We start from the raw sequence: 115,343 nt of genomic DNA, 5'->3' as shown, positions 1-115,343 counted from the left end.
CCTTTACCTGCGCCTGATCTTAGGTCACGGCGAGGATGATACCCGCCATCAACAGCCGTTGACGGTCGATCAGATTTTGGTGGTAACCTTTACCGAGGCCGCCACCGCTGAGCTGCGCGATCGGATCCGCGCCCGGATCCATGATGCGCGTATCGCCTTTAGTCGCGGAGTCAGTGACGATCCCGTGATCCAGCCCCTGCTTGAGCAAGTTGCAGACCACCCGTCAGCGGTAGCGCTATTGCTGCAAGCCGAGCGCCAGATGGATGAGGCGGCGGTGTACACTATTCATGGCTTTTGCCAGCGCATGCTGACGCAAAATGCATTTGAGTCAGGCAGTCGGTTTAACAATGAGTTCGTCACCGATGAGGGGCAGCTCAAGGCGCAAGTGGTGGCAGACTACTGGCGCACCCAGTTCTATGGCTTACCAATTGTGCTTGCGCAGCAGGTGCGCGCTTTATGGTCACAGCCTAGTGCCTTGCTGGCTGACATTGGCCGCTACCTTAGTGGCGCGCCGCTGACGCTGACTGTTGAGCCGATGAGTGGTAGCCTGAGCGAGTGCCATGAACGCAATCTCGCCCAGATTGATGAGCTCAAAGCGCAGTGGCGTACCCATCAATCAGACTATCAAGGGCTGATCGAGGGCTCTGGGGTAAATAAGCGTAGCTACAGTAAGAAATCTCTGCCAACCTGGCTCGCCGCCGTCGATGCGTGGGCTGCGCAACCGTCGCAGGACTACAGCTACCCCGATCAGCTGGAGAAGTTTTCCCAAGCGATACTCAATGACAAAACTCCGAAAGGAGAGCCACCCTGCCATGCGACTTTTGCCGCGATTGAGGCGTTTATTGCGCAGCCAGTCAGCCTCAAAGCGCCACTGTTAGCCCATGCGATAGCTCACTGTCGTGAAAAACTTCAGCAGGCCAAGCAGCGCAAGCAGTGGTTGTCTTTTGATGATCTACTGACGCAGCTCTCCGCCTCATTGGATATCGATGAGCAGGGGCTACTTAGTGAGCGTATTCGCCAGCTTTATCCGATTGCGATGATCGATGAATTCCAAGATACCGATCCCTTGCAGTACAGCATTTTTAGTCGTATCTACCTCGGTCACCCTGAGTGTGGTCTATTTATGATTGGCGATCCCAAGCAGGCGATTTATGCCTTTCGTGGTGCCGACATCTTTACCTATATCAAGGCGCGTAATCAGGTCAGTGCTCACTACACGCTTGGCACCAATTGGCGCTCAAGCGCGGATATGGTCGCGGCAGTCAATCAAGTCTTTGACCTGCCAAGCAGTCCATTTATCTACGATGACGACATTCCATTTCTGCCCGTCTCAGCCAGCCCTAAGGCGCACTTGCGCCAGTGGCAAATCGCTGGTGAGCAACAGCCATCGCTGATCTACTGGTGTCAAGAGGCACAAGATAAGCCCGTCAGCAAAGGCGAGTACCTTGATGTCATGGCCAGTGCGACGGCGAGTGAGATCCAACGTATTTTGACCGCGGCCGATCAAGGACAGGCTGTGCTGATCAATGGCGAAAAGAGTCAAGCCATCCAAGCGGGGGATATTGCAGTGCTGGTGCGCACTGGCGCTGAGGGGCGCCGCATCCAGCAAAGCTTAGCTCAGCAGGGCATCGCCAGTGTCTATCTATCAAATCGCGATAGCGTGTTTGGCCGCGCTGTTGCCGTTGATATTCTGCGTTTGCTAACCGCGGTGCTGACTCCTGGCGATGAACGCAGCGTCAAAGCGGCCCTGTCTGCGCGGCTATTCAACCTGCCTCTCGAGGAGCTGGATCTTCTCAACGAGGATGAGAATAAGTGGGAGCAGGCGCTGCTGGAGTTTAAAGATTATCAACGCTTGTGGTTTAGTCGCGGCATTCTACCTATGCTGCGCGAGGTGTTGAATCGGCGTGGTCTAGCTCAAGCCTGGCTGGCGGCGGGCGAGGAGCGACTGCTGACCGACTACTTGCATCTTAGTGAGCTTTTGCAGGCGGCGTCCGCCGATCTTGAGAGCCATCAAGCACTAGTACGCTGGCTCAGTCAGGCGATCAGTGATGTTCAGCAGGGCGTCAGTGGCAGTGATGATGAGATCCAGCGCCTCGAATCTGAGCGTAACCTGGTGCAGATCGTCACCATCCATAAATCGAAAGGTCTGGAGTATGACCTGGTCTTCCTGCCGTTTGTCTTTGCCGCGCGTGAGGCGAGTGAGGCTAAGTACTACGACGCTGAGCTCGATGGCACGGTACTGGATATCTTGGCCCAGCCTAATTCGCTGGCGGCCGCCGATAAAGAGCGCTTGGCAGAAGACTTGCGCCTGATTTATGTTGCCCTGACTCGGGCCGTTTATGGGTGTTATCTGGGCGCGGCGCCCCTGCGCAATGGTCGCTCAACCAAAGAGCCTACCGGGGTGCACCAAAGTGCGATTGGCTATCTGCTTCAAGATGGTCAGCCGGGCGGTATTCAAGCGCTCACTGATGCCATTCAAGTGCAGGTAAAGGCGCTTGGTAGCGTCCAAGAGAGCACGCCGCCTGAGCTGACGGATGAAATATACACGCCAGTTGCGCCTGCAGAGCAGCCGATGAATGCCTTGGCGCTGACTAAGGCGATTGATCGCAGCTGGCGTATGACCAGTTACTCGGGACTGATTAAGCAAGGTGGTCACGGTCACAACGAGCTGATCATCGATGATGCGACCTTTGATGTCGACTCGGCTGATGAGTTGGATGAGGCCGAGCAAGAAGCGGCGCTGTCGATCTTCAACTTCCCGCGTGGCGCACAGCCAGGTACCTTCCTGCACTCTTTGTTCGAGGAGGTCGATTACGCCCAAGCGGCTAGCAGCGAGCACAATCGCCAAGTGATCAGCGAACTGATGCAGCAGTCCTCAATCGATGAGCAGTGGCTTGAGGTGTTGCAGTCGCTGGTGGATACCGTACTCAGCACGCCGCTGGATGGTGAGCAGATGCGCTTAGCTGAGACCAAGCCTGCGCAGCGCTTGGTCGAGATGGAGTTTATGTTACCGATCAGGCTTCTCTCTGCACCGGCGCTCAATCGCGTGATCCAGCAGCACGACAGCTTGTCGGAGCGAGCTGGAGAGCTCGGTTTTGCTAGCGTACAAGGCATGCTCAAGGGCTTTATCGACTTGGTGTTTGAGTATCAGGGTAAATACTATGTGCTGGACTGGAAATCGAACCACTTAGGCGATCGCGTCGAGGACTATCACCAGTCGGCACTCGAATACTCTATGGCGGACCATCGCTACGACCTGCAATATCAAATCTATTCGCTCGCCCTACATCGCCTGCTGAAAAGTCGTCTGGCAGATTACGATTATCAAACCCATTTTGGTGGCGTGTTCTATGTCTTTTTGCGCGGTGTGGATGGCCAGAGCGACAACGGTATTTTCCGTGCACGCCCGTCACAAGCGATGCTCGAAGAGCTGAGTGACCTGATTGACGATAAGCAAAATCATAACCCTGAAATCAGTACTAAACAGGAGAGCATCTAGGTGGAGCAACGTACTTTAACTCAACGTACTTTTACTCAATGGGGAGAGTGGCTATTAGCCAGTGGCTATCTTCGTCAGCTTGATACTCAACTCGCACGGATGTTAGCGCGTCATGGCGCCGATGAGAGCTTGGTGCTATTGGTCGCTATCGTCAGCAGTCAGGTAGGTAAGGGGCATATCTGCCTGTCACTATCACCCAATGGCAATGGTCCCGCTTGGGCACAAAGGTTGGGACTGTTTGGCGAGAATGCCATCTTATTTAGTCAGGCGATCGATGAGCATGATTGGCACAGTGTGCTGACTCACTCGCCTTTGGTGTCAAGTGGAGATAGTCGTGATTGTCCACTGGTATATGAGACAGGACGAGTCTACCTGCAGCGATATTGGTGGTATGAGCTTCAGCTGGCCAGTCATCTTGACCATCTCGCTTCCACCGTGGCCCTGGATCGCACCCAGCAACAGCGTTTGCGTCAATCGCTCGATCACCTGTTTCGTCGCCAGTATCAGTTCCTGTATACGGCACTGAACAAGGCTCGCGAGGAGGGGAGTGACAGTGCGGTGGTGCGCCAGATGCTCACTTGTGATCACTTAGACATCGTTGAGGAGCAAGGTTTGGACTGGGCCGCCATCGACCGATTGCTCACCGGGGCAAGAAGTATCGCTGATCTTAGTGGGCTCGATGCGCTTATTCCTGAGCGCCATTGTCTGAATTGGCAAAAGGTCGCGGCGGCGGCGGCATTGACTCGTCGTTTTACAGTAATATCGGGTGGGCCGGGTACCGGCAAGACCACCACGGTGGCCAAGCTGTTGGCGGCGCTGGTAGAGCAAGCTACCGCTGACGGAGAGAGCCCGAGTATTAAGCTTGTAGCCCCCACGGGTAAGGCAGCGGCCCGTCTTACCGAATCGATTGGCGGAGCGATCCAAAAGTTGCCGATTGCGCCTGAGATGAAGGCTCTAATCCCAACCGAGGCGAGTACCTTACATCGCTTGCTCGGCGCCATCCCCAATAGCGTCGAGTTTCGTCATCACAAACATAACCCGCTCCATCTGGATATTTTGGTGGTGGATGAGGCCTCGATGGTTGACTTACCGATGATGTATCGGCTTTGCTTGGCGTTGCCAAGCCATGCGCGCTTGATCCTGCTTGGTGACCGAGACCAATTATCATCGGTCGAAGCAGGGGCGGTGCTCGGCGATGTGTTTTCTTTTTATGAGCAGGGCTACAGTGATAGCCAATCTGAGACCTTGGCATCACTGACCGGCTATAGCGCACTGAAACAGAGCCGGCAAAAAGGCACCAGCTTGGCTGATTGCCTGTGCATGCTGCAAAAGAGCTATCGATTTGATGCACGCTCAGGGATAGGCCAATTGGCTAAGGCGATCAACTCAGGCGAGGTGAGTCGGGTCAACCAAGTGTGGCAAAAAGGGTTTGCCGATATTGAGCATTATCCACTCAGTGCCAGCCATTATACTCAGATGCTCGGGCAACTGACCGATGAGTATGCCCAATACCTCAAAGCGATTGATAGCGATGGCCTCGGTGATGATGCCCAGGTCCAAGCACAATCGATCCTAAATCTATTTGCTCAGTGCCGCTTGTTGTGCGCAGTGCGTGAGGGGGATTTTGGTGTGGTGGGACTCAATGAGCGTATTGAGCGCACGCTTAATCAACGCGGACTGATCAGCAAAGGCGAGGAGCTGTGGTACAGCGGCCGCCCAGTGATGGTGTCACGCAACGACCCAAGCTCTGGCTTATTCAATGGTGACATCGGCCTCTGCCTGCCCGTTATCGAGGATGGCCAGCGCAAGCTCAAGGTCTTCTTCGAGATGCCAGACGGCAGCGTCAAGGCGATCTTACCCAGCCGTGTCCCCGAGCACGAGACAGCATTCGCGATGACCATCCATAAATCCCAAGGCAGTGAGTTCGACTTCACCGCTATGATCCTGCCACCAGATTTCAGCCCAATCTTGACCCGCGAGCTTATCTACACAGGCATCACCCGAGCCAAATCCCGCCTAGCACTCTACGCTGACGCAGCGGTAGTCAACCGCGCCGTGCAAACTCGCACCGAACGCACCAGCGGCCTGATTGACAGACTCGCATAAGGTTCGAGGTGCGAGTACGGGCTTTGCCCTACGGGGAGCGAGGAGTTCACAGTGCGCTGTGAACCCCTCGCTTGTTAATAAGCTCCTCAACAAAACTACGCAGAGGCATGAAGCATGCTCGTTGTCCAAACATCCACCACACATACAGCGTGTGCCCCTCGAAGCGCAGCGTACTCGTTTCTCGTAGCGTAGCGTTCTCGAAACTGTTTTTGCAGCGTACCCGAACCTCGTAGCGAAGCGTCCCCGCCCCCTTCAACGTTTTAAACGTTGAGCGCGAGTATTTTCGAGCGCCGCTGGTAGTTGTAGAGGCTTTGTTTTTCGACCGGGAGTTCGCTGACGCTCATTTCGACAAAGCCTTGCTCACGGAACCAGTGCAGGCTGTGGGTGGTGAGGACAAAAATTTGCTCGATACTGGCCTGGCGTGCTTGTTGGCGCATGTGGTTGAGCAATACCAGCCCCCGATTGCCATCGCGGTACTCTGGGTGAATCGCCATGCAGGCCATCTCGGCCATTTGGTCGTTGAGATAGGGGTAAAGCGCAGCGCAACCTATGACTAGGCCATCTTTTTCGATAATCGTGAACTGGTGGATTTCACGCTCCAGCTGTTCGCGTGAGCGGCGCACCAACACCCCTTGCTCTTCGAGCGGCCTAATCAGGTCCAGTATCCCGCCGATATCATCAATCTGAGCATGACGCACTTGTTCGGCGCTCTCCATCACGATCTGAGTGCCTATGCCATCGAATGAAAACAGCTCTTGCAGCAGTGCACCGTCTTTCTTATAGCTGACTAGGTGAGAGCGAGGCACTCCGGCGCGGCAAGCTGTGATTGCGGCTTTAAGAAAGCGGGTAGAGCCGGTTGAGAGGAAAGGTTCACTACCAAGGTAGTGCTCAAGATACTGTTCAGCTTGGGTGGGGAATAGCTCGGCAATGGCGTTGCCCTTAGCATCAATGATGCCTTGCTCGGAGCAAAATCCGATCAGTTTGTCCGCCTTTAAGCGGGTGGCCACCTGTGTTGCGACGTCCTCAGAGAGCAGGTTAAAGCTCTCTCCGGTCACAGAGCTGGCTACAGGACCAAGTAGGACAATCGAGCCTTGATCAAGCATATTGTTGATGCCCTCGATATCGATTCTACGTACCTTGCCGCTGTGGCAGTAGTCGATACCATCTTCTACCCCAAGCGGCTGGGCGGTGACAAAGTTACCACTGACGACGTTGAGTCGGGTGCCGGCCATCGGGGTGTTATTCAGGCACAGCGACAGCTGAGCGGTTACCGAGAGTTGTAGCTGACCGGAGGCTTGCATCACCAGTCCAAGGGCGTGCTCATCCGTGACGCGAATGCCTTTGTGGTAAGGCGTAGCATAATTGTGATGCGCTAGAATGGTGTTGATCTGTGGGCGGCAGCCATGCACAAGAACGATCCGAACACCCAAACTATGCAGGAGCGCAAGATCACTGACGATATTGGTAAAATTTTTGTCGGCGATCGCCTCTCCACCGATCATAAACACCATGGTTTTGTCTCGGTGGGCATTGACGTAAGGGGTGGACTGACGAAACCCTTTAACAAGCGCCGTGTTGCGAATCTTCACTGTTGCTTTCCGTGTGAATAAATATGTTTTTATTTTGTATTTATATTCTTCGGTATGCAAGGTTTTATTGTCAAGCTGCGGGCAGAAAATGCGCTGGTTTCAAAAACAAGCAGCTTAAAACTTATACCCACAGGTAATGCTGACATTCTGAGCATCATTAGAGCCGAGATCAGTCATTGTCAGTTCAGAAGCCAAATAGAAATGCTCACCCATATAAGAGCGAAGCCCAACTCCATAATAGGGTGAGGTATTAGAGCTTGATTTACCGAGTATCTCTTCCTCATACAAGTTCAAACCGATTGCAAAATAGGGTTTTAGGGTGTTACTGCTACTATCAGAGTGAAAAGCGTAGCCAATATCAGTCCCAAAGCGAACCGAGCTCACATCGATGAGGCCAAAGAAAAAGTAGGTGTGCTTTTCATAGGATGCGGTTATCCCAACGATATCTCTTACGTCATAACCGTAATCTAGTTTGAGGCCTGAACTTGCTTTGTCGCCCTTAGTGGATAATTGGGAGTAACCGAGCCCAACTCTGTGACCCATTAGTTGCTCTGCCTGCTGGGCATAACTAGCACCAGAGACAGCTCCGGCAATTGCAAAAGCAAAGAATTTATTTTTCATCGATATACTTCTATGGTTACGGCATAAATCGACTGAGTGAGTTAAGATACTTACTCGCTCTTTGCATCCGGTAGATTAGTCGTTATAGCGTAGGTTTTAAAACGGTTGATGTGCGTGATTTAAGTGTATAGTTTACAGAGTGAATAATTATAAAAAACAAGGCTTAAGACAAAAAGATCATAGTATTGAGTAACAAAATATGAATAAGGAAGATACTGGAAATGAACGTTGGCGCTCACCAGTCATTTAGCTCAGTACCGTCTCGATATCACATTGACTTTGCGCTTAGTTGACTTCAATCGGTAAGAGTAATGATACAAACATGATAGATAACCATAAGGCATTTCGACGTAAATATATCGAACGTTCGCTGATTTTGTTAGCGACCCTCAGCACCTTGGTCGCTGTTGCTCTTTATACCGATCTCTACGGGCAAGTGCAGCAGAGTAAATACCCCAAAGAAAAGCTCTACGGGCGTTGGGTTGAGCTTGAGGTAGCTCGGCATGTGCGAGATAGCTTTACCTTGAGCGAGCTGGGTGTTTCGCGCAGTGGGCGAGTCGTTGCTACCGACTATCGCTTTAACGGTCGCTATGTTGAGTTTCAAGTGGCGGGGGAAACCGTACGCTTTCGCATCCTCAACCAAGAAGACACCGAGATGATAATGGAGTCGGATGCCTTATATAACCCGACCTATCGCAATATCGAGCAATACAACCAAGAGCTCAGATAAGGAAATAACATTGAACAAACCTATGGCTTTGGCCACCCTGGCATCGCTTTCCCTACTCAGCGGCTGTGCGCAGCAACCTGACACAGAACTTGCCCAGCAATACCGAGATGGTGAGTTTGGCACCATCCTCAATCGTGTAGACCTCGTCGAGTCTGAGAGCCCGCGTGATTTCACTAAGTTCTCTGCCCAGGCTGAGCAGGTAGTTGAGAATTCCCCCTCGATGGCGAAAACCTATCAGCAGCTTTATCAGCAGCTCAATGACTGGGTGCTACAGTCAGGTGAGCCAAGTGATCTGGCGGCCTACGGCGTACAAGTAGCGCAGCTCGGTGGTGCGGACTCTCAGGGTAATGTTTTGTTTACGGGCTATTTTTCTCCTGTGATGGAGCTTCGTCATGAGGCGAATGAGGAGTTTCGCTACCCGGTTTACGCCATGCCTGATTGCGACAGTGACTGTCCGACTCGCGCAGAGATTTATGCTGGCGCGCTAGATGGGCTAGAGTTGGAGCTGGGTTATGCCAATAATAGAATCGACCCGTTTATTATGGAGGTGCAAGGCAGCGGCTTTGTTCACTTTCAAGATGATGACTCGCTCGAGTATTTTGCTTATGGCGGCAAAAATAACCGTCCTTACGTCAGTATCGGTCGGATCCTGATTGAGCGCGGCGAGGTGGCCCGCGAAGACATGTCGCTTAAAGCAATCAAAGATTGGGTCATGGCTAATGAGCCAGGTGTAGTGCAAGAGCTGCTTGAGCAAAATCCTTCGTTTGTCTTCTTCTCTCCGAGCGCCTCTGCACCTGTGACAGGCACGGCGGGCATCCCTTTGTTACCGATGGCATCAGTCGCAGGCGATCGCGATATTCTGCCCATGGGTACGCCGATTTTGGCGGAAGTGCCGCTGCTCAATCCGGATGGTAGCTGGAGTGGGGTGCATCAATTGCGCCTACTAATCGTGCTCGATACCGGTGGTGCAGTGAAGCAAAACCACCTAGACCTCTACCATGGTATGGGCGCGCGCGCGGGCACTGAGGCGGGGCACTACAAGCACTTTGGTCGGGTATGGAAGTTGGGCTTGGAAAACTCACCCAGTCAGGCACCTTGGAGCCTGCCAACCGCAAAGCCGTAACGACGCTTAGCTCTAGACATTTGCAGTAAGAGTGCGTATAAATCGCACTCTTTCTTTTTCTGCTTGTGATAGGAACCTGTATGCGCACTCTTGATGCACCAGCCTCGGACAACTACAACCAACGTTTTGGCGGCACGCGCCGACTTTACGGCAACAGTGAAGTTGAAATCCTCAGGGCGGCGCACGTGTGTGTGATCGGTATCGGCGGCGTTGGCTCATGGGCAGCAGAGGCGCTTGCACGCACTGGGATTGGCGAGATCACCCTGATTGATATGGATGATGTTTGCGTGACCAACATCAACCGTCAGATCCATGCCATGTCCGGCACAGTTGGCCAGAGCAAGATTGAGGTGATGGAGCAGCGCATTAAGCTGATCAATCCTGAGTGTAAAGTGAACCTGATTGATGACTTTATTACGCCAGACAATCAGCATGAGTATCTGAGTAAAGAGTATGACTATGTGCTGGATGCGATCGATAGTGTTAAGGCGAAAGCCTCGCTGCTGGCGTATTGTCGCAGCAACAAGATCAAGGTGATCACCACAGGTGGTGCCGGTGGTCAGGTTGACCCAACCCAGATTAAGGTCGCGGATCTGACCAAAACGATTCAAGACCCTCTAGCGAAGAAGATCAAAGATACCCTGCGTCGTCACCATAACTTTCCAACTAATCCACAGCGTAAGTTTGGTATTGAGTGCGTGTTCTCAACCGAGCAGCTCAAATACCCGCAGCCTGATGGCAGCGTTTGTGGGGTGAAGTCGACTGCAGAAGGGCCAAAGCGCATGGATTGTGCCAGTGGTTTTGGCGCTGCAACGGTGGTGACCGCGACCTTCGGCTTTGTTGCTGTGGCAAGAATTGTCGAAAAACTGATCCAGAAGTATTCTTAATTCAATCGTAAGGCAGGTCTATTACTATGAGCACCTTTCCCGACACTCCATTTGGCACCGAGATCAACGCGGATGATATTGTTGCGACGATGCAGCAGTTTCATGGCTGGGAAGACCGTTATCGTCAGGTGATCCAATGGGGAAAAAAACTGCCCAAGATGCCGGATGAGCTCAAGTCAGAGCAGGTGACGGTTGCAGGCTGTGAGAGTCAGGTGTGGCTGCTTAGCCGCTTGGATGGTCAGCAGTGGCGCTTTTTTATCGACTCAGACGCGCGTATTGTGCGCGGTTTAATCGCGCTGGTGGTGGCGGCTTACGATGGCAAAACCAGTCAAGAGATCCAGGCGTTTGATATCGATACGTATTTTGCTGCTCTGGGCTTGATTGACCACCTTAGTCCTTCACGTGGTAATGGGCTTAAGGCGATTGTTGAGCAAATCCAGGGGCTTGCTCGCTCTTAAGCGAGAGAGGCGAGATCGCGTTGCTGCGAGGGGTGTTCGTTGGGCAACCGAGGATAACCCTTCAGTTGCCCGGGACTTGATTAGAATAGATCTTTAAGCGACGTATATAAGTTTTTATACGTTGCACGTTTTTCTGCTAGGGCTTGAGTGCGCTGTGGGTTTGGCTCGTGGATTGCGACTAGCTCTGGCTCTGGGCATACGTCTGCTAGTGTGGCGCCTTTGGCGACCGCTAACCTTGCCAGTCTGGCTGCGCCGAGTGCGGGGCCAACCTCTCCGCCTGAACGATAGACCAATCTATGGCCAAAAATATCCGCCAGCATCTGGCGCCAGTATGAGCTTCTTGCGCCGCCGCCAATCAAGGATATCTCCTCTGGTACCATGCCGGTTTGATGCACGGCATCAAGACCATCAGCAAGGGCAAAACCAACACCTTCCAATACTGCTTGGGCCATGTCTGCGCGTGAGGTTTCGTGGGTTAGGCCGAAAAAGACCCCCTTGGCTTTCGGGTCGTTATGCGGGGTGCGCTCACCGGAAAGATAGGGCAAAAATACCAGCTTCGAGCTTGGACTGGCATCGCTTTCGACCTCATCCAGCATAGTGCCAACATCAGGCTGGTTGGTGAGCTTAGCGACCCAGTCGAGACAGGAGGCCGCGCTTAAGATCACTGACATGGTGTGCCAGGTTTTGGGTAACGCATGACAAAAGCTATGCAGCGCCGATTCTGGGTTGGCAAGAAAGCCATCACTGACGGCAAAATAGACCCCAGAGGTGCCTAGTGAAAGCATGGCTTGGCCCGGCTGAGTGATCCCGACGCCAACCGCTCCCGCAGCATTATCGCCGCCACCGGCGATAAGAGGTACGCAATCCATGCCCCAACGCTCGGCAAGCTCAGGCAATAGAGTTCCTGTGATCTCGCTGCCCTCGTAAAGCTTAGGCATCTGTTCACGAGTTAAATCTGTGGCTTTGAGTAGCTCATCATTCCAGTCGCGTTTGGCGACATCCAGCCACATAGTGCCTGCGGCATCGGACATCTCAGAGGCAAAGTCCCCTGACAATTGGTATCTAAGGTAGTCTTTTGGCAGCAATACCTTCGCCACTTGGGCAAAGATCTCAGGCTCGTGTTTTTGTACCCACTTGAGCTTGGGCGCGGTAAAGCCGGGCATCATCAGGTTGCCAGTGATTTGTCGTGAGTTGGGCACGAGCTCCTCAAGCTCTAAACACTCCTCGAAGCAGCGCCCATCGTTCCAAAGGATGGCCGGTCTCAGCACGCGATTTTGCTCATCGAGCAGGGTCGCGCCGTGCATCTGCCCGGAGAGGCCAATGGCGGCCACATTGGATAAATCCATCTGTTGACTGAGTTTATCCATTGCTGCGCAAGTGGCGTGCCACCACTGCTCAGGCTCTTGCTCTGACCACAGCTCATAAGGGCGCTGCACCGTCAAAGACTCTGTCTCGCTCGCGAGGATATTATCGCCATCATCGAGAACAATCACCTTGACCCCCGATGTACCTAAATCAATACCGATATACATAACTTGCCTCACTTACTTAGCGTTTCTGTTTGGTTGCACTGTCCATCCATACTGCGAGCAGCAAGATGGAGCCCTTGACGATGTATTGCCAGAAGGTCGGTACGTCCATCATGCTCATGCCGTTATCCAGCGAGGCCATGATAAAGGCGCCGATCACAGCCCCAACAACGGTACCGACCCCACCGGCGAGACTCGCACCACCAATCACACAGGCCGCAATCGCATCAAGCTCAGCAATATTCCCCGCCGATGGCGAGCCTGCGCCAAGGCGCGAGCTTAGGATCAGCGCGGCCACAGCGACCAAAAAGCCATTCATCGCAAAGACAGACAGCTTGTTCTTTTCAACGTCTATGCCCGACAAACGTGAGGCCTCAATGTTGCCGCCAATGGCGTAGATTCGACGGCCAAAACGGGTCTTAAGACCAATAAACGCGCCGGCAACCAGGAAGATGGTGAGCAGCAGCACTGGGGTAGGTACGCCGCGATAATCGTTAAGCAGCAGGATGATGCTTAAGATCGCGATACCTAATACTGTATTTTTCAGCAAGGAGGCCTGAGTGCTAGGCACCGGAAGGTCATACTTTTTACGTTGAATGTTGCGTTTTTTCTGCCAACCAAAGTACATTGCCAAGCAGCCCACACCAAGCACAAGACTTATCATGTTAGGCAGATAGCTCTGGCCAATGATTGACATCGCCTCTGAGGTGGGTGCCACCGTGGTGCCATCAGTAATACCGATCAGGATGCCGCGAAACGCCAGCATGCCCGCGAGCGTGACGATAAACGATGGTACTTTACGATAGGCCACCCACCAGCCGTTCCAGGTACCAAGCAGCAGACCGGCTGTCAGGGTGAACATAATCGTGACGATTAAGGGCATTCCAAGCCACACGTCGAGGATAGCAGCGACACCGCCGAGCAGCCCCATCATCGAGCCCACTGAGAGGTCAATCTCGCCACTGATAATGACAAACACCATACCTATCGCCAAAATCCCCGTGATGGCGGTTTGGCGGAAAAGGTTAGAGATGTTACGTGGAGTGAGGTAGGCCCAGTCGGTCATCACACTGAAAAACAGCATGATAACCAAGATAGCGGCTGCCATGACCAGCAGCTGTACGTTCATCTGCTTCAGCTGAGAAACCAGCCCGCCCTCAGACTTTTTATTGAGTAATGTTGATTGTTCCATCATGCGGTCTCTCCTTCAGATAACGCACAGTCTAAAATGATTTCTTGCGTCAGGTTTTGGTTGATCAAATCGCCCTTGATCTCGCCCTCGTGCATCACCAGCACGCGGTCGCTGATGCCGAGCACTTCAGGTAGCTCGGAGGAGACCATAATGATGCTGATCCCTTGTTTAACCAGGCTAAACATTAACTTGTAGATCTCGTATTTCGCGCCGACATCAATGCCTCGAGTCGGCTCATCCAAGATCAGCACACTCGGCTTAACCATCAGAAAGCGGGCAAGGATGGCTTTTTGCTGGTTACCCCCAGAGAGGTTTCTGATCGCCAGCTCAGTATTGGGGGTTTTGACCGTTAGGCGCGTAATTGAATCGGCAATCGCATTGGCCTCGCGAGTGTCATCCACCACGCCGTGATGGGTAAACTGATCGATAGCAGACAGGGAAATATTGGCTCCGACTCCCATGATCGGCACGATGCCATTGCGCTTGCGATCTTCTGGCACCATGGCAATGCCGTAACTCAGCGCTTCTTTACTGCTGTTGATGACAAGTTGCTGTCCCTCAAGGAAGTACTCGCCCTGATGCTTGCCTTGGTAGCAGCCGTAGAGGCACTCCATGAGCTCAGTTCGTCCTGCACCGACCAGACCGGAGACGCCTAAAATCTCCCCTCGGCGCAGCTGAAAACTGGCATTGCGCACTTTAGGGATTGAGGCGTTGGCTTTATCCCACGCGTTAACCTGTTTGACCTCGAGAACCACCTCGCCAATATCGTGCTCTTCTCTTGGAAACAGCTGTTTCATCTCACGACCGACCATCATGGTAATGATGTCGTCCGTGCTCATCTCATCGGCGGGGCGCGTGCCAATATGCTGACCATCGCGGATCACGCAGATATGATCGGAAATCTCTTTGACCTCGCCGAGCTTGTGCGAGATATAGATACACGCCACGCCGCTAGAGCGCAGCTCTTTGACCAGTGACAGCAGGATATCAGTCTCTGACTCGGTCAGTGGTGCGGTCGGCTCGTCAAGCACCAGCAGCTTGGCGTCTTTTGATAGCGCCTTGGCGATTTCGACTAATTGCTGCTGGCCGACCCCTAAGTCTCCAACGATGGTCTGCGGAGAGACATCCAAGCGAACTTTTTGCAATAGCTTGGCCGCTTCAAGGTGCATGCGCTCGTAATCCATGATGCCATGGCTACACAGCTCTGCACCCAAGAATAGGTTTTCTAAAATACTTAACTCTTTGACTAGGGTCAGCTCTTGGTGAATGATGGCGATGCCAAGGGCCTCGGTGTCAGAGATTTTTTTGGGCTGAATAGGCGTATTTTTATAGATGATCTCGCCCTCATAATCGCCATATGGGTAGATGCCGCACAACACCTTCATCAGGGTGGATTTTCCCGAGCCATTTTCGCCACATAAAGACAGCACTTCCCCTTCTTGCAGGTGGATGCTGACGCCATCCAAGGCTTTGACGGCACCAAACTTTTTCACGATGCCGCGCATTTCCAATAGTAAGGCCATAGACACTCCTCAATAAGTACTAGCAAAGCCGCGCTAAGCGCCTTTGCTAGCGTCAGGTCGAATTATCGGTAAACGTCTTTTTCTGAATGGAAGTTGTCCGCAATCACGGTGGTTTTTAGGTTGGTGCGATTGACAGCAATAGGCTCAAGTAGCCAAGAAGGGACATCTTTGGTGCCATTGTTGAGGGTTGCATTACTCGCGGGCGCTTTGTTGTTGCCAAGCTCAACGGCGATTTCAGCGGCGCGGGTTGCCAAGGCCGGGATTGGCTTGTAGACGGTCATGGTTTGAGTGCCATCGACGATACGACGAATTGCCGCCAAATCAGCATCTTGTCCCGAAATCAGAACTTTACCTGCCAGGCCTTGAGCCTCTAGGGCTTGCACTGCACCACCAGCGGTCGCGTCGTTTGAGGCAACCACCACATCGATGTCGTTATGATTCGCGGTCAGCGCGTTTTCCATGATTTTGAGTGCGTTTTCCGCGAGCCAGTAGTCAACCCATTGGTTACCCACGATCTCAACCTCGCCGGCATCGATCTTAGGTTGCAACACGTTCATTTGACCTTGACGGAATAGCTTAGCGTTGTTGTCGGTTGGTGCGCCGCCCATCAGGAAGTACTTACCGCTCGGCTTGCCTTCAATCAAGGATTTGGCCTGCAGCTCGCCGACTTTTTCGTTATCGAAGGATAGGTAGAAGTCAATATCGGCATTGCTGATCATACGGTCATAAGCGAGAACGTTAATACCATCACGCTTGGCTTCTCGAATAACATTAGAGAGAACTTCACCATTAGTTGGAATAATAACTAAGACATCAACACCGCGTGAGATCATATTTTCGACCTGCGATATTTGGGTCTGTTCATTACCATTGGCGGACTGAACATATACTTTTGCGCCGAGAGATTCTGCAGTATCGACAAATATATCTCGGTCTTTTTGCCATCGCTCAAGTCGCAAGTCATCGATCACCATACCAATCTTAAGACTCTTAGCTAAAACTGGGGTGCTAATGATCATCAGTGTAGTACATAGAAGTGCTATTAATCTTTTCATTTCACTATCCTTTGTATCACGTTCATGTAGGGTACGCGTTGCTTTTATTGCAAGCTGACTAAAACTCTACAACATGGATTTAGCACTTTCTTTTAATAGATTTAATTAGTGTTTTATGTTTTTTTGCTAACTTTCTATTTTGTGATTTGGTTAAAGAGTTGTAAATAATCGACATGAACAACACTAATTTTTATTTATTTAAATACAGTGACTTACGGATATATATTGGCGAGTGGTAAATGACTATTGCGATCTAAAGCACAGAAGTAAAATAGATAAAATCCAAAATAAAATATCGTAATTGCAGACGCACAGATAAAGGTCAAAGATGAACTGGACAGCTAAATAAATCCAAATGGGAGTTATCTTTATGACACAGTACTTCAGCGGTATAGATAAGATTAAATATGAGGGAAGCACTTCTGATAACCCTCTTGCTTTTCAATATTACGATGCCGACAAAGTGGTGTTGGGTAAATCGATGAAAGAGCATCTGCGTTTTGCCGCTTGTTATTGGCATAACTTCTGTTGGCCAGGCTCGGATGTATTTGGCGCGGGTACTTATGATCGTCAGTGGATGAAGGGTGGCGACGCCATGGAGATGGCGAAGATGAAGGCCGATGCCGCGTTTGAGTTTTTCACCAAGCTTGGCGTGCCGTACTACTGTTTCCATGATATCGATGTCGCACCTGAAGGCCGCAATATCAAAGAGTACGTGAATAACTTCGCGCAGATGGTCGACTACCTTGAGCAGAAGCAGCAAGAGTCGGGCGTCAAACTGCTTTGGAGTACGGCCAATGCCTTCTCAAACCCAAGATACATGTGTGGCGCAGCCACCAACCCCGATCCGAAAGTGTTTGCTTATGCTGCCACGCAAATCTTTAATGCCATGGGCGCGGCGAAGCGCCTAGGTGCGGAAAACTATGTACTGTGGGGCGGTCGTGAGGGTTATGAGACCCTGCTCAATACGGACCTTCGTCAAGAGCGCGAGCAGCTTGGCCGCATGATGCAGATGGTAGTGGAGCATAAGCACAAGCTCGGCTTTAAAGGCACCATCTTGATTGAGCCTAAGCCACAAGAGCCGACCAAGCACCAGTACGACTACGACACAGCAACCGTGTATGGCTTCCTCAAGCAGTTTGGCCTTGAGAAAGAGGTCAAGGTGAATATCGAGGCTAACCACGCCACTCTGGCCGGTCACAGCTTCCAACACGAGGTGGCGACGGCCACATCGCTCGGTCTGTTTGGCTCTATCGATGCCAACCGAGGCGACCCGCAGCTTGGCTGGGATACCGACCAGTTCCCAACCAGTGTTGAGGAAAACACCCTGATCATGTACGAAATCCTCAAGGCTGGTGGCTTTACCACCGGTGGCTTTAACTTTGACGCCAAACTGCGCCGTCCTTCGGTTGACCCTGCGGACCTGTTCCATGGCCATATTGGTGGTATGGACACCATGGCACTGTCTTTAGAGCGTGCGGCGAAGATGATTGAGAACGATCAGTTATCGCAGAACATTGCTCAGCGCTATGCAGGCTGGAATGATGGTTTGGGCAGAAAGATCTTGGCAGGCGACATGAGTCTCGAATCGGTGATGCAGTATGCGCTCGATAATGACATCGCACCAGGGATTGAGTCTGGTCGTCAGGAGTACCTAGAGAATATCGTTAATCGGATTATTTTTGAGTAACTCGATTCCACCCCTCACAGAGCTCGCCCTAGCGAGCTCTTTTTTTGTGCGCTCCATCGCGAGTGGATGTGCTTAATTGAGTTTTGAGTCAAACATCGTTCGCAGCCAGGTTGATACAATCGCTTAAATTTCATTCAGCTTTGTTTTTGTATGGATAAACGTTTTCGTATCACACTGCTGTTTAATGCCAATAAAGTCTATGACCGTCAGGTAATAGAGGGCATCGGTGAGTATCTGCAAGCCTCCCAGTGTGAGTGGGATATCTTCCTTGAGGAGGATTTTGTCACTCATCTCGAACATCTCGATGAGTGGGAGGGGGATGGCATCATTGCCGATTTTGATAACCCGGAGGTGGCCGCCAAACTCTCGGCCCTTGAGGTGCCTGTGATTGCGGTTGGCGGCTCCTATCATGATCCGGCTCAGTACCCGAACGTGCCCTATATCGCTACTGACAATTATGCGGTGGTCCAGCTTGCCTTTGAGCACCTTAAGGATAAGGGTATTGAGAACTTTGCCTTTTACGGTGTCCCGTCGGACTCTTCACGCTGCTGGGCAAAAGAGCGCGAGCTGGCGTTTAATCAGATAGTCGAGAAAGCGGGTTACCACGGTGCGGTGTTTCTTGGCGCTGAGACCTGCTCAAAGACCTGGCAGTACGATATGAATCGACTCGCCGACTGGATTGAGATGCTTCCGACCCCTGTAGGGATCATCGCGGTCACCGATTCAAGGGCAAGGCATTTGCTGCAAGTGTGTGAGCGCTTGGGCGTGATGGTGCCGGATAAGGTCTCGGTGATTGGGATTGATAACGAAGAGTTGGCGCAATATCTGACTCGCGTTTCGCTTAGCTCGGTGGGCCAAGGGTGCAAAGAGATGGGCTATCGCGCGGCGAAAATGCTGCATAACATGCTTGAGGGCAAGGGAGGGCGGACATCGATGCCACGGGTATTGGTGCCACCGACTGAGGTCTTTGCTCGGCAAAGCTCCGATTTTAAGGCCCTTAAAGACCCCTATGTGATCCAGGCGATGCACTATATCCGCCACAATGCCTGTAAGGGGATCAAGGTGGAGCAAGTGTTGAGTTATGTTGGGATCTCGCGCTCGAATATGGAAGGGCGGTTTAAGCATGAGCGGGGGCATTCGATTCATCAGGAAATCCACAACGCCAAGCTCAATCGTGCCTGCAATCTGCTCAGCACCACATCGCTGCCGATTGCCGAGATTTCCGATCTGTGTGGTTACCCTTCTCTGCAGTACATGTATTCGGTATTTAAGAAAAACCTCGATCAAACCCCTAAGGACTATCGGGCCGAGTAACCGGCATTAACTCCCTACAAGAAGAAATCGATGAGCACTCAGCACGTGAGTGCTCATTTTTCCATGGCAGAGGTTGGTTAGAGCATATCCATGGCTTTCTCAATCGCTGCGATTAGACGCTCGACATCCTCTAAGCTGTTGTAGATTGCAAAGGAGATCCTGACCGTGCCTTTGACCTTGAGCGCGTCCATCAGTGGGTGAGCACAGTGGTGCCCAGCACGCACCGCAATACCTTGCTGATCGAGTAGGGTGGCAATATCTTGATGATGCACACCGTCGACAACAAAAGTCAGTACAGAAGCCTCAGGTTGATAGCCGAGCACCTCAATATCTTCTATCGCTTGCAGCGCTTGATAAGTGCGCAGGTGAAGCTGATGAATATGCGCTTCAACCTGGGCTAGATCAAAGCCTTGATACCACTTTATTGCCGTCGCAAGCGCCAGTGCCCCTGCAACATTGGGGGTTCCAGCCTCAAATTTGCCCGGCAGTTGTGAGAAGGTAGTGCGCTCAAACGAAACGCGCTCGACCATCTTACCGCCGCCATGCCAGGGCGGCATGGCCTCAAGCAACTCAAGCTTGCCATAAAGCACGCCAATGCCCGCTGGGGCAAACAGCTTATGGCCAGAGAAGACATAAAAGTCGGCATCGAGCTCAGACATAGAGAGCGGCTCATGGACAATGCCTTGCGCGCCATCTACCACCACCTTTGCTCCAACTGCATGAGCCTGTGCGATCACTTGTTCAACGGGCTGGCGGGTGCCGGTCACATTAGTAATGTGTGCCACTGCGACGATCTTGGTTTTAGCCGACAGCAGGGCTTGGTAAGCCTGCATATTCAGTTGGCACTCGGTGGTCATCGGTATCTTGACCAGCGTGGCGCCTGTCTGCTCGGCGACAATCTGCCATGGGACAATATTGGCGTGATGCTCCATCTCGCCGACTAAGATCTCGTCACCTGGCTCAAGGACACTGCGGGCATAGGTCTGGGCAATTAGATTGAGCGCCTCGGTCGCGCCGCGTGTCCAGATGATCTCTTTACTCTCAGCACCAAGAAACTCGGCGACGGTCGCTCTGGCTGCCTCAAACTGGCTGGTGGCATGCGCGGTAAGGCTGTGACTGCCACGATGCACATTGGCATTCTGGCGCGAGTAATAGTGACTGATAGTATCAATCACGCACTGCGGCTTTTGCGTGGTCGCCGCGCTGTCGAGATACACCAGCGGCGTATCATTGACGCTCTGACTCAGCGCGGGAAACTGCTGGCGAACGGCATGAATATCAAGCATCGGCTTGCTCACCCAGTTTGTTGTAATGCAGGTTGGGTACCGTGATCATCGGCTCGGCAACGCTCCATGCGTGGGCTTTGCCAGATAGGTGGATAATGATCTCCATGGCAAACTCCAGCGCCGTGCCCGGCCCTTGGCTGGTGAGCAGGTTATGATTCACATCATAGGTGACGCGCTTCACGCGCCAATTTGACTCTGGGATGTGCGCTTGAAAGCTTGGGTGGCAGGTCATCAGCGCCTCTGAGTAGAGCTTGTGGTGCTGCAGAACCAGCGCAGGCGCAGCGCAGATTGCCGCGACCAATTTGCCCTCGTACATCTGCTGGCGCACAATCTCAACCAGCACGGTGCTGTCACGAAACACCTCTGAGCCGCCCACACCACCAGGCAAGATAACGGCATCAAACTCGTCATCGGCGATATCAACCAAGGTGCAGTCAGCCGTGAGGGTGATGTTACGCGAGCCTTTCATCACCAAGGCGCCGTCAAACTCGGCGCTGGCGGTGATCACGTCATAACCCGCACGCACCATCATATCGATGATGGTGATTGCCTCCATCTCTTCAGTGCCTGGGGCGATTGGGACAAGGACTTTTTTACTCATGGGATAGATTCTCTTTTTCCATTTGCTGGATGTGCTCATATAGAGCCTGATTATACGGTAACTCTAGTTGATGTGCGCTCGCTCGGCGCAGCAGATAGCCGGTAATGTAGTCGATCTCACTGCGCCGGCCATGCTCAATATCTTGCTGCATAGAGGAGTAGTTTTTGCAGGTCAAGCGCACCACATCATCAACCTTAGCCTGAAGCTCGGTAAGCTCGATAGGAATACCCTCAGCGATCATTACCCGGTGCACCTCGCGCACCACCTCGACCAACTCTCGATAGTACTCTGGCTTGGCCAGTTCGCCATTGGTGATGGCGTATTTTGCAGTGATCGGATTGATAGCACAGTTTATTGCGAGCTTATTCCACAGTGCGGCCTGGATATCGTCACACCAAGCAACGCGGGGTAAGCTATGCGCTAGGACCTCTTTGAGAAAATGACACTGCTTGCCAGCGTGGTTAATACCGCCGAGATGGGTGATGCCTTGCCCGGTATGGCGAATCTCGCGCTCGGAGACGCGCAAGGCTCCGTGAGTGGTCGTTGCGAGTAGAAGTGGGTTGTTACTCAGCTTATTCGCAAGCCAGCTAGCCGTGCCCATGCCGTTATGCATCAGAACAATCATAGTGTCTGGGTGTAGGTGATCGACAAGTGGCTCAAGCGCCGTTTCGACCTGCCAGGCCTTGACCGTAATCAAGACTAAGTCGGCCTGTGCCAGTGCCTCTAATTGGTTGCAGGCTAGGGTGATCTCAGGCTGGTGATCAAGATGATAAGTACAGCTGCCAGAGTCGCCGCGTCCCCACAGGGTGACTTGATGACCATTTTGGCTTAGATGATATGCCCATAGGCTGCCAATCGCGCCTGGGCCGAGAAGGGTAATGTTCACAGCAACCTAGAATAGAAAATAGTGCTGCTAAGGATAATCAAGCGCTGGGCTGATGCCAATAAAAATGGCGCTCTAAGAGCGCCATTTTTGCAATTTCGGATTCAACTTGGATTAGAAGTTGTATTTAGCCGTGAAGATTGCACCGTGGTTACCGTCTTGTGCGTACGTACCAAGCTTGTGGATACCGTAGCGGTACTGTAGACCTAGGTCGAAGTTTTCAACTGGTGTGTGGTACCAAGCTGCGATTGCACCGTTGTGTGAGTATGACTCACCGTCGAACTTCTCGTCTTTCGCGAACTGAGTCTCGTGCCAGTTAGTGATAGTGAAGTGCTCGTTGATTGGTGCAACAAGTAGGTGACCGTACATACCACCGTTGAAGTCGCCGTCAGTACCGTTGTTGTTTGAGTAAACCGCACCTAGGAATGGCTTGAACATAACTTTGCCAAAGTCAAAGCCGTTGTACTGCATACCAAGAACCCAATCAGTTGAGTAGAAATCACGACGGTCTTCAAGAGACTCTGCGTGGAATACTTGACCGAATGCAGCGAAGTCACTCTCACCTAGGTTGTAAGCGAAGTTTTGCTTAACAGATAGAGAGTTGTCACCGTCGTGGTTGCGCTCTAGGTCGATAAAGCCGTAGTGTGAACCCCAAGTGTAACCTGCGCCGTACTCTACTTCTACGAAAGTTAGTTGCTCGTGGTGTGGGTTCGCATCAAACCACTCGATGTGGTTTAGAGATACAGAACCGAAGTCGTACAGTTTTTCTGCGTGAGCTGGAGCTGCAGCTGCTGCTGCGATCATAGCTAGAGATAGAAGTGATTTGCGCATACTGGAAATTCTCTAAAAGGTGTTAAGGACTTTAAAAGTGAACAATCTTCGCTCACCAATTTACGGGGCAGAATGATAACGATATAAATCTCAAATAAAAGGGGTATCTGACATATTTTGCAAAATAAAGTGTGATCCATATCACAAAAGCAAGCGATTGCGCGGAACTTTATGCGATGTTGAGCAAGCGTTTGCGCAAATGTTTGCATTCCACATACAGCTTAATGTGATCTTGATCACGCTATTTGCCAGCCCATTGTCTTGGCATCGATGATCTGTTGTGAAAAGTGTCACGTAGCAGATCGGTGACCAATGAGAGAGGTTCTAGTTCATGGCAAACATTATGCTTTTCCCTTTGCGATCAGTGGTTTTTCCGCAAGGTCGTCTGAAGCTCAGAATATTCGAGCCGCGCTACATGCGTCTGGTTACCGAGTGCCTGCGCAATAACGAAGGGTTTGGCATGTGCTTGATCAATGATGAGGGCGCGCCGCCTCCTCGCAATGTGTCGAATCACGGAACATACGTCAACATTGTTGACTTCGAAGAGCTTGACGATGGCATGCTCGGAATAACGGTGATGGGCAGCAAAACATTCGCGACACAGACAGTAACCACCGACCCCGATGGTTTACGAAGAGCGGATGTGAGCTGGCTACCACCCTGGCCTAAAGCACGGATAAATGAAGAATTTGCTTACGTGAGCGCTCATTTGCGCTCGGTGTTTGAGCAGTTTCCACAGATTGCTGAGCTTTATGACGAGTGTTATTTCGAAGACGCCGTATGGGTCTCGCAGCGCTGGTTGGAATTGTTACCGCTTAAGGTTAGTCACTTTGACTTTCTCTCGGTGCAGGCCGACAGCGATGAGGCCCTGGTGTTTCTTGCCCAAGCCATCGAACCTCCGAAGTCTCACTAGAGGAAAGGCAACATGAACAAACTAGCTATCGTCGCTCTCGTGGCAGCTTCAGCGACGCTAATTGGTTGTCATCATGATGATGACGACGATCGTCCACGCTCTTCACTTCAGGCTGTGCATGCATCCGCAGACGCACCGAGAGCAAACGTTTTGCTCAACAACAGGGAAATTCTCACTGGTGTCGAATACGCCACATCGTCAGGTTTCTTGGGCGTCAATGCAGGCACCAACACTGTGCAAGTTGATGTGCAGCTTCCCGGTGACGCTGTTACAACGGTCATACCTGCGACCGAGCTTCGTCTGGCACGCGACATGCGATACACAGTCATGGTGATCGGTGACGCTGGTGGTGAAAATAACGAGGTAGCTCCTCTAGTTGTCGAGCGGCCTAGAGCTGGACAAGCTGATTCAGAGTCGTTAGATGTACAGATTGTCCACGCGGCTTCGGGTGTACCCGATGTCAACGTTTTCGTGACTGCGCCAGACGCAAGCCTCAATGCGTCTTCTCCTTTAGACACATTACAGTACTCTGGCTTTACTGGGGTAGAGAATGTACCGGCAGGGCAGTATAGAGTGCGCCTCCAGCCTGTAGGCTCAGACGCTGTGGCATTTGATTCGGGCGCAATTGATCTTCCTGCTGGGGTCGAGTTAACCATTGCTGCTGTCCTCAATCCAGACTCTGACGGAGCATCACCCGTCAAGCTCATGGTGATGGACGGCACTGATACCAGCATCATTTATGATGCGGGCGAGACGGCAGATGTACGTGTTGGCCACTTGGTTGATGGTGCGCCAGCGGTTGACGTTCTTGCCAACGGCGCGCCAGTTGCAGGCTTGCAAGGAGTGGAATTTAAAACGGTATCCGATTATCTAGACCTGCCGGCAGGGGCGTACGACCTTGATGTGGTCGTCGCTGGGACAGAAGACGGGCTGATTTCTGTAGAGGGCTTTGAAGTCGCTGCAGGGGATGATACGAGTATCTATGCAGTGTTAACTACAGCAGAACCGTTGGCGATTGAACCACTTGTTGTCGGCGATATCCGACGCCCAGTCGCAACAAGCGCTATCCTTAATGTAGTGCATGCCGCTGCGAACCCAATTGCGGAGTTTGTCGATGTGTACTTGACGGCTAACGCGTCAATAGAAGGAAGTGATCCAGCTCTAAGCAACTTCGCGTATAAGGAAAGTGTGGGTGGTGTTTATGTCGAGGCCGGTACTTACTTCTTGACTATCACCGTGGCGGGTGACGCAGAGACCGTTGCAATCGGTCCTCTAGAGGTCACAGTGGCAGACGGTGTGGTTTATCAAGCGATTGCTATCGACGATAGTGCGGGTACGGGATTTGATGTTCTTCTTCAAGACATCACTGACTAAAGTTGTTGGGGTAGGGTCAAACCTACCCCATAAGGATAAAGGATTGGGCATGACAGGTATCAACAGCCAGAATTTGACGCGACAGGAGTGGACTGAGCTCATGCACCGCGTCCAGGCGAGAGACAAAGAGGCGTTTGCAGTTGTATTTAATCATTTTGCACCGCGTTTGAAGCAGTTTACCTACAAGCATATGGGACAAGAGCAAGTCGCCCTAGAAATGGTTCAGGAGACCTTGACCATAGTGTGGCAAAAAGCCAATTTGTTTGACGGTACCAAGAGCTCCCTCTCCACTTGGATTTACACGGTTGCTCGCAACCTGTGTTTTGATGCGTTAAGGAAATATAAAGGCCGTGCCTCACACATCAGTACCGAGGACATTTGGCCATCAGACTACTGCCCACCCGATCTCGTCGAGCACTATGCTCCCGAGCATGAAATGCTCAAGGAGCAAGTGGTCAAGTATTTGGATCGGCTTCCGGAGGCTCAGCGTACTGTGGTTAAAGCAGTGTATTTAGAAGAACTTCCTCAGCAGCAGGTTGCAGACATGCTAGATATTCCACTTGGAACAGTGAAGTCGCGCTTGCGCTTGGCAGTGGAGAAATTACGAACTTCAATTGAGGCAGATCAGTTATGAGCATTCATCCCACTCAACAGCAGCTAAAGCTGTACAGCGAAGGGGCTTTAAGTGATGTCGACGGTTTTGCAATTGCGCTGCATTTAGAACAGTGCAGTGAATGCAAAGCGCAGGTCGCTGAGCTAGAAGCAGCCAGTGCCACCGCAATCTTCGACCAGGAAGCAACTGTCCAGGAAGACACGGAAGTCGGGCAGGGAATCGAAGACTCTCAATCAGAGACATTGCAAGCAATGCTGGCGGATATCACTTCTCTGGAAATAGAGGTTGTGGCTGAGCCAGCCGAACAGCGCCGAGACCCTATTAAAACCGTGACGACACCCAATGGTAAGGAGTTCACCCTGCCAAAAGGACTAGGCCGACACGTTGACCGTATTGGAGCCTGGCGTAACTATGGTGGCAAGATCTACAGTGCCACTGTCGAGCTTGATACTTATGCGAGAATTAACTTGCTCTACATCAACGAGGACGCCCAGGTGCCTCAGCACACACACAAGGGGCAAGAGACGACAGTGATCCTGCACGGAGGATTTAGTGATGAGGACGGCCACTATCATGCGGGTGACTATCTAGCCAGAGACGCATCACACAAGCATTCACCTTACACCAAGGTTGGCGAAGACTGTTTATGCCTCACGGTATTGACTGAGCCTATGGTGTTTACTCAGGGTGTGGCGCGCGTATTTAATCTGTTTGGCAAGGGAATGTTCCCTTAGAGCAGGGCGCGGGCTTTATCATAAAAAAAGGGAGCAATTCGCTCCCTTTTCAATTCGATTTTCCCACTATTTCTTTTTAACCCACTATGTAGGATCGTTATGCGCTTTTTCAAGCAGTTGTTTGAAATAGCCGCGCAATGAGTACAGCATGATCAAGCTCGGTATCACCATCACCGCGGTGATAATGAAGAACAGTGACCAATCATTGAGGTAATCAGCCAGTTGACCACTAAACGAGGCAAGGGTCGTGCGCCCCAAGTTGCCGAGTGAGGCCAACAAGGCGTACTGAGTGGCAGAGAAAGCCTGACCAGTCAATATGGTCAGGAACGACACAAAGGCGACTGTCGAGAAGGCGGTAGTAAAGTTATCGACAAAAATAGTGGCCAAGAACAAGGTTTCGCTCGGCCCCACTTTGGCTATCCAGGCAAACATCAAGTTACTGGCTGACATCGCAATACCACCGATCATCAAACCACGCACGATACCAAAGCGAACGTTGAACATGCTGCCGACCAGAGTAAAAATCATGGTGGCACCCCAGCCGATCAATTTCGAATAGTAACCAATCTGTTCATTACTAAAGCCGACTTCTTTATAGAAGGTGATCGACATTCTCCCCAAGAAGGCCTCACCTATCTTGAACAAGAACACGAACAGCAGTAGCGTCAAGGCAACACGCACCCCATTACGCTTGAAGAAATCAATAAACGGCTCAATCAAGGTCACGCTAAGCCAAGTAATGAGCTTAGATTGCACCACTTGATTATGGCGCTGCTCAGCCGCGGCTTGCAGTGCTTCGCGCTCGGTGCGAGGCTCGCCAACCAGCAGGGTGAACAGCATCAGCACTAAGACTACGACGGCCATACCATAGTACACCCCGTTCCAACCGATAGAGTCAGCGTTGATAAACGCCAAATAACCGGGCAGTGAGTAGCCAGTCCACCAACCAATCACCGCCATTGCAGAGGCTTGGGGCAGCTTTGAGTTCTCGGTTTTAGGGAAGGTATCAATCCGAAACGCATCGATGGCGATATCTTGGGTGGCTGAGGCGATAGCAATCGCCAGTGCCAGCATCGAGGTGAACATCAAGTTCTCGGCGGGGTTCACCCCAGCGATAAACAGGGTTGCAATCAGCACCAATGATTGGCAGAGAAATATCCAACTGCGGCGTTGCCCAAGCCTAGTGTAAAGCACAGGGATTTTGACCCTATCGACCAGTGGCGCCCAGAGGAAGTTGATTGCATAGACAACGAACACGCTGCCAAAGTAGCCAATCGCCGAGCGTGTAAGACCGGCATCGGTTAGCCAGCCTGACATGTTTGAGCCAATCAAAACCCAGGGAAAGCCGCTGGAGCAGCCCAGCATAAAGACCCACAGCAGGCGTTTATCAAGATAGCTCTGAATGGTTTCAGACCAAGAAGGAGTGGGGGTGGTACTCGACATGGTGTTCCTTGCGCCAAGCTTTTCCAGACATGCAGCGTACGAAAAGCTTGGCAATTCTAGCTAAAAATTAGTCAAGAAGAGTGACTTTGGTGATCACGACGGTCTCGGTCGGCACATCTTGCATGCGACCAGAGCGCGAGGTTGGGATCTGGCCAATCTTGATGATGGTGTCAAAGCCCTCAACGACCTCACCGAATACCGCATAGCCATCTGAGCGAGTGCTGGCATTGAGGAAGTCATTATCCGCGTAGTTGATAAAGAACTGACGAGTCGCTGAGTGTGGCGCATTGGTGCGTGCCATAGCAATCGTTGCCGTATCGTTCTTTAGGCCGTTGCTGGCTTCATTTTTGATTGCGCTATAAGTTGGCACCTGTTGCATCTCTTGGTTAAAGCCGCCACCTTGCGCCATAAACCCCGGGATTACGCGGTGAAAGATCGTGCCCTCGTAGCTGCCATCCTCGACGTAGCGCAAAAAGTTTTCAACCGTGATCGGCGCTTTCTCTTGGTTGAGCTCGAGGACAAAGCTGCCTTGGTTGGTTTCAAACTCAACCTTAGGGCCCGCGAAAACCGCGCCACTGATTAGTGCGGTGCAAAGAAGTAGTAGTTGTTTCATTAGAAGCGTTCCTTCATATAGTTTTGTAGCTCTTGGTCTTTAGAGATCTCAATCAGTACGTTATCCGTGACGTCATTGAGGACGTCTTGGATATCTTGTCTTGATGCACCGAATGAGTTTTTCTTTTGCGCAGAGCCGGTGTAGGTTTTGACCATTTTCCCCGTTGGCGTTTCCAGCGTGAGTGCCAGGCTGACGTGCGCAACCATCTCGTGGCTCATGGTCGATTGAGTTACGTTGACTAGCGCTTCTTGGATATCGATATCGATGACATTATCGCTCTGTACGGCATTGCGAAAGCCTTGTGAGGCGAACTGCTCGGCCATCACTTTCTCGATGGTCACGCGCAGGTTTTGTCTCGCATGGATCGGCTCGATATTCGAGCGACCACTATCGAGTAGGGCAACGTATTGTGCTGAGCGCGAGTCACGGCTGGTCAGGTTGTAGCTCTTACCAGAGACAATATCACTGTTGCTCAGTACTGAGTTTGGCATGAAATCAATCTGCTCTTGCTGCGGCGTGGCACAGGCCGTAAGTAGGGCCACGGAGGCGGCGAGAATCAGTTTTTTCATGGTAAGTTCCTTTTTGTGATTATTTCGTTGCTTCAAGAATGACAAACTTGCTGTCACTGGCGATGGTTTTTACTTGGGCTTTAGTAAACAGTCGAGACAGCTTGCTATGGTAGCCGAGATGACGGTTACCGATGACTAACAATTTACCGCCTTTGCTTAGAACATGCTTTGCGTCACAAAACATCTGCCAGGCGATATGATCGGTAACGGCTTGCTGTTGATGAAAAGGAGGGTTGCAGACAACAAAGTCGGCACAACTTGCCTCAAAGCCATCCAAGCAGTTGTTAGCGACGCCTGTAACCGTTTGGGTCATGCCATTCTCGGCGAGGTTAATCTGCGCAGATTTGACTGCCATAAAGCTTTCATCGACACAAGTTAATGAAATGTCGGGGTTTAGCTTAGCAAGTCGGACAGACAATACACCATTTCCACAGCCCAAATCTATCACTCTTGCCTGGCCTAAATTGTCAGGTAAATGTTTGAGGATCAGTCTGGCGCCAAGATCTAGGCTCTCACCCGAGTAGACGTTGGCAAGGTTGCGCAGCGTTATCCCGTACTCTTCTACTTGCCAGTCACAACTGTTTGCTACCTGCTGCTGGATGGATTTGTCGACCGATGAAAAGACTAGGCGATGCTTCTTCCATGCCAGTGAGGTTTTGGTTTCTCCAAGATAGCGCTCAAACAGCTTGAGGGTCGAGGTATGGATCTCTTTGGCTTTATTCACCGCAATCACAGGCGTTCCCTGTGGCAGATGACGCTGAAGCTGATGCAGTTGCCAGGTCAGCATTCGGTTACTTTTTGGCAGTTGCATCAGCACCAAATCCACGTCTTGTGGCAGGGAGTCCACACTGGTCAGCATCTGGATAGACGTGCATTGGTTTTGCGCTAGATTGGCCTCAATCGCCTTGGTAGCAATATGCGAGTCAGTCTGGGTTATGACCTGACATTTATCACTCAGATAGCATGACAGAGCACCAAAATTATCATTCAAGATCAATACTTTTTTATCAGTAACCGCTTCGGTTTCCTCAATGTGATTGATCAAGTACTCATCCCCAGCATCCCATGCTTGTAGGGTTTCATTTGAGCGGATAGGGTATCTGTTCAGGGTAAGGGTTTGTTCGTGGAGAGTAAGCTCGGTTTTCATTATCGATTAAGTGCCTTTTATAGTTGTTTCTATTGTCGCAAAAGTTGTTTGACCAAGAAACCAAAACCTTATGTACTAAACTTAAAGTTCGCCACTCAACCTTTGGTGATGTCGAACACCAACAATCAAACGCTAAGTAAAGTTATCAGTATAGCAACGGGGTCGTGTCGTTATGATTCAAGAAACAATAGAAACCAAGCTCCACAGTACTTTTGATCCAAGCCACCTGCAGGTCATTGATGAGAGCTACATGCACAGTGTGCCCGTTGGCTCAGAGAGTCACTTTAAGGTGATTATTGTCGCCAAGGAATTTGAGGGACAGAGACTCATTGCTCGTCACCGAATGGTCAATCAAGCGCTGGCGGATGAGTTAGCTAATGATATCCACGCACTCGCTATGCATACCTACACCGAAGAAGAGTGGCGATTAGAGCAAGGTTTTGCGCCCAACAGCCCCCAGTGCATGGGAGGCGGGAAATAGAGTTCGCACACAGTAGTACGACAAGCAGGGATGGTTAAAAAAACACCGATCAAAGTCAAAAAATAACCAGTCAGTGTTGATAAAATGTTAACTAAATCACGTTATCAAAATGAGTGAGTTATTGGTGTGGTCGTTCGGCTATTTTTAGGTGCTGTATAGATATTGCGCAAACGCGCAAAAAGTTGACCTGTGTTGCCATTTTCTGTGAAATCCTGCGATTTTTATCGCCCCCTGGGGGCGTTTGGTCATGGAATAAATTCACCAATGGATGCTACAATAGCCCACCTGAAAGGTCTCAGTGCAAATGTAATGAGAGTTTAAATGGAATGTTGCAGTTTCGGTTGCAGGAGACGACCGGGACGGGACACTGATGTCGTGTCTATTAGTGCGCAATAATAAGAATCTTTTTCCCGATAAAATAGTGCAAGTGCGTATGATTACAATAAAGAAGGGACTGGATCTTCCTATCGCGGGAGCTCCATCTCAGGTGATTAGTGATGGCAAAGCCATCAACAAAGTCGCCTTGCTTGGCGAAGAGTACGTGGGTATGCGTCCAACAATGCATGTTCGCGTCGATGATGAAGTAAAAAAAGGCCAAGTTCTTTTTGAAGACAAGAAGAACCCAGGCGTGAAATTTACCTCACCAGCAAGCGGCAAAGTGATTGAAGTTAACCGTGGCGCGAAGCGTGTCCTCCAATCGGTAGTGATTGAGGTGGCAGGCGACGAGCAGGTGGTTTTCGACAAGTTTGAAGCCGATCAATTAAGTGGCTTGGATCGTGAAACGATCACAAACCAACTGGTTGAATCAGGTCTTTGGACCGCTTTGCGTACTCGACCGTTTAGTAAGGTTCCAGCCGTAAGTTCAACAACTCAAGCCATCTTCGTCACAGCTATGGATACCAATCCACTCGCTGCCGAGCCTGAGCTGATCATCAACGAGCAACAGCAAGCGTTTGTTGCTGGACTTGATATCCTCTCAGCGCTGACAGAGGGCAAAGTATACGTGTGTAAAAAAGGCACCAGTTTACCGCGCTCTGCTCAGTCCAATGTCGAAGAACATGTGTTCTCTGGTCCTCACCCTGCGGGACTGGTTGGGACTCACATGCATTTCCTCTACCCCGTCAACGCGGAAAACGTTGCTTGGAGCATCGGCTACCAAGACGTGATTGCCTTTGGCAAGCTATTCCTCACCGGTGAACTCTACACCGACCGCGTTATCTCGATTGGCGGCCCGGTTGTGAACAATCCTCGTCTAATTCGTACAACTCTAGGAGCATGCCTAGATGATGTTACTGATAGCGAGTTGATGCCGGGTGAAGTCCGTGTCATTTCAGGTTCCGTTTTAACCGGTACCCACGCCGTTGGTCCACACGCCTACCTCGGTCGCTATCATAATCAAATCTCTGTCTTGCGCGAAGGTCGCGAGAAGGAGCTCTTTGGTTGGGCGATGCCAGGTAAGAACAGGTTCTCTGTAACCCGCTCTTTCCTAGGTCACTTATTCAAGGGTCAGTTGTTCAATATGACAACCACGACCAACGGAAGTGACCGTGCGATGGTTCCTATTGGCAACTACGAGCGCGTAGTGCCTCTCGACATGGAACCGACACTGCTGCTTCGCGATCTGTGTGCCGGTGATATCGATAGTGCGCAAGCACTCGGTGCGCTGGAACTGGATGAAGAAGACCTTGCATTGTGTACCTTTGTATGTCCGGGTAAATACGAATACGGTCAACTGCTTCGTGAATGCCTAGACACGATTGAAAAGGAAGGGTAATTCTCATGGCTCTTAAGAAGTTTCTTGAAGACATCGAGCATCATTTTGAACCAGGTGGTAAACACGAAAAGTGGTTTGCTTTATACGAAGCAGCGGCAACGCTGTTCTACACCCCTGGTACTGTCACTAAGAAGAGCTCACACGTCCGTGATAGCGTTGACTTGAAACGCATCATGATCATGGTTTGGTTTGCGGTTTTCCCAGCGATGTTCTGGGGGATGTACAACGCCGGTGGACAAGCGATTGCAGCGCTTAACCACTTGTATGTTGGCGAGCAGCTTGACCAAGTTATCGCTGGTAATTGGCATTACTGGCTCACGCAAATGCTCGGCGGGTCGCTCGCCGCAGATGCGGGGTGGATCAGCAAGATGTTGCTGGGTGCCACCTACTTCCTACCGATTTATGCCACGGTGTTTGTTGTCGGCGGTTTCTGGGAAGTCTTGTTCTGTATGGTGCGCAAGCACGAGGTTAATGAAGGCTTCTTCGTCACCTCGATCCTGTTTGCGCTTATCGTTCCGCCAACGCTGCCACTGTGGCAAGCGGCTCTAGGTATCACCTTTGGTGTGGTGGTTGCGAAAGAGATCTTTGGTGGTACAGGACGTAACTTCCTTAACCCTGCCTTGGCCGGTCGTGCCTTCTTGTTCTTTGCCTACCCTGCGCAAATTTCAGGTGACACGGTTTGGACTGCAGCCGATGGCTACTCGGGTGCAACCGCACTGAGCCAATGGGCACAAGGCGGCAACGGTCAGCTGATGAACAACGTCACGGGTGCGCCGATCACTTGGATGGATGCCTTTATTGGTAATATCCCAGGCTCGATTGGTGAGGTCTCAACGCTTGCGCTAATGATTGGCGCGGCGATGATCGTCTACATGCGCATTGCCTCATGGCGAATTATCGCTGGTGTGATGATCGGTATGATTGCGACAGCGACACTGTTCAACGTGATTGGTTCTGATACCAATGCAATGTTCAGCATGCCTTGGCACTGGCACCTTGTTCTTGGTGGGTTTGCCTTCGGTATGTTCTTTATGGCAACCGACCCAGTATCAGCCTCGTTTACCAACAAGGGTAAATGGTGGTACGGCATCTTGATTGGTGGCATGTGTGTCATGATTCGTGTGGCAAACCCTGCATACCCTGAGGGTATGATGCTGGCGATCCTATTTGCCAATTTGTTTGCCCCTCTATTCGACCATGTCGTTATTGAGAAGAACATCAAACGGAGACTAGCGCGCTATGGCAAGTAATAACGATAGCATTAAAAAGACGCTGGGCGTGGTCGTCGGACTGAGTTTAGTCTGTTCAATCGTCGTATCAGCGGCAGCAGTGGGCTTGCGTAGCCAACAACAGGCGAATGCTGTGCTGGATAAGCAGAGCAAGATCGTCGAAGTCGCTGGCATTACGGCTCAGGGCAGTGTCCCTGAGCTGTTTGCTGAGTACATCGAACCGCGCTTGCTGGATTTCGAGACCGGTCAATACATCGATGGTGATGCTGCAGATTATGATCAGCGCAGAGCAGCCAAAGACCCGGACACCTCGATTCGCCTCACGGCGGAGCAAGATGACGCTAAGATCCAGCGCCGTGCCAATACAGGCGTGGTTTACCTGGTCAGAGATGGCGAAGGCTTCTCTAAAGTGATTCTGCCGGTTCATGGTAACGGTCTGTGGTCGATGATGTACGCTTTTGTGGCTGTTGAAGGCGACGGCAACACAGTTGCAGGCATTACTTATTACGAGCAAGGTGAAACCCCAGGACTTGGCGGTGAGGTGGAAAACCCATCTTGGCGCGCACAGTTCGAGGGCAAAAAGCTGTTTGATGCCAACAACCAACCTGCGCTTGAGGTGGTGAAAGGCGGTGCGCCAGCTGGCTCTGAGCACGGTGTTGACGGTCTATCGGGTGCAACCCTGACCGGTAACGGCGTGCAGGGCACTTTTGACTTCTGGTTAGGTGACTTGGGCTTTGGTCCGTACCTTACTCAAGTTCGTGATGGAGGCTTGAACTGATGTCAGCAACTAAAGACATGAAAAAGAATCTCGTCGCGCCGGTATTGGATAACAACCCAATCGCGCTGCAGGTTCTCGGTGTGTGTTCTGCCCTGGCGGTGACCACCAAGCTTGAAACAGCATTTGTTATGACACTCGCGGTTATCTTTGTAACAGCACTGTCTAATTTTTTCGTTTCTCTGATCCGTAACCACATCCCTAATAGTGTACGTATCATCGTGCAGATGGCGATCATCGCCTCGTTAGTTATTGTGGTTGACCAAGTGCTAAAAGCCTACCTCTACGACATCTCTAAGCAGCTGTCGGTATTCGTTGGCTTGATCATCACTAACTGTATCGTTATGGGCCGTGCTGAGGCCTATGCGATGAAATCAGCCCCGCTGCCATCACTGATTGATGGTATCGGTAACGGTCTCGGTTACGGCTTTGTGTTGATCACGGTTGCGTTCTTCCGTGAGCTGTTTGGCTCGGGCAAGCTGTTTGGTCTAGAGGTACTGCCTCTAGTAAGTAACGGTGGTTGGTATCAGCCAAACGGTCTGATGCTACTGGCACCATCCGCGTTCTTCTTAATCGGTTTCATGATTTGGGCAATCCGTACTGTGAAACCTGAACAAGTCGAAGCGAAGGAGTAAGGTCGTCATGGAACATTATATTAGCTTATTAGTTAAATCGATCTTTATCGAAAACCTGGCGCTGTCTTTCTTCCTCGGGATGTGTACCTTCCTCGCGGTATCAAAGAAGGTTAAGACGTCATTTGGCCTGGGTGTTGCGGTTGTTGTGGTACTGACTATCGCGGTACCAGTGAATAACCTGCTGTACAACCTGGTTCTGCGTGAAAACGCGCTGGTGGCTGGGGTTGACTTGAGTTTCCTTAACTTCATCACCTTTATCGGCGTTATCGCGGCGCTGGTTCAGATCCTTGAGATGGTTCTCGACCGTTTCTTCCCGCCGCTGTACAACGCGCTGGGGATCTTCTTGCCGCTTATCACAGTAAACTGTGCGATCTTTGGTGGCGTATCCTTCATGGTTCAGCGTGACTACAACTTTGTCGAGTCGGTGGTTTACGGCTTTGGCTCTGGTGTGGGCTGGCTGCTAGCGATCGTCGCGCTTGCGGGTATCCGTGAGAAGATGAAGTACTCAGATGTGCCACCGGGACTGCGTGGTCTGGGTATCACGTTTATCTCGGTCGGTCTTATGGCGTTAGGCTTTATGTCTTTCTCCGGTGTTTCACTCTAGTTCGGGTAAACCGTAGCGATAAGGAATAGTCAATGAATACTATTATTCTTGGTGTAGTGATGTTTACCCTGATCGTACTGGCGCTGGTATTGGTGATTCTGTTTGCCAAGTCCAAGCTGGTACCGAGCGGTGATATCACCATCTCTGTAAATGGCGATCCTGAGAAGGCGATCGTCTCTCAACCGGGTGGCAAACTGCTTAGCTCTCTTGCGGGCGCTGGCGTGTTTGTTTCCTCGGCTTGTGGTGGCGGTGGCTCTTGTGGCCAGTGTCGCGTTAAGGTCAAATCAGGCGGTGGTGATATCCTACCGACCGAGCTTGACCATATCACTAAAGGTGAGGCGCGCGAGGGCGAGCGCCTAGCGTGTCAGGTGGCGGTGAAAACCGACATGGACATTGAGCTACCTGAAGAGATCTTTGGTGTTAAGAAGTGGGAATGTACGGTTATCTCTAACGATAACAAGGCGACCTTCATTAAAGAGCTTAAGCTGCAGATCCCAGATGGCGAATCGGTGCCATTCCGCGCTGGTGGTTACATCCAGATTGAAGCGCCTGCTCACCATGTGAAATACTCAGATTTCGATGTACCGGAAGAGTACCGTGAAGACTGGGACAAGTTTAACCTGTTCCGCTATGAGTCAAAGGTCGATGAAGAGACCATTCGCGCCTACTCAATGGCTAACTACCCAGAGGAAGAAGGCATTATTATGCTCAACGTGCGTATTGCTACGCCGCCGCCTAATAATCCAGAAGCGCCTCCTGGTATCATGTCGTCGTTTATCTGGTCGCTTAAAGAGGGTGACAAGTGTACGATCTCAGGTCCATTTGGTGAGTTCTTCGCTAAAGAGACGGAAGCAGAGATGGTGTTTGTTGGTGGTGGTGCTGGTATGGCGCCAATGCGATCGCACATCTTTGACCAGCTCAAGCGCTTGAAGTCAGACCGTAAGATGTCGTTCTGGTATGGTGCCCGCTCGAAGCGTGAGATGTTCTATGCCGAAGACTTTGACGGCCTGCAGGCAGAAAACGACAACTTCATCTGGCACTGTGCCCTGTCTGACCCAATGCCGGAAGACAACTGGGAAGGCTACACGGGCTTTATCCATAATGTGCTGTATGAAAACTACCTGCGTGATCATGAAGCGCCGGAAGATTGTGAGTACTACATGTGTGGTCCACCGATGATGAACGCAGCGGTGATCGGCATGCTCAAAGACTTGGGCGTTGAGGATGAAAACATCCTGCTTGATGACTTTGGTGGCTAAACCTATAACAAAAGTGACAGGCAAGCCGTTGGTTTGCTAGTAACTGAGCGTAATGGATTATCGAAGATGGCTGGCTCTTGTAGTCAGCCATCGTTTTATTTAGCCTTTAGGCTGAGTGTGTATCGCTAAGAGCTTCACTCTTTTAGCCATATACACTCAATAGATGGAATAGGAGTAAACAAGTGAGAATTTGGCTTGTTGCCTTGGCTTCAATGCTGGTCTTAGTCGGTTGTGAGCAGCCGCGAGAGCAGGTGCACTTAAATGGCCCAACCATGGGCACCAGTTACAACATCAAATACATACCTCAGCCTGAGATGCCAAGCTCAGCGGCAGTGCATGCTGAGGTGGAGCGCTTATTAGAAGAGGTCAATCAGCAGATGTCGACCTATCGGCCGGATTCAGAGTTAAGCCGCTTTAATCAGCATCAGCAAGACACGCCGTTTGTTGTGTCGGAGCAGACCGCGCTGGTGGTGAAAGAAGCGCTGCGTCTTAACGGTCTTACTCAAGGAGCGCTGGATGTCACGGTTGGGCCGCTGGTCAATCTTTGGGGTTTTGGCCCTGAAGCGCGCCGCGACAAGGTGCCAAGTGCAGAGCAGTTGGCAGAACGCAAGGCCATCACAGGTATTGAGCATTTGAGCGTTGAGGGTAATCAGCTAAGCAAAGCGATCCCTGAGCTGTACGTCGATTTGTCAACCATTGCCAAAGGCTGGGGCGTTGATGTGATTGCCGACTACCTTGACCAGCTTGAGGTGGCGGATTATATGGTTGAAGTCGGGGGCGAGATCCGCCTTAAAGGACTCAATCGTGAGGGCGTTAAGTGGCGCATCGCGATTGAAAAGCCGACCAGTGATGAGCGAGCGATTCAGGAGATCATTGAACCTGGCGATATGGCGGTGGCAACGTCTGGCGATTACCGCAACTACTTTGAGCGTGATGGGGTGCGTTACTCGCATATCATTGACCCAGAGACGGGCGCACCAATCAGCAACCGCGTGGTATCGGTCACGGTATTACATCCATCTTCGATGACTGCGGATGGCCTAGCGACCGGTATTATGGTGATGGGTGAAGAAGACGGCATGGCGCTCGCTGAGGTTGAAAATATTCCCACCATGATGATAATTAAAACCGAAGACGGCTACCGTGAGCGAGTTTCAAGCGCGTATCGAGCACTGCAGAACTAGGGGTAATCATGACAACATTTCTTATAACATTCGCCGTATTTTTGGCGGTGATCGCGGCAATGGCGATTGGCTATATTGTTCAGCGTAAAGTGGTCAAGGGCAGTTGTGGTGGTCTTGGCGCAATGGGCATTGATAAAGTATGTAACTGCCCAGAGCCGTGCGATGCGCGCAAAAAACGCGAGGCGCGCGAAGCGGCGCGCGCTGAAAAGCTCGCCGAGTGGAAAAAAGACCAGATCGTTTAGTGAGATCTAAGACAGAGGGTGGGTGGCCACCTCTGTCTTACCAGCATTCGCTTGGTAGGCGCTCTCCTCGCTGATTAAGCGATAGATGATCATAACGCTCTCCCTCACAGTTATCCTTGCCTTGAGCATGTCGTGGCAAGGCCAAAATACGATAGCCAGCCTCATCAACCTCAATCGTAAACAGATAGTGCGGATTATCGCCGCCACAAACCAAACACGCCCCCTCAGAGATAACCCCTTGCGGCTGATAGCCATCAAAAAAGCCCTGTTCGAGGGCTAACTGGATCTTAAGCAGGTCAGTTTGTGCTTGTTGTCGATGGGCTTTTAAAACTTGGTGGGTGTATATTGGGTACGCCGTGCTGGCCAAAATGCCAATCATTGCCATCACCACCAATAACTCGATCAAGGTCATACCTTTCGCGCCTGCCGCGCCATCTTTACATCCCATTACGTGAATCTCCTTCCTTAGCATCTTTCCTTTGCCAAGTAGCAGTGTTGTTTGAGACTAGGCTACTAGCAAGGCTGGGATTTGACCTCGCCTGGTTTGCATAGGAAGCTTCGAGATGAATCACGGCTTTAGCTTATTAGAGCTACTAGTTAGCCTCACGTTACTGGTGACCTTACTCGCGTTCACACTGCCCAATATGCACACTAGCCTAGAGCGTAAAAAGATCGTTTTACTGGCTGATGAGCTGCACAACCTGCTTGTCTATGCCAAGGCTGAATCGATCTATCGTAATAGTGACTTGTGGGTGCATATTGCGATAGATAACGCTGACCGCCGGTCATGGCAAGTGCATCTGACTGACAGCGATACCCTCGAGAGTGGCACGACTTTACGTATCTTAACCGGCAGTGACTTTGAGGGACTGGAGCTGCGTTCTAACTATACCGCTAATCAGATAAAGTTGATGGGCGCGACGGGCAAGATCAAATCAGGCAGCTTGGAAATTTTTAGTCAAGGTACGCCACAGCGCCGGTTAAAGCTGAAATCCTCTTACGCGGCGAGTCGCATCGTGGTGTGTGGCGTCGAAGGGGCATGGTATGGCTTTACGGCATGCTAGAGGGGGCTCATTAATCGAGCTGCTGCTGGTTTCCACTCTTGGCTGCACGATCATCGGGGCGGTGACAACGCTCTATTTGAGTTTGCTTGGGAATAGCACAGCGCGCACCAAGCAGGTGATGTTGGCCGATAACGGGCGATTTGTGATGCAGCAGCTCGGCGAAGATGTCGCGCGCGCAGGTTTTCGCCAAGATGGTCAGCAATCACTGACGTTTGCTGATGTCGAGTCGGTCATTTTTACTCAAGCCTCTCCACCAATGCTGGGTTACACCTATCAAATCTCGACCTCTGACGCCGAGGACATTCGTCATGTTGTGTATAAATTTGAGTCGCCCCGCAGCCTTAAGATCTGTGAAAAATACGCTACTACTGCTTTAAGTATCGAATTAGCGGCGCAATCTGGTCCTCTTGGCTACTGCTACTCCCTGTTTCATCCCAAGCAGATTGGCGTTGAGCGTTTTACTTTGCAGTCGATAAGCTTGAACAGTTCTACTGCTCAAAGTGCCCAGATTGTGATGACACTAGAGATCTACTTAGTTAAAGACCCAAGTGTACGCTACGAGCTAACAAAGCAGGTTACGCAGAGGAACTGGCAATGAAGCACCGATATATGCGCGGCATTTCGGTGCTGTTGGTGACTGGGACCATTATGCTACTGGCGAGCTTAGGCACGTTCGCCTTAACGCAGGGCGCGCTGTATCAAATTAAACGCATCAATATGACCCTAACCAGTGCCCAAAGCTATTGGCGTGCAGAGGGGGGACTTGAGTGCGGCTATGCCTATTTACGCGCGGCGAAACAAATCAAAATTAACTCATTGCTTGGGGAGTCTTGCTCGGCACTCGCCGCTGATGCCCTGGCACTGGATGAACTGCATAGTGATCAAACCGCCCCGGATACCTTGATCGCTAGGCATGACTATATGACGGTAAAAAGAACGCTCGACTTTGGTCGCTACAAGGCACAGTCAGGGCTGCGCAGTAACGCGGATATTATTGTCGCTGGAAGTTTGACATTCTCGACGGTGGATCTGGGTCTTCCCGGCGCCTTGAAGCCTTTCTATCAGTGTACTGTGGCAGTGGTTGAGCAGCGCTTGGTTAGTGGTGGTATTACCAGCCAGGGCCAGGGTGTGAACAGTCATGGCGTTCAATGGTGTGATGATGCTTATCACACCGATGCTTTGAGCGAGAGTGGTGTGTGGTTAGAAGCCGGGACTGAAACCATTATTCGCCGAGCAAAACTCGACGTTAAACTTGAGCAAAACCTGAGTCCGTTTGAGGACCTGTTTGGTATCGCGCGTGAGGCGTCAGACAAGGTTAAGCAAAGCTCAGAGCAAGGATTTATTCAGGTTGCGGGCTTGCCCAATATAAATGATTGCTACCAGAGTTTTGCCGATGAGTTACAGTTAGGTGCAATCAACAAGGTCTGGATTGAGGGGGGCTGCCGCCTGAGTGCCAGCGATGTTGAGCGATTACATCAAATCCAGCGTCTTGAGCCTGACACCCTGCTGCTGATCCTGGTTCAAGATGGTGTGTTTATGCTTGACCTGGTGAGCGATCTTACCGTGGTGATTGTCCATCTCAATCAGACCTATCGGACTGAGTCGACACAATGGGCGCAAGTTGGTGATATTGAGGCGATGATAAGTGAGTCGCTTGAGCAACGCTTTGAGCGAGTGTTTGGCGATTTAAGTCCAGCAACACCGCTGCATGCCGTCTATATCCAGACTGGAAATGGCGCGATTCACGGCGGGGTGTTCTTAGACACTCAGCAGCAGATCGCCTTATTCACCGGCTCACCGACGATAAACTTCGATCGCGATGTGCTCAACCAAATGCAATTGCGCGGCGCCGCACAATGGTTGCCGGCCAGTTGGTATGTTGAATAAGCGTGGTGTCTTTGGCGCAAGCTTGCTTGAGTTGCTGGTCAGCCTGCTCCTGGTATCGCTGACTTTTATCGGGGCTGTTAGTCTGCATATCGAGGTTGAGCGGCGCACCTCGCTATCACTCAAGCGTCTACAAGCCCTTGAGCTGATAGAGACTCGCTTAGAGTTGTTGCGAGGGCGAGGCCTTGGGGCTGCAAGCGAGGCGCAATACCATAATTTAACTTCTCATCGTGAGCAGAACGAGCATGAAATTGAACTGGAATGGCAAGTCAGTGAGCATTTTTCAGGGGCAGTGAAAATAGTCACCATTCACGCCCACTGGCAAGATAGCTTTGGCAATCCGCAAACGTTTGCCCTGGTCACGGCGATTGCTCGCGACAGTGAACACAGCCAAAAGTGGTGAAAATAAAAACAAAAGGTAGAGGGTAGGTTTTTATTTTGCTCTGATTTTGTTCTATTCTTGTTGCACGTGGTTTGTGTTTTTGCAAAATATCTCACTATTATTACAAAATGCTACAGATACTTGTGCTTTCTTTGTGCTAATTGGCTAGAATACTCGTCGGTAAAATGACTCGCACCGAAGTCGACCTAAGCAACACAAAAAAACAAATTGGATTAATCATGAGTAACCAAGCTATTAATAAAGCGCCTGAGCCGAAGCCGAGCGGCATGGATCGCTTTCTAAACTTCATTGAGCGCGCAGGTAACAAAATTCCTGATCCAGCAATCTTGTTCTTCTGGGCACTGGTAATCGTATGGGTTGCGTCTGCAGCACTCTCAAACGTCTCTTTTGACCTGATCAACCCACGCACGAATGAAGCACTAGAAGTACAAAACTTGCTAACAGGTGAAGCGCTAGCGAGCTTCCTAGCAAACATGGTAACGACATTCACTAGCTTCGCACCACTAGGTATCGTACTGGTTGCTATGTTGGGTGTTGGTGTTGCTGACTCGTCAGGCTTTATCACCACTGGCCTTAAGAAGATGCTGAACTTCACGCCAGCAAAACTAATCACGCCAATGTTAATCCTAGTTGCTATCGTGTCGCACACAGCAGCGGATGCGGGTTACGTACTGGTTATTCCTCTTGGTGGTATCATCTTCCACGCAGCGGGTCGTCACCCTCTAGCGGGTATCGCAGCCGCATTTGCCGGTGTATCGGGTGGTTTTGCAGCGAACTTCGTTCCATCGGGTATCGACCCACTTCTAGCAGGCTTTACGCAAACAGCAGCAAACGTACTTGACCCTGAGTACGTTGTTAACCCACTTGCTAATATCTACTTTACTGGTGCATCTTCACTATTGATCGTGTGTATTGGTTGGTTTGTGACAGAGAAAGTGATTGAACCACGTCTTGCGAACACGTCGATTGATGATGATGCAGAGGAAGCACCGGATCTAGGTACCTTCACTGAAACAGAATCAAAAGCCTTCCGCGTAGCTGGTTACTCTATGCTGGCAGGTATCGCAGTGCTCATCGCGGCACTGATCCCTGAGACATCAGCTCTGCGTTCACCAGACGGTGAAATCACAGCGTTCGATGCACCAGTGATGCAGTCAATTGTTCCTTTGATCTTCATCCTATTTATTATTCCTGGTTACGTTTATGGCCGTGTATCAGGTACGTTTAAGAACAGCAACGATGTGATCAAAGCGATGGGCGACACGATGTCGACCATGGGCGCATACATCGTAATGTCATTCTTCTGTGCACAATTCCTAGCGGCATTTGCTCAGTCAAACATCGGTACTATGCTAGCGCTATACGGCGCAGAAGGCCTTAAAGCAGCTAACCTTGCCGGTGAAGCCACTATCGTTGGTATGATCCTGCTTACTGCATTTGTCAACCTTCTGGTTGGCTCTGCGTCAGCGAAGTGGGCACTGATTGGTCCTATCCTAGTTCCGATGCTTATGGCTGTTGGTATCTCTCCAGAGCTATCTCAGGCAGCGTACCGTGTAGGTGACTCTGTATCGAACATCATCTCTCCTCTGATGGTCTTCTTCCCACTAGTGGTTGTTTACTGTCAGCGCTACGTGAAGAACACAGGTATCGGTACTCTAGCATCACTAATGATGCCGTACTCGATTGCGATGCTGATCGGTTGGACTATCTTCCTGCTGGCTTACTGGGCACTAGGTATCCCACTAGGTATCCAAGCTCCATACACTTACACGATGTAATTTATCGTCAAGTTAAGATAAACAAAGCCCGTCCTAGTGACGGGCTTTTTGCATTCTGGGCGGGGCGTCCGGCGAAGGGCGACCGGCGACTGGCTAGTCATCACTGATAGTAAACAGGTGGGTAGCATGAAAGGTTAAGTGATCGTCAATAAAGGTCTGGATAAAAAAGTAGCTATGGTCGTAGCCGGGCTGCATTCTGAGCTCAAAAACATGGCCCGTCTGCTCGGCAACAGCGAGTAATTTATTTGGTTGTAACTGTTGCTCGAGAAATGGGTCTTCCTCACCTTGGTCGATTAGTATCGGATTGATACTCTGCTGCGTTTGGAGTAGTTCAACGCTATCGTACTGTTTCCACTGCGCTTGATCCGTGCCTAAGTAGTGCTGAAAAGCCTTTTGCCCCCAAGGGCAAGTCGAGGGATTGACGATGGGGCTAAATGCGGAGATGGAGCAGAACTTATCTGGATTACGAAGACCTATGGTTAGGGCACCATGCCCACCCATACTGTGGCCCGAGATAGCACGATCCGTGGTCACTGGGAAGTGGGCTTCGATTAGAGCAGGCAACTCATCAACGATATAGCTGTACATCTGATAGTGAGCCGACCACGGTGCTTGGGTGGCATTAAGATAAAACCCAGCGCCATGACCAAAATCGTACTCACCATTAGGATCGTCCGGGACATCGTCACCGCGTGGACTGGTGTCTGGGGCGACGATCGCCAGCCCGAGCTCAGCAGCGCGGCGAAAGGCGCCGGCTTTGTGCATAAAATTTTCATCGGTGCAGGTGAGGCCAGAGAGCCAGTAGACGACAGGGACAGGCGTTGCCTTACTCGCTTGAGGTGGCAAGAAGATCGCAAAGCGCATCTCGCAGTTTACTACGTTTGATGTATGGCTATATTGCTGATGCCAGCCGTCAAATACCTTGGCCTGGCTTAATCTAGTCAGTGGCATGTTGTGATCCTGATCATTATAGGTCGAGTCATTCCTCTCTTCTTTATAGGGCGTGCCCCCCTCATAAGCAAACCAAGTTCAAGTTTTTACACATGAATTGATAAAACTAACACTGCAATTGAAACGTTTCGATTTTGGTCACGGTAATTTGATGCTGCATGGCAAATAATCCGTGTCAGTTAATTTGCTCGCGGTGTTCACAGGTCAGCAATCGGTTCGTTTTATGGGAGTGGTGGGTGTGTTAAAAAGGTGGTCTTTAGTAGTAATCATGGGATTAGGGATGTTAGGTTGTAATTCCTCAAACTCAGTCAGTCAGCCGGATACTGACTACCCAGGGATTGAAACCCCAATTGATGGACCAATAACAGAGATTGAGTTTCGTCAAGACAGATACCCTTACGGTTTTGAAAAGCAACTCCACGTGAATCTGCAGTATTTTCAAGATGGTGTGGGGGTCGATACCGATGCGCTATTGCCTTTTGACTTCATCCGAGTTGAGAACGATGAGGTGATCTTCCAGCGCCGTGTGGTCAACAGTACCACGCTTGGATTGTACCTCAATGTGTTGACCGAAATGGAACGAGCCGGCTCTATTCAAGCGCGCTTGCGCCTATTGGATGTGATGAGCAAAATCGAGCAAGCGCCTAAATGGAAGGGGCTGTTCTACTGGATGTACCCAATTGATGCCGATGGTAACCTCTCGATTAACCAAGACAAGGCTATCGCATCTGCTGTTGATGGTGCGAATTTGACTTCATCGCTTGCGGCGGTTGCTGGCGCGTACTGGCAACACCCTGACCCGCGACTAGCGGATCTCGCTAAGCGTGCTGACAAGTTGGTCAGAGACACCGCAGAGGCTTGGGTTGCGCTGTATGACCAACCAAACAATACCCGTAACTTACTCAAGGCGGCATGGCGACACGAAACCGACAGCGGCGAGCCAGGGTTAGCCAGCTACTGGGTTGACCGCAAGGCTAACGAGAGTCGATTGGCACCGCTATGGGCGCATATTTTGACCATCAAGTCCGAGACGCCAATCCCGATGGAGGTGTTTACCACTATGTCGGCGTTTAGCGCCGAATATCAAACTAAGCAGGGTGAAACGATTCATCCAATGCTGACCTGGAATGGTACCTATTTCCAAGGGATGTTGCCCCAGGTGTGGTTTGATGAAATGCGTCTAGTCGCCGAGCCTGAGCTGTTTCATGCGATGGCCACGGTACAGATTGAGTTTACTGAGCCGCACACGATTCCTTTCTTGTCTTCATCGTCAACGATAGATAGTCGCTATGATGAATATGGCGTTGAGGCGATGAGTGAAAACTATTTCCGTAATGAGAACAGTGACCAGGAGATGGTCGGTACTCCGCACGCGAGCGCACTCTACGCGATGATTAATGAGCGGGATGCCGTGCAACGCTTGAAAGAGATCGAGCAAGCTCACCCTGACATTGTCAGCTTCGCTGGCTGGTTTGATGCCGTCGATAGCGAGGGGAATATCGCCAATAAGATCATCGGCCTCGACCAGGGCATGTTTGCTGCGGCTTTTATTGCCGACACGATTCGCGCTGACGTTGAACACTACATTCAATCATCCCTGGGCGGGAGCGCTTGGAATCAGGTAGTTGAAATGTACACTCACTTCAAGTCGGACGGCCTGTGCGTCGAGGGGGAGGGCTGCCCACCGCCGGTCGATCGCGACTAAAGAGAGGAAGTAGAGCCAAGCAAGTCAGTCCTTGCTTGGCTTTTCTAAGTAGCGGACCCATTACCAGTAACGGACCCATTACCAGTAACGGACCCATTACCAGTAACGGAAGAGTTAGTAGTGGATCACGCTGCGAATACTTTCCCCTTTGTGCATCAAGGCAAAGGCTTGGTTGATCTCTTCAAGCGGCATGGTGTGGGTAATAAACTCTTGCAGGCCAAATTCCCCGGCCATGTAGCGCTCGACAATCTCTGGCAATTCACTGCGACCCTTGACCCCACCAAAGGCACTGCCACGCCACACGCGTCCTGTGACTAACTGGAAGGGGCGGGTAGAGATCTCTTGTCCCGCGCCAGCAACCCCGATGATCACCGACTCACCCCAGCCCTTATGGCAGCACTCTAGCGCTTGGCGCATGACATTGACGTTACCAATGCACTCAAAGGAGTAGTCGACGCCGCCATCGGTCATCTCGATGATCACCTCTTGGATCGGCTTGTCGAATTTTTGTGGATTGATGGTATCGGTAGCGCCGAGCTGCTTGGCAAGCTCAAACTTACTCTCATTGATATCCACGCCAATAATCCGGCTTGCCCCGGCCATTCGCGCGCCGATAATCGCCGATAAGCCAATACCACCAAGACCAAAGATTGCCACCGTATCGCCACTTTCGACCTTGGCAGTGTTAAGCACCGCGCCCATACCTGTGGTCACGCCACACCCAAGTAGACACACCTCTTCTAGCGGGGCTTGCTCGTTGACCTTAGCCAGAGAAATCTCTGGCAGAACAGTGTATTCCGAGAAGGTCGAGCAGCCCATGTAGTGATAGATTGGCTCGCCGTTGATATAGAAACGAGTCGTACCATCGGGCATCAGCCCCTTACCTTGAGTCTCGCGCACGGCCTGACACAAATTGGTTTTACCCGAGGTGCAGAATTTGCATTTGCCGCACTCGGCGGTGTAAAGCGGGATCACATGATCGCCAACCGCCACGCTGGTAACCCCCTCACCAATCTGCTCTACGATCCCACCGCCTTCATGGCCGAGAATAGAGGGGAAAATACCTTCAGGGTCTTCACCAGACAGGGTAAACGCATCGGTATGACAGACGCCAGTCGCGACGATGCGAACCAACACCTCGCCAGCTTTCGGTAACATCACATCGACCTCTTCCATCTTAAGTGGCTGCTTGGGACCCCAAGCAACGGCGGCGCGAGATTTGATAAACTGTTCAGTCATTTTCTATCCTTGCTGTCGTGGGCTCATCTGATCGCAAGTATAGTTCAGGGGCTGTGATTCGCTGGCAAGCTGACCAACAGAGTGTGAGAGCCTATGTTAACGCTATGGATATGAACAAGAGGGCGGTATGATGTCGCGATTGTATTATCAGGGTAAAGGTCAACAATGGAGCCGATAGATAACGTGTTTAGTGAGCAAGACGAACACTTTATGCGCCATGCCATGATGCTTGCAGCTCGCGCTGAGGAGCAGGGCGAGGTGCCCGTGGGTGCTGTACTGGTCAAAGATGGTGAGATTGTCGCTCAAGGTTATAACCGCTCGATTATCGACCATGATGCGACGGCGCATGCGGAGATCCAGACTCTGCGTCAAGCGGGGAAGGTGCTCGAGAACTACCGGTTATTGGATACCACCTTATACGTCACATTAGAGCCATGCCCAATGTGTGCTGGGGCGCTTTTGCACAGTCGCGTCAAGCGAGTGGTATTTGGTGCCAGCGATCTCAAAGCCGGTGCGGCGGGAACCGTACTTAACTTGTTCAGTAGTGATGCGGCTTTTCATTACGCCGAAGTCCAAGGTGGGTTACTTGCTGATGAATGTCGTGCGCAGCTACAGGCATTTTTCAAGCGTCGCCGCAAAGAGATTAAAGCCTTGAAACAGGCAAAAAGGGATCAAGAGGAATAAAGGGGAGGATGGTTGCCCGAGTGTGATTTTTATCCCGAGCAACGTCTTTTGGCTACCTAGCGCGATGCTATCTGGCGCAAAACCTTAGCGTGACAAGACTTGCACGAAGGTGTTATTGCGTCTGATCAGTTTCTTTTTGTTGGCAGCAAGCACACGCTTGCGACGGTTGGCGGAAACTGTTTTATTGAGGCGCTGAGATAGTCGTCTTCTTCTAAGCATACTAACCTCCAAACTCAATAGTCGTAAAATAACGACAAACCCCTATATTAGGGCTTTAGTGTAATAACTCAAGGAAAATCGCTAGTGGATTGCTAGCGATTTTTAAGGCATTACTAGTTTTGAGCAGTTGATCGTGCTGAATTGAGCTCGTCCGTTGTTACAACCTCTGAATCCTGATTTTCTAGGTTCCGGCTTTCTAGGCTATCAATCGGCTCAGAGACTTCGCGATGAATGGCTGAGATCACAGGCTCAATCACGACAAACTCTTGGTTGCCATCACCCTCAAGCTCCGGGTGTTTCTCCACATGACCGATGATGCTCTGGTAGTAGCGGCGAATGTTTTCCACGTATTGCTGCGCTTCGTCGCCACGAGCATAGCCATAGCGAGTTTGGCTATAGTATTTCTTCTGTCTCAGCAGTGGCAGTCGCTCTTTGACATCCGCCCAAGCGTTTTGGTTGCCCCCTTGAGCGCGAGTTAGGCGTCTAGCGTCCATCATATGCCCGTAGCCGACATTGTAGGAGGCTAGGGCAAACCAAATCTTCTCATGCTCAGCAATCGAGTCTGGAATACGGTTGACCATGCGGCGCAGGTACTCAGCACCACCACGAATGGATTGCTCAGGGTCGAGTCGATTGGTCACCCCAACGCTCTTAGCGGTCGGCAAGGTCAGCATCATCATGCCGCGTACACCGGTCGGTGACTTAGCGTGAGGTTTCCAGTGTGACTCCTGATAAGCCAGTGCCGCGAGCAGGCGCCAATCAAATTCGTTAGCGTATTGCTGAAACAGTGGCGCGTATTTGGGCAAGGTATTATCCAAAGCACGGATAAACGCGCGAGTATCGACATAATCGAAGCTGCCAATATGGCCAATGTACTTCTCTTCGAGTTTATCAAGATAACCACTTTGTTTGCTGTAGCCAAAGAACTCAATCAATAGCGCGTACAGACTCTCATCATCCGAGCGTCTCAGCAGCCATGACACGGGTTGATCCTCGGTCAACTCAAACGCAATCGCTAGCTCTGGATAAATGCGCTGCGATAGAGAAAGCTCAACTGAATCTGCGACGGTAAATTGCAGTTTACCCGCCGATACCCCCTGCAACAGTTGGCTGACATCAGTATCTTCTGCCATCGCGTATTGAAAACTGGGATTAAGCTGTTTGATGCTGCTAAAGGTACGGGCGAAGTCACTGTTATCGGCGATGCTTAGGGTGTTTTCGATATCGCTATCAGCAAGCAGCTGAGGTAATCGCTCCACCAACTGATCAAGATTACGCGGACGCCAGGTGCCCGTTTTGTACACCAACTGTTGGCTGACATAGTAGTAGGCAGGACCGGCTCGAAAGGGGGTATGTTGGCTGCTTGATTGGGTCAGTCCCCCGGCGATGATATCAATCTCACCCTTTTGCAGGGCTGGGTAGAGGTTCGACATTCGATACGCCGGGCGCATTTCAAGGCGTACACCAAGCTCCTTGGCAAACTGGCGCGCTAGCTCATAATCGAGTCCTGCCGGTCCCTCTGGGCCAATGTAATAGGAGAGTTGGTTGTTGACCGTGCCCACCCTTAGCACGCCGCGATCTTTGATCTCTTGCAGCTCACTGCGTGGAGTGGAGTCATACTGACAACCAGTGATAACCAATAAGCTCGACAGCAGAGTGGCGAGAAAAACTTGAGTTTTATTAAGCATACAACCAACGTCAAACAGGATTTATATACCCAAGCAAACTTGGAGGTCTGCACCTTGAGCTCACTTAGGGACAGTGTTTAGCAAGAGTGTATAACAGCTATTACAGGGGGAGCAAAGCCTTTGCAGCGGGGAGCAAATAAACGCCCAAAAATGACCAAGCGCAGCGAAATGAAAAAAAATGACGCAAACGGTTGCTTTGGGTGTTACATCACAAATCTAAATCCTTTATAATGCGCCCGCAAAAGGGAGATGACATTGACATAAGTTCAAAGCTTGCGATGGTAAGTTATTGAATTTAGGCTAATTTTATCTTAATACATTGCATAAGAGACCTAAGCACATGAGAATTTTGCGTGGTTCCCCAGCTCTTTCTGAGTTTCGAGTAAACAAACTTTTGGAACTTTGTCGTGAACAAGGCCTACCTGTAACAGGTATTTACGCCGAGTTTATGCACTTTGCAGACCTAACAGCGGATCTTGACGCTCAAGAGATTGAGAAGCTTGAGAAGCTGCTGACTTACGGTCCGACGATCGAAGAGCACGCGCCAGAAGGTCTTCTACTTCTAGTGACGCCTCGTCCAGGCACTATCTCGCCTTGGTCATCAAAATCGACTGATATCGCTAACAACTGTGGCCTAGACAAAGTAAAACGTCTAGAGCGCGGCACGGCTTACTACGTTGAGACATCAGCAGCACTATCTGACGAGCAAGTTCAGGCAGTGAAAGCTTTGATCCACGATCGCATGATGGAAGCGGTATTCACGGAATTTGAGCAAGCAGCAGCGCTATTTACTGTTGCAGAGCCTGCACCTGTCGCTCACGTAGATATCCTAACTGGCGGTCGCGCGGCGCTAGAAGAAGCAAACGTTTCTCTTGGTCTTGCCCTTGCTGAAGATGAGATCGACTACCTAGTTGAGAACTTCACTAAGCTGGGTCGCAACCCGAACGACATCGAGCTAATGATGTTTGCTCAGGCAAACTCAGAGCACTGTCGCCACAAAATTTTCAACGCTGACTGGACCATCGATGGTGTAGAGCAAGACAAGTCTCTGTTCAAGATGATCAAGAACACCTTCGAAACCACGCCAGACCACGTGCTATCAGCTTACAAAGATAACGCGGCGGTGATGACGGGTTCTAAAGTGGGTCGCTTCTTCCCAGATCCAGAGACTCGCCAGTACAACTACCACAACGAAGATGCGCACATCCTGATGAAGGTTGAGACGCACAACCACCCAACTGCTATCTCTCCATGGCCGGGTGCTTCGACAGGTTCTGGTGGTGAAATCCGTGATGAAGGCGCAACCGGTATTGGTGGTAAGCCAAAAGCGGGTCTTGTTGGCTTCACTACGTCAAACCTGCGTATCCCAGGTTTTGAGCAGCCTTGGGAAACAGATTTCGGTAAGCCAGGTCGTATCGTTAACGCCCTAGACATCATGCTAGAAGGCCCACTGGGCGGCGCGGCGTTCAACAACGAATTTGGTCGTCCAAACCTACTTGGTTACTTCCGTACCTACGAAGAGAAGGTGACTTCTCACGCGGGTGAAGAAGTGCGCGGCTACCACAAGCCAATCATGATTGCCGGCGGTATGGGTAACATCCGTGACGAGCACGTACAGAAGAAAGAGATCCCAGTTGGCGCGAAACTTATCGTGCTAGGTGGCCCTGCGATGAACATCGGTCTGGGCGGCGGCGCTGCGTCTTCAATGGCGTCTGGTCAGTCGGCAGAAGACCTAGATTTTGCTTCAGTACAGCGTGAAAACCCAGAGATGGAGCGTCGCTGTCAGGAAGTGATCGACCGTTGTTGGCAGCTAGGTGATGCAAACCCAATTGCCTTTATCCATGATGTGGGCGCGGGCGGTATCTCGAACGCACTTCCAGAGCTGTGTGATGACGGCGAGCGTGGCGGTTTGTTCCAGCTACGTGACGTACCAAACGACGAGCTGAGCATGAGCCCGCTTGAGATCTGGTGTAACGAATCGCAAGAGCGTTACGTAATGGCTGTTGCGCCTGAGAATATGGACGTATTCGATGCGATCTGTAAGCGTGAGCGCGCACCATACGCAGTCGTTGGTGTCGCAACTGAAGAGCGTCACCTAACGCTAGAAGATTCTCACTTCGACAACACGCCAATCGATATGCCAATGGATATCCTGCTTGGTAAAACGCCGAAGATGCACCGTGATGCTAAGACGCTAAAAGTAGATAGCCCAGCTATCACACGTGACGGCATTGAAGTCAACGAAGCCGCTGACCGCGTTCTTCGTCTACCGACAGTGGCTGAGAAGACCTTCCTAATCACTATCGGTGACCGTACAGTAACGGGTCTAGTGGCACGTGACCAAATGGTTGGCCCATGGCAGGTACCAGTAGCGAACTGCGCAGTAACGGCAGCAAGCTACGACTCTTACCACGGCGAAGCGATGTCGATGGGTGAGCGTACTCCGGTTGCTCTTCTAGACTTCGGCGCATCAGCGCGTCTAGCGGTTGGTGAGTCTCTAACTAACATCGCAGCGACGGATATCGGCGATATCAAGCGCATCAAGCTGTCGGCTAACTGGATGTCTCCAGCCGGTCACCCAGGTGAAGACGCAGGTCTTTACGAAGCGGTTAAAGCGGTGGGTGAAGAGCTATGTCCAGCACTAGGCCTGACTATCCCAGTTGGTAAAGACTCAATGTCGATGAAGACCAAGTGGGAAGACAACGGTGAAAGCAAAGAAGTAACTTCTCCACTGTCACTGGTTATCACAGCATTTGGCCGTGTTGAAGATGTACGTAAGACGGTAACGCCTCAATTGCGTACCGACAAAGGCGACTCTTCGCTAGTACTTGTTGACCTAGGTAACGGTAAGAACCGTCTGGGCGCAACGGCGCTTGCACAGGTTTACAAGCAGCTTGGTGACAAGCCAGCAGACGTTGATAACGCTGAGCAGCTAAAAGGCTTCTTCGATGCGATGCAGACACTGGTACGCGATGACAAACTAGTGGCTTACCACGATAAGGGTGATGGCGGTCTATTCGTTACTCTTGCTGAGATGGCATTTGCTGGTCACTGTGGCGTTAAAGCGGACATCGCACAGCTTGGCGACGATACACTAGCAGCGCTATTCAACGAAGAGCTAGGTGCGGTAGTTCAGGTTAAGAACGATGACCTAGACGCAGTGAAAGCCGTGCTTGCAGCAAATGGTCTAGCAGCATGTTCACACGTTATCGGTAGTGTTGAAGCGTCAGACGACTTCGTAATCACCTCAGGTGATGCAGTGCTACTAGAGCGCTCTCGCACTGAGCTACGTACTATCTGGGCTGAGACTACGCACAAGATGCAAGGTCTGCGTGACAACCCAGCGTGTGCTGACCAAGAATTCGAAGCGAAGAAAGACAATACAGACCCAGGTCTGAACGTAAACCTAAGCTTTGATATCAACGAAGACGTAGCGGCTCCTTACATCGCTAAGGGTGCTAAGCCGAAGATGGCTATCTTGCGTGAGCAAGGCGTTAACTCGCACGTTGAAATGGCAGCGGCGTTTGACCGTGCTGGCTTTGAAGCCACTGATATCCACATGAGTGATATCCTAACTGGTCAAGCTGTACTGGATGAGTACCAAGGCCTAGTGGCTTGTGGCGGCTTCTCTTACGGTGACGTTCTTGGTGCGGGTGAAGGTTGGGCGAAGTCTATCCTGTTCAACGCACAAGCACGCGACCAGTTCCAAGGCTTCTTCAACCGCGACAACACCTTCTCTCTAGGTGTGTGTAACGGCTGTCAGATGTTATCGAACCTGAAAGAGCTGATCCCAGGCGCTGACCTGTGGCCACGCTTTGTTCGCAACGAATCTGAGCGTTTTGAAGCGCGCTTTAGCCTAGTTGAAGTACAGAAGTCGGATTCGGTATTCTTCGACGGCATGGCAGGCTCACGTATGCCAATCGCGGTATCACACGGTGAAGGCCGTGTTGAAGTTCGCGATGCTGACCACCTAGCAGCGATCGAAGCATCAGGCACGGTAGCGGTACGTTACGTGGATAACCACGGTAACCCAACGCAGCAGTACCCGAACAACCCGAATGGCTCGCCAAACGCAATCACAGGTCTAACGACTCAAGATGGCCGCGTAACCATCATGATGCCACACCCAGAGCGTGTCTTCCGCACGGTAGCAAACTCTTGGGCACCGGATTCATGGGGCGAGAACGGCGCGTGGATGCGCATGTTCCAGAATGCTCGTAAGAACATCGGTTAATTTTAAAAACGCCAGTCTAAAAGACTGGCGTTTTTTTAGGGGCGAGGAGCGGGTTACACTTCGTTCCGAGGAGCGAGGAGTTTCACTGGCTCTGTATCGCCTCTAGATATTGGCTGCGGTCTTTGTCCATTGTTTTGAATATTTATTTTTGACTTTGAAACCATCTCAGTTTCCAATCAACCTCGAACCTCGAACCTCGAACCTCGAACCTCGAACCTCGAACCTCGAACCTCGAACCTCGAACCTCGAACCTCGAACCTTGAACCTCGAACCCCGTAGGGCTGTGCCCGTCCTCGCGCCTCGCCCCCCTATATTGACAGAAAGCTAACAGTCCCCACCCCAGACTTGATTATGATCGCGCCGATTTTTATCAAGGGAGAATCTAAAGTGAACACCAAACTCACCAAGTTAGCGGTATTGGCAAGTTGTGGGCTTGCGTTGTCGGGTTGTGTTGGTAGCAATGCGATTACTGGCATGGTTATGGAGCTGAATGTTAAGGCGGTGGATAACCGTTATGCTCGCGGTGGCCTAAATATGCTGCTGGCACCTGTGTATGGTGTGGCGCTTGCGGCGGACTACATCGTGGTTAACTCGCTTGAGTTCTGGACCGGGAAAAACCCGATCAATGGCTCTCCGCACATCTTTGATACCAAGACAGACACCTATATCGAAGTAAACGATCAAATTGACCCTTCACTGCACAGCGCACCGCTCCCACCAGTGACCAATACCCGCACGATTGAGCAAGGCGAGATGATCAAAGTGGATGAAAACACGGTGCAAATGGACATCAGCTATAGTGACGGAGGCAGCGCAACACTCACTGGTATCAAAGATGGTGAGCGTGTCAGCTACTATCTTGACGGCGAACTGATTTCACAGACCACGCTCAGTGAGTTGGAAACCTTCGCCGCTTCGCGCTCATAATTCTCTCGCGTAATAATACCTACGATTGGGGCACTAATCCGTTAACAGACCCTCTTTGACGTTGCCCCTTTATCTTTTTGCTGCGCCTGATCGAGCTTACAGAAGCCACCAAGTCTTTTTTATACAAAATACCCCCAGCAATCTCTGCCTGCTTCATTGGCCTTGTACTCAATAGAGATAAAATTTTCGTTATTTCAATTGATTAAGAAGTAAACGTCTTTGTGTCCTCACCTAGTATCAAGCATAATACACAATGTGATTAAAGATTAATCACCACTGGATGTTTGACGTATATGGAAATAGTAATGAAGTCTTTATTTCTTGTTTGTCTGATTTTAATCAGCACTATCGGGGGAGCGATCGCCACCCCGGTTTCGATTGAGCCAAGGATTGTCGGTGGTATACCCAGTCTGGCGGGTGAACTGCCATGGCAGTTGTTCCTCACTGTAGAGAAAATGGACGGTGGGGTGTATCAGTGCGGTGCCGTGTATATTGGTAATCGCTATGCCTTGACGGCAGCTCACTGTGTTGATGGGGTGAAATCCGATTACAGCAGCCAAGGGCAGGCGATCAGCGTCTTTGCTGGCAGTAACGACTTGCGCGATTTTCTTCCTATCGATAGCGCTATTGAGCCCTCTATCGCGCCGATTTATGTGTCTAAAGCTAATGTCGCTATTCATCCAGACTACGACTACTGGACATTAGAGCATGATATCGCCGTGTTGGAGCTTAACCAGGAGCCGGCTGCGCTAGCGATAAAGTTGGCCTCGGCCAAGGAGCGCCGCGCCGCATTAAACGAGTTTGACTTAGCCTATGTGCCCGGAGGAAAAAGTGAAGAGAATCTTATCGTCTCAGGCTGGGGGCTGACTCGCGGCCAAGACTTTTACTCGGGTTCTATCCACCTCTTGCAAACGGCGCTGACCGGCGTGCCTTTAGATATTTGCCAGAATCAATGGCAGTCCGAATTACCCAAGGTTATTTGCGCGACTATGCCGGATCCCTCCCTGATTCGTGATAGCTGTAATGGTGACTCCGGTGGTCCCTTGATATGGAAAAATCACCAAGACGCTAACGATGGCTTTGGCCTGCGCTTGCTTGGGTTGGTGAGTTTCGGGGTCCAGGCCTGCAATGCAACGCCTCCTGGGGGCTATACCGATATCTCGATGTATTCGAGCTTTATCGAGCAGCATACTACTCGTGGCTTACCCTCTAGCAACCCAAACTATTCGATCGATCCCTTTACGCGATCCTATACAGGGGTCGGAGTTTCGATGCCAAGTAACTCAGCCAACTCAGGGGGCTCATTAAGCACAATAGCTTTGTTATTGATGTTGCTTATGACTACTCGGCGCTATCGTGGTCTAGTTCAAAAGAAAAAGCCGACTAATCATAGGTAGGCACGGTTTTACTTAGGTGAGCGCGCTAATTAATAGCAAGGGTTGCTCTACGGTCACCGGGTAGACATCGGGCATCGAAAGTTAGGCTTAATGCGAGACTGGTACACCAGAATATGAATGGTAAGTGTCAGTTTTTATTGATCTAAATGAATATTATGCGAACAGTTCATGACTGTCATATTCTCGCCAACTGCAAAAAATAAGGTTATCCAATCTGGTATATATCAGAATGAATAACCGTTATTTTTTGGAGAGAAAATGCAAGCTTTTAACCTAAAGAGACTCGCGGTCGGTGTGACCCTGGCGCTGGCTTTGACAGGATGTAATTCAAGCTCTGATGACAAGTCGAGTGGTATTCCATTCAACCCGGCTGATTACCTGCTGATCAATGATCCTTACCTGATGTCAGCGCAGGACGACAGTATCGTCGTGAGTTGGCGTACCGACGTCGGCAGTGAATCAAAAGTGTTACTGGGTAGCGAGCCAGGCCACTACACGGATGAGGTCTTCGGCGAGTCACAGCGTCTGGGCTACCAGTATCATTACCATATGGCCACGCTTGGCGGTTTAAAAGCCGGCAAAAAATACTACTACCGCGTGATCACCGATAACACGGCATCGGAAGAGTTCAGCTTTGTTGCCGCCCCTGATGAGCATAAACAAGGCAATTTCCGTTTTGTCGTCATTGGTGACCACCAATATGCTGAAGATGACCGTATCGATCGCTTGGTTAAGGGTGCGCGCCACGTACTTGAAACCCAATACCCACAAGAGGGCGTGCATGCGGCTAGCATGGTGCTAAACAATGGCGACCAGGTTGACCGCAGCACCCTGCAAGACTATCAAGATACCCACTTTGGTAAGATGAAGTACTTATCGGGTGAATTGCCTTTTTACACAGCTCTCGGCAACCATGAGTATTACCAAGACCCGAACGCATCGCTGTACTTTGCCCATTTCAAGTATGACCACCTTGATTACCAAGGTATTCAGCCGCTACCGCAGCACCTTGAAGAATACTATGCATTTAAGAAAGGGCGAGTGTTGTTTGTGATGCTCAATACCGAGGTGAAGCTGAGCAACATGACCGGTGATGAGATGGTGCGCCAAGGTCAATGGGTTAAGGAGTTAGTCGAGACAGCCGATCAGGATGACTCTATCGACTGGATCTTTGCCGTTGGTCACCACCCACTGCGCTCAGAGCTCGGTCAAGGTGATGAGGAAGAGTTGGTTGAGCGCGTCTATACGGCGGAGCTGAATAAGTCGGATAAGTTTGCCATGTACATTGGTGCTCATACCCACAACTATGCTCGCGGCACGTTCCGTGACCACAGTGGTTATCACTTGATCAGTGGTGGTGCGTCGTTTGATGAGTACTGGACTAAGCGTGCAGATGATCCATCCGACTACGAGGCTTTGGTTAATCACAGTGCCGTGAATGACTATCCAGATGTATCGCGTACTCAACAAGTGCATAACTTCCAATTGGTCGATATTGACTTGGCGACCGATGAGGTGATCATCCAAACATGGTCAACTGGTAACGTAGTGAACCCATCGGATGAGCCATTCCTACTGGATGAGTTTAGATTGAACAAAGAGGGTATTGGGCCAGATACGCCATCGATCAATCTATCATCAACGTCACTGGATATGAGTAGCGATACACTTGAGATTTCTTTGTCGGATTACCATAGCATGGTGGGCGCTGAGATGTTTAGTACCGAGTTTGTCATCGGTAAACTTAACCCTTATACCACCCAGTGTGAGGTTCATACCGCTGAACTCAACGTCAAGCACGATATTGAGAATATCTTTGGCGCAGAAGCGGATGAAGACTGGTTTGGTATTGACCGAAATAAAGACCACGACATCAGCAAACTCTTTATTGGTATAGACCACGACTTCTACATCGACTATGAACTGCCAAACGGAGAGTTCTGTGTGATGGGTCGCTATCGTGATGAGATGCAGCGCTGGTCTGGCTGGTCAGCACCTGAGACTATCGAGGTACACAACAGTGAAATGGTTGCGCAGGACTTTGGACCAACCATTAGTATCTCTCTTGATGACGAGTTATTGGCAGCACAGTCTAGTGTCGTCGAGGCGGAGCCTGTGATTAGCGGTGAGTTTGAGATTGTAGATGATCAAGAGCGTGGACGCGTTTTGCATACCGGCTTTGATGGCGAAACTAAGATCACCTACTTCCCAACAGATGAGGAATCAGAGTCACCAAATGATTGGTTAGGCAATGACCAGATCACCTTCTCGTTGTGGTTAAAACCAAACACAATCGGTGACTGGGGCTGTTACATGGGTAACGGTCAGCGCACTAAGAGTGGCTTCTGCTTGGGTACACGTCAGCGAACCATGTGGGCGACCGGTATCGCCGCTGAGCGTGCTGAAACAGGCGAACACGAAGGCTTTACCTACCTACGTGCCACCGAAGACTTCGCTGAAACTGGCGTTTGGTCTCACCTAGTTACGACGTACGACAACCGTATGGTACGTCTATACCTTAACGGCGAGCTTATTGCCGAGGATGAGAAGGGTGCCGAGCTAAAGTGGGATGTGACGACCAATGGCAATGTGTTCAATCTTGCTTCTGCTTGGTCTGACAGTGATGGCAATATCGAACGCTACTTCCAAGGCTACATGAGTGATGCTCAGGTCTGGGATCGAGCCCTTAGCCCTGACGAGATTGAAGCTATCTATCAGCAGCAAAAGTAAGTGAAAAGTACCAAAGTAGTGGAGATGGCTGCCTAGTCGTTAGGCAGCCAAATTAAGATGAAGTTATTAGCCCTGTTTATTCTGCTGGTCTCAAGCCCAGCACACGCGCATATCCGAGTGATGGATGCGGGTTTTTTTGATGGCATTATGCACCCTGTGATAGGCGTCGACCACTTTATGGCGATGCTCTCAGTTGGGATCATCAGTGCCCGCCTTGGCGGTAAGTATATCTGGAGTTTACCTGGCTGTTTTATGCTGGCGATGGTATGTGGCGCGGCATTTGCGATGGGGGGCGTTAGGTTAATTCTGATTGATTTTGCGATTGCAATGTCGGTACTGATCTTAGGTATCGCAATTTTCACCAGTTATAAACCTGCGGTGATCATTGGCGCACTGGGAACGTGTTTTTTTGGCGTCTTCCACGGTTACGCACATGGATCTGAAATACCAAGACTGGGAAATCCCGAGGCGTTTATCTCTGGCTTTTTAGTCGGAACCGCTCTGATCCATCTAGGGGGCGTGCTGCTGGGTAAATTAGCAGAGAGCAAGCAAGGCTTTAGAGAGTATCTTAACTATGCTGGCGCCGCTTTTGCGGGTATCGGTGGCTATCTGGTCACGGAATATATTCCGTTGTTAATGATGATGTATCGATAAACAAAAAAGGTGGCGAGGAGCGAGGACACTTCGTTTCGAGGAGCAAGAAATGTGCAAAGAGCACGAAACTCCTCGAATCCCGTAGGGCAACGCCCGTCCTCGCGCCTCGCCCCTTTATTTATCTAAATTGGCCCGCGTCAGGCAAAAACTCAAACCCAGCTTTTGCTAGCTTGGCTTCCAGTGCCGCCTTATCTATCTCGAAGAACGCCACGAGCTTATCTAGATCACCGCCAAAGTCATCGCGCAGTTTCATGTTAGCGATACTCATGAGCATAATGGGATCCATGCTCTCGAAGTTAGCCAGGTTCATTACTTATCCTCGAAGTCCGAGATCAGTAGGTTGGCTGCGGCAAAGGCGGCTTTTTCGCGCGCTTCTTTGGGTAGAGACTCATCGGCCGCAATCTCATTCAGCGCTTTTACTGCACAGGTTATCGCCTGTGGGATGTAGGCTTGATCGCCACTGCCAATCTGAGCGTAAAGCTCGCGAACTAATTCACAACAACCGTAAACTTGCATGATGTTTCCTTCTTGAAGGTCTAATCGACCGTATTTTTAACTGCCGACCAATATACACATCGGGGTTTGCAAATACAAAAAAGGGCTGACACTGATGGTCAACCCTTTGATATCAAGCAAGCTTTGATAATTAGCTTAGTTGTGCTTTCACATGCTCAACGATGTCTGCCATCGCCACTGCTGTTTTCTCACCCGAGCGGCGGTTCTTGTACTCGAAGTTGCCTTCTTTCATACTGCGATCGCCAATCACGATAGTGTGAGGCACGCCAACCAGCTCCATATCAGAGAACATCACGCCTGGGCGCTCTTTACGGTCATCAAACAGAACCTCGATGCCCATCGCGGTCAGTTCAGCGTACAGCTTTTCAGCAGCCGCTTTCACTTCTTCAGACTTATGCATGTTCATTGGCACGATCGCAACCTGGAATGGCGCGATTGCGTCTGGCCAGATGATGCCGTGCTTGTCGTTGTTTTGCTCGATAGCCGCGGCGACGACGCGCGATACACCGATACCGTAACAGCCCATCTCTAGGATCACGTTCTTGCCATCAGGGCCAAGTACGCCACAGTTCATCTTCTCTGAGTAGTTAGTACCCAGCTGGAAGATATGGCCAACTTCGATACCACGCTTAAGTGAGATAGTGCCTTGACCACATGGGCTTGGGTCACCTTCAACCACGTTACGTAGGTCTTCGATTTGACCAAGCTCTGCGTCACGACCCCAGTTAATGCCAAAATAGTGCTTGTCATCAACGTTAGCGCCGGCGCCAAAGTCGCTCATTACTGCCACGGTGCGGTCTACGATAAATGGTAGCTCTAGGCCGACTGGGCCAAGTGAGCCTGGACCTGCGCCGATCAGTGCGCGGATCTCTTCTTCTGTCGCCATCTCAAGAGGAGAAGCGACCTGTGCGAGGTTTTCTGCTTTAACTTCATTAAGTTCGTGGTCGCCACGGATGATCAGGGCGATGATGTCGGCATCAACTTCTTCAGACGCTTTAACAAACAGTGTCTTAACCGTCTTTTCGATTGGCAGGTCAAACTGCTCAACCAGTTCAGCGATGGTCTTGGCATTTGGCGTATCAACCAGAGTCATCTCTTGTGTTGGCGCTGACGCTTCTGCCGCTGGTGCCAGTGCTTCTGCTTTTTCGATGTTCGCCGCGTAGTCTGACTCAGAAGAGAAGGCAATCAAGTCTTCGCCGCTTTCAGCCAGTACGTGGAACTCGTGCGAGCCGCTGCCGCCGATCGCGCCAGTGTCTGCCAATACCGGGCGGTAGTCGAGACCCATGCGATCAAAGGCTTTACAGTAAGCGGTGTGCATCGCTTCGTAAGAGGCTTTTAGACCCTCTTTATCGATATCGAAGCTGTACGCATCCATCATCGAGAATTCACGTGCGCGCATCACGCCAAAACGCGGACGACGCTCATCACGGAACTTGGTCTGGATCTGGTAAAGGTTTAGCGGCAACTGCTTGTAAGAGCTCACTTCATTGCGCACAAGGCTAGTGATCACTTCTTCTGCCGTTGGGCTAAGAACAAACGGACGCTCATGGCGGTCAGTAAAACGCAGTAGCTCGGCGCCCATTTTCTCGCTGCGGCCAGTCTCTTCCCATAGCTCAAACGGCTGCACTACGGGCATCAAAGTCTCAACTGCACCTGCATTATCGATCTCTTGGCGAACGATGTTTTCGACTTTACGCAGCACACGTAGACCGGTAGGTAGCCAGGTATAAAGACCTGAAGCTAGCTTACGGATCATACCTGCACGAAGCATCAGCTGGTGGCTGATCACTTCTGCGTCGTTTGGAGTCTCCTTCAGAGTAGAAAGAAGATAGTTACTGGTACGCATTCTATGGTATCCGTTTCATCATATTATATGGACCCCTCACAAGGAGGGAATAAAGTTAAGCCGTGTATGATATCAGTCTATTGGTCTGGTCTAAAGTCTTCTATGGCGCTAACCGTGACTAAGTTGCCCGCCACCTGGAATTTGACGTTCATATCGTACAAATTGACCGCATATTCTTTACTGTCTGGCTTACTCTTTTTATAGGCGGGTCTTGGGTCTTGTGCCAATACCTGGCCGATAACCAGCTTTTCTTGCTCGCCATCAAGGCGCTGCTCAAGAAACTGGCTCGCGATAGGGCTAAACTCAACCGCTTTAGTTTGTGGCTCCGCATCTGCATAGCCTCCCTGGGCGCCTTCGATAGCGTCACTGTAGGGGATATAAGGCTTGATATCGACGATAGGTGTGCCATCGACCAGGTCGACGCTGCCGAGCTCAAGGTAAATCTGATCGCCTTGCTGAGTAATGCCATTGACCTCGACGGCAGACATGCCAATGCCATTGGGGCGAAAGGTTGAGCGCGAGGCAAACACACCGATACGCTCATTGCCGCCAAGGCGAGGGGGTCTGACGGTGGGTTTCCAGCCAGCTGCTAGGTTTTGGTCAAACAGAAACAGTAGCCAGGCATGAGAGAAGGCATCAAGGCCACGCACCGCCTCTAGGCAGTTAGCCTCACCTTGCAGTTTTACCCGTGCGCTTGCGGCAGGAACCAGTCTTGGCTGGCGAGGAACGGCAAATTTTTCCTTATAGGGGCTCTCAATAACCCCGATGGGAGTGATGGTAAACATTGATCAAGTTCACAAAAATGGCATTAGGTGTGATCATTATATCGAAATTTTAACCCTTAGATAAAACAGCACAGACGATTCGTCTTTTTATTGAGCAAATTATTAGTGTTTTCGTGCGTTACAGAAACATCGACTTGGTAATTTTTCTGTATTTATTATGTTGCCATTTTATTCTTTTTTAGCTTTTTTGTGTAATTTATTCGGTTTTTCCGGATATTTATTGCGGATTTATTCCTTTTTACCCTTCATTTTCTTGGCGCAGTGCAGTAATCTGCGCCTGCTTCGTGTTTCGTTCGCACGCAGCCACAACAGAATATTAAGGAGGGAACAGGTGAGTTCATCTGCTTCAATTAAAGATACAAACACACAAAAGAAGTCGCCATTTACGCGCTTTCTTGACGCGGTAGAATATTTAGGGAACCTACTGCCACACCCAATCACACTATTTGCTATCTTCTGTTTAGCAATCGTAGTCACTTCAGGTATTGCAGGCTACTTCGGCGTCTCAGTCGTTGACCCTCGCCCAGAAGGCGCTGCCGGTCGTGCTGCTGACGGCATGATTCATGTAGTGAGCCTACTCAATGCTGATGGCCTTGAGCGTATCGTTACTAATCTGGTCTCAAACTTTGTTGGTTTTGCTCCTTTAGGTACCGTATTGGTTGCGTTGCTTGGTGTTGCTATCGCTGAGCACTCAGGTCTACTATCTGCGGCAATGCGTGGCCTTGTAATGGGCGCATCAACACGCATGGTTACCGTGACGGTTGTTTTTGCCGGTATCATCTCGAACACGGCTTCAGAGCTGGGTTATGTCGTTCTAATCCCTCTGGCAGCGATGCTATTCCACTCTATGGGGCGTCACCCTCTAGCGGGTCTAGCAGCAGCGTTTGCTGGTGTCTCTGGTGGTTACTCTGCAAACCTTCTAATTGGTACGGTTGACCCACTGCTTTCTGGTATCACCGAGACAGCAGCTCAAATGATTGACCCGACTTACGGTGTTGGTCCAGAGGTTAACTGGTACTTTATGTTCGTATCGACCTTCTTCATCTCATTTGCGGGTGCATTCGTAACGGAGAAGCTGGTTGAGCCAAAACTTGGCAAATACAACCAAGAAGAAGCAGCAGAAGACCTATCGGGTGACACCATGGGTAAACTGACCGATACCGAGAAGAAAGGCCTGAAAATGGCAGGTATCGCCCTGTTGGTTGTGAGTGCACTTATCGCTTGGACTGTAGTCCCTGAAAACGGCATTTTGCGTACGGCTGATGGTCAAATTGCTGGCTCACCATTCCTAAGAAGTATTGTTGCCTTTATCTTCGTCTTCTTCGCTGTTCCTGGTTATGTTTACGGCCGTACAACGGGCGTCATGAAGACTGACCGTGATGTGATTAACGCAATGTCAAAATCGATGTCTTCAATGGGCATGTACATTGTATTGGTCTTCTTTGCAGCACAATTTGTGGCGTTCTTTAGCTGGACTAACTTTGGTCAAGTTATCGCGGTAACTGGCGCTGAGTTCCTACAGAATATCGGTCTGACAGGTCCAACTCTGTTCTTCGCCTTTATCCTAATGTGTGGCTTTATCAACCTAATGATTGGTTCTGCGTCTGCGCAGTGGGCGGTAACAGCACCTATCTTTGTTCCTATGCTGATGCTCGTTGGCTATGCACCAGAAACCATTCAGGCGGCATACCGTATCGGTGACTCAACCACTAACATCATCACACCAATGATGAGCTACTTTGGTCTGATCCTTGCTGTTGCAACACGCTACATGAAGAACCTAGGTATCGGTACCCTGATCGCAACCATGCTGCCATACTCAATGGTCTTCCTTGTAGGTTGGTCACTACTATTCTACATCTGGGTATTCGTTCTAGGTCTACCAGTAGGCCCAGGCGCAGCAACCTACTACACGCCTTAATTTTCTCTGGCGCTGTAAAAACACTAAAAAAACCTGCCATTTGGCAGGTTTTTTTTAGGTTCGAGGAGCGGGGTTCACTTCGTTCCGAGGAGCGAGTAATTTTTCACGTGTTATTATTTCCCCGTGCCTTATTTTGCTTCGAGTAGCTTATCGCGTGGTATAAACTCCTCGCCCCCCGAAGGGCAAAGCCCGTACTCGAACCTCGCAGGGCGAAGCCCGAACCTATTTTTTTCTTTTCGCGAGCCAACGATCAAGCTGGTTGGCAAACTCACGTCGCTCGGTTTGGCTTAGCGCCGCTGGTCCGCCAGTTTGAATGCCGCTTGAGCGCATCGTGTCCATAAAGTCTCGGATATTCAGTCGCGCTTTGATGGTCTCTTTGGTGTAAAGCTCGCCGCGAGCGCTAAGTGCAAGGGCGCCTTTGCTAATCACTTCATCCGCGAGGGGAATATCGGAGGTGATCACCAGATCGCCGCTCTCGCAGCGCTTAACGATCTCGTTATCCGCAATATCAAACCCTGCAGAGACTTGCAGTGAGCGAATATTGTCGCGCTTGGGCAGTGGGATCGCGTGGTTAGCAATAAACGTGCACATCACCCCTGTGCGCTCCGCAGCGCGAACGAGGGTTTCTCGGATCACCTTTGGGCAGGCATCGGCATCGACCCAGATACTCATGCTTTACCCTCAAGCTTGGCTTCGAGCTGCTCGATACGCAGAGTCAGTGCTGCCACCTTTGCTTCAAGCGCACTGAGTTTGTCAGTACTCTCACTCGGTGCCGCGACCTCAACTTTCGGCACTCGGCTGGCATTTTTCCAAGACTTGATAGCGGCAATCAATGCCGGCATTGGTACATTAGTGGATAGTCGGGCTTTAACTAAAGCCACGCTAGGCTCTTTGCCCAAGGCGTGGACTTGCTCAATCGCTCGCTCAATCTCTTGAGTCACATCTTTGGTAAGCATAGGTGCTCCCTTAGAATCATTAGTGGGTGAAATCAAATTGACGTATGGGCGTCATAATAGCGATTCTAGTGTCAATAGTGGAGCGATTTTGATGACCCGTGATTGATAGCGCAATGGGCGTTGACGTGTAAGAGATCTCTCACACACAGTGTAAGAGTTTATTGTTTATATCAGCGAAATTGTCTGTCACTCTTTCATAACTAAATGATCTAGCGGGCTTTTATCGTTGTAGTTCGTTTTCTCGAGTAAAAGAATACGTGCCAGAGCATTGAGCAACTACCCCTAAAGGCGTAGATTAAAGGTGTCGACAGGGAGTCGGCACAAAAGGAAAAATCACTTCATGGAGCGAAGTGAATAAACAAGGTAGTTGGTTAGGAAAGCCCAAGGATTCGGTTTACAGGACGTAACCAAGGAAGACAGGAAGACGCCTTAGGATGGGGCAGGAAACGCATTTAGGATGAATGCCAGGGACACCACTCAGGGATAGGGTGACGTAACCTTTCGAGGATGAAAGGTGTAAGGATACTCAAGGACACCGCTAGGCAAGGCGATGAATGGATAGCTGAAGGAATCGGCACTATTACGGAAGATGCATGGAGCCTATTTTGTAGCCGGATTGCTGCGAGTAAGACCCTAGCCCCGATGCGCAAGTATCGGGGCTTTCTATTTGTTGTGGACATCTACTAATCGCATCCTGCGCGGCATTGTCTAACTGCCCAATGTTTCGACTCAGTTTATTTATCGCTCCACGTTTGCTTTGCCTAACTATTTGTATCGAGAGGCTATCGTGACGCAGGTAACTCAACGGACTTTGTTGCTTCCGTATCACAACAATGAATTTAGAAATGAATTCGTCATGCTCAATTGCAAGGCGAACAACCACGACGAGGCCAGGCCAAAAACCACGGTCGCGCGGGCAAAGCAGCAGTTTGATGCTATGTGTCAGGACGACAACGGTTGCTCGATCGCCGTGGTGCTCAGTCGCACCAATGAGTACATTGGTCATATCAGTATTGCCGATCTCAACACCCAGCCCCGACTCAGTTTTATTTTTGATCGCGATGTATGGGGACAGGGGCTCGCCAGTGAGGCGCTCAAAGCGTTCTTGCCTAGGGCGGTGGTTCGACTTGGCTTGCAAAGCGTAACTGCGAGCGTGCGACAAGGGCAAAATAGTGCTAGTCACTTATTGACCAAGCTAGGCTTTGCACACACTGGGCTAGGTCATGATGAGCAAGGCACTTTCCAAGAATACCAGTACAGCTTGGCGTAACGTGGTTTAGTTGCCTGCCAAGCTGCGTTACTGCATCCGATGCGGTGGCAGGGCAAAGTTCATCGGCCTGAAACCTATCATAGTTAGCTCGCCGGTATAACAATCATCACCTAAAGCAGAAAACTCAAACTGATAGACTGTATGCCAACGCCAGCGTCCCGCTGGCGTTTTAAAGCGGTGGGCTCCAAGGGCAATGCTGACCAGTTGAAGGTCCAGTTGGTCACATTTGCGCTGGATGGCGGTTTTAGCTAACTCCGCTTGGCGGCGCTGTTGCCAAAACGCAAAACACAGCAAACTCAGGCCTAATATCGCCAGCAGATCTCCTATCATCTAATTTCCTTTTGTTAGTGTTTGCAGCTGCGTCAGTGCATGTGCAAGCTCGGCTGAGGGGTTGCTGTGCAGCAGTGGCAAGAAAACAATGCGTAGTTCAGGGAGCATAACCAAGTCAGCAAAGATTTGGTTAAACAAGGCTTGATTGCCAGTTTGTGCCAGGCGTAGAAGGTATTTCTCAGCAGTGCTCGGCGTTGCCAACCAGTGCCAACAGCGCCCGGCAATGGCAATCAGCACCTCTGGGTGGCTCAAGCGTGGGCTATTGAGAATGGCTTGATACTGTGGCTCAACCTCACTGGCAGTCGCGCCCGATAGTGAGCGCACTAGCGCCGAGAGAAGAAACAGGTCAGGCTCGTGACTGTCAATCTGCGCTTGGGTTAGTTGGCATAGCTGGGCGGTTAGTGCCTTAGGCAGCGATACATGCTCAAGCGCCCCCAGTAGGGCGTAGAGTGGTTCATTAGGCAGGTGAGTGAGCGACTGGCTGATTTCGGTACGATTTGGCTTAAGGTTTAGACGCGCCGCCATGTCAGTAATGCCTTGCAGGCCAACTGTTTGCCAATTAGCCCAGCCCATATCACCGGTGAAGTAATGCTGTGCATGCTCGTAGTATTGACTGGTAGCAAGCTCAAGCTTTGCCCGCACTAGACTGTGGAATACGGCCATTTTGTCTTCAGAGGGCTTAAAGGTGAAGGGATTATTGGCCAGTTTTTGCTGTTGCTCTTCACTCATTTCGGTGCTGAGACGCGCTCCCATCGCCTCAAGCACATACTTAATAAACTGACCAACGCTGGCCTGTTTGAGCAATCCACGCTCATCGAGTTCAAATTTGATAAACCAGATCCACGGTTGCTTGTTATGGTTCCAGTAAGCAATGCCCAGTTGAGCGTGACGCTGAACCGGATATGGATATGGCTGCAATCCCTGCTCAACCTTGGCAAAAGTCTCGTTATCGATCGCCTGGATACGACGGCCAAGGTCAAAGATTTGATAGTGACAGCCGCTATTGTTCAGCAGCTCGGTAAGGGTATGCAGGGTTTCCATGTTCGCTCGGCAATAAAAGAGAATATTACCTTGTTAAATGGTATCCTTAGCGCCATTTTCAAGGTCTAGACTCAATTTACTTGGTGAATCATGTCACGTAGTCAACGCGTTTCCGAGCTCTTGCTTGAGCTTGAGCAAGCTATGCGCAAAGGCGGTCTCTTGCAAAGCTCAGCCCCCAGTGCTGAAAAGCTTGCTAGCCGTCAGCCGTTTGCAATCGATACTCTCACTCCAGAAGAGTGGTTACAGTGGATATTCATTCCTCGTATGCGCGAGATGATCAACTCGCAGCAGCCATTGCCAGTTGGTTTTGAGATAAGCCCTTACTTTGAACAGGCTTGGCAACCGTCTGAGCGCCGCGCATTGTTGGCATTGATCAGTGAGTTAGATAAGGCCTTTGCAGCATGCTAGAAATCATCTATCAAGACGACTATTTAGTCGCGGTTAACAAACCTGCGGGTATGCTGGTCCACCGCTCTTGGCTTGATAAGCATGAGACACAATTTGTGATGCAAACCCTACGCGATCAGATAGGCCAGCACGTGTTTCCTCTTCATCGGCTTGACCGTCCAACATCGGGCGTGCTGGTCTTTGCTCTGTCGAGTGAGGTCGCCGCACAGGTGATGCCGATGTTTGCTAACCACGAGATGGAAAAAACCTATCACGCGGTGGTGCGTGGATGGATAGAGCAGGGGGATGTGCTGGATTATCCCCTCAAGGTTGAGCTCGACAAGATTGCCGACAAGTTTGCCGACCAAGATAAAGAGGCTCAAGAAGCGATTACTGCTTACCAGCCACTGGCCAAGGTCGAGGTGCCGCACTCTACCGGGCGCTTTCCAACCAGCCGCTACTCGCTGATTGAGATGAAGCCAAAAACCGGTCGTAAGCACCAGTTGCGTCGTCATATGCATCATCTCAGTCATCCGATTGTTGGCGATACCACGCACGGTGATGGTCGACACAATCGCTTGTACCGTGAGCACTACGATTGTCATCGCTTGCTCTTGCATGCCTCAACGCTGGAGTTTGTGCACCCATTTAACGGTAAAAAGCTCAAGTTAGCAGCGAGTTTTGACTCGACCTGGCAACAGCTGTTTACTGAGTTTGGGTGGGAACAACCTTAAAAGCGCAGGGGCGAGGTTCGGGTACGCTTCGCTTCGGGGTGCGAGGGGTTTTGTGCACGCTAGAGATTAGTTAGCTATCGGGACTATGAGTAACTCGTTACTAGACCCTAAAAAAAGCAGACTTCTGAAAGTCTGCTTTTTTTGTTAGGGATTATTTGGCTAGGTAGTCTTCGATGGAGCGTTGGATGCCTTGGGCGTTTAGGCCGAGTTCGGTGTAGAGCTCTTGTTGGGAGCCCTGGGCAACGAAGCGGTCGGGTAGGCCAAGGTTGAGCACCGGCTTTAGGAGCTTGCGGCTCATCATAAACTCAAGCACGCCAGCGCCAGCGCCGCCAGCAGTCGTATTCTCTTCAAGCGTCACGAGAACATCATGGCTATTAGCTAGCTCGGTGATCAAATCTTCATCTAGTGGTTTAACGAAGCGCATATCCGCCACTGTGGCATTGAGCTGCTCTGCGGCTGCGATTGCCTCTGGCAGGAAGGTACCAAAGCTTAGGATCGCGACTTTCTCGCCTTGACGCACAATACGCCCTTTACCAATCTCAAGCGCAGTAAATTCTGCTTCAACCTCAGCACCACAGCCACTGCCACGTGGATAGCGCACGGCACTTGGGCCTTGGTGTTTATGACCGGTGTAGAGCATTTGGCGGCACTCGTTTTCATCACTTGGCGCCATGATCACCATATTCGGAATACAGCGCATAAAGCTAAGATCGAACGCACCTTGGTGGGTTTGCCCGTCTGCGCCAACCAGACCGGCACGGTCGATGGCAAACATCACCGGTAAATCCATGATGGCGACATCGTGGATCAACTGGTCATAGCCGCGCTGTAAGAAGGTCGAGTAAATCGCAACGATCGGCTGGTTACCACCAATTGCCAAGCCAGTCGCCAAGGTTACGGCGTGCTGCTCGGCGATGGCAACATCGAAGTACTGATCTGGGTACTGTTTAGAAAAGCGCACCATGCCAGAACCCTCGCGCATTGCTGGCGTGATCGCCATCAATGTCGGGTCTTGTGCGGCCATATCACACAAGAAATCACCAAAGATATTCGAGAAGGTTGGCTTCGCGCCATTATTCTTTGGTAGGCGACTCTGGGCCGGGTCAAATTTGGGCACCCCATGATAGCCAATTGGATCTTTCTCCGCTGGCTCATAGCCCTTGCCTTTCTTGGTCATGATATGCAGGAACTGCGGACCTTTAAGATCGCGCATGTTCTTGAGTGTTTTGACCAAATCCAAAACATCGTGACCATCGACAGGGCCAATATAGTTGAACCCGAGCTCCTCAAATAGGGTCCCTGGGATCACCATGCCTTTCAGGTGTTCTTCGGTGCGGCGAACCAACTCTTTGATTGGTGGTACGCCAGAGAGGACTTTTTTGCCTCCCTCTCGAATCGAGGTGTAGAAGTTACCAGACAGCATTCGCGCGAGTTGATTGTTAAGCGCGCCAACGTTTTCCGAGATCGACATCTCGTTGTCATTAAGCACCACCAGCATATCAGCATCGACATCACCCGCATGGTTCATGGCCTCAAACGCCATGCCTGCGGTGATCGCACCATCGCCAATCACGCTCACGACCTTGCGGTTTTTGCCTTCTTTCGCCGCTGAAATCGCCATGCCTAAGCCGGCACTGATTGAGGTCGACGAGTGGCCAACGGATAGGGTGTCGTACTCGCTCTCTTCTCGCCATGGGAAAGGGTGCAGACCATCCTTTTGACGAATCGTCGACATCTGATCGCGCCGCCCGGTGAGAATTTTGTGCGGATAAGCTTGGTGGCCCACATCCCACACCAGCTGGTCAAACGGGGTGTGATAGACGTAGTGGATTGCCACCGTAAGTTCGACGGTGCCAAGACCAGAGGCCAAGTGTCCGCTTGATTGACTAACTGAGTTGAGTAAATAGGTGCGGAGTTCTTCACATAACTGCGGCAGAACTTCTTTCGGCAGACTGCGAAGTTCTTCTGGGGTATTTGCCAAAGCCAAAGTTGGATATGTTGCAATATCAAGAGTCATTCTTATGTGCGCACTTTTTATTAGTTCTTTCGCTCAATGACATATTGAGCAAATGATTGTAATAGGGTCGTATCATAGGGCACTTCATTTAACGCCTGAAGTGCTTCTTCTAGGAGCAAGCTCGCCTTTTGTTGTGCGCCGTCTAAGCCTAAGAGTGCAGGGTACGTGCTCTTTTGCAGCGCGATGTCTGAGCCTTGCGGCTTGCCCAATGTTTCAGTATCGCTGGTTAAGTCCAGTATGTCGTCTTGAACCTGGAATGCCAAGCCAATAGCCGCAGCAAAGCGGTCCAGTGTTGGCATAACGCCAAGGCCCTTTTCACCCGCGGCAAGCGCTCCTAAGCGGACGGCACAGCGGATCAGCGCTCCTGTTTTATTACGATGGATCTCTTCAAGCTGTTCAAGCGCAACCGCTCGATTTTCTGCTTTTAGGTCGAGGCTTTGCCCGACACACATTCCTTGTGCCCCTGATGCCCTAGCGAGCTCAGAGATGAGTCTAACGCGCATTGGCTCAGCCTCTGGTGACAAAGCACCATCAGCCAAGATGGTGAAGGCGAGTGTTTGCAGCGCATCACCAGTTAGTATAGCGGTCGCTTCGTCAAATTTAACGTGACAGGTTGGCTGGCCCCGACGAAGTTCATCGTCATCCATCGCAGGCAAGTCATCGTGGATCAATGAGTAAGCGTGGATACATTCGATGGCACTGGCGGGTGTGTCAAGGTGTTCAAGTGCTTGGCCAAGCATGCTGCCAACCGCGTAGACCAAAAAAGGTCTCGCTCGTTTGCCACCCAGTAGCAGGCCATGCTTCATCGCTTGGATCAGGGCATCATCTTGATGCGGTAAAGTGGCTAGCCAGCGGTTGAGCTGCTGGTTATTGCGTAATTGATATTCGCTTAAGGCCTCGATCATGATTCGTCTTTATGATTCTGGTTCAGATTGAAAGTCATCGAGCGGTGCATTTTGGCCCTGCTCGAGCAAGATGCTGACGCGCTGCTCGGCTTGTTCGAGTTTCGATTGGCTTGCTCGTGCCAGCGCGATGCCACGCTCGAATTTCTTCAATGCATCTTCAAGGGCAAGGTCGCCATTTTCGAGCTGTTCAACAAGCGTATCGAGCTCTTCAATACTGGCCTCAAAGCTCATATTTTCTGGTTTCTTAGTAGCCATTCAATATCCCTTCTCTAACGAATGTTGGCAAGTTACATGAGGGCAGGGTAATGGTCAAACTTATCAGGCCTTTTTATCACAAAAGTCATTAATTTGTCCGTGATGAGTGTCATGCATGATCAAGCAATAAATTGGCTGGAACTAAGGTATCGTTTTGCATGGTTGAGAGAACGTCAAGGGGAGATAATGGGTAGAAAAATCCACTTTTAACTAAATGTTATCGTCAAGGTGCCGATAATGCAGATATCTGCGTTGATCATACCGGGCAATTTGTTGACCTGAAGTGCAGCATCAATGACATGAACTGAGTTAGAATGGCGGCGATTTTGGCGTTAGAAGTAAACACGAGGAGCATCGAGTGGATTTAGCAACCCTGATAGGGCTAATTGGTGGCTTTTTCTTTGTCACCATGGCAATGGTGATTAGCGGTGGCTTATCAATGTATTTTGAAGTGGTCTCTATCTTGATTGTGGTTGGTGGATCGACTTTTGTCGTTCTGATGAAGTTCACCTTCAGCCAGTTTTTAGGTGCAGCCAGGATCGCGGCCAAAGCGTTTATGTACAAGACTGACTCGCCTGAAGATTTGATTGCCAAGATTGTTGAGATGGCTGATGCAGCGCGTAAAGGTGGCTTTTTGGCGCTCGAGGAGATGGAAATTTCCAACAGTTTTATGCAAAAGGCAATCGATTTGTTGGTTGATGGTCATGATGCCGATGTGGTGCGCACCGCCCTGCAAAAAGACATCGGTCTGACTGATACACGTCATACTTCGGGTGGGGCGGTGTTCCGCTCGTACGGGGATGTGGCTCCGGCGATGGGCATGATTGGTACCTTGGTGGGGCTGGTGGCGATGCTGTCTAATATGGACGACCCGAAGGCGATTGGCCCGGCAATGGCGGTTGCGCTCTTGACGACCTTATATGGCGCAATCCTGGCCAATATGCTGTTTTTCCCTATTGCTGACAAGTTGGCCTTGCGCCGCGAGCAAGAGACGCTCAATCGTCGCCTGATCATGGATGGGGTACTAGCTATCCAAGATGGCCAGAACCCGCGTGTGATAGATAGCTATCTCAAAAACTACCTGAATGAAGGCAAACGCTCTTTGGGCGTTGACGGCGAATAGGGCGGCACCATGGAGCAAGAGAAGTGTAAATGTCCCCCTCCTGGAGCACCCGCTTGGATGTCGACGTTTGCCGACTTGATGTCATTGTTGATGTGCTTTTTTGTCCTGTTGTTGTCTTTTTCTGAGATGGACGTGCTTAAGTTCAAGCAAATTGCAGGCTCAATGAAGTTTGCCTTCGGGGTCCAAAATCGACTCGAGATCCAAGATATTCCCAAAGGGACCAGTATTATTGCGCAAGAGTTTCGTCCTGGTCGTCCTGAGCCGACGCCAATTGATGTGATTATGCAGCAAACCATGGACATCACTCAGCAGACGCTGGTATTTCATGAGGGGGAGTCGGATCGCGCCGGGGGCACCCAGCGCAATGCCGGGCGCATGACGGGTGGACAGTCACCGGATGTTTCTACCCAGCAAAACCAAGACGCTGAGCCTGAGATGGACCAGCAGCAGGCACAAGCCATGTCGCAGGCAATGTCTCAAGAAATGGAGCTACTGGAAGAGTCGCTCAATACGGCTCTCTATCGTGAGATTGAGAGTGGTGCGATTGAGCTTGAAAACCTTGGTCAGCAGATCGTGATCCGCTTACGCGAGCGAGGCGCCTTTCCTGAGGGCTCTGCGTTTCTTCAGCCCAAGTTCCGGCCTCTTGTGCGTCAGATTGCTGATTTGGTCAAAGAGGTGCCGGGCATGATCAGTATTTCGGGCCACACGGATAATTTGCCTCTGCAATCGGAGTTGTACCGCTCAAACTGGGACCTGTCATCACAGCGCGCGGTCTCGGTGGCACAAGAGATGGAAAAAGTCGACGATTTCCCCTATCAGCGAATGCACGTACAGGGCTTTGCTGATACTCAACCGCTCGAGCCCAACGACAATGATGCGGCGCGCTCGCGCAATCGTCGCGTCGAGATAAACATCATGCAGGGCGAGCCACTAGTGGCAGAAGAAGTGCCTCTCAATCCATAAGGTTCAGAATCTTATGCCCTAATTTTCAGCGAGTTACCATGTTATTTATCGCAATGTAAAGGTGGCTCGCCGATTCCCTTTATTTACGTCAGTTGTTAGACATCTGGACGTCATGTATACTCACCGACCTTTAATATACCAACCCAGACAAGGATTTGTTCGATAGGCTTGGTGCCACGCGGCAGCCTCAGGTTGCTATGCTTATAGAGCCTAGTTAGGTCTACCACTCAGTGCTCTTGTATCCGATTACGAACAAATGGCGAAAAAGTTATGAAATTCATTGTAAAGCCCCATCCAGAAATTTTTGTTAAAAGTGAATCGGTGCGCAAGCGCTTCACTAAAATTCTAGAATGCAACATTCGTAACATTATTCAGCGTCGTTCAGAGTCGGTAGCGGTGTTCAACCGCCGTGATCACATCGAGGTGACCTCGGAAAGCGACCAATACTTCAACGAGGTATTGGAAGTGCTGACAATGACGCCGGGTATCCATCACGTGCTTGAGGTGAAGCAGTCAGAGTTTACTGATATGCACAACATCTTTGAGCAAGTGCTGGAGCTTAACGGGCCTAAAATTGAGAACAAGACCTTTGTCGTACGCGCTAAGCGTCGCGGTAAGCATGACTTTACCTCCATTGAGCTTGAGCGCTACGTAGGTGGCGGTCTTAACCAGGCGGTAGAATCGGCGTCAGTTAAGCTACACAAGCCAGAGGTGACCGTAAAAATCGAGATTGCGGGCGACAAACTCAATCAGGTTATCGCGCGTCATAAGGGTCTCGGTGGCTTCCCTCTAGGTACCCAAGAGGATGTATTGAGCCTGATCTCGGGTGGTTTTGACTCTGGCGTCTCAAGCTACCTACACATCAAGCGTGGCTCAAAGACCCATTACTGCTTCTTCAACCTCGGTGGTCCAGCGCATGAGATTGGCGTGAAGCAGGTTGCACACTTCCTATGGAACAAATACGGCTCATCGGCGAAGGTTAAGTTCATTGCGGTGGACTTTGAGCCGGTCGTGGCTGAGATCCTTGAGAAGGTGGATGATGGTCAAATGGGTGTGGTGCTTAAGCGTATGTTTATGCGTGCAGGCGGCATGATTGCGGACAAGTTTGGTATCCAAGCACTGGTTACTGGCGAAGCATTAGGCCAAGTATCTAGCCAAACACTGACTAACCTGCGCCATATTGACGGTGTAACAGACAGCTTGATCCTGCGTCCACTGATTAACTGGGATAAAGAAGACATCATCGACCTTGCGCGTGAGATTGGCACCGAAGATTTTGCCAAGACAATGCCAGAGTACTGTGGCGTGATCTCACGTAAGCCAACGGTTAAGGCGGTGAAAGCCAAGCTGGAAGCCGAAGAAGAGAAGTTTGACTACGCAGTGCTAGACAAAGTGGTCGCGGAAGCGCGCGTGATGGATATCCGCGAGATCGAGGCTGAGAGCCAAGAAGCTGCGCCGGAAGTCGAGCAAGTACAAGATGTCGAGACAGATGCAATTGTCCTAGATATTCGTAGCCCAGAAGAAGAGGACGAGAGCCCACTAGAGATCGATGGTGTAGATGTCAAACACCTACCGTTCTACAAGCTAGGGACTCAATTTGGCGACCTAGACCAACAAAAGACCTACCTTCTGTACTGTGACCGTGGCGTAATGAGTCGCCTCCAGGCGCTGTACCTGCAAGAGCAGGGCTTCAACAACGTGAAGGTTTATCGCCCATAGTTTCGCAGGGGTGATGAAAATTTTAGAGAAAGGCGCAAATCTTTATAGGTTTGCGTCTTTTTTTTTGATTTTTTAGACGAGATGCGAAGAGTCGAGAGGCGAGATCGCGTTGCTGCGAGAGGCGAGAGGGTTCTCACGCGCGCTGAAGCACTCGCTACTCGGAACGCAGTGTAACCCGCACCTCGTCCCTATGTTTTGCCCCTGTGTTTTACGCGCATAAAAAAACACCGCCATGCTAGGCGGTGTAGAAAAAATCTTTTTGACAGACAGGCCAAAATGAATCCAGGAAGTATGGTTTAGTCGCCAAGGAGGTGGCGACCAAACGACTGGTAGAAATCTACCTAAACTCGAAATTCGAGTTTTGCAAACACAACATCATAGCAACCAGCCAATTAATTCTAGAGAGAATTAAGCCGTTCAGGCTCGTTGCTACGGGGAGAAATATAGAATTTCTCTGGCTGTTGAGCAATCGACAAATTATAATGTTTCGGATTAAAAAAACTAATGGAAACTTATCCGATGTCACGCCGACTCCCTCCGCTCAACTCACTCAAGGTGTTTGAGGCTGCTGCCCGCCATCTAAGCTTTACCCGCGCCGCTGAAGAGCTGTTTGTCACTCAGGCTGCAGTCAGTCATCAGGTCAAAGCACTGGAAGAATTTCTCGGCCTTAAGCTGTTTAAGCGGCGCAATCGTTCGTTGCTGCTTACCGAGGAAGGCCAAAGCTATTTTACCGATATTAAAGACATTTTTACCTCGATTGCAGAAGCCACTGATAAGGTGCTTGAGCGCAGTGAAAAGGGCGCTTTGACCATTGCTATGCCGCCGAGCTTTGCCATCGAATGGCTGGTGCCCCGCTTAGCTGATTTTAATCAACAAGAGCCGGACATCGACGTACGTATCAAAGCGGTGGATCTGGATGAAGGCTCACTGACGGACGATGTCGATGTCGCGATTTATTATGGGAGAGGGAACTGGGGTGGATTGCGTGCGGACAAGCTGTATCAAGAATACCTTATGCCACTGTGCGCACCAGCATTATTGCTGGGACAAAAGCCGCTTGAGGCATTAGCAGATCTATCCAAACATACTCTGCTACACAATACCTCACGCAAGGCTTGGAAACAGTTTGTGAAGCAAAATGATCTGACCTCAGTCAATGTCAATCAAGGCCCCATCTTCAGTCATACCTCAATGGTGCTGCAGGCAGCCATCCATGGTCAGGGTATCGCATTAGGTAACAACGTACTGGCACAGTCTGAGCTGGACGCCGGGCGCTTGATTGCCCCGTTTGAACAGGTGCTATTAACCCCGAATGCGTTTTATGTGGTGTGTCATGAGAAGCAAGCGGATATGGGGCGCATCGCCACTTTTCGCGATTGGATGATCGCCAAGGCAAACAGCGAGCAACCGGAGGTGCTCAATGGATAATCGATTAATTGATGGCGGCGGGCAACAGCCGCTGTTTATTTTTGCTCATGGCGCAGGCGCCGATATGACGCATGATTTTATGCAGTCTGTGGCCAGCCAGTTAGCTGAACATGGGGTGCAGGTTATGCGGTTCAATTTTCCTTATATGGTGAAGCGAGCCGAAGACGGTAAACGTCGGCCACCCGATAGAGCACCAAAGCTACTCGAGGCGTTTACGCAAGTGATTGAGAGCGTCGCACCACGCAAGGTTGTGATTGGCGGTAAATCGATGGGAGGGAGAATGGCCAGCTTGCTCATCGACCATCCCAACGTTTTGGCGGTGGCCTGCCTTGGCTTTCCTTTCCATCCCCCGGGAAAGCCAGAAAACTACAAGGGCGAGCACTTGGCGACACTTGATAAGCCTTGTCTCATTTTACAAGGTGAACGAGATGCTTTTGGCAAGCGCGAAGAGTTGGCTGAGTTTGCTTTATCAGACTCGGTGAGAGTGCATTTTATTGCCGATGGTGACCATAGCTTCAAGCCACGTAAACGCTCAGGATTCACTGAGGCGGATAATTTGAGTGCTGCCGCGCAGCACTTGACCGCTTTTGTTAAGGAGCACTCACACAATGCGTAGCCACCATCTACTCGTTTGTGGCGCTGGGCTTAATGGGTTAGCCGTGATGCTGGGGGCGTTTGCTGCACATGGGCTAAAAGGCATGCTTAGCCCGTATCTGCTCGAGGTGTTCCAGACAGGGGTGCAGTACCAGTTTATCCATGCCCTAGCAATTATCGCCTGTGCTATCGTTATCAAACAGCCCGGGACGAGCGAAAAGGCGAAAAAAAATTTCTGCCGCGCCGCAATTTGCTTTATCATCGGCACCCTTTGTTTTAGTGGCAGTCTGTATGCACTGGCGCTGACAGGCATCAAGTGGTTTGGGCCAATAACCCCGCTTGGTGGCATGACATTTATTTTTGGTTGGGGACTGTTTGTTCTCGCCGCACTTCAATCGAATACTAAGCAGAATAACGAGGGTAACTTGTGAAACACTTAATGCTTTACTGCCGCTCAGGCTTTGAAAAAGAGTGTGCTGGTGAAATCCAGGACAAAGCAACTCAGCTGGAGGTGTTTGGCTTTCCTCGCGTTAAAAACCACTCTGGCTTTGTGCTGTTTGAGTGTTATCAAGACGGTGATGCAGAGAAGCTGGTCAAACAGCTGGACTTTAAATCACTGATCTTTGCCCGCCAGATTTTTGCCGTTGCGGCGGAGCTGAAAGATCTGCCGAGTAGCGATCGTATCTCACCGATCCTAAGCGAGTTGGCTGACGTCGAGCATTTCCCACGCTGCGGCGATCTACGCATCGAGACCCCAGATACCAACGAAGCCAAAGAGCTACTCAAGTTCTGTCGTAAGTTTACCGTACCAATGCGTCAAGCTTTGCGTGGTAAAGGCCTATTGCTGGCGAAAGACAACCCGAAAAAGCCGGTGTTGCACTTGTGCTTTGTTGCTCCGGGCCACTGCTTTGTGGGCTACTCATTGACCGAGAATAACTCACAGTTCTTTATGGGCATCCCACGCTTGAAGTTCCCCGCGGATGCGCCAAGTCGTTCTACGCTTAAACTCGAAGAGGCGTTTCACGTGTTTATTCCACGTGATGAGTGGGATGAGCGTCTTGCTTCAGGCATGTGGGGTGTTGACCTTGGTGCCTGTCCAGGTGGTTGGACGTATCAATTGGTCAAGCGCTCGATGTTCGTCCATTCGGTGGATAATGGCATGATGGCCGACAGCTTGATGGAAACGGGCCAGGTTAAGCACCATCAAGAAGATGGGTTTAAGTTTGAGCCAGCGCGTAAGAACGTCACATGGCTGGTGTGTGACATGATCGAGAAGCCATCGCGTGTCGCTCAACTGATGGGTGAGTGGATCATCCGAGGCTGGGCAAAAGAAGCGATCTTTAACCTCAAGCTGCCAATGAAGGGGCGTTATGATGAGGTGCTTGATGATATCGAGAATTTAAAGCTGTTTCTGATTGAGAATGGAGTCAAGTTTAAGCTTCAAGCTAAGCACCTTTATCACGATCGTGAAGAGATCACGGTTCACGTGCAGTGCTTATCAAATATCTCTCCTCACTAATCAGTGAGAGTGTGAGACAGTAAAAGGGAGCCAATCGGCTCCCTTAGTTTATTCTGATGGTGCGTAACGAATATCTTGCAGGTTAAAACCGAGTTCAATATCGGTTTTAAGGGCTGATACTTGCTTAGATAGACGCGCAGACTCGATGTGTTGGTCAAACTTCTTGCGATATTTGGCCGCTAGTTCGTCTGAGGCATGAGCCGCTTCGATATCTGGGTATTGAGTGAGGATGTCTTTGGCGGCTTTGGGGCCGATACCGGGGATCCCAGGTACCTGGCTTGAGCTTACCCCGGTCAACCCCCAATAATCGGCGAGTTGATTGGGTGTCACGCCAAACTCTTTCTCGATAAACGGCGCGTCGAGCCAGCGGTGCTGGAAATAGTCACGGATTTGCAGCGTGGGTGAGAGCAACTGACAATAACCTTTATCGGTTGAGATAATGGTGACTTTTTCGCCATGACTGGCCACCTTGACCGCGAGGGTAGCGACCAGATCGTCGGCCTCATCCCCCTCAGACAACAGCGAATCAATACCAAGCTCCCACCACGCTTGTTGAATGCGGTCTAATCCGTTGAGAAGGGGCTCCGGCATTGGTTTACGGTTGGCCTTGTAATCTGGCAGCAGCTCTGCGCGCCAGCCGCGCTCTTGCAGATGATGATCAAACACCGCAATGATATGCGTGGGTTCACTCTCGTTGATTATTCGCTTCAGGGTGCGCTCAGTGGTGGTAATCGTGCGCGTGATATCGCTTGGATCAGGCTGAGCAGAGTGCACGCGGCGAATGAGGTTCAAGGCGTCAATAATAACCAGGTGAAGAGACATAACGATCCAAAAAAATAAGGGCTTAATCGCCCTTATTGTAAACAATGTGCTGTGGAATGTCAGCGACGGATCAGTTGGCGATGATCTTGTAACACGGCACATAAGCACTGCCTCCGGGCAGCTTCATCCGTCCTTGGTCGACAAAGTCTTGCAGCAGCTTATCCATTTTTTTCATCAGTGTGCGGTCGCCATGCAACTCAAATGGGCCATGTCGCTCAATTTCGCGGATCCCCTCAGCTTTGACATTCCCAGCCACTATCCCCGAGAAAGCTTGGCGCAAGGCGGCGGCCAAATTTTCCGGTCGCTGATTGAGGTGCAGATCCAGCGCCGCCATATTGTCGTGATTGGGGTCAAATGGCAGCTGAAACTCTGGCGCAATCTTGAGTGACCAGTTAAAACTATACGCATCCTCATTCTCGCGCCGATGGCTGCGCACTGCTGTCATCGCTTGTTTCATCGCACGCGCGGCCTGAGCAGGGTCGTCAATCACTATGCTGTAGAGCTGTTGTGCTTGCTCACCTAAGGTATCACCGATAAAGCGGTCGATAGAGCGGAAGTACTCCTCGCTCTCTTTCGGCCCAGTAAGGACGATGGGTAGCGGCTGATCGGCATTTTCTGGGTGCATCATGATGCCTAAGATATACAGCAGCTCTTCCGCGGTGCCTGGGCCTCCCGGGAAAATGATGATGCCGTGAGCAACGCGGACGAAGGCCTCAAGACGCTTTTCGATATCCGGCATGATCACCAGCTCATTGACGATTGGGTTTGGCGGCTCAGCCGCGATAATGGAGGGCTCTGTCAGCCCAATATAGCGCTGATTGGTGTAGCGCTGCTTAGCGTGGCCGATAGTCGCGCCCTTCATTGGCCCCTCCATCGCACCAGGGCCGCAGCCGGTACAGATATTCAGTTCACGCAGGCCAAGCTCAGCACCGACCTCTCGGGTGTATTGATATTCGGTGGGATTGATGGAATGGCCCCCCCAGCAGACGATAAGGTTTGGGTCCGTACCGGGGATCAGGGTGCTGGCGTTACGCAGAATACTAAATACGAGGTTGGTGATGTGCACCGCATTGGTGAGGTTATAGCGTTGATTATCTGCCAGGTGCATATTGACATAGACAATGTCGCGCAGCACGGCGAAGAGATGCTCTTGGATCCCTTTGATGATTTCGCCATCGACAAATGCTTGGTCGGGCGCATTGGTTAACTCAAGTTTGATGCCGCGCTCACGGCGCATGACGGCAACGTCGAATGATTTATGTTGGTCCAACAGCTCCTTGGAGTTATCGGTGTGGCTGCCAGAATTGAGCACCGCTAAGGTGCAGTTACGATACAATTGGTAGAGCTCGCTAGATGCGGTTTTTTTTAATCGTTCCACCTCAAGCTGAGAAAGCAAGTCCATGCTACCCGCGGGACTAATATGGGTGATCATAAAAACCTCCTTTGAGGTTACCTAGAATAGGTAGATTTAAGTTATTGTTCTAATGAGGGTAATTACCACCTCTGTCTGTATCCGGGTCACCGCCACTTCACTGACTGAGCGGTGCCGAATAAGTTTTACTTGAAATGTGAGCTTAGCGCACTTTTGCCCTAAGCATTAGCACCAGGTGATCTGCTGCTCGCCGTTCTTTTTCGCTTTATTGAGCGTCAACTGAGTGCGCTCCATCACCAGTGAAGGTGAATCTGGATCTTTAAACTCAGTTCCTGCAACAGACAAACTGATCGATATCTGTTGCTGTTTGAACTTAAACGGCAGCTTAGCGACCGCTGATTGGATGCGCTTGACCAACTCCCGACAGTCATTATCAACGCGATTGGGCAGCAGCAGGGCAAACTCCTCTCCGCCAAAGCGGGCTAGGGTATCAGTATCCTCGAGCTCTGCGCTAATGGTGCGGGCAATGATCTTGAGTGCCTTATCTCCGGCGGTGTAACCAAAGCGCTCATTGATGGTTTTAAACTTGTCGATATCGATCAAAACCAGGTGCAGCGGTGCTTGGTCACGAACCCAGCGGCGGTACTCAAGCTCTAGGCGATCCCAAAACGCACTGCGGTTGTATACCTTAGTGAGGGGGTCTAGCAGCAGGCGTTTGGCTTGATCTTCAAGGCGGCGCTGCTGACCAAGCGTATGTTGATAAAGCGTTTCCAGCTGTCCCTTACTGTAGGTCATTTGCTCGAGTAGGATCTGCTCGCGTTGCTCTGCTAGGGTCAGTCGCTCGGAGAGTGAGCTCAGCTGTGAAACCAAACTCGTCATGTCAGTCTTTAGCTTGGCAAGATTGTCAGCCTGGTCGATATACTGCTGAGATCTATCCGTCAGGCGGTTGATCTCACGCCCCATCTCCTTGCGCTGCTCGAGATAGTTGGTATGGGTGTCGATACTGTGGGTGCTGCGCTTGAGTGAGGAGGCCAGTGCGGCATTGACGCGTTCAAGAAATTTCTCTGAGGTATCACGTTCGCGGTGGGTGCCCTCGATAACTAGCTTAAGCACCTGGAGAGTCAGCTCAAGCAATCCCTCTGCGGTCGTGCCAATCAATAGCTGGGCACGAATGTCGTAGAGTTGCTCACCCGATTGCCCCTCAAAGTCCAGCTCTGTGATCAGGTGCTGAAGTTGAGTCGACAAGGTACTGAGCAGCTCGTTATTTTGTACCTCGGTCGCTTCGCTATCTGCACTGCTCGAACTGCCGGCTAAGGCGCGAATGGCGCGTTGATAAAGATTGAGTATCGATGTTGTTAGCTCAAGCGTGGTGTGATTGGGCTGAGCCATTTGATCGAGCAAGCTGCGCAGGTCACGCTTTAATTTGAGTGGTAAATCTGGGTTGTGCAGCAATACCTCGCTGCAGCGTTGGAAATCTTGGCTACTATGCTGGCGGTGTTTTTGCGTTGAGGTGATGTGCTGTTGAAGTTGACGCTCGACCACCGCAAGTTGTGGCACGAGTTTGCTGATATCTTGACGCTGCTCCATTGCGTGGCGTAAGTCATCGAGTCGCCCACGCAGTGATTCAGAGTCGGTTGGGCAAGCCTGGATCAAAGAAGAGACGATACGCCGTAGGATCATCAACTCTCGCTCGCTCTTAAAACCTTTTTCACGCTGGGTAAGCAACGACTGCTCCAACTGAAGCTTGAGTTTATGAACCTCAGATTGGGTATTTTTGTCCAAAACGTCCATTTATAAACAACTGTTTGCTCAGGGCCTAGTAGCCTAATTTATTAATTTGTCGATAATAGCATGTCTATGTCATCAGTCACGATCAGATTGAAGCTTTGTGGGCTAAATCATTGGTTGTTGAGTGTTTTTTTGAGGCTATCCTCATTCTGACAAGATGAGTGCACCTTGATTAGGCCTTGGTTGATCGCGGTCAAACAGGCGTTACGCACATTACCACGGCCCATACTGGCTGCTGGCGCATTCTCAATCGCTTTAAAATACACCCATTGACTCGATTGCTCTTGAATACTGATATTGCGCGCCAAGCTGGCGGACATAAGCAAAATATCGAGTAACTCTTTGTCATCCACTGCCGTATAGGCGCGTGGTAAGAAAGGATAGTCCGCAATCCCCATCCGCACGGTTCGGTTAAGGTCTAGATTGGGCTCGAAGTCATCTATCCACGACTGAACCTTATTAAACAGATCCTCAGGAGATTGTTCGGGATGACCCTTGGGCTCGATATAGAGCAGGTTCGCGTCTGAGTAGTGATAGATGCGCGCTGGGTTTTTTACCTTAGTACTCAGGTAGGCGCCAAACGCTTGCTCGAGTTTAAGACCCGCCTCATAGCCATGTTGTAGATATAAGTTGCGCAGCAGTGGGACATCAATCAGCACGAAGTGGAGGCGATCACTGAGAGGCTCATGAATAAGCTCTCCCACGTGCCATTCAGTCAGGCCTTTGTGGCTGGGCGGCAAGCGCTTGTTCAGCATGCGCAGGTTGCCAAGACCCGAACGAGTATGGCGAAACAACTCGCGATTGAGCACACTGAGCTGCTGTTTTTGGCGTTGCAGCACGACGCCGCGGCGTGAGAACCAGATCAGGATCAACATCAAGGTGATCATTAGGCCAATCGTGACTCGGCGGTAAGTGGTCAGGTCCAGTTGGGTGTCCTGCAGCTCTTCTTGTTGACCCTCAAGGTGCAGTGTCTTTTCAACAAACTCTTTTTGCTGGCGAAATGCCTCTTCATTGATGAGGTTAAGTGACTCTTGGAGAATCGCATTTATGCGGTTGTAACGCTTGAGGTGCAGCAAGGCATAGTCGTAGCTCATCAGGCGCTCATAGCCCATGTGCAACAGCATGTGCGCATCAGCTTCCAACTCAAGATTATCATGTTGCTCACCGATATCGAGTGCCTGCTCAGCATAGGTGATCACGGCGCTGTTATCATTTTGGTGGTAGGCCAATCCAGCGTTGAGCAGCAAAGCCCGTCCCTGCATATCCGGTAGGTCGGTATATTTGAGTAGTTCCTGGGCACGATTGAGGTACTGCTCGCTCAGGGAGTAGTTGTATAAGTGCAGATACGCCTCAGAGAGGGCGAGACGAATCTCGATGACGTTCTCAACATTACTGCCGTTACGCTCTTGGTCGAGGACGTTGAAATAGTGGACCAAGGCGAGGTTATAGCGGCCTTGTTGATAGTAGACATCACCCATCATTTTAAGCAGTTTAATTAACTGGGGTGAGGCCTGGTAATTGTCGTAGAAGTCAGCCGCTTGAGAGAGGTGATTGAGCGCCTTATCCAAGACTTTACGCTCATAGAATAGCTCAGCCAAGTGATTGTTAACGATTGCTAGTTGGGCGCTAGAGTTTTCTTCGATGGCTTTCCAGTAGGCCATTAACAGTGAAGACAGTGAGCGGTTGTACAGTCGGTGCTCGAGATAATGCTGGCCAACCGTGGTATGGAACTCGATAAACATACGCGGGTTATTTGAGCGGTCGACAAAGGGTTTGATCGCATCATACAGCGCCTGTGCTTTCTCAAGGTCGTTTTCTGCTGAGGCGAGTTCCGCCTCAAACATGGTGAGGCGGTAGTTGATGCCCTTGGCAAACTGCTCTGAGTTACGGATAACCTGATAGTCTTCGCGTAGCTTGTCTAAAGAGGCGGATGCTTTGAGCGCATCACCATCCTTAAGCCAAATTAAGTGGGTCAGCAACACGCGGGTGTCGATGTTAAGCAGAGGAAGATTGTGGGCTTCGGTTAGCGCGATTGCCTCTTCGAGCCTTAGATTAGCGTCGGTATAATTGGCGAGATTAAACTCGGCTTTGGCGAGGATCTTTAGTGCCTCGACCGAGGTGGTCGGAGAGCGAGTATCAGCATTACCATCGCGATTGGTCATATTGGTGTTGGTTTCGACCTTGAGGCGACGATTAGCCAGATAGTTGGAGGTGATCTCTTTCGACTGTTGCGGAATGATATCCACCAACCCCTCAGCCTCTCGCAGTAAAGGGGTAGAGTAGATCTCTGCGGCGACAGGGTACGCCGTGATGGCGAGCAAAAGCGCCATCAGGCCCAACAGTGAGCGAATAGAATGCCCGATACCGACCATGGTTTATTATCCTAAAGACTACTGGCGCGCCATACGCGCGTTGTTGTTTGGTTGCAGGTGTACGTTCGAGCGATATGGGTTGATGTCTAGGCCACCACGACGAGTGTAGCGCGCGTAAACCGTCAACTTACTCGGAGCGCAGTAGCGCATGATGTCAGTAAAGATGCGCTCGACACATTGCTCATGGAACTCATTATGCTCACGAAACGAGACGATGTAACGCAGTAGTGCTTCACGGTCAATTTTCTTGCCCGTGTACTGGATTTCAACGCTGCCCCAGTCTGGTTGATTGGTGATCAGGCAGTTAGACTTGAGCAGGTGGCTGTGTAGATTTTCACTCACCTCGGCCTCACCAGTTGCGCCCTCGAGCAGAGTAGGGTCGAAATCGTAGCTTGAGATACGAATCGGTTGCTCGTCGATACACTCGCCGGCCATCGTGACGATAGGTTGGTTAGTAAACGCCGTCACTGGTAACACCTCGACTTGAACGGTTTCCCCTGCACAGGCAGATAAGTCTTGGCGTAGTTGGTCTACAACCGCATCCCAAGAGGAAAAGCGGGTTTGGTTGTAACTGTTGAGATACAGCTTAAATGACTTTGACTCAATCAGGTTAGGGCTGGTGGCAGGGATAGCCACATTGCCAACGGCGACTTGTGGCAAGCCATTTTCGTTAAGCCAGGAAAGTTCGTAAAGTGTCCAAATATCACAGCCTTGGAAAGGGAGTGTCTCACCAAGTTCCAGATCATCGCGGTTAAGGCTGCGCGGAACTGGCTGTAATAGGCTAGGGTCATACTGGTTAGCGTATTCGGTCTTCTGTCCAAGGGTGAGACCGGCCAATTCTTTCGCGTCGGAATATTTACTCATACTTTACGTCAAATTCAATTAGAATAGCTGGATTTTACGAGATACCACCGTCGCTGTCATCCTATGATCGAGATTGGGTATCGAATGTAACACTATTATCCCACAGCACAATGATTCGGAGTCGCAATGGCACAGACGGTTTTGCAGGCTTTACAAGCCCTCAATCAGCGCTATCAACAAGCGTATCAACACAAGTACAACTCACTGCCCGTCAATGAGGAGTTGATGGACCTGGTCTCGCCGTGTGTGGTAGACAAACGCAGCGACGGTGTAGTGTGGCAGGCCGTCACTCGTGACCAGCAAGCGGACTTTAGCAATGTTGAGCACGCCATTGAGCTGACGTTGGACGAGGACATCAAGGCGTTTTATGGCAGCCAGTACAGCGCGGATATGGAGATGACCTTTGAGGGCAACCCATTGACTCTGCTACAAGTTTGGAGTGATGAGGACTTTACCCGCTTGCAGGAAAATATCTTGGGCCATCTGGTGATGCAGCGCCGTTTAAAACTCAAGCCAACCCTGTTTATCGCTGCGACTGATGATGAGATGAAGATCATCTCGATTTGTAATCTCAGTGGTGAGGTGATCCTTGAGCGTATCGGCACCGATAAGCGCACCACCCTGGCCGCAAACGTGGTTGACTTTCTATCCCAACTAGAGCCAAAGGTGTAAGCTGTGTACGTCGTTGAATTACAGTTTGAGTGTTTTGATAATACTACTATCAGCGCGGTGGATAAGGCGATCAACGGGCTGATGGATGCGTTTCGCTACAATGGCCAGGTGCTGGGGCGAGAGTTTCCCGTCACCATGGGGGACGGCGAGTTCTATGTGCGCGTGGTGTGCCCTGAGCAAGAGAGTTTGCACCCAAGTAACCACTCAGACTTTGTTAAAGTGTGTCTGCAGCGCCTCTCGGATGCCTGCTTGCTGACGCCAAAAATGCGTTTGCTTGGACGTGATTTAAACTCAGAACAAAGTGCCGAGGACACCACGCCAAGCTGGCAGGTGCTTTACACCACTTATGTTCATACCTGCTCGCCCCTGCGCAGCGGTGAAGATCTGATGCCGATTCCCCTTTATCGCAATCCGCCGACACTCAATGGTGACCATAAAGCGGTGATCAAGTGGCAGACAGAGTGGCAAGCGTGTGACGAGATCCAAATGGCCGGTGGCTGCCGCGCTGAACACGCTGCTCTGCATGAGATCTGTGACGCCGACAGTGTGCTGTTTCGCCGCGGCTGGGACTTACGCGGCCGCATCGAATACATCACCAAGGTACCCACCTACTACTACCAATACCGCGTCGGCGGAAAATCACTGGCCGAAGAAAAAGCCCGCAAGTGTCCAAAATGCGGCGGCGATTGGCTACTCGACGAGCCAATACACGACATCTTCCACTTCAAGTGCGACGACTGCCGGATTGTGTCGAATCTTTCTTGGGACCACTTTAAATAGCTTAACAGCAGGAGCGGGGCGCGAGGACACTTCGTTTCGAGGTGCGAGGAGACATCACTCGCTGTCGCTTTTCCTCGCTCCTGTAGGGCGCGAGCCCGTCCCCGAACCCCGCCCCTAAAAACGAAAAAGCCAATGGCATCAACCATTGGCTCAACATCTAAATCAGTAAAAGGGTTTACCAACCTTTAACCGCTCCACCTTGGAAGATTTCCGATGCCGCTTGGTACACTTCTTCAGTCTGGTAAGCCTTAACGAAGTTCTGTACGTTCTCTGCGTCTACGTTGTCTTCACGAGCAACGATTAGGTTGACGTATGGTGACTCCTTGCCTTCAACGAATACGCCGTCACGCTCAGGGGTTAGGTCGATTGAGCTTGCGTAAGTGGTGTTGATGATTGATAGGGTCACGTCGTCGAGCGAGCGTGGTAGCTGGGCTGCGTCTAGTTCAACGATAGTTAGGTTTTTCGGGTTAGCCTTGATGTCACGCACGGTTGCCAGAAGACCAACGCCTTCAGTCAGTTCAAGCAGGCCTTGTTGCTCAAGCAGTAGCAGAGAGCGACCTAGGTTAGTTGGGTCATTAGGTACCGCGATACGCGCGCCATCGGCAATCTCTTCAACCGATTCAACTTGCTTTGAGTAGCCTGCAATTGGATAAACGAACGAGTTACCGGCAACCGTCAGCTTGTAGCCGCGGTCAGCCACTTGCTGGTCTAGGTATGGCTTGTGCTGGAATGCGTTCAGATCAATTGAACCATCATCTAGCGCTGCGTTTGGTGTTACGTAGTCAGTAAAGGTAACCAGTTGTACGTCTAGGTCGTAGTTTTCTTTTGCAATCTTTGCTGCAACTTCAGCTACTTGCGCTTCTGCGCCAGCCATAACACCTACTTTGATTGTGTTGCTGTCGGCTTCTTTGTTACCACAGCCTGATAGTACTAGCGCAGATGCTGCGATGGTTAGAAGGCCTTTTAGATTAAGTTTCATGACTCTCTCCTTGTAAGTGTTGTTAGAATTTAGCGGTGATCAACGCGACGAACAATCGCATCACCAATAGATTGAATAATTTGCACCAGCACGATCAGCATGACCACGGTCACGGCCATAATCACCACGTCATAACGGTGGAAGCCGTAACGAATCGCGACATCGCCCAAGCCACCACCACCCACGGTCCCGGCCATAGCAGAGTAGCTCACTAGGGTAACCAGTGTGATGGTCACTGAGTTGACGATGGTTGGCAGTGCTTCTGGTAGCAATACCTTAGTAATAATTTGCGTCGGTGTGGCGCCCATCGATTGGGCCGCTTCAACCAGACCGCTCGGCACCTCAAGCAACGCACCCTCAATCAGGCGTGCGACGAATGGGATGGCACCAATGGTCAGTGGGACAATCGCTGCTGTGGTACCAATAAAGGTGCCAACCAACAGCTTTGTTACAGGAATAATAGCCACCATCAGCACCAAAAATGGCACTGAGCGGCCGATGTTAACGATCGCGCCAAGGGTTGCATTAAGTTTGGTGTTCTCAAGTAGGCCACCTTTTTTGGTGGTGTGAAGTATAACCCCCAGTGGAATACCGATAGCAAAGCCAACGATGCCCGCAACACCGACCATGTAGATGGTTTCCCAAGTAGCGCCAAGTAGGAGGTCGCCATTGAGGCTCAGCCAGTCAGTAATACTCTTAAAGGACATAACCTAACACCTCAACTTTTACTTTGTGTTCTCTTAGATAATCAATGGCTGCATTGTCATCAGCCTCGTTGCCAAATAGCTCGGCAACCATCATGCCGAACTTCACGCCGCCTGCGTAGTCAAGGTCAGAGCTCAGAATGCTGACATCGATATTAAATTTACGCGCAATCTGGCTCATGACAGGCGCGTCCACGGTTTCTCCGGTGAACTCTAGACGCACTAGTGGGTAGCTGCCATTAACACGTGTCGCTTGCAGGCGCTGCTGGTAGTCTTCAGGGATCGATAGGTCGAGCGTTGAGCGAATAAACTCGTGCGCCAACTCCGTCTTCGGGTGGGCAAAAATGTCACCGACGCTGCCTTTTTCAACCAGCTCGCCGCCACCGATGATCGCGACCTCGTGACAGATGCTCTTGACTACATCCATCTCGTGCGTGATCAAAAGCATAGTGATGTTCAGCTTGCGGTTGATCTCTTTAAGTAGCTCAAGAATTGATTGGGTGGTTGCAGGGTCAAGCGCACTGGTGGCTTCATCACACAACAGCACCTTAGGGTCACTGGCAAGTGCACGCGCAATCGCGACACGCTGCTTTTGACCACCACTGAGGTTGGCTGGATAAGACTCATGCTTATCGGCCAAACCCACCAAGGCCAATAACTCAGTGACTTTTTGCTTGATCTGCTCGCTACTCTTGCCTGCCAACTCTAGTGGCAGGGCAACGTTGTCGAATACGGTGCGTGATGACAGCAGGTTAAAGTGCTGGAAGATCATGCCAATATTGCGACGGGTTTCACTTAGTTGCTTCTTAGATAGGGTTGTGAGGTCAACGCCATCGACAATGATAGAGCCGCTGGTTGGCGCCTCAAGCATGTTGACGCAACGAATCAAGGTACTTTTCCCTGCACCCGATGAGCCAATCACCCCAAAGATGGTTCCTTGAGGAATATGAAGATTGATGTCTTTGAGGGCATTGATTTGCTTCGCCCCTTGGTAGAACACCTTATTTACTTGATTAATTTCTATCATCGATAAACCTGTAAACTTGCTCAGGCAACAGTGAAAAATACTGTTCAGTAGCACATTGAATAGCTGATGCTATGGGTTTCATCGTTTTAAGTCAATAGATATTTTTACGTCTAGACGTCTAAATGGTTAACCGTCCATGTTTTAAACGAAAATGCGGGTGCTCTCTTTTTCAAAGCGTGCGATAATTGAGGTAATTAACCCATATATAGAGAGCCCTGTTTTGGCAAAACCTGCTGTATTTCTCGATCGCGATGGCGTGATCAACGTAGACCACGGATATGTGCACGATGAGCACGAATTTGAGTATATCGATGGGGTTTTTGAGGCCGCTAAACAACTCAAGCAAATGGGCTATATGTTGGTATTGGTCACCAACCAGTCGGGGATCGCGCGCGGCAAGTTCTCAGAGGATCGCTTCCTTTCACTGACTCAGTGGATGGACTGGAACTTTGTTGATAACGGGGTGGAGTTCGATGGCATCTATTATTGCCCTCACCATCCAGAACACGGTCAAGGCGACTACCTACAAGACTGTGAGTGCCGCAAGCCAAAACCTGGGATGTTCAATTCAGCAAAAGACTTCCTCAAGATCGATATGGCCAACTCAGTAATGGTCGGTGACAAAGCCGAAGATATGATGGCAGCTAGCGCAGCAGGTGTAGGCACTAAGATCTTAGTTCGCACAGGCAAGCCAATCACCCAGCAGGGCGAAGCGCTTGCGGACAGCGTACTGGATAGCATCGCGGATGTGCCAGCGTATTTGAAAAAATAGCTTAGAAAGGCGAGAAGCGAGAAAATTTTCCAACCTTGATCACTGCTGTCAAGTGTCACTGCACCTCGAGCGCAGCGTACTCGCAGGGCAAAGCCCGATCTCGCCTCTCGCCTCTGTTTTTCAGAAACAAAAAAAGCCAACTCCGAAGAGTTGGCTTTTTTTAAATATGGTGGGGGGGGACGGATTCGAACCATCGAAGGCAGTGCCGGCAGATTTACAGTCTGCTCCCTTTGGCCACTCGGGAACCCCCCCAGGGGTTTTATGCTCTCACAAGCAAAACTCAGAATGTTTTCCCAACACGTTTTCCAAGTTGTTCTCACGCTTTTCAACAGCGAAGAGAAATATATGGTGGGGGGGGACGGATTCGAACCATCGAAGGCAGTGCCGGCAGATTTACAGTCTGCTCCCTTTGGCCACTCGGGAACCCCCCCAGGGGTTTTATGCTCTCACAAGCAAAACTTAGAATGTTTTCCCAACACGTTTTCCAAGTTGTTCTCACAGCTTGTTCACAGCTAAGAGAAGTATATGGTGGGGGGGGACGGATTCGAACCATCGAAGGCAGTGCCGGCAGATTTACAGTCTGCTCCCTTTGGCCACTCGGGAACCCCCCCAGGGGTTTTATGCTTTCACAAGCAAAACTCGGAACGTTTTCCCAACACGATTTCCAAGTTGTTCTCACGCTTTTCAACAGCGAAGAGAAGAATATGGTGGGGGGGGACGGATTCGAACCATCGAAGGCAGTGCCGGCAGATTTACAGTCTGCTCCCTTTGGCCACTCGGGAACCCCCCCAGGGTTTTCTACTTTCTAACAACCTTAGTGGCTGTGAAGTAAACTCAGCAAGTTTTCCCAACGCTTTGCTTGAGTGCGGGGCGCATCATAGCAAACTCTTGCAGGCTGTAAACCCTTTTTTTAGTATTTTGAATTGAACGGTGCCTTTTTATGCAAAGTGGCGCAATTTTTACCGAAAGCATCGTGTTTGCAGCTGGCATTGACGCTTTTCACCTAGAAGATCGTTTCGCTATAGTGCACGTAAATGCTTATAAGTGTCACGCCCTAAACTGCATTTTGGCTAAGAGGGACTCAGCCTCTCTTCAAGGACGTGATTTAAAAGCTTAGTGGAGCAATATAGCCCCTTGTTGGTACAGGCCGTATGTTCATAAGTGGGCCCAATAAGAGCAGTAAATACTCAGTCGATTCGTGTTGAAGTCAAACGTTTAAGTGATTGAGCCGTCTGGGTCAGACTATTTTCTTGATGTAGGTCTTTATCTTGCTCTTGATGCCTGCACTTTGAGGTCGCTTTAGTATATATAAGCCTAACTTATCTTACATTTACATTCCTTGACGTTAAATGTCATCGAAAACGGTTACACTACCGAGCGAAGTTCGATGTCGAAACTGGTAAACCCATGAACAAAACCCTGTTAGTAAGTTTATTTTCTCTTGGTCTTATGCTGTCAGTGCCGAGCGTCCAGGCTCGTGGGCCCGGCGGCTCGCCGGCGATCACGGTCGTGACCGAGTATGTCGATGCCCATGCGGTATCACAATCCCTATCTCTGGTTGGTAAGCTGCAATCAGAGTATTCCGTTGATCTTGCGCCGGAGGTGCAAGGCCGTGTTGACGTAATCCATGTCCGTGCCAACCAGAAGGTGAAGAAAAATCAGCTTCTGCTGACACTAAATGCAGACCGCGCGCAGGCGACACTGGCCGAAGCGCAGGCGTATCTTAAAGATGAGCAGCGTAAACTGGCAGAATTTGAGCGCTTGGTGGCACGCAATGCGATAACCCAAACCGAGATTGATGCGCAGAAAGCCAGCGTGTCGATTGCGCAGGCACGATTGGATGTTGCTCAGGCAGGCCTAAATGACCACTATCTACGCGCTCCGTTTGCTGGCACGATTGGCTTTATTGATTTCAGTCGTGGCCAACTAGTTAATCCTGGTGATAGCCTGCTATCTTTGGATGACCTGTCAATGATGGAGCTTGACCTTCAGGTGCCAGAGCGTTACCTCTCACAGATTGAGCCGGGTCTCAAGGTGAGCGCTACCACTGCTGCGTGGGGCAACACCATTTTTGAGGGTGAAGTCATCGCAATTGATTCACGTATCAACCAAGAAACACTCAACCTGCGGGTAAGAATTCAGTTTGAGAATCGCTCTGGTCAGTTAAAACCAGGTATGTTGGTTTCATCATTTATGGCCTTTCCTCCTATTGAGGCACCAATTATTCCAGTACAGGCGCTCGAGTACTCAGGCACTAAGCGTTACGTTTATGTGATCAACGATGACAACACCGCCTCTCGCCGCGAAGTGTTACTTGGCGCGCGGATTGAGAATGAGGTTGTGATCGAAGAGGGGCTCGAGATCGGTGAGCAGATCGTGGTTCAGGGCATTGTTAATATGCGTGATGGCGTTGCCGTTTCGGTATTAGGTGAGCAAGCCCAGACGCAAAGCAAGCCAGAAAGTGCAGGTAAGTAGTTATGTTGTTGTCTGATGTATCGGTCAAACGCCCAGTCGCCGCAATCGTACTTAGCTTGCTGCTGTGTGTGTTTGGCTTTGTATCGTTTACCAAGCTTGCCGTTCGTGAGATGCCTGATATCGAGAGCCCGGTTGTGTCGATATCAACTCGTTATTCAGGAGCATCGGCGACCATTATCGAGAGTCAGATCACCTCGGTACTTGAGGACCAGCTCTCCGGAATAAGCGGTATTGATGAGATATCGTCTACGACACGCAACGACTTCTCACGCATTATGATCACCTTCGATTTGGGCTATGACCTGAATACTGGTGTCAGTGATGTACGCGATGCGGTGGCGCGAGCTCAGCGATCACTGCCCGACGAGGCGGATGACCCGATTGTTTTCAAGAACAATGGCTCGGGTGAGGCCTCGTTGTATATCAATCTTAGCTCGTCGGAAATGGACCGAACCCAGCTGACTGACTATATCGAGCGTGTGCTTCTCGACCGCTTTAGTTTGATTTCTGGTGTCAGCTCGGTGAACGTCTCTGGTGGTCTATACAAGGTGATGTACGTCAAGCTCAAACCAGAGTTAATGGCAGGGCGGGGGGTCACCACGTCAGACATCACCCAGGCACTGCGTTCAGAAAACCTAGAAAGCCCAGGCGGTGAGGTTCGTAATGACGCCATCACCATGTCGGTGCGTACTGCGCGAGCTTACAATACGCCAGAGGATTTTGACTACCTGGTCGTCAAGCGCGCAAGCGATAACACCCCGATTTACCTGCAAGATGTTGCCGATGTGTTTATCGGAGCGGAAAATGAGAACTCGACGTTTAAGAGTGACGGTGTCGTCAACGTCAGCATGGGTATTGTGCCGCAATCGGATGCTAACCCGTTGGATGTAGCAAAACTAGTGCGCGAGCAGGTGGACAATGTCCAGCAGTTCTTGCCAGCGGGCACCCGCCTTGCGATAGATTACGACTCAACTATCTTTATCGAACGCTCGATCAGTGAGGTGTATAACACCTTGTTTATCACCGGCGGTTTGGTGATATTGGTACTTTACATCTTTATTGGTCAAGCGCGTGCAACCTTGATCCCAGCGGTGACTGTGCCAGTGTCACTGATTTCGTCGTTTATCGCGGCATACTATTTTGGCTTCTCTATCAACCTGATCACCTTGATGGCACTGATCCTATCGATTGGTTTGGTAGTCGATGATGCGATTGTGGTGGTGGAGAATATTTATCACCACATCGAGCGAGGTGAAAAACCACTGCTGGCTGCTTTTAAAGGGGCGCGTGAGGTCGGTTTTGCCGTTGTTGCCACGACACTCGTACTGGTGATGGTATTTCTACCGATCTCCTTTATGGAAGGCATGGTTGGCTTGCTGTTCACCGAGTTCTCGGTATTGCTTTCGATGTCGGTCATTTTCTCGTCACTGATCGCACTGACATTGACCCCAGTGCTTGGCAGTAAGATCCTGCTAGCAAACGTCAAACCTAATCGCTTCAATCGATTCGTTGACCGCGTGTTCAAACGCTTTGAGTCAGGGTACCGTTGGCTGCTTCGCCGTGCACTGCGCTTTAAGTGGGCTGCACCAGTGGTTATTTTAGCGTGTATCGGCGGTAGTTATGGCCTGATGCAGCAAGTGCCTGCTCAGCTAACCCCGTCTGAAGACCGTGGTGTGGTGTTTGCCTTTGTCCGCGGTGCGGACGCAACCAGTTATAACCGCATGTCGGCCAATATGGATTTGGTCGAGTCGCGCCTGATGCCACTGCTTGGCCAAGGCTTTTTACAGTCGTTTAGTATCCAATCACCAGCCTTTGGTGGTAATGCAGGCGACCAGACCGGTTTTGTGATCATGATCCTTGATGATTGGGATCAGCGTGAGATCACCGCTCAGCAGTCATTAGGAGAGATCCGTAAGGCACTAGCAGGCATCCCTGACGTACGCGTGTTCCCGTTTATGCCTGGTTTCCGTGGTGGTTCAAGCGAGCCAGTACAGTTTGTATTAGGTGGCTCGGATTATACGGAACTTAAAGAGTGGGCCGAGCTACTCAAGCAGCAGGCAGAAGATTCTCCACTCATGGAAGGGGCTGAGATTGATTACTCAGAGAAAACGCCTGAGCTGCTGGTGAGTGTTGATCGTCAACGTGCGGCGGAACTTGGGATCAAGGTATCCGATATCTCTAATACGCTTGAGATTATGCTCGGAGGTAAATCAGAGACGACCTACGTTGATCGCGGCGAGGAGTACGATGTCTATCTGCGTGGCGATGAGAACAGCTTTAACAATGCCTCTGACTTGTCACAGATTTATATGCGCTCTGCATCGGGTGAGCTCGTCACGCTGGATGCGGTGACCTTTATCGAAGAGGTGGCCTCATCAACTCGACTATCACACTACAACAAGCAGAAGTCGGTAACGGTTAAGGCTAACCTGTCAGATGGGGCAACCTTGGGAGCGGCTTTGGATTTCTTGGATCAGCGTGCGATTGAGCAGCTTCCAAGCGATATCAGTGTCAGCTACTCGGGCGAGTCGAAAGACTTCAAAGAGAACCAATCGAGTGTGGCGTTTGTTTTTGCATTAGCGCTTTTGGTTGCTTACCTGGTGTTGGCGGCGCAGTTTGAGAGCTTCCTTAACCCGCTCGTGGTGATGTTCACCGTGCCTATGGGCGTATTTGGCGGCTTCTTGGGACTGTTTGTGATGAGCCAAGGGATGAATATCTACAGCCAGATCGGCATGATCATGCTTATCGGTATGGTGACCAAAAACGGTATCTTGATCGTTGAGTTCGCGAACCAACTGCGCGATAAGGGCGTCGAGTTTGAACAGGCGATCATTGATGCGTCGGCGCGACGTCTGCGTCCAATCATGATGACGGCATTCACGACTCTTGCTGGTGCTATCCCATTGATCATTTCAACTGGCGCAGGCTATGAGAGCCGCGTGGCGGTGGGTACGGTCATTTTCTTTGGTATGGGTTTTGCCACTCTAGTGACCTTGTTTGTTATTCCGGCGATGTATCGCTTGATCTCGATTAACACACGCTCACCAGGCCATGTGGAAGCCGAGCTGAACATCGAGCTTGATCATGATGTCAAAGGGCGAAGTATGCACTAACTTCTGGCCCATTGTTCGCTTTAAATGGATCGCGCCACTCCGAGATTTGGAGTGGCGCTTTTTTTTACCTTCGGTAAAGAGGCGAGAGGGGGACTCCTTGAGTCTGAGTTGAGAGTTTAGTTATCGGGAATGTCAATAAAATCAATTGAAAACATGGAGTAGTGTCGCGTATTTAATAAAAGTGTCACTTTTGGGGCCTACCATCCTGACTGGAAAAATTCGGTTAACTGACTGACACCTCAATGGAATTGCTATGGCGGCCTTAAAGAGAAAGAAACCAACCTCTTCTTTATCACTTATTCGTACTCTGAGTGCGATTTTTGCTCTGATAATCGCATTTTTTATCGGTTTGAGTTTGCTCAGTGCCAATGGCTTAAATCAGGTCAAGCAGCAGTTTGATGTGTTGTCGGAACGAGCGATGCCCCTGGCGATGAATAATGCGGCTTTAACCCAAGATGTGCTGGAGCAGCTCAAGCTGCTCAATTACGGCACACAACTGAACTCATCTCTTGAGCTTGAGAATACACGCCAACGTATCAATGTGCTTAGCCAGCGCAGTGACATGCGAGTGCGGAACTTGTTTGAGATTGCCGAATTACAGGAGGGCATCCTCAGTGAGCAGCAACGTAATGAGTTGGCAGATAAAATCACTGCGCTCCAGTCGATAACTCAGGATATCCTTGCCACTCAGTCGCAAGCGATTTTAATGAAGACACAGATTGATAAAGACGTGATAGGTTTTCACTATGGCTTATCATCTATCGGGCCTGAGATGAATCGTATAAGCCTATCTTTAGCCTCAGACAATCCGCTAGTTTCAGATGCTGCCAGCCGGTTTATTGCCAACGCAAGCTCTATGGAAAGCACCTTCCTGACCCTGATGATGCAAGATGAGCTGGAGAGTGCCCAGAATGAGTATCGTGAGATGCGCAACCGAATTGCTGGTATCTCTCTGGCGTATGATGATTTTGCCCAGTGGCGCCCAGAGATTAAAGAGTTCGCCAGCATGACCACTTCATACGATATGATGCAACAGGGCTTTGAGTCAGGTGGCGTACTCAGTAAAATTCTTGATCGTCTTGAGCTAATGGAAGGTCGTGATGAAGAGCTAGCTCAAGCCGCTATCCTTGCTAACCAGACCACCCAGCTCTTGATTGATATCTCTGAGACGGCGGAGCGCTTGATTGACTCTGGTCAGCAGGTCGTCAACTCCACCATTCAGCGCAATATCCTAATCTTGATCGCCTCTTCGCTTGCGCTGGTCGTGATTGTAATGACGTTGTTTTTCATCCTTCGTCGCTGGACTAACCGTTCATTGACAACGATTACCAAGCAGCTCAATAAGTTAACTGAACATGACCTGAGCACCCAAATCGCTGTTGAGGGACCAACGGAGATGCGTGACATTGCAAATAAATTGAATCAAGTTGTCAGTACTACCCAATCCTCGATTGAGATGGTGACGCGCAATTGTGAAAGTCTCTATCAAACAGCCGAGATCAGCCACGGTGCGGCTGAGCAGACGCGTGGGAGCCTGTCAGCGCAGAGCAGCGCGCTTGAGAGTATGGTCACCACAGTCACAGAGCTTGAGGCCTCAATCAGAGAGATTGCCACCATGACCACGGAGTCGTTTAATAACGCCCGTGAGGCCGAAGAGTTTGCCGTGGTGGGTCTTACAGCGATGGACGACAACCGAACTCGTTTGCATCAGCTTGAGCAGACCCTGAGCCGCAATGAACACTCAATGAATCAGCTAGACTCCAAGGTTGGGCAGATCAGCGAGATGGTCGATATGATCAGTGGTATTGCTGATAATACTAACTTGCTGGCGCTTAATGCCGCGATTGAGGCGGCACGCGCTGGTGAGATGGGGCGGGGCTTTGCAGTTGTTGCAGACGAGGTGCGTAAGCTCGCAAGTGACACCACGGCGCAAACGGGCAATATCCGCCTGATGATGTCAGAGCTCATGGAGGCGGCCCACAGCTCTCGCGCTTCTGTGGCTGAATCACGCGAGGAGATGAATTTTGCCCTTGAGTCGAGCCAGCGAGTGAAGAGTTCCTTTGAGGACATTGAAGCCTCGATTAACCAAATTCGCCTGCGGGTTGAGCATGTGTCGGCCGCCACGGAAGAGCAGCAGCGCGCGACGGCTGATGTCAGTCGCTCAATCGTTCATGTCAATGATCAAAGCGACAACTCCACGCTACAACTGGCGTCGCTGGTGGAGAGTGCCGAGCAAGTCGCGGAGATTGCTGGTCATCAGCAAGCTATGCTGCACAAATACGAGCTGTAATCGGCTCTCAATTGGGATGAAGGAAAAAACGAGCAGTCATTGCTCGTTTTTTTTTCTTATCAGTCACTAGTGGACTGTTCACAGTCTTGCCCATCAATACAGCACTCATCGCGCAAAAAACCGATCACCGCATCAAGGCGCTGATACTCCGCTAGGCAATAGAGGGTTCTGCCCTCGCGTCGCTGGGTTAGAAGACCGGCAGAGCTAAGGGTAGAAATATGGTGTGACAGGGTGGAGCCAGGAATAGCGAGTTTTTGCTGCAGCCCACCAACTGAAACACCCTGATGACCTGCGCGCACTACCAGCTTATAGATGCTCAAGCGTGTCGGATGGCCGAGCTCTTTGAGCGCCTTTGCTACGGATTCTAACTCCATTGTCTTGCCTAACTATTAAAATTCGATACTTGTCGAATTATAACCAATATTTCGCCAACACGTCGCCGTTAATTGTCACTAGATATGATGTTGTTAGGTGGAGTTTGCCGATATCTTCATTCACTGACGCTTGACTCAAGCCTCTAGTCGACAGGCTTGAGCTAGCATATAGCGGGTTTATGAGTAGCTTACCGTATAGCGAGTTGGCTTGTGATTCATCGCCAAAACCACGTTAAGCATCACTGCGCCAAGCACTGAAAGCAGGATAACCGAAGGCGCGACAAACCAACTTGAGGCAATCAAAATCGTTGTGTCAATCGCCATTTGAGTTTTACCAACGGAGATACCGAAACGGTCTTGAACGTAGAGACAGAAGACATTGAATCCACCTAGGCTTGAACGGTGACGAAACAGAATAAGCATGCCCAGCCCCATCAGCAGGCCACCTGCGATGGCACAGTAGACTTGATTAATTTGGTCAATGGCGATCACAAGGTGCAAATGGTCAGCGAAAATCGAGACGAGGCCGCCAGAGATCGCGCTATTGATTGCAAAGCGACGGCCAAAACGCTGCCAGGCCATCAGGTAAAAAGGTACGTTACAGCTAAAGTACAGCACACCAAAAGACAGCGGCATCAATTGAGAAAGCAACAGCGCCAAACCGGTTGTGCCTCCGGTGAGCAATTGAGCATTTTGTAGGAAGAAGACTCCTTGGGCGACCAAAAACGTCCCAGTAACCATTGCAATCCAATCTTCTTTGTTTGTGTGCTTTTCCATTGTTGACTCAGCAAACCTGTGTTTTATGAATATTTTGAGCGCGAATGGTAGTGAAATACGCTAGATAAACCTAGCAAACAGAACAAATTGTTGAACCGAGATGTATGGCTGGCTGTACAAAGTGTAAACCTGTATTGTTGACGGCAATCAAATGCGGTTTGCAACCTGCCAAGTGGTGAGAAAGTTACAAATCATCGTCGATTTTATAAGTGCAAATCCGTACTATAGAGCCAGAGCCTAACAGCAGTAACAAGTGACCAAGTTTTGGTCTGAGATTGGACCAGATAAACCGAGCCATATTTGGTGCAGTTTAGCCTTTATGATCCAGATCAAGTTATGTAATATGGGCGCCAACTTGATGACGAAAACGTTTGCGTAAGGTCGTTAAGCAGTTTTTTTGCAACTTTCAGTTTAAATCTGAGTCAGGAGATACAGATGTTAAAGCGTGATATGAATATCGCAGATTACGATGCGGAGCTATTCGCAGCTATCCAGGAAGAAACTCTTCGTCAAGAAGAGCACATCGAGCTAATCGCTTCTGAGAACTACACCAGCCCACGTGTAATGGAAGCACAAGGTTCTCAGCTAACTAACAAATACGCTGAAGGTTACCCAGGCAAGCGCTACTACGGCGGTTGTGAGTACGTGGATAAAGCGGAAGCTCTAGCGATTGATCGTGCCTGTCAGCTATTTGGCTGTGAGTACGCCAACGTTCAGCCACACTCTGGCTCTCAAGCCAACAGCGCAGTGTACATGGCGCTACTGAATCCAGGTGATACTGTACTGGGTATGAGCCTAGCGCACGGTGGCCACCTAACTCACGGCTCACCAGTTAACTTCTCGGGCAAGCACTACAACGTTATCCCTTACGGTATCGACGAAGCGGGTCAAATCAACTACGATGAGATGGAGCAATTGGCGCTAGAGCACAAGCCAAAAATGATCATCGGTGGCTTTTCTGCTTACTCACAGATCGTTGACTGGGCGCGCATGCGTGAGATTGCCGACAAAGTTGACGCTTACCTGTTCGTAGATATGGCGCACGTTGCGGGCCTAATTGCCGCGGGTGAATACCCAACGCCAGTACCACACGCCCACGTTGTCACCACGACCACGCACAAAACGCTAGCCGGTCCTCGTGGTGGTCTGATCCTGTCAAATGCAGGCGAAGACATGTACAAAAAACTTAACTCTGCTGTTTTCCCTGGCGGCCAGGGTGGTCCATTGATGCACGTTATCGCGGGTAAAGCGGTTGCATTTAAAGAAGCGATGGAGCCAGAGTTCAAAGCTTACCAAGCTCGCGTGGTGAAAAATGCCAAGGCAATGGTGGCGCAGTTCCAAGAGCGTGGCTACAAGATTGTCTCTAACGGCACTGAAAACCACCTGTTCTTGGTTGACCTGATCGACAAAGACATCACAGGTAAAGAAGCTGACGCAGCGCTGGGTGCAGCGAACATCACGGTGAACAAGAACTCTGTACCAAACGACCCACGCAGCCCGTTTGTAACTTCTGGTATCCGTATTGGCTCTCCTGCGATTACCCGTCGTGGCTTTACTGAAGCGGATGCGACAGAGCTTGCGAACTGGATGTGTGACGTGCTTGATGACGTTAACAACCAAGACGTGATTGAAACCACCAAAGCAAAAGTGCTTGAGATCTGTAAGCGTCTGCCTGTTTACGCTTAATCAATCAAGGTGCTGAACAAGACAAAAAGGAGCTCTCTGAGCTCCTTTTTCTATTTGGGAATACTCAACAGAGTGCCTGATTTGCAGCGAAAAGAGTAATAGATCCGGCTCTCACTAAACTGCCCCAATCCCTCACCATGGCAATAATCGATATTGATATCACGCATCGTCTCTAAGGTGTCTTCATTGTTGAGGGCAAACTTGGAGCTATCTGAGCAAATAATACGTACCCGGCCGTCATCGCTGACCGAGTAGAGGTCCACCTCGGTGTTGCATAGCTCAAACGAGGCTTCTCGATAGTTATCTTGTTTGGTGTTGGTGGTGCATCCTTGACTCAAAAGTGCAAAGGCGCAGGCCGCGAAGTAGAGCTTATATCCCGTCATCTCAGTCCCTTAGATGTGATTTCCCTATCATCAGCGTAGATAGTGCTGACCTATGACACAAGTTGAATTCAGAGTTAAGGGCTAAGTGTATTGCTTATGAGCGGGTTTGCTGTTTAACAAACTCGACAAAGGTGCGGTGAGCAATCGACAGGTAGCCCTGCTCACGCCAGGCGAGGGCGAGATTGAGTTCAACTTTTTCGTCAAACGGGATCGCGACGATATCCTTCTCACAATCGGTGACCATTTCGAGCAGCGCAGTGATAGCAAACTCATTTTTGACAATGCTTAAAATCATGGTGAGCAGGTTAGTCTCAAAAGAGAACTGCATTGGCCTGTTATATTGGCGCGCTTTGGCCTCGATAAAATCACGGTGAAAATAACCAGACTCAAATAAGACCAATTCGTGCTCAAAGAACTCAGCAAAGGAAATCGAGCTGCGTGTCGCGAGAGGGTGATTCTTTCCCACCGCAGCCACCATATTTGAGGTTAGGAGGTGGTCAGTTTGTAGGTTTTTGGCCTGAGTTGAGTGATTGATCACGCCTATGTCCAGCACGCCATCGTGCAGCATTTGGGCAATAGAGCGGGTTCCGGCATTGACTACAGTGAGCTTGAGCTTGGGGTAGCGCGTCTTGAAGGCCATGAGTATCTCAGGAAAGTAATAAGATCCTAGCATGCTGGGCACCCCAATCCTGACTTCGCCTTTTTCGAGCCCTTTGAGCTCATCCATTGCCAAGTTGGCATCTTGCAGTTTTTGCTCAACCTGTTTGGCATGTTGATAAAGAACCTCACCCTCTAGGGTCAAACTGACTCGCTTGCCCTGGCGAAGGAATAGGCTCAAGCCCAGTTGGTGCTCTAGTTTTTTGATCGACATGCTCAGTGGCGGCTGGGCAATATTGAGTGCCTGTGCGGCATGAGTGAAGTTGCCGTGCTCGGCAACCGCAATAAACTGGCTCAGCTGTTTCGAGTGCATATCGATATCAAAAATATATAGTTGGGATAGATTTAATATATTTAATTTCTGATGCAACGATTGCTATCTTGATCACAAATCAAGCAGTAACGGCAGCCAAAGGAGTGGCCATGATTGAGTACCAATCGCGTCAGTATTACCAGGTGACACTCAGTGTTGCGCTGGGGGCGTTTCTCATTTTTTGTAATTTGTATTTATTTCAACCTATGTTGCCCAAGTTGGCGATGCAGTTTTCTGCGACGGCATTTGAGATCAACTGGGTGTTTGCCATTACCTCGTTAGTCTTGTCGCTGAGCCTGATCCCTTGGGCGGTCTATTCTGAGCGCAATGGGCGCCGTCGAGTGCTGCTGGTTGGGCTGTTTTCCTTGCCGTTAATCGGTGTTGGAATGTGGCTATCCGATTCACTGTGGCAGCTGATCATGATGCGCGGGGCACTAGGGGTATTTCTTGCGGCTTACTTAGCTGTCGGGGTGGCCTATCTGGTCGAAGAGTTGTCTGAGCAGGCTTTTTTACATGCGATCGGCATCTATGTGGCGGCGAACTCAATTGGTGGGATTGCTGGCCGTTTGTTTGGTGGTGCCTTACTTGAGTGGGGGGGCTGGGAGAGAGCGGTGCTGGTGATGGCGCTAATCAGCCTGATAGGCGCTTTTATGGTCTGGTATGGCTTGCCAAAGCAGCGCCATTTTATCGCCCAAACTGGGCTGCTCCGGCATCATAACCGGGCTGTGCTCAATCACTTTAGAAACCCAAGCCTCTGGACAGCAATGCTGATTGGTGGGGTGAACTTTGCCCTGTTTGTCAATCTGTATACCGTTATGGGTTTCCGCTTGGTCGCCGAGCCCCACAGCTTGCCCGTGGGTATTGCCAGTATGATCTTCCTTTGCTATTTGGCTGGCACATTAAGCTCAGGGCTATCAGCCAAATGGCGCAAGGTGGGTAGCACCACCACAGGGATTGCTCTAGGCTCGGCTATCATGTTTTTGGGTGTGCTGGTGGCGTACTTTGAGCAGTTAAGCCTAATGGTCGTGGGGCTTTTGCTGATAAGCTTTGGCGCGTTTTTTACCCATACGCTGGCGTACGCTTGGGTGAGTCAACAAGCCCAAACGGGCAAAGCTACCGCGGTTGCGCTGTATCTGGTTCACTATTATGTGGGGGGCAGTCTGGGTGGTTTTTGGCTGCTGTATTGCTGGCAGCATGGTGCCTGGCTTGGCGTGATCCTCGGCAGTTTGCCACTGCTGATCAGCCTGTTTGTGTTGAGCTATTCACTTGAGCGTAGTCATTCGCGCCTGGTGGCCTCGAACTAGATTTGTCCCTAGAACTAGAAAAGGTTGGCGAGTGCCAACCTTTTTTAGTTACGCCGGTCGTTACTTAACCTCAATGCCTTGTGCTTGCATATCGGCATGGTACGACGAGCGAACAAACGGACCACACGCGGCATGAGTAAAGCCAAGATCTAGCGCGATCTGTTTGAGTTCATCAAACTCCTCAGGTGGCACATAGCGTTCGACAGGCAAGTGGTGGCGACTTGGGGCGAGATATTGACCTAGTGTCAGCATAGTGACGCCATGAGCGCGCAAGTCTTTGAGCACTTCGATGATCTCTTCTTTGGTTTCACCGAGACCCATCATCAACCCTGACTTGGTCGGTATCGTGGGGTGTTGCTGCTTAAATTTCTCGAGTAGCTGCAGCGACCATTTATAGTTTGCCCCCGGGCGAGCTTTACGATACAGCCTCGGCGCCGTTTCTAGGTTATGGTTGAACACATCGGGCGGATTGTCCTTGAGCAAATCAAGAGCCACGTCCATTCGGCCACGGAAGTCAGGCACTAAGGTTTCAATCTTAATCGTTGGGTTGAGCGTCCGGATCTCTCGGTTACAGTCCGCAAAGTGCTGAGCGCCACCATCGCGCAGGTCGTCTCGGTCAACCGAGGTGATGACCACATACTTGAGCTTCATGTCGGCGATGGTTTTTGCCAGTTGTTTTGGCTCATCAGCTTCTGGTGCTAGGGGGCGACCATGGGCCACATCACAAAATGGGCAGCGACGGGTACAGATTGCACCTAGGATCATAAAGGTCGCCGTGCCGTGATTAAAGCATTCTGCAAGGTTAGGGCAGGATGCTTCTTCACAGACGGAGTGGAGATTATTCTTGCGCATCGCTGACTTGATGTCTTGGATGCGTTGGCTGTCTGAAGGCAGCTTGATCTTCATCCAGTCTGGCTTGCGCAGAACCTCTTTCTGCTCTGTTGGCATGTTTTTTACTGGAATGAGAGCCATTTTATCGGCGTCACGATACTTGACGCCTTTTTCCATTTGTATAGGTTTACTCATTTTCTACCGCTTCCGTTGCAAACTCGACCTGCTGATACTCCAGCAGAGAAACGAGTTCTTCGATTAAAGGTGACTGGGCTTGTTGTAATTGTGTAATTGGGGTTAGATCGCTGAGTTGAACCATCTCCATTCCGGCATAGCCACAAGGGTTAATGCGTAGGAAGGGGCTCAGGTCCATATTGATGTTGAGGGCAAGTCCATGGAAAGAGCATCCTCGGCGAATACGCAGGCCAAGGGAGCATATCTTGCGTTGATCGACATAGACGCCAGGCGCATCCGGGCGCGCATTGGACTCGACACCAAAGCGTTTAAGGGTATTGATCACGGTATTTTCGATATGGGTGACCAGGTCGCGCACACCGATTTTTTTGCGCCGTAGATTGATCAGTACGTACGCAACCAACTGGCCTGGTCCGTGGTAGGTCACTTGACCACCGCGGTCACTTTGCACCACGGGGATATCACCCGTGTCCAGCAGATGCTCTTGCTTCCCAGCTTGACCTTGGGTGAAGACAGGGTTGTGCTCAACCAACCAGACCTCATCCACAGTGTTATCATCCCGTGTGTCAGTAAAGTCGTGCATTGCTTGCCATACCGGTTGGTAGTCTTGGCGGCCTAAGTATCTGACTATCAGTCGGTTTTCCATTTATATTCCATGATCCCTAGCGAACTTCGCTTTCGATTATAAACAGGAAAGTGCGACTAAACTACATTTTGATGACAGGTTTTTAACCTTACTATTGGCGGGTGATTTTTATATTATTGATAAATAATAAAAAAGCAGCCATAGGCTGCTTTCAAAAAAAATTTAAGAATTCAAATTTTTACAGAACCATGCGGACGATGTCGATCTCGCCCAGTTCTTTGTACAGTGTCTCAACCTGCTCGATTGAGGTCGCAGTGATGTTGACTGACACTGAGTGGTAGTTACCCTTAGCACTTGGTTTAACCACTGGGCTGTAATCACCCGGTGCGTGGCGTTGGATCACTTCCAACACGCGTTCTGGCAGTTCTGGCTTGGCATAACCCATGACTTTGTAGGTGAATGAGCATGGGAACTCAAGCAAGTCTTTCAATTTAGCGTCTGAGTTAATCGTCAGCATAATAAACTCCAAATTCTCTGGTACAGGAATGGCGAAGAATAGTACTGCCATTCTGGGATAATCTCAAGATGCACTCAGTTTAAAACCAGTTGCCCGATTTAAAACCAGTTGCGTAGGCTAAAACCAGCTGCTTAACAGCAATGCCAGGTAATCCCACATTCGACGAAAGAATCCCCCGCGCTCAACCGACTCCATGGCAACCAGCGGGTATTCGGCAACATTCTCACCGTCCAGTACATAGTATAGCGTACCAAGTTGGTCGCCTTGCTGGATTGGCGCGCGCAGTTGTTGCTCAACCACTATATTGGCCTCAAGCTTGCCACTGCTGCCGCGCGGCAGGGTCAGATAAGCCTCTTCGGTGATGCCCATATCAACACTGGGCTTTTTCGCCATCCAGACCTTTTCCGTCGCCAGCACCTGCTCGGCTTGATGCGGTGCGACGGTTTCAAAAAAGCGAAAGCCATAACTTAACAATTTTTTACTCTCAGCTTTGCGCGCATCGGGATTTTTGGCCCCCATGACGACCGCGATTAAACGCATGTCGCCTTGGGTCGCAGAGCTGACGAGATTGTAACCGGCTTTGCGTGTGTAGCCGGTCTTGATGCCATCAACATTCATGCTCTCATCCCACAGCAAACCGTTGCGGTTATGCTGGGTGATGCCGTTATAGGTATATGACTTCTCGGAATACACTCGGTACTCCTCAGGCACGTCACGGATCAGCGCTTTGCCCAGCAGGGCAAGATCAAACGGTGTTGAATACAAATCAGGGTTATCGAGACCGTGCGGATTGGCAAAGTTCGAATTGGTCATGCCAATATTTTGCGCCCAGCTATTCATTAACGTCACGAATGCGGCTTCAGAGCCAGCGATATGCTCGGCCGCGGCGACACAGGCATCGTTACCCGATTGCACGATAATGCCATGTAGCACTTCCTCAAGCTTGGCGCTTTTGCCCACCTCAAGGAACATTTTGGATGAGCCAGGGAAGTTACGTGCCCAAGCATTACGGCTGATTGCGACGTCATCATCTAGAGAAACACTGCCGCGATTAATCTCTTGACCTATCACGTAACTGGTCATCATCTTGGTCAGGCTTGCTGGGGAAAGCTGAGTATGCTCGTTCTCTGCCGCGATGATCTCCCCTGAATGGTAGTCCATCAGGATGTAACCTTTTGCGGCAACGGGAGGCAAGCCCGGAATAATTCTGGTATGAGCAAGTGTGCTGGCCAGAAGAGAGGTGACGCCGACAAGAAGTGCGCGCCCTAGCTTTGACGGTTGGGTGTGGTTGATCATATTGTCTAGATTATGGTTTTATTTTTGTGTTTGATACTTGCGAACAAATGCTGAATCGTAGCCAGCAGATTGGATCTTGTTCAGTGTCTCTTGGGTGACATCGTAATCATCAAAGGGACCGAGAATGATGCGGTGTACGCTGTCAGCACTTTGCACAAAGGCACTGACACTGAGTTGTTCTTGTAACGCTTGAGCCAATTGTTCAGCACGGCCGCGATCGGAGGAACTTGCCACCTGAATAATGTAATTTGGCTGTGCATTGAGCCCTGATGGGTTGTCTGGTTTTTCTACCGTAATGACCTCAATCTCAACATTGGCCACACCCGCATCGACGATGCCAAGCTTGTAAGCGGCGGCATAGCTAAGGTCGATGATCCGACCCTCGTGGAAGGGGCCGCGGTCGTTGACTCGAACTATGGTCTGTTTGCCATTGTCGAGGTTGGTGACCTTTACATAACTCGGCAGTGGTAGGGTTTTATGTGCCGCTGTCATCGAGTACATGTCGTAGATCTCACCGTTGGAGGTAAGGTGTCCATGAAACTTCTTGCCGTACCAGGAGGCTTGGCCGCGCTGTTTAAACCCTTCGGCATCATCGACGATTTGGTAACTGACACCGCGCAGTGTGTAGTTTCTGTTACCCCCAAGGCTATAGGGCTCGTATCGTGGGGTAATCCCCTCGATATGTTCGACTGAGATGGGGGCCTGTGGTGGCACGTCCTGCTCGAGTTCATAGCGCTCACTATCTGGGCTTGCACAGCCAAACAGCACAATGGAAAGTAGTCCAACAGTGAGCAACTTGTGGTTTATTTTCATACTAAGATGCCTTAGAGAACGCTTTGCGGTGAGTATGAATCGACATTAATATGCCAAAGCCTGCCATCAGGGTCACCATCGAGGTGCCGCCGTAGCTGATCAGCGGTAAAGGTACACCGACAACCGGTAGAATGCCACTAACCATACCAATATTTACAAACACATAGACAAAGAAGCTTAGCACGATACTACCTGCCATCATGCGACCGAAGGCGGTTTGTGCATGACTTGAGAGATAAAGGCCTCGACCAATGATATACAGATAGAGGGCAAAGAGAGCCAAGATGCCGATCATTCCCCACTCTTCTGCAATGACTGCAAAGATAAAGTCGGTGTGACGCTCGGGAAGGAACTCGAGCTGAGATTGGGTACCTTGTAGCCAGCCCTTGCCTGAAACCCCACCCGAGCCGATCGCGATCTTGCTTTGGATAATGTGATAACCCGCGCCAAGAGGGTCGGATTCTGGGTTAAACAGCGTGCGTACACGCACCTTCTGGTACTCGCGCATCAAGAAGAACCACAGGATAGGCACGAAGGCACCGACAGCTACGATCGCCGCGGTAATAATTCGCCAACTGATCCCGGCAAGGAAAATCACAAAAATGCCCGATGCGGCGATCAAAATAGACGTGCCTAGGTCGGGCTGCTTGGCGATCAAAATGGTCGGTACAAACACCATCACCAAGGACAAAATAATGGTTTTAAAGCTCGGGGGTAGCGCGCCCTTGCCCACATAGCGGGCGACCATCAGCGGTACCGCGAGCTTCATCAGCTCAGAAGGCTGAAAGCGGACAAAACCGAGGTTAAGCCAGCGCTGGGCACCTTTTGATGACTCACCAAAAAACAGTACCCCGAGCAGTAGGATCAGGCCGCAAAAAAACAGCAGCGGGGCCGCAGCTTCATAGGTTCGCGGCGGGATCTGGGCGAGCACGACCATCACCATCAGAGACAGCCCCATGCGCATCGCCTGACGATCCATCATCGCCTCATTTTGACCACTGGCACTGTACATAACCACTAGGCCAAAGCCCATCAGTGCCAACAGCCCCAGCAGTAAGGGTAAGTCGATGTGCAGGCGCTGAAAAAAGGCGCGATTCTGTCCAGTTGAAGGGTCTAATTTCATTCTTGCCCGTCCTGTTGTCGTGCTTGTTCTTGTGGGTCATCTTCTTCGTCTGCTGGGCGTAATACCTTGTCAAAGATCTCACGCACCACAGGGCCGCCGTTGCTCGAGCCACCACCGGCATTTTCTAGCACCACGGTCACAATAATCTCGGGATCGTCAAGGGGAGCGAAGCCAGTGAACAAGGCATGGTCACGCAAGTGCTCAGCAATCTCATCGGCATCATATTCCTCGTCTTCGGCAAGACCAAATACTTGCGCCGTTCCCGATTTACCGGCCGTTTTATAATCCATATCGGCGAAGGCGCGCCGCGCCGTGCCTCGTCCGCCGTGGTTCGCTAGGTACATACCCCTAAAGGCAATATCCCAATAGCGGTCGGGAACCGTGTCTATCGGTGGGAAGGTTTCATAATCAGAGAGCTGCTGGCGCTCAAAGCGCTCACCGTTTTTGATTGTGGCACGCAGCAAGTGAGGGGCAATGACCTCTCCGCGATGAACCAGCACCGATGTCGCCTTGGCAATCTGCATAGGCGTGGCCGTCCAGTAGCCCTGACCAATACCGACCGGAATAGTATCACCTTGATACCAAGGGGTTTTATGCCTGGCCATCTTCCACTCACGGGTTGGCATATTGGCGCGACTCTCTTCGTTGATGTCGATACCAGTGAAGTCACCAAAGCCAAACTTGTTCATCCAGCGAGAGATACGATCGATACCCATATCGTACGCAATCTGGTAGTAGAAGGTATCCACCGACTCTTCGATAGATTTGACCACATCGACCTTACCGTGTCCCCATCGCAGCCAGTCACGAAAGGGTCGGGTGTTGGAGTTTGGAATGCGCCAATAGCCGGGATCATTGCGGGTTGTCTTGGTCGTGATCACCCCTTCTTGTAGGGCTGCCACCGCCAAGAAAGGCTTAATGGTCGAAGCCGGAGGGTAGATCCCGAGTGTCGCTCGATTCACCAACGGGCGGTTTTTATCATTGAGCAGCGCGCGATAATCTTTGCCAGAGATACCGTGGACGAATGCATTAGGGTCGTAACTTGGGCTTGAGACCATACCCAACACGCCATTATCTTCAGGGTCGAGGATCACCGCCGAGCCACGACGGCCATCTAGCAGGTTGTATAGATAGGTTTGCAAGCGGACATCAAGGTTGAGGACAATATCCTTACCCGGTGTCGGTGGCACGTATTTTAGAGTGCGGATCACACGGCCGCGGCTGTTAACCTCGACCTCTTGATAGCCCGCAGTACCATGCAGGACGTCCTCATAGTAGCGTTCGATACCCAGCTTACCGATATCTCGCGTTGCTTGGTAATTACTGTCTTTTTCCTCACGGATCAGGCGATCCATATCACGATCGTTGATCCGGGATACGTAGCCAATCACATGGGTTAATATCTCACCATATGGGTAGTAGCGTTTAAGTGTGGCGTTGACCGTGACACCGGGAAATCGATGTTGATGGACGGAGAATACAGCGACCTGGTCCTCGTTGAGCTGAGTGAGCAGCGGGACCGCATTGAAGCGTCGGGTGCGACGACGCTCCTTCTCAAACGCCTCGATGCGCTCATCACTGATGGTCAGAAATTCACGTAGCCCCTCAATAGTGGCATCCATGTCTTTGACCTGCTCCGGGGTGATCTCGAGGTTAAATACCGGTCGGTTGTCGGCGAGAAGCTCACCATGACGATCGTAGATCAGCCCTCGGTTGGGCGCTATAGGCACCACTTTAATCCTGTTATCGTTAGAGCGGGTCTCGTAATCTTGATACTGGTTGACCTGAATGTGGTAGAGATTGCCGAGCAGCACCCCCATTAAGGCAATAATGATAGTAAAAGCTGTAATCGCGCGTACTTTAAACAGGCGCGATTCTTCTTGGTAATCTCTTATTTTGCTACGCTTACGCAACATCTACACACATCTCAACTACGGGTTTATTCGCGATAGTATTATTCGCGGTGGTAAGGGTGGTTAGCGGTCACACTCCAAGCACGATATAGGGCTTCGGCCATGATCACACGGACCATTGGATGAGGGAGGGTGAGTGGCGACAACGACCAGCTTTGATCGGCTGCGGCTTTACAGGCTGGCGCCAGACCCTCAGGTCCACCAATCAAAATCGAGACATCGCGACCATCGAGCTTCCACGCATCCATTTGCCCAGCCAATTGGTCAGTGTCCCAACGCTTTCCAGGGATATCTAGAGTAACGATACGGCTGCCTTTTGGCACGGCTGCCAGCATCGCTTCGCCCTCTTTTTGCAGAATCCTTGCAATATCGGCGTTTTTGCCACGCTTTCCTGCTGGGATTTCTACCAACTCGAGGGGCATATCGTGGGGGAAGCGGCGCTTATACTCTTGAAAACCCTCTTCGACCCACTTAGGCATCTTGGTGCCAACGGCAATAAGCTGTAACTTCATTCAATCAGTTCCAAAGCTTTTCCAGTTGATACAGTTCACGGTGTTGCTCTTGCATCACGTGCAGCATGGCATCACCCATGTCGAGTACAACCCACTCGCCCTCAGCTTCGCCATCAATCCCGAGTGGCTCCATGCCAAGCTTCTTGATCTCACTCGCGACGTGATCGGCAATCGAGGAGACATGGCGCTTTGAGGTACCCGTACAGATCACCATAAAGTCAGTCACGCTCGATTTGCCAGTTACATCCAACAGGATAATATCTTGGGCTTTCATATCATCCGCTTTATCAGCTAGGAAATCTCTTAATTCTTCACGTTGCAAGGTGGCATCCTCAATAGACAGTGTTCAATAGGGCGCGGAGTATAGCATGCTTTTGCCCTGGCGCACTTAGCTAACCGCACTTAGCCAGCCGCAGGGAAACGCAGTTGTGGCGAGCACAAGCTTACGCCAAGCTGTTGAATTAATGGCCAAGCGGATTGTTCATACTGAGTTTTGAGCATGATCTCGACCTTGGCAAGGACAGACCATGCTTGCTGCAATGCAGCAAAGTCGAGACGCTGCAGTGCCGCAGTATAAAGCGGGCGCTTTGACTGCCAAATTCGGTGGCGCTCAAACACCGATCCTATCGCTTGTTGCTGGCTTTCTGCTTTGAGTTGCATCAGCAGCTTTAGTTCCTTTTGCAATGAGCGAGCGATGATCACCCCCTCAACACCTTCTGCCTCGAGTTGGCGCAGAATGCGCTGGGCACGATTGGCTTTTCCTGCCAACAGGGCATCAATCCAGTGGAACACGGTAAAATGGTTGTGTCGACTCAGAGACTGCTCAATCCGTACCAGGCTTAGCTCGCCATCTGGGTATTGCAGAGCGAGCTTTTCCAGGCTTTGACTCAGTGCCAGCAGATTGCCCTCATGCCATTGTGCGAGCATTTGCAGCGACTCTTGGTCCGGTTTAAGTCCCAGTTTTTGACAGCGCTGGCGAACAAATTGGGGTAGGCGAGTGATATCAGGCGTTAAGCAGTTTACCCACGTCCCTTGGGATGAGAGGGCTTTGAACCATTTGCTGTTTTCCTGCGCCTTAGTCAACTTGCTACCCACCAGGACCAACAGGGTTTCAGGGTTGAGTAGCTTAGCAAGCTCAAGCAGTTCTTTGCCTTGAGCGGCATTCACGCCCGATTCTCCGACTTCAAGTTCGACAATCTGCAGGCTTGAGAACAGGCTCATGGCCTGGAAGCAGTCATAGATCGCATTCCAGTCAGTTTGGTTATCGAGTGTGAATCGATGACGCTCATTAAACCCACGTTGCTCGGCGTGTTGGGCGATAGCCAGTCGAGACTCATGCAAGAGCAGCGGCTCATTACCAAACACTAAATAAACAGGGCTGAGGCCTTTTTCAAGGTGCTCATGCAGGCGGTCAGCAAACAGGCGCATTAGTGAGCACGCTCTTGCTTGTCAGAGCTAATTTTTACCCCACGCATCGCGGTTGGTGTCTCATTGCGTGCTTCGAGAATATCAGCGCGAACACGCGCCATCTGACGGATAATTTGTGTCGCGGCAATCTTACGCATTTCGTCTTCGATCATCTCGCGTTCGACCGATTTTGCCAGTGCAGTTAATGGGTTATCCAGATAGCTGCGAGTGATGGTTGCCGTAAAGGAATGGCT

The 115,343-nt window shown here is 50.7% G+C and carries 105 protein-coding genes and 4 tRNA genes (2 of these 109 running past the window's edge); 52 read left to right on the top strand and 57 right to left on the bottom strand.

The features are described 5' to 3' along the window. Both recB and recD read left to right on the top strand, forming a co-directional pair. On the top strand, positions 1–3,499 hold the 3' portion of the coding sequence (gene recB / locus ACSTTG_RS17730) for an exodeoxyribonuclease V subunit beta (RefSeq protein ID WP_438475728.1). Its footprint begins 113 nt before the window's first position; 3,499 of the gene's 3,612 nt are visible here — the last part of the coding sequence; its start codon lies off the left edge, out of view; its stop codon occupies positions 3,497–3,499. Then, complete coding sequence (gene recD / locus ACSTTG_RS17725) at positions 3,500–5,605, top strand: exodeoxyribonuclease V subunit alpha (RefSeq protein WP_438475727.1); 2,106 nt, start codon at positions 3,500–3,502, stop codon at positions 5,603–5,605. A gap of 260 nt (positions 5,606–5,865) precedes the next feature. On the opposite strand, the gene argA is transcribed toward recD, so the two are convergent. Both argA and ACSTTG_RS17715 read right to left on the bottom strand, forming a co-directional pair. After that, positions 5,866–7,194, bottom strand: a complete 1,329-nt coding sequence (argA, locus tag ACSTTG_RS17720; protein ID WP_438475726.1) for an amino-acid N-acetyltransferase — start codon at positions 7,192–7,194, stop codon at positions 5,866–5,868. Between the two features lie 114 nt (positions 7,195–7,308). After that, positions 7,309–7,815 carry an outer membrane beta-barrel protein gene (locus ACSTTG_RS17715; protein ID WP_438460266.1) on the bottom strand — a complete coding sequence of 169 codons (507 nt, stop codon included), beginning with the start codon at positions 7,813–7,815 and terminating at the stop codon, positions 7,309–7,311. A 322-nt stretch (positions 7,816–8,137) separates the two neighbouring features. Here ACSTTG_RS17715 and ACSTTG_RS17710 point away from each other — a divergent pair, with 322 nt between their 5' ends. The 4 genes from ACSTTG_RS17710 (at position 8,138) to csdE (ending at position 11,013) form a co-directional block, all read left to right on the top strand. Further along, positions 8,138–8,545, top strand: coding sequence for a DUF2850 domain-containing protein (locus ACSTTG_RS17710; RefSeq protein ID WP_438460267.1), 408 nt, complete (start codon positions 8,138–8,140; stop codon positions 8,543–8,545). A 22-nt stretch (positions 8,546–8,567) separates the two neighbouring features. After that, on the top strand, positions 8,568–9,668 hold the full coding sequence (gene mltA / locus ACSTTG_RS17705) for a murein transglycosylase A (protein WP_438460416.1): 1,101 nt from the start codon (positions 8,568–8,570) through the stop codon (positions 9,666–9,668). Positions 9,669–9,748: 80 nt separating this feature from the next. Next, on the top strand, positions 9,749–10,555 hold the full coding sequence (gene tcdA, locus ACSTTG_RS17700) for a tRNA cyclic N6-threonylcarbamoyladenosine(37) synthase TcdA (protein WP_438460268.1): 807 nt from the start codon (positions 9,749–9,751) through the stop codon (positions 10,553–10,555). 26 nt (positions 10,556–10,581) lie between these two features. After that, positions 10,582–11,013, top strand: a complete 432-nt coding sequence (gene csdE, locus ACSTTG_RS17695; protein WP_438460269.1) for a cysteine desulfurase sulfur acceptor subunit CsdE — start codon at positions 10,582–10,584, stop codon at positions 11,011–11,013. An 80-nt stretch (positions 11,014–11,093) separates the two neighbouring features. On the opposite strand, the gene xylB is transcribed toward csdE, so the two are convergent. The 4 genes from xylB to xylF form a co-directional block, all read right to left on the bottom strand. Continuing rightward, on the bottom strand, positions 11,094–12,545 hold the full coding sequence (gene xylB, locus ACSTTG_RS17690; RefSeq protein ID WP_438460270.1) for a xylulokinase: 1,452 nt from the start codon (positions 12,543–12,545) through the stop codon (positions 11,094–11,096). A 16-nt stretch (positions 12,546–12,561) separates the two neighbouring features. Continuing rightward, entirely contained in the window at positions 12,562–13,734 is a 1,173-nt protein-coding gene (locus tag ACSTTG_RS17685) for a sugar ABC transporter permease (protein WP_438460417.1), read from the bottom strand. Further along, positions 13,734–15,257, bottom strand: coding sequence for a xylose ABC transporter ATP-binding protein (locus ACSTTG_RS17680; protein WP_438460271.1), 1,524 nt, complete (start codon positions 15,255–15,257; stop codon positions 13,734–13,736). The genes ACSTTG_RS17685 and ACSTTG_RS17680 overlap by 1 nt, the downstream gene beginning before the upstream one ends. Before the next feature lie 62 nt (positions 15,258–15,319). Then, complete coding sequence (gene xylF, locus ACSTTG_RS17675; protein WP_438460272.1) at positions 15,320–16,312, bottom strand: D-xylose ABC transporter substrate-binding protein; 993 nt, start codon at positions 16,310–16,312, stop codon at positions 15,320–15,322. A 370-nt stretch (positions 16,313–16,682) separates the two neighbouring features. Between xylF and xylA the strand changes: the two genes are divergently transcribed. Both xylA and ACSTTG_RS17665 read left to right on the top strand, forming a co-directional pair. After that, entirely contained in the window at positions 16,683–18,002 is a 1,320-nt protein-coding gene (gene xylA / locus ACSTTG_RS17670; RefSeq protein ID WP_438460273.1) for a xylose isomerase, read from the top strand. Positions 18,003–18,152: 150 nt separating this feature from the next. Continuing rightward, on the top strand, positions 18,153–19,316 hold the full coding sequence (locus tag ACSTTG_RS17665) for a XylR family transcriptional regulator (protein ID WP_438475725.1): 1,164 nt from the start codon (positions 18,153–18,155) through the stop codon (positions 19,314–19,316). Between the two features lie 77 nt (positions 19,317–19,393). On the opposite strand, the gene ACSTTG_RS17660 is transcribed toward ACSTTG_RS17665, so the two are convergent. From ACSTTG_RS17660 to ACSTTG_RS17645, 4 genes are all read right to left on the bottom strand, one after another. After that, positions 19,394–20,602 (bottom strand): aminotransferase class V-fold PLP-dependent enzyme, encoded by a 1,209-nt coding sequence (locus ACSTTG_RS17660; RefSeq protein WP_438475724.1) that lies wholly within the window; start codon positions 20,600–20,602, stop codon positions 19,394–19,396. Further along, positions 20,595–21,203 (bottom strand): DJ-1 family glyoxalase III, encoded by a 609-nt coding sequence (locus ACSTTG_RS17655; protein WP_438460276.1) that lies wholly within the window; start codon positions 21,201–21,203, stop codon positions 20,595–20,597. Before ACSTTG_RS17655 ends, ACSTTG_RS17660 begins: the two co-directional genes overlap by 8 nt. Then, complete coding sequence (gene panE / locus ACSTTG_RS17650) at positions 21,196–22,089, bottom strand: 2-dehydropantoate 2-reductase (RefSeq protein ID WP_438475723.1); 894 nt, start codon at positions 22,087–22,089, stop codon at positions 21,196–21,198. Before panE ends, ACSTTG_RS17655 begins: the two co-directional genes overlap by 8 nt. 111 nt (positions 22,090–22,200) lie before the next feature. Further along, the gene (locus ACSTTG_RS17645) at positions 22,201–22,917 is read right to left on the bottom strand and encodes an outer membrane protein OmpK (RefSeq protein ID WP_438475722.1); all 717 of its coding nucleotides are present in this window, start codon (positions 22,915–22,917) and stop codon (positions 22,201–22,203) included. 331 nt (positions 22,918–23,248) lie between these two features. Here ACSTTG_RS17645 and ACSTTG_RS17640 point away from each other — a divergent pair, with 331 nt between their 5' ends. The 4 genes from ACSTTG_RS17640 to ACSTTG_RS17625 all read left to right on the top strand — a co-directional run bounded on the left by ACSTTG_RS17640 (position 23,249) and on the right by ACSTTG_RS17625 (position 26,551). After that, positions 23,249–23,830, top strand: coding sequence for an LON peptidase substrate-binding domain-containing protein (locus tag ACSTTG_RS17640; protein ID WP_438460279.1), 582 nt, complete (start codon positions 23,249–23,251; stop codon positions 23,828–23,830). A 12-nt stretch (positions 23,831–23,842) separates the two neighbouring features. After that, complete coding sequence (locus ACSTTG_RS17635) at positions 23,843–25,204, top strand: DUF4397 domain-containing protein (protein ID WP_438475721.1); 1,362 nt, start codon at positions 23,843–23,845, stop codon at positions 25,202–25,204. A gap of 100 nt (positions 25,205–25,304) precedes the next feature. After that, entirely contained in the window at positions 25,305–25,838 is a 534-nt protein-coding gene (locus ACSTTG_RS17630; RefSeq protein ID WP_438460418.1) for a sigma-70 family RNA polymerase sigma factor, read from the top strand. After that, complete coding sequence (locus tag ACSTTG_RS17625; protein WP_438475720.1) at positions 25,835–26,551, top strand: ChrR family anti-sigma-E factor; 717 nt, start codon at positions 25,835–25,837, stop codon at positions 26,549–26,551. Before ACSTTG_RS17630 ends, ACSTTG_RS17625 begins: the two co-directional genes overlap by 4 nt. 84 nt (positions 26,552–26,635) lie before the next feature. Here ACSTTG_RS17625 and ACSTTG_RS17620 read toward each other — a convergent pair whose 3' ends face one another. From ACSTTG_RS17620 to ACSTTG_RS17605, 4 genes are all read right to left on the bottom strand, one after another. Further along, positions 26,636–27,994 carry an AmpG family muropeptide MFS transporter gene (locus ACSTTG_RS17620; protein WP_438475719.1) on the bottom strand — a complete coding sequence of 453 codons (1,359 nt, stop codon included), beginning with the start codon at positions 27,992–27,994 and terminating at the stop codon, positions 26,636–26,638. Positions 27,995–28,061: 67 nt separating this feature from the next. Further along, positions 28,062–28,607, bottom strand: a complete 546-nt coding sequence (locus ACSTTG_RS17615) for a peptidylprolyl isomerase (RefSeq protein ID WP_438475718.1) — start codon at positions 28,605–28,607, stop codon at positions 28,062–28,064. After that, entirely contained in the window at positions 28,607–29,176 is a 570-nt protein-coding gene (locus ACSTTG_RS17610; RefSeq protein ID WP_438475717.1) for a YajG family lipoprotein, read from the bottom strand. The genes ACSTTG_RS17615 and ACSTTG_RS17610 overlap by 1 nt, the downstream gene beginning before the upstream one ends. Positions 29,177–29,195: 19 nt before the next feature. After that, on the bottom strand, positions 29,196–30,323 hold the full coding sequence (locus tag ACSTTG_RS17605; RefSeq protein ID WP_438475716.1) for a methyltransferase: 1,128 nt from the start codon (positions 30,321–30,323) through the stop codon (positions 29,196–29,198). Positions 30,324–30,495: 172 nt separating this feature from the next. Between ACSTTG_RS17605 and bolA the strand changes: the two genes are divergently transcribed. From bolA to nqrM, 9 genes are all read left to right on the top strand, one after another. Further along, positions 30,496–30,804, top strand: coding sequence for a transcriptional regulator BolA (bolA, locus tag ACSTTG_RS17600; RefSeq protein ID WP_438460286.1), 309 nt, complete (start codon positions 30,496–30,498; stop codon positions 30,802–30,804). Between the two features lie 433 nt (positions 30,805–31,237). Continuing rightward, on the top strand, positions 31,238–32,578 hold the full coding sequence (locus ACSTTG_RS17595; protein WP_438460287.1) for a Na(+)-translocating NADH-quinone reductase subunit A: 1,341 nt from the start codon (positions 31,238–31,240) through the stop codon (positions 32,576–32,578). A gap of 5 nt (positions 32,579–32,583) precedes the next feature. Then, positions 32,584–33,828, top strand: coding sequence for an NADH:ubiquinone reductase (Na(+)-transporting) subunit B (locus tag ACSTTG_RS17590; protein WP_438460288.1), 1,245 nt, complete (start codon positions 32,584–32,586; stop codon positions 33,826–33,828). Continuing rightward, complete coding sequence (locus ACSTTG_RS17585; RefSeq protein ID WP_438460289.1) at positions 33,818–34,585, top strand: Na(+)-translocating NADH-quinone reductase subunit C; 768 nt, start codon at positions 33,818–33,820, stop codon at positions 34,583–34,585. Before ACSTTG_RS17590 ends, ACSTTG_RS17585 begins: the two co-directional genes overlap by 11 nt. Next, entirely contained in the window at positions 34,585–35,217 is a 633-nt protein-coding gene (locus tag ACSTTG_RS17580; RefSeq protein WP_438475715.1) for an NADH:ubiquinone reductase (Na(+)-transporting) subunit D, read from the top strand. The genes ACSTTG_RS17585 and ACSTTG_RS17580 overlap by 1 nt, the downstream gene beginning before the upstream one ends. Before the next feature lie 7 nt (positions 35,218–35,224). Next, positions 35,225–35,821, top strand: coding sequence for an NADH:ubiquinone reductase (Na(+)-transporting) subunit E (nqrE, locus tag ACSTTG_RS17575; RefSeq protein ID WP_438460291.1), 597 nt, complete (start codon positions 35,225–35,227; stop codon positions 35,819–35,821). Positions 35,822–35,853: 32 nt separating this feature from the next. Beyond that, positions 35,854–37,080 (top strand): NADH:ubiquinone reductase (Na(+)-transporting) subunit F, encoded by a 1,227-nt coding sequence (gene nqrF, locus ACSTTG_RS17570; RefSeq protein ID WP_438475714.1) that lies wholly within the window; start codon positions 35,854–35,856, stop codon positions 37,078–37,080. A 182-nt stretch (positions 37,081–37,262) separates the two neighbouring features. Then, positions 37,263–38,264, top strand: coding sequence for an FAD:protein FMN transferase (locus ACSTTG_RS17565; RefSeq protein ID WP_438475713.1), 1,002 nt, complete (start codon positions 37,263–37,265; stop codon positions 38,262–38,264). Positions 38,265–38,272: 8 nt separating this feature from the next. Beyond that, positions 38,273–38,506: a (Na+)-NQR maturation NqrM gene (gene nqrM / locus ACSTTG_RS17560; RefSeq protein WP_438460294.1), complete on the top strand. Its 234-nt coding sequence runs from the start codon at positions 38,273–38,275 to the stop codon at positions 38,504–38,506. Positions 38,507–38,543: 37 nt separating this feature from the next. Here nqrM and ACSTTG_RS17555 read toward each other — a convergent pair whose 3' ends face one another. Further along, positions 38,544–38,954 (bottom strand): type IV pilin protein, encoded by a 411-nt coding sequence (locus tag ACSTTG_RS17555; protein ID WP_438475712.1) that lies wholly within the window; start codon positions 38,952–38,954, stop codon positions 38,544–38,546. 115 nt (positions 38,955–39,069) lie between these two features. Here ACSTTG_RS17555 and ACSTTG_RS17550 point away from each other — a divergent pair, with 115 nt between their 5' ends. The 5 genes from ACSTTG_RS17550 to ACSTTG_RS17530 all read left to right on the top strand — a co-directional run bounded on the left by ACSTTG_RS17550 (position 39,070) and on the right by ACSTTG_RS17530 (position 43,635). Then, positions 39,070–39,570, top strand: a complete 501-nt coding sequence (locus ACSTTG_RS17550) for a GspH/FimT family protein (RefSeq protein ID WP_438475711.1) — start codon at positions 39,070–39,072, stop codon at positions 39,568–39,570. Then, positions 39,551–40,168: a PilW family protein gene (locus tag ACSTTG_RS17545; RefSeq protein ID WP_438460297.1), complete on the top strand. Its 618-nt coding sequence runs from the start codon at positions 39,551–39,553 to the stop codon at positions 40,166–40,168. The genes ACSTTG_RS17550 and ACSTTG_RS17545 overlap by 20 nt, the downstream gene beginning before the upstream one ends. Beyond that, a complete protein-coding gene (locus tag ACSTTG_RS17540; RefSeq protein ID WP_438460298.1) occupies positions 40,165–41,457 on the top strand; it encodes a hypothetical protein in 1,293 nt (430 codons plus the stop codon). The genes ACSTTG_RS17545 and ACSTTG_RS17540 overlap by 4 nt, the downstream gene beginning before the upstream one ends. Continuing rightward, complete coding sequence (locus tag ACSTTG_RS17535; protein WP_438475710.1) at positions 41,447–41,857, top strand: hypothetical protein; 411 nt, start codon at positions 41,447–41,449, stop codon at positions 41,855–41,857. Before ACSTTG_RS17540 ends, ACSTTG_RS17535 begins: the two co-directional genes overlap by 11 nt. Before the next feature lie 218 nt (positions 41,858–42,075). Beyond that, the gene (locus tag ACSTTG_RS17530; protein ID WP_438475709.1) at positions 42,076–43,635 is read left to right on the top strand and encodes an AbgT family transporter; all 1,560 of its coding nucleotides are present in this window, start codon (positions 42,076–42,078) and stop codon (positions 43,633–43,635) included. A gap of 93 nt (positions 43,636–43,728) precedes the next feature. Here the strand turns inward: ACSTTG_RS17530 and fghA are convergent, their stop codons facing one another. Then, a complete protein-coding gene (gene fghA, locus ACSTTG_RS17525) occupies positions 43,729–44,586 on the bottom strand; it encodes an S-formylglutathione hydrolase (protein WP_438460301.1) in 858 nt (285 codons plus the stop codon). 280 nt (positions 44,587–44,866) lie between these two features. Between fghA and ACSTTG_RS17520 the strand changes: the two genes are divergently transcribed. Beyond that, positions 44,867–46,291, top strand: coding sequence for a hypothetical protein (locus ACSTTG_RS17520; RefSeq protein ID WP_438475708.1), 1,425 nt, complete (start codon positions 44,867–44,869; stop codon positions 46,289–46,291). Between the two features lie 114 nt (positions 46,292–46,405). Here ACSTTG_RS17520 and ACSTTG_RS17515 read toward each other — a convergent pair whose 3' ends face one another. Then, complete coding sequence (locus ACSTTG_RS17515) at positions 46,406–47,530, bottom strand: S-(hydroxymethyl)glutathione dehydrogenase/class III alcohol dehydrogenase (protein WP_438460303.1); 1,125 nt, start codon at positions 47,528–47,530, stop codon at positions 46,406–46,408. Positions 47,531–47,695: 165 nt separating this feature from the next. Here ACSTTG_RS17515 and tadA point away from each other — a divergent pair, with 165 nt between their 5' ends. Next, positions 47,696–48,214: a tRNA adenosine(34) deaminase TadA gene (tadA, locus tag ACSTTG_RS17510; RefSeq protein WP_438475707.1), complete on the top strand. Its 519-nt coding sequence runs from the start codon at positions 47,696–47,698 to the stop codon at positions 48,212–48,214. Positions 48,215–48,298: 84 nt separating this feature from the next. Here the strand turns inward: tadA and ACSTTG_RS17505 are convergent, their stop codons facing one another. Together ACSTTG_RS17505 and mltF are read right to left on the bottom strand one after the other, a co-directional pair. Next, the gene (locus tag ACSTTG_RS17505; protein ID WP_438460305.1) at positions 48,299–48,433 is read right to left on the bottom strand and encodes a hypothetical protein; all 135 of its coding nucleotides are present in this window, start codon (positions 48,431–48,433) and stop codon (positions 48,299–48,301) included. Between the two features lie 113 nt (positions 48,434–48,546). Continuing rightward, the gene (mltF, locus tag ACSTTG_RS17500; protein WP_438475706.1) at positions 48,547–50,121 is read right to left on the bottom strand and encodes a membrane-bound lytic murein transglycosylase MltF; all 1,575 of its coding nucleotides are present in this window, start codon (positions 50,119–50,121) and stop codon (positions 48,547–48,549) included. A 340-nt stretch (positions 50,122–50,461) separates the two neighbouring features. On the opposite strand from mltF, the gene purL reads away from it, so the two are divergent. The 5 genes from purL (at position 50,462) to ACSTTG_RS17475 (ending at position 60,063) form a co-directional block, all read left to right on the top strand. Next, positions 50,462–54,355, top strand: coding sequence for a phosphoribosylformylglycinamidine synthase (gene purL / locus ACSTTG_RS17495; protein WP_438475705.1), 3,894 nt, complete (start codon positions 50,462–50,464; stop codon positions 54,353–54,355). 387 nt (positions 54,356–54,742) lie between these two features. Further along, positions 54,743–55,282: a DUF3332 domain-containing protein gene (locus tag ACSTTG_RS17490; RefSeq protein WP_438475704.1), complete on the top strand. Its 540-nt coding sequence runs from the start codon at positions 54,743–54,745 to the stop codon at positions 55,280–55,282. A 305-nt stretch (positions 55,283–55,587) separates the two neighbouring features. Beyond that, a complete protein-coding gene (locus ACSTTG_RS17485) occupies positions 55,588–56,679 on the top strand; it encodes a S1 family peptidase (protein ID WP_438475703.1) in 1,092 nt (363 codons plus the stop codon). Positions 56,680–56,937: 258 nt separating this feature from the next. After that, the gene (locus ACSTTG_RS17480) at positions 56,938–59,409 is read left to right on the top strand and encodes a LamG-like jellyroll fold domain-containing protein (protein ID WP_438475702.1); all 2,472 of its coding nucleotides are present in this window, start codon (positions 56,938–56,940) and stop codon (positions 59,407–59,409) included. 57 nt (positions 59,410–59,466) lie between these two features. Beyond that, positions 59,467–60,063 carry a HupE/UreJ family protein gene (locus ACSTTG_RS17475; RefSeq protein ID WP_438460311.1) on the top strand — a complete coding sequence of 199 codons (597 nt, stop codon included), beginning with the start codon at positions 59,467–59,469 and terminating at the stop codon, positions 60,061–60,063. A 118-nt stretch (positions 60,064–60,181) separates the two neighbouring features. On the opposite strand, the gene ACSTTG_RS17470 is transcribed toward ACSTTG_RS17475, so the two are convergent. The 4 genes from ACSTTG_RS17470 to tsaA form a co-directional block, all read right to left on the bottom strand. Further along, complete coding sequence (locus tag ACSTTG_RS17470; RefSeq protein WP_438475701.1) at positions 60,182–60,373, bottom strand: DUF4250 family protein; 192 nt, start codon at positions 60,371–60,373, stop codon at positions 60,182–60,184. Next, positions 60,373–60,579: a YaeP family protein gene (locus ACSTTG_RS17465; RefSeq protein ID WP_438460314.1), complete on the bottom strand. Its 207-nt coding sequence runs from the start codon at positions 60,577–60,579 to the stop codon at positions 60,373–60,375. The genes ACSTTG_RS17470 and ACSTTG_RS17465 overlap by 1 nt, the downstream gene beginning before the upstream one ends. Positions 60,580–60,709: 130 nt before the next feature. Then, the gene (locus ACSTTG_RS17460; RefSeq protein WP_438475700.1) at positions 60,710–62,425 is read right to left on the bottom strand and encodes a proline--tRNA ligase; all 1,716 of its coding nucleotides are present in this window, start codon (positions 62,423–62,425) and stop codon (positions 60,710–60,712) included. Positions 62,426–62,502: 77 nt separating this feature from the next. Beyond that, entirely contained in the window at positions 62,503–63,210 is a 708-nt protein-coding gene (gene tsaA, locus ACSTTG_RS17455) for a tRNA (N6-threonylcarbamoyladenosine(37)-N6)-methyltransferase TrmO (protein ID WP_438460316.1), read from the bottom strand. Between the two features lie 331 nt (positions 63,211–63,541). On the opposite strand from tsaA, the gene ACSTTG_RS17450 reads away from it, so the two are divergent. Continuing rightward, positions 63,542–65,131 (top strand): AbgT family transporter, encoded by a 1,590-nt coding sequence (locus tag ACSTTG_RS17450; protein WP_438475699.1) that lies wholly within the window; start codon positions 63,542–63,544, stop codon positions 65,129–65,131. Between the two features lie 222 nt (positions 65,132–65,353). Here the strand turns inward: ACSTTG_RS17450 and ACSTTG_RS17445 are convergent, their stop codons facing one another. Together ACSTTG_RS17445 and ACSTTG_RS17440 are read right to left on the bottom strand one after the other, a co-directional pair. After that, positions 65,354–65,803: a YaiI/YqxD family protein gene (locus ACSTTG_RS17445; protein ID WP_438475698.1), complete on the bottom strand. Its 450-nt coding sequence runs from the start codon at positions 65,801–65,803 to the stop codon at positions 65,354–65,356. Next, complete coding sequence (locus tag ACSTTG_RS17440) at positions 65,800–66,087, bottom strand: hypothetical protein (protein WP_438460319.1); 288 nt, start codon at positions 66,085–66,087, stop codon at positions 65,800–65,802. The genes ACSTTG_RS17445 and ACSTTG_RS17440 overlap by 4 nt, the downstream gene beginning before the upstream one ends. An 856-nt stretch (positions 66,088–66,943) precedes the next feature. On the opposite strand from ACSTTG_RS17440, the gene ACSTTG_RS17435 reads away from it, so the two are divergent. Beyond that, positions 66,944–67,357, top strand: coding sequence for a GNAT family N-acetyltransferase (locus tag ACSTTG_RS17435; RefSeq protein ID WP_438460320.1), 414 nt, complete (start codon positions 66,944–66,946; stop codon positions 67,355–67,357). Between the two features lie 27 nt (positions 67,358–67,384). Here the strand turns inward: ACSTTG_RS17435 and ACSTTG_RS17430 are convergent, their stop codons facing one another. Both ACSTTG_RS17430 and ACSTTG_RS17425 read right to left on the bottom strand, forming a co-directional pair. Beyond that, positions 67,385–67,687, bottom strand: a complete 303-nt coding sequence (locus ACSTTG_RS17430) for a DUF3301 domain-containing protein (RefSeq protein ID WP_438460321.1) — start codon at positions 67,685–67,687, stop codon at positions 67,385–67,387. Further along, positions 67,688–68,728 carry a DUF3549 family protein gene (locus ACSTTG_RS17425; RefSeq protein ID WP_438475697.1) on the bottom strand — a complete coding sequence of 347 codons (1,041 nt, stop codon included), beginning with the start codon at positions 68,726–68,728 and terminating at the stop codon, positions 67,688–67,690. It lies immediately after the preceding gene. Positions 68,729–68,818: 90 nt separating this feature from the next. Between ACSTTG_RS17425 and ACSTTG_RS17420 the strand changes: the two genes are divergently transcribed. Further along, on the top strand, positions 68,819–69,136 hold the full coding sequence (locus tag ACSTTG_RS17420) for a YqcC family protein (RefSeq protein ID WP_438475696.1): 318 nt from the start codon (positions 68,819–68,821) through the stop codon (positions 69,134–69,136). Further along, positions 69,130–69,849, top strand: a complete 720-nt coding sequence (truC, locus tag ACSTTG_RS17415) for a tRNA pseudouridine(65) synthase TruC (RefSeq protein WP_438475695.1) — start codon at positions 69,130–69,132, stop codon at positions 69,847–69,849. The genes ACSTTG_RS17420 and truC overlap by 7 nt, the downstream gene beginning before the upstream one ends. 151 nt (positions 69,850–70,000) lie before the next feature. Here truC and dxs read toward each other — a convergent pair whose 3' ends face one another. From dxs to xseB, 3 genes are read right to left on the bottom strand one after another with little or no spacing between them, the layout of a single operon-like run. Beyond that, positions 70,001–71,866 carry a 1-deoxy-D-xylulose-5-phosphate synthase gene (gene dxs / locus ACSTTG_RS17410; RefSeq protein WP_438475694.1) on the bottom strand — a complete coding sequence of 622 codons (1,866 nt, stop codon included), beginning with the start codon at positions 71,864–71,866 and terminating at the stop codon, positions 70,001–70,003. A 20-nt stretch (positions 71,867–71,886) separates the two neighbouring features. After that, the gene (gene ispA, locus ACSTTG_RS17405) at positions 71,887–72,771 is read right to left on the bottom strand and encodes a (2E,6E)-farnesyl diphosphate synthase (RefSeq protein WP_438475693.1); all 885 of its coding nucleotides are present in this window, start codon (positions 72,769–72,771) and stop codon (positions 71,887–71,889) included. 9 nt (positions 72,772–72,780) lie between these two features. Beyond that, complete coding sequence (gene xseB / locus ACSTTG_RS17400; protein WP_438460327.1) at positions 72,781–73,026, bottom strand: exodeoxyribonuclease VII small subunit; 246 nt, start codon at positions 73,024–73,026, stop codon at positions 72,781–72,783. Between the two features lie 358 nt (positions 73,027–73,384). On the opposite strand from xseB, the gene pomA reads away from it, so the two are divergent. From pomA to rlmM, 7 genes are all read left to right on the top strand, one after another. Beyond that, the gene (pomA, locus tag ACSTTG_RS17395) at positions 73,385–74,149 is read left to right on the top strand and encodes a flagellar motor protein PomA (protein ID WP_438475692.1); all 765 of its coding nucleotides are present in this window, start codon (positions 73,385–73,387) and stop codon (positions 74,147–74,149) included. A gap of 9 nt (positions 74,150–74,158) precedes the next feature. Continuing rightward, entirely contained in the window at positions 74,159–75,112 is a 954-nt protein-coding gene (locus ACSTTG_RS17390) for a flagellar motor protein MotB (RefSeq protein ID WP_438460329.1), read from the top strand. A 270-nt stretch (positions 75,113–75,382) separates the two neighbouring features. Continuing rightward, positions 75,383–76,831: a tRNA uracil 4-sulfurtransferase ThiI gene (gene thiI / locus ACSTTG_RS17385; protein ID WP_438460330.1), complete on the top strand. Its 1,449-nt coding sequence runs from the start codon at positions 75,383–75,385 to the stop codon at positions 76,829–76,831. A gap of 519 nt (positions 76,832–77,350) precedes the next feature. After that, positions 77,351–78,259: a transcriptional regulator GcvA gene (locus tag ACSTTG_RS17380; protein WP_438460331.1), complete on the top strand. Its 909-nt coding sequence runs from the start codon at positions 77,351–77,353 to the stop codon at positions 78,257–78,259. Continuing rightward, the gene (locus ACSTTG_RS17375; RefSeq protein WP_438475691.1) at positions 78,252–78,875 is read left to right on the top strand and encodes an alpha/beta family hydrolase; all 624 of its coding nucleotides are present in this window, start codon (positions 78,252–78,254) and stop codon (positions 78,873–78,875) included. Before ACSTTG_RS17380 ends, ACSTTG_RS17375 begins: the two co-directional genes overlap by 8 nt. Further along, a complete protein-coding gene (locus ACSTTG_RS17370) occupies positions 78,868–79,284 on the top strand; it encodes a DUF423 domain-containing protein (RefSeq protein ID WP_438475690.1) in 417 nt (138 codons plus the stop codon). The genes ACSTTG_RS17375 and ACSTTG_RS17370 overlap by 8 nt, the downstream gene beginning before the upstream one ends. Then, entirely contained in the window at positions 79,281–80,372 is a 1,092-nt protein-coding gene (gene rlmM / locus ACSTTG_RS17365; protein WP_438460334.1) for a 23S rRNA (cytidine(2498)-2'-O)-methyltransferase RlmM, read from the top strand. Before ACSTTG_RS17370 ends, rlmM begins: the two co-directional genes overlap by 4 nt. Before the next feature lie 48 nt (positions 80,373–80,420). Here rlmM and xni read toward each other — a convergent pair whose 3' ends face one another. From xni to queF, 5 genes are all read right to left on the bottom strand, one after another. Then, positions 80,421–81,194 carry a flap endonuclease Xni gene (xni, locus tag ACSTTG_RS17360; RefSeq protein ID WP_438475689.1) on the bottom strand — a complete coding sequence of 258 codons (774 nt, stop codon included), beginning with the start codon at positions 81,192–81,194 and terminating at the stop codon, positions 80,421–80,423. Positions 81,195–81,264: 70 nt separating this feature from the next. Continuing rightward, positions 81,265–82,626, bottom strand: a complete 1,362-nt coding sequence (ppnN, locus tag ACSTTG_RS17355; protein WP_438460336.1) for a nucleotide 5'-monophosphate nucleosidase PpnN — start codon at positions 82,624–82,626, stop codon at positions 81,265–81,267. Between the two features lie 165 nt (positions 82,627–82,791). Continuing rightward, complete coding sequence (locus tag ACSTTG_RS17350; protein ID WP_438475688.1) at positions 82,792–84,357, bottom strand: sensor domain-containing diguanylate cyclase; 1,566 nt, start codon at positions 84,355–84,357, stop codon at positions 82,792–82,794. A gap of 107 nt (positions 84,358–84,464) precedes the next feature. Continuing rightward, complete coding sequence (locus ACSTTG_RS17345) at positions 84,465–86,726, bottom strand: tetratricopeptide repeat protein (protein WP_438460338.1); 2,262 nt, start codon at positions 86,724–86,726, stop codon at positions 84,465–84,467. Positions 86,727–86,744: 18 nt separating this feature from the next. Continuing rightward, the gene (gene queF / locus ACSTTG_RS17340) at positions 86,745–87,590 is read right to left on the bottom strand and encodes an NADPH-dependent 7-cyano-7-deazaguanine reductase QueF (RefSeq protein WP_438460339.1); all 846 of its coding nucleotides are present in this window, start codon (positions 87,588–87,590) and stop codon (positions 86,745–86,747) included. 126 nt (positions 87,591–87,716) lie between these two features. Here queF and syd point away from each other — a divergent pair, with 126 nt between their 5' ends. After that, the gene (gene syd, locus ACSTTG_RS17335) at positions 87,717–88,262 is read left to right on the top strand and encodes a SecY-interacting protein (RefSeq protein WP_438460340.1); all 546 of its coding nucleotides are present in this window, start codon (positions 87,717–87,719) and stop codon (positions 88,260–88,262) included. A 3-nt stretch (positions 88,263–88,265) separates the two neighbouring features. After that, the gene (locus ACSTTG_RS17330; RefSeq protein WP_438460341.1) at positions 88,266–89,042 is read left to right on the top strand and encodes a Zn-ribbon-containing protein; all 777 of its coding nucleotides are present in this window, start codon (positions 88,266–88,268) and stop codon (positions 89,040–89,042) included. A gap of 175 nt (positions 89,043–89,217) precedes the next feature. Here ACSTTG_RS17330 and metQ read toward each other — a convergent pair whose 3' ends face one another. From metQ to metN, 3 genes are read right to left on the bottom strand one after another with little or no spacing between them, the layout of a single operon-like run. Beyond that, the gene (gene metQ / locus ACSTTG_RS17325; RefSeq protein WP_438460342.1) at positions 89,218–90,021 is read right to left on the bottom strand and encodes a methionine ABC transporter substrate-binding lipoprotein MetQ; all 804 of its coding nucleotides are present in this window, start codon (positions 90,019–90,021) and stop codon (positions 89,218–89,220) included. Positions 90,022–90,050: 29 nt separating this feature from the next. Further along, positions 90,051–90,728 (bottom strand): methionine ABC transporter permease, encoded by a 678-nt coding sequence (locus ACSTTG_RS17320; protein WP_438475687.1) that lies wholly within the window; start codon positions 90,726–90,728, stop codon positions 90,051–90,053. Continuing rightward, positions 90,718–91,752 (bottom strand): methionine ABC transporter ATP-binding protein MetN, encoded by a 1,035-nt coding sequence (gene metN, locus ACSTTG_RS17315; RefSeq protein ID WP_438475686.1) that lies wholly within the window; start codon positions 91,750–91,752, stop codon positions 90,718–90,720. Before metN ends, ACSTTG_RS17320 begins: the two co-directional genes overlap by 11 nt. A gap of 220 nt (positions 91,753–91,972) precedes the next feature. Here metN and gmhB point away from each other — a divergent pair, with 220 nt between their 5' ends. Next, positions 91,973–92,524 (top strand): D-glycero-beta-D-manno-heptose 1,7-bisphosphate 7-phosphatase, encoded by a 552-nt coding sequence (gene gmhB / locus ACSTTG_RS17310; protein WP_438460345.1) that lies wholly within the window; start codon positions 91,973–91,975, stop codon positions 92,522–92,524. A gap of 167 nt (positions 92,525–92,691) precedes the next feature. Here the strand turns inward: gmhB and ACSTTG_RS17305 are convergent. From ACSTTG_RS17305 to ACSTTG_RS17290, 4 genes are all read right to left on the bottom strand, one after another. Then, positions 92,692–92,776, bottom strand: a tRNA-Tyr gene (locus ACSTTG_RS17305). A 94-nt stretch (positions 92,777–92,870) separates the two neighbouring features. After that, positions 92,871–92,955, bottom strand: a tRNA-Tyr gene (locus ACSTTG_RS17300). Positions 92,956–93,050: 95 nt separating this feature from the next. Continuing rightward, positions 93,051–93,135 (bottom strand) — tRNA-Tyr (locus ACSTTG_RS17295). 94 nt (positions 93,136–93,229) lie between these two features. Further along, positions 93,230–93,314, bottom strand: a tRNA-Tyr gene (locus ACSTTG_RS17290). Positions 93,315–93,931: 617 nt separating this feature from the next. On the opposite strand from ACSTTG_RS17290, the gene ACSTTG_RS17285 reads away from it, so the two are divergent. The 3 genes from ACSTTG_RS17285 (at position 93,932) to ACSTTG_RS17275 (ending at position 100,402) form a co-directional block, all read left to right on the top strand. Continuing rightward, positions 93,932–94,999 (top strand): efflux RND transporter periplasmic adaptor subunit, encoded by a 1,068-nt coding sequence (locus tag ACSTTG_RS17285; RefSeq protein WP_438460346.1) that lies wholly within the window; start codon positions 93,932–93,934, stop codon positions 94,997–94,999. Between the two features lie 2 nt (positions 95,000–95,001). Next, complete coding sequence (gene vexH / locus ACSTTG_RS17280; protein ID WP_438475685.1) at positions 95,002–98,112, top strand: vibriobactin export RND transporter permease subunit VexH; 3,111 nt, start codon at positions 95,002–95,004, stop codon at positions 98,110–98,112. Between the two features lie 253 nt (positions 98,113–98,365). Continuing rightward, on the top strand, positions 98,366–100,402 hold the full coding sequence (locus tag ACSTTG_RS17275) for a methyl-accepting chemotaxis protein (RefSeq protein ID WP_438475684.1): 2,037 nt from the start codon (positions 98,366–98,368) through the stop codon (positions 100,400–100,402). A 59-nt stretch (positions 100,403–100,461) separates the two neighbouring features. On the opposite strand, the gene ACSTTG_RS17270 is transcribed toward ACSTTG_RS17275, so the two are convergent. Together ACSTTG_RS17270 and ACSTTG_RS17265 are read right to left on the bottom strand one after the other, a co-directional pair. Next, a complete protein-coding gene (locus ACSTTG_RS17270) occupies positions 100,462–100,776 on the bottom strand; it encodes an ArsR/SmtB family transcription factor (RefSeq protein WP_438475683.1) in 315 nt (104 codons plus the stop codon). A gap of 177 nt (positions 100,777–100,953) precedes the next feature. Continuing rightward, on the bottom strand, positions 100,954–101,553 hold the full coding sequence (locus ACSTTG_RS17265) for a YitT family protein (protein WP_438475682.1): 600 nt from the start codon (positions 101,551–101,553) through the stop codon (positions 100,954–100,956). A 435-nt stretch (positions 101,554–101,988) separates the two neighbouring features. On the opposite strand from ACSTTG_RS17265, the gene glyA reads away from it, so the two are divergent. Continuing rightward, positions 101,989–103,239 carry a serine hydroxymethyltransferase gene (gene glyA / locus ACSTTG_RS17260; RefSeq protein WP_438460351.1) on the top strand — a complete coding sequence of 417 codons (1,251 nt, stop codon included), beginning with the start codon at positions 101,989–101,991 and terminating at the stop codon, positions 103,237–103,239. A gap of 50 nt (positions 103,240–103,289) precedes the next feature. Here glyA and ACSTTG_RS17255 read toward each other — a convergent pair whose 3' ends face one another. Together ACSTTG_RS17255 and ACSTTG_RS17250 are read right to left on the bottom strand one after the other, a co-directional pair. Continuing rightward, positions 103,290–103,622, bottom strand: coding sequence for a hypothetical protein (locus ACSTTG_RS17255; RefSeq protein WP_438460352.1), 333 nt, complete (start codon positions 103,620–103,622; stop codon positions 103,290–103,292). A 94-nt stretch (positions 103,623–103,716) separates the two neighbouring features. Then, positions 103,717–104,592, bottom strand: a complete 876-nt coding sequence (locus ACSTTG_RS17250) for a LysR family transcriptional regulator (RefSeq protein WP_438460353.1) — start codon at positions 104,590–104,592, stop codon at positions 103,717–103,719. 110 nt (positions 104,593–104,702) lie between these two features. Between ACSTTG_RS17250 and ACSTTG_RS17245 the strand changes: the two genes are divergently transcribed. After that, positions 104,703–105,896: an MFS transporter gene (locus tag ACSTTG_RS17245; RefSeq protein ID WP_438460354.1), complete on the top strand. Its 1,194-nt coding sequence runs from the start codon at positions 104,703–104,705 to the stop codon at positions 105,894–105,896. 60 nt (positions 105,897–105,956) lie between these two features. Here ACSTTG_RS17245 and lipA read toward each other — a convergent pair whose 3' ends face one another. The 11 genes from lipA to ACSTTG_RS17190 form a co-directional block, all read right to left on the bottom strand. Continuing rightward, positions 105,957–106,922, bottom strand: coding sequence for a lipoyl synthase (gene lipA, locus ACSTTG_RS17240; protein WP_438460355.1), 966 nt, complete (start codon positions 106,920–106,922; stop codon positions 105,957–105,959). After that, positions 106,915–107,568 (bottom strand): lipoyl(octanoyl) transferase LipB, encoded by a 654-nt coding sequence (lipB, locus tag ACSTTG_RS17235; protein ID WP_438460356.1) that lies wholly within the window; start codon positions 107,566–107,568, stop codon positions 106,915–106,917. Before lipB ends, lipA begins: the two co-directional genes overlap by 8 nt. A 178-nt stretch (positions 107,569–107,746) precedes the next feature. Further along, positions 107,747–108,025 carry a DUF493 family protein YbeD gene (ybeD, locus tag ACSTTG_RS17230; RefSeq protein WP_438460419.1) on the bottom strand — a complete coding sequence of 93 codons (279 nt, stop codon included), beginning with the start codon at positions 108,023–108,025 and terminating at the stop codon, positions 107,747–107,749. Between the two features lie 117 nt (positions 108,026–108,142). Further along, entirely contained in the window at positions 108,143–109,321 is a 1,179-nt protein-coding gene (locus ACSTTG_RS17225; RefSeq protein ID WP_438475681.1) for a serine hydrolase, read from the bottom strand. A gap of 18 nt (positions 109,322–109,339) precedes the next feature. Next, a complete protein-coding gene (locus tag ACSTTG_RS17220; RefSeq protein ID WP_438460358.1) occupies positions 109,340–110,134 on the bottom strand; it encodes a septal ring lytic transglycosylase RlpA family protein in 795 nt (264 codons plus the stop codon). 1 nt (position 110,135) lies between these two features. Continuing rightward, entirely contained in the window at positions 110,136–111,257 is a 1,122-nt protein-coding gene (gene rodA / locus ACSTTG_RS17215; protein ID WP_438460359.1) for a rod shape-determining protein RodA, read from the bottom strand. Next, complete coding sequence (gene mrdA / locus ACSTTG_RS17210; RefSeq protein ID WP_438475680.1) at positions 111,254–113,173, bottom strand: penicillin-binding protein 2; 1,920 nt, start codon at positions 113,171–113,173, stop codon at positions 111,254–111,256. The genes rodA and mrdA overlap by 4 nt, the downstream gene beginning before the upstream one ends. Before the next feature lie 38 nt (positions 113,174–113,211). Next, entirely contained in the window at positions 113,212–113,682 is a 471-nt protein-coding gene (rlmH, locus tag ACSTTG_RS17205) for a 23S rRNA (pseudouridine(1915)-N(3))-methyltransferase RlmH (RefSeq protein WP_438460361.1), read from the bottom strand. 4 nt (positions 113,683–113,686) lie between these two features. Next, the gene (gene rsfS / locus ACSTTG_RS17200) at positions 113,687–114,004 is read right to left on the bottom strand and encodes a ribosome silencing factor (RefSeq protein ID WP_438460362.1); all 318 of its coding nucleotides are present in this window, start codon (positions 114,002–114,004) and stop codon (positions 113,687–113,689) included. Positions 114,005–114,084: 80 nt separating this feature from the next. Continuing rightward, positions 114,085–115,110, bottom strand: a complete 1,026-nt coding sequence (gene holA / locus ACSTTG_RS17195) for a DNA polymerase III subunit delta (protein WP_438460363.1) — start codon at positions 115,108–115,110, stop codon at positions 114,085–114,087. Then, positions 115,110–115,343, bottom strand: partial view of an LPS-assembly lipoprotein LptE gene (locus ACSTTG_RS17190; RefSeq protein ID WP_438475679.1) — the 3' end only. 348 nt of this gene lie beyond the right edge of the window; only the last 234 of its 582 coding nucleotides appear in the window; its start codon lies off the right edge, out of view; it ends in the stop codon at positions 115,110–115,112. The genes holA and ACSTTG_RS17190 overlap by 1 nt, the downstream gene beginning before the upstream one ends.

The organism is Vibrio glycogenivorans, from assembly GCF_051660965.1.
Taxonomy (GTDB): Bacteria; Pseudomonadota; Gammaproteobacteria; order Enterobacterales; family Vibrionaceae; genus Vibrio.
The sequence above is the reverse complement of the archived record's forward strand: the minus strand, read 5'-3'. Positions and strand labels throughout refer to the sequence as shown.

Bases quoted from the DNA above. Each gene is read 5' to 3' on its own strand.
- ACSTTG_RS17715 (WP_438460266.1), bottom strand. From the start codon at position 7,815: ATGAAAAATAAATTCTTTGCTTTTGCAATTGCCGGAGCTGTCTCTGGT.
- ACSTTG_RS17710 (WP_438460267.1), top strand. From the start codon at position 8,138: ATGATAGATAACCATAAGGCATTTCGACGTAAATATATCGAACGTTCG.
- mltA (WP_438460416.1), top strand. From the start codon at position 8,568: ATGGCTTTGGCCACCCTGGCATCGCTTTCCCTACTCAGCGGCTGTGCG.
- tcdA (WP_438460268.1), top strand. From the start codon at position 9,749: ATGCGCACTCTTGATGCACCAGCCTCGGACAACTACAACCAACGTTTT.
- csdE (WP_438460269.1), top strand. From the start codon at position 10,582: ATGAGCACCTTTCCCGACACTCCATTTGGCACCGAGATCAACGCGGAT.
- xylB (WP_438460270.1), bottom strand. From the start codon at position 12,545: ATGTATATCGGTATTGATTTAGGTACATCGGGGGTCAAGGTGATTGTT.
- ACSTTG_RS17685 (WP_438460417.1), bottom strand. From the start codon at position 13,734: ATGGAACAATCAACATTACTCAATAAAAAGTCTGAGGGCGGGCTGGTT.
- ACSTTG_RS17680 (WP_438460271.1), bottom strand. From the start codon at position 15,257: ATGGCCTTACTATTGGAAATGCGCGGCATCGTGAAAAAGTTTGGTGCC.
- xylF (WP_438460272.1), bottom strand. From the start codon at position 16,312: ATGAAAAGATTAATAGCACTTCTATGTACTACACTGATGATCATTAGC.
- xylA (WP_438460273.1), top strand. From the start codon at position 16,683: ATGACACAGTACTTCAGCGGTATAGATAAGATTAAATATGAGGGAAGC.
- ACSTTG_RS17665 (WP_438475725.1), top strand. From the start codon at position 18,153: ATGGATAAACGTTTTCGTATCACACTGCTGTTTAATGCCAATAAAGTC.
- ACSTTG_RS17660 (WP_438475724.1), bottom strand. From the start codon at position 20,602: ATGCTTGATATTCATGCCGTTCGCCAGCAGTTTCCCGCGCTGAGTCAG.
- ACSTTG_RS17655 (WP_438460276.1), bottom strand. From the start codon at position 21,203: ATGAGTAAAAAAGTCCTTGTCCCAATCGCCCCAGGCACTGAAGAGATG.
- ACSTTG_RS17645 (WP_438475722.1), bottom strand. From the start codon at position 22,917: ATGCGCAAATCACTTCTATCTCTAGCTATGATCGCAGCAGCAGCTGCA.
- ACSTTG_RS17640 (WP_438460279.1), top strand. From the start codon at position 23,249: ATGGCAAACATTATGCTTTTCCCTTTGCGATCAGTGGTTTTTCCGCAA.
- ACSTTG_RS17635 (WP_438475721.1), top strand. From the start codon at position 23,843: ATGAACAAACTAGCTATCGTCGCTCTCGTGGCAGCTTCAGCGACGCTA.
- ACSTTG_RS17630 (WP_438460418.1), top strand. From the start codon at position 25,305: ATGCACCGCGTCCAGGCGAGAGACAAAGAGGCGTTTGCAGTTGTATTT.
- ACSTTG_RS17625 (WP_438475720.1), top strand. From the start codon at position 25,835: ATGAGCATTCATCCCACTCAACAGCAGCTAAAGCTGTACAGCGAAGGG.
- ACSTTG_RS17620 (WP_438475719.1), bottom strand. From the start codon at position 27,994: ATGTCGAGTACCACCCCCACTCCTTCTTGGTCTGAAACCATTCAGAGC.
- ACSTTG_RS17615 (WP_438475718.1), bottom strand. From the start codon at position 28,607: ATGAAACAACTACTACTTCTTTGCACCGCACTAATCAGTGGCGCGGTT.
- ACSTTG_RS17610 (WP_438475717.1), bottom strand. From the start codon at position 29,176: ATGAAAAAACTGATTCTCGCCGCCTCCGTGGCCCTACTTACGGCCTGT.
- ACSTTG_RS17605 (WP_438475716.1), bottom strand. From the start codon at position 30,323: ATGAAAACCGAGCTTACTCTCCACGAACAAACCCTTACCCTGAACAGA.
- bolA (WP_438460286.1), top strand. From the start codon at position 30,496: ATGATTCAAGAAACAATAGAAACCAAGCTCCACAGTACTTTTGATCCA.
- ACSTTG_RS17595 (WP_438460287.1), top strand. From the start codon at position 31,238: ATGATTACAATAAAGAAGGGACTGGATCTTCCTATCGCGGGAGCTCCA.
- ACSTTG_RS17590 (WP_438460288.1), top strand. From the start codon at position 32,584: ATGGCTCTTAAGAAGTTTCTTGAAGACATCGAGCATCATTTTGAACCA.
- ACSTTG_RS17585 (WP_438460289.1), top strand. From the start codon at position 33,818: ATGGCAAGTAATAACGATAGCATTAAAAAGACGCTGGGCGTGGTCGTC.
- ACSTTG_RS17580 (WP_438475715.1), top strand. From the start codon at position 34,585: ATGTCAGCAACTAAAGACATGAAAAAGAATCTCGTCGCGCCGGTATTG.
- nqrE (WP_438460291.1), top strand. From the start codon at position 35,225: ATGGAACATTATATTAGCTTATTAGTTAAATCGATCTTTATCGAAAAC.
- nqrF (WP_438475714.1), top strand. From the start codon at position 35,854: ATGAATACTATTATTCTTGGTGTAGTGATGTTTACCCTGATCGTACTG.
- nqrM (WP_438460294.1), top strand. From the start codon at position 38,273: ATGACAACATTTCTTATAACATTCGCCGTATTTTTGGCGGTGATCGCG.
- ACSTTG_RS17555 (WP_438475712.1), bottom strand. From the start codon at position 38,954: ATGGGATGTAAAGATGGCGCGGCAGGCGCGAAAGGTATGACCTTGATC.
- ACSTTG_RS17550 (WP_438475711.1), top strand. From the start codon at position 39,070: ATGAATCACGGCTTTAGCTTATTAGAGCTACTAGTTAGCCTCACGTTA.
- ACSTTG_RS17545 (WP_438460297.1), top strand. From the start codon at position 39,551: ATGGCTTTACGGCATGCTAGAGGGGGCTCATTAATCGAGCTGCTGCTG.
- ACSTTG_RS17540 (WP_438460298.1), top strand. From the start codon at position 40,165: ATGAAGCACCGATATATGCGCGGCATTTCGGTGCTGTTGGTGACTGGG.
- ACSTTG_RS17535 (WP_438475710.1), top strand. From the start codon at position 41,447: ATGTTGAATAAGCGTGGTGTCTTTGGCGCAAGCTTGCTTGAGTTGCTG.
- ACSTTG_RS17530 (WP_438475709.1), top strand. From the start codon at position 42,076: ATGAGTAACCAAGCTATTAATAAAGCGCCTGAGCCGAAGCCGAGCGGC.
- fghA (WP_438460301.1), bottom strand. From the start codon at position 44,586: ATGCCACTGACTAGATTAAGCCAGGCCAAGGTATTTGACGGCTGGCAT.
- ACSTTG_RS17520 (WP_438475708.1), top strand. From the start codon at position 44,867: ATGTTAGGTTGTAATTCCTCAAACTCAGTCAGTCAGCCGGATACTGAC.
- ACSTTG_RS17515 (WP_438460303.1), bottom strand. From the start codon at position 47,530: ATGACTGAACAGTTTATCAAATCTCGCGCCGCCGTTGCTTGGGGTCCC.
- tadA (WP_438475707.1), top strand. From the start codon at position 47,696: ATGGAGCCGATAGATAACGTGTTTAGTGAGCAAGACGAACACTTTATG.
- ACSTTG_RS17505 (WP_438460305.1), bottom strand. From the start codon at position 48,433: ATGCTTAGAAGAAGACGACTATCTCAGCGCCTCAATAAAACAGTTTCC.
- mltF (WP_438475706.1), bottom strand. From the start codon at position 50,121: ATGCTTAATAAAACTCAAGTTTTTCTCGCCACTCTGCTGTCGAGCTTA.
- purL (WP_438475705.1), top strand. From the start codon at position 50,462: ATGAGAATTTTGCGTGGTTCCCCAGCTCTTTCTGAGTTTCGAGTAAAC.
- ACSTTG_RS17485 (WP_438475703.1), top strand. From the start codon at position 55,588: ATGAAGTCTTTATTTCTTGTTTGTCTGATTTTAATCAGCACTATCGGG.
- ACSTTG_RS17480 (WP_438475702.1), top strand. From the start codon at position 56,938: ATGCAAGCTTTTAACCTAAAGAGACTCGCGGTCGGTGTGACCCTGGCG.
- ACSTTG_RS17475 (WP_438460311.1), top strand. From the start codon at position 59,467: ATGAAGTTATTAGCCCTGTTTATTCTGCTGGTCTCAAGCCCAGCACAC.
- ACSTTG_RS17470 (WP_438475701.1), bottom strand. From the start codon at position 60,373: ATGAACCTGGCTAACTTCGAGAGCATGGATCCCATTATGCTCATGAGT.
- ACSTTG_RS17465 (WP_438460314.1), bottom strand. From the start codon at position 60,579: ATGCAAGTTTACGGTTGTTGTGAATTAGTTCGCGAGCTTTACGCTCAG.
- ACSTTG_RS17460 (WP_438475700.1), bottom strand. From the start codon at position 62,425: ATGCGTACCAGTAACTATCTTCTTTCTACTCTGAAGGAGACTCCAAAC.
- tsaA (WP_438460316.1), bottom strand. From the start codon at position 63,210: ATGTTTACCATCACTCCCATCGGGGTTATTGAGAGCCCCTATAAGGAA.
- ACSTTG_RS17445 (WP_438475698.1), bottom strand. From the start codon at position 65,803: ATGAGTATCTGGGTCGATGCCGATGCCTGCCCAAAGGTGATCCGAGAA.
- ACSTTG_RS17440 (WP_438460319.1), bottom strand. From the start codon at position 66,087: ATGCTTACCAAAGATGTGACTCAAGAGATTGAGCGAGCGATTGAGCAA.
- ACSTTG_RS17435 (WP_438460320.1), top strand. From the start codon at position 66,944: ATGCTCAATTGCAAGGCGAACAACCACGACGAGGCCAGGCCAAAAACC.
- ACSTTG_RS17430 (WP_438460321.1), bottom strand. From the start codon at position 67,687: ATGATAGGAGATCTGCTGGCGATATTAGGCCTGAGTTTGCTGTGTTTT.
- ACSTTG_RS17425 (WP_438475697.1), bottom strand. From the start codon at position 68,728: ATGGAAACCCTGCATACCCTTACCGAGCTGCTGAACAATAGCGGCTGT.
- ACSTTG_RS17420 (WP_438475696.1), top strand. From the start codon at position 68,819: ATGTCACGTAGTCAACGCGTTTCCGAGCTCTTGCTTGAGCTTGAGCAA.
- truC (WP_438475695.1), top strand. From the start codon at position 69,130: ATGCTAGAAATCATCTATCAAGACGACTATTTAGTCGCGGTTAACAAA.
- dxs (WP_438475694.1), bottom strand. From the start codon at position 71,866: ATGACTCTTGATATTGCAACATATCCAACTTTGGCTTTGGCAAATACC.
- ispA (WP_438475693.1), bottom strand. From the start codon at position 72,771: ATGATCGAGGCCTTAAGCGAATATCAATTACGCAATAACCAGCAGCTC.
- xseB (WP_438460327.1), bottom strand. From the start codon at position 73,026: ATGGCTACTAAGAAACCAGAAAATATGAGCTTTGAGGCCAGTATTGAA.
- ACSTTG_RS17390 (WP_438460329.1), top strand. From the start codon at position 74,159: ATGGAGCAAGAGAAGTGTAAATGTCCCCCTCCTGGAGCACCCGCTTGG.
- thiI (WP_438460330.1), top strand. From the start codon at position 75,383: ATGAAATTCATTGTAAAGCCCCATCCAGAAATTTTTGTTAAAAGTGAA.
- ACSTTG_RS17380 (WP_438460331.1), top strand. From the start codon at position 77,351: ATGTCACGCCGACTCCCTCCGCTCAACTCACTCAAGGTGTTTGAGGCT.
- ACSTTG_RS17375 (WP_438475691.1), top strand. From the start codon at position 78,252: ATGGATAATCGATTAATTGATGGCGGCGGGCAACAGCCGCTGTTTATT.
- ACSTTG_RS17370 (WP_438475690.1), top strand. From the start codon at position 78,868: ATGCGTAGCCACCATCTACTCGTTTGTGGCGCTGGGCTTAATGGGTTA.
- xni (WP_438475689.1), bottom strand. From the start codon at position 81,194: ATGTCTCTTCACCTGGTTATTATTGACGCCTTGAACCTCATTCGCCGC.
- ppnN (WP_438460336.1), bottom strand. From the start codon at position 82,626: ATGATCACCCATATTAGTCCCGCGGGTAGCATGGACTTGCTTTCTCAG.
- ACSTTG_RS17350 (WP_438475688.1), bottom strand. From the start codon at position 84,357: ATGGACGTTTTGGACAAAAATACCCAATCTGAGGTTCATAAACTCAAG.
- ACSTTG_RS17345 (WP_438460338.1), bottom strand. From the start codon at position 86,726: ATGGTCGGTATCGGGCATTCTATTCGCTCACTGTTGGGCCTGATGGCG.
- queF (WP_438460339.1), bottom strand. From the start codon at position 87,590: ATGAGTAAATATTCCGACGCGAAAGAATTGGCCGGTCTCACCCTTGGA.
- syd (WP_438460340.1), top strand. From the start codon at position 87,717: ATGGCACAGACGGTTTTGCAGGCTTTACAAGCCCTCAATCAGCGCTAT.
- metQ (WP_438460342.1), bottom strand. From the start codon at position 90,021: ATGAAACTTAATCTAAAAGGCCTTCTAACCATCGCAGCATCTGCGCTA.
- ACSTTG_RS17320 (WP_438475687.1), bottom strand. From the start codon at position 90,728: ATGTCCTTTAAGAGTATTACTGACTGGCTGAGCCTCAATGGCGACCTC.
- metN (WP_438475686.1), bottom strand. From the start codon at position 91,752: ATGATAGAAATTAATCAAGTAAATAAGGTGTTCTACCAAGGGGCGAAG.
- ACSTTG_RS17285 (WP_438460346.1), top strand. From the start codon at position 93,932: ATGAACAAAACCCTGTTAGTAAGTTTATTTTCTCTTGGTCTTATGCTG.
- vexH (WP_438475685.1), top strand. From the start codon at position 95,002: ATGTTGTTGTCTGATGTATCGGTCAAACGCCCAGTCGCCGCAATCGTA.
- ACSTTG_RS17275 (WP_438475684.1), top strand. From the start codon at position 98,366: ATGGCGGCCTTAAAGAGAAAGAAACCAACCTCTTCTTTATCACTTATT.
- ACSTTG_RS17270 (WP_438475683.1), bottom strand. From the start codon at position 100,776: ATGGAGTTAGAATCCGTAGCAAAGGCGCTCAAAGAGCTCGGCCATCCG.
- ACSTTG_RS17265 (WP_438475682.1), bottom strand. From the start codon at position 101,553: ATGGAAAAGCACACAAACAAAGAAGATTGGATTGCAATGGTTACTGGG.
- glyA (WP_438460351.1), top strand. From the start codon at position 101,989: ATGTTAAAGCGTGATATGAATATCGCAGATTACGATGCGGAGCTATTC.
- ACSTTG_RS17255 (WP_438460352.1), bottom strand. From the start codon at position 103,622: ATGACGGGATATAAGCTCTACTTCGCGGCCTGCGCCTTTGCACTTTTG.
- ACSTTG_RS17250 (WP_438460353.1), bottom strand. From the start codon at position 104,592: ATGCACTCGAAACAGCTGAGCCAGTTTATTGCGGTTGCCGAGCACGGC.
- ACSTTG_RS17245 (WP_438460354.1), top strand. From the start codon at position 104,703: ATGATTGAGTACCAATCGCGTCAGTATTACCAGGTGACACTCAGTGTT.
- lipA (WP_438460355.1), bottom strand. From the start codon at position 106,922: ATGAGTAAACCTATACAAATGGAAAAAGGCGTCAAGTATCGTGACGCC.
- lipB (WP_438460356.1), bottom strand. From the start codon at position 107,568: ATGGAAAACCGACTGATAGTCAGATACTTAGGCCGCCAAGACTACCAA.
- ybeD (WP_438460419.1), bottom strand. From the start codon at position 108,025: ATGCTGACGATTAACTCAGACGCTAAATTGAAAGACTTGCTTGAGTTC.
- ACSTTG_RS17225 (WP_438475681.1), bottom strand. From the start codon at position 109,321: ATGATCAACCACACCCAACCGTCAAAGCTAGGGCGCGCACTTCTTGTC.
- ACSTTG_RS17220 (WP_438460358.1), bottom strand. From the start codon at position 110,134: ATGAAAATAAACCACAAGTTGCTCACTGTTGGACTACTTTCCATTGTG.
- rodA (WP_438460359.1), bottom strand. From the start codon at position 111,257: ATGAAATTAGACCCTTCAACTGGACAGAATCGCGCCTTTTTTCAGCGC.
- mrdA (WP_438475680.1), bottom strand. From the start codon at position 113,173: ATGTTGCGTAAGCGTAGCAAAATAAGAGATTACCAAGAAGAATCGCGC.
- rlmH (WP_438460361.1), bottom strand. From the start codon at position 113,682: ATGAAGTTACAGCTTATTGCCGTTGGCACCAAGATGCCTAAGTGGGTC.
- holA (WP_438460363.1), bottom strand. From the start codon at position 115,110: ATGCGCCTGTTTGCTGACCGCCTGCATGAGCACCTTGAAAAAGGCCTC.